Source organism: Paenibacillus sp. FSL F4-0243 (genome assembly GCF_037963295.1).
Classification (GTDB): domain Bacteria; phylum Bacillota; class Bacilli; order Paenibacillales; family Paenibacillaceae; genus Paenibacillus_AQ.
This window is the reverse complement of record NZ_CP150151.1, coordinates 3,398,886-3,514,228: the sequence shown is the minus strand read 5'-3', so window position 1 is coordinate 3,514,228 and position 115,343 is coordinate 3,398,886. Positions and strand designations below refer to the sequence as shown.

Here is a 115,343-nt window from a genome sequence, read left to right as displayed (position 1 = left end):
GGACTTAACGGATACAGTCCGATGGCGCTCCAAATATACCAGGCACCCATGCTGCCATTATCCTCGTCACCGGGCAACCCATCCATTCCACTGTTGAACAGTTTAGCCATGGTTTTGCGAACCCAGTACTGTGTTTTGGACAATGCCCCGAGTCTGGCGAAAATATAAGGAATATGGAAGCTGGGCTGATTGCTGATGGCAAACTGCCCTAGATCGGCCGCAGCCATTTCCGACATTTCATGAATTTCCAAGCCATAAGATCCCACTTTGAATATCGGTTCCTCGGCCATTAACTGGTCCAGACGCCGAACAAAAGCTTCCTCGCCACCCATCAGACTGGCTAATCCCGGGAAGTCATGGGGAACCGCCCAGCTCCCTTGCCAAGCTCCACCTTCACAGAACGGATCACCCCACGCCAAAGAATCAAATCCTTCCTGCCAAGTACCGTCCTCGTTACGGCCTCTCATAAAACCAACCTCTGGATCAAACAGCAGTTTGTAATTCTGCGCCCGGTCCATAAAACGCTCATAATCATCCATTTTGCCGAGTGCTTTAGCAATCTGGGCTATACAGAAGTCCCCGTATATATAATCCAGCGTGTTACTTACACTTTCATGAAAACGATCATGCGGCAGATAGCCGTGCTGCAAATACAATTCTAGCCCCCGTCTACCCAGCTTCTCGTCTGTAGCCGGACGATCTGCATGTTTCAGCAAACCTTCATATATTAGCTCTACGTCGAAGCCGCCGATGCCCTTAACCACGGCATCCGCAGCTGCCGCATCGATCAGTGTGCCGGGCATGGCACTGCGTTCGCCTGGTGAAAGCCATTTTGGCAGCCAGCCGCTTTCACCGTAAGCTAATGTCCAAGCCTGCATGATCTCACCGAGCAAGGATGGAAACAGGATACTGTATAACGGGAAGCTAGTCCGGTATACATCCCACAGTCCGATATCTGAATACATTGGACCCCGGCAAATGCTGCCGTTAAAAGGACTGTAATGAATTTGCTCGTCCTGCTCGTTATATTCATGCCATGTTCTAGGAAACAGGCAGATCCGGTACATACAGCTGTAAAAGGTACTGAGGTTCTCTTCATCCGCGCTTTCGACAACGATGCGGCTCAGCCGTTCTTCCCAGCCTGCCTCTGCTTTGCTCAAGATCTCTCCGAAGCTGTTCCCACCAACCTCCCGATCGAGATTCAATTGCGCTTGCTCCCCACTAATAAAGGAAGTGCCGCATTTCACTTCTATTACACCGGATTCCGGTATGTTTAATTCTACGTATGCACCCAGCTTATCGCCGGTTCCTTCATACGTCCCTAAAGGTTGGTACTCCCCGTCAAAGATTCCCGAATCCTCCATGAGAATGTCTGTGTCGAATTGGAAGACGAAATACATCGCGAAATTATCGGGTACCCCGGCGGTATGGCCTCTTGTAAAGCCGATGATCCTGCGTTTCTCCGGTTGAAAGGTGAGTTGAGACTCGCCTTTAAGCGGTGCTATTATGAGCCTGTTCTGCTGCCCCTTAGCGTATGTTATTCTAATCACCGCACAGCGCTCTGTAGGGGTCAGCTCCAGTCGGGTACGATATCGTTGAAGAGACACACCGAAGTAGTGTGGGGACACTTGCATCTCTTCCGGTTTAAAGGAAGATGAGCGCGAATCAGGACTGAGCAATAACGGTCCAGTCTGCGGCAACAGTGTTAGATGTCCATAATCTCCGATCCAAGGACTGGGCTGGTGAGTTAGTCGTATGCCCTCCAGGTGGCGATGGTGCGGATGGAAGAACCAGGTCCCCCCTGCTTCGTGGGTTTGCGGGCTCCAAGCCGCCATGCCAAATGGCATCGCTGTAAGCGGCAGCGTATTGCCGTGTGAGTAGCGGAAATCCGACTTAGTCCCCTGTAATGGATTAACATAATCTAACAAACCCAAATGGATACACTCCTTTGGCTGGCTTACACCAGCTCTATAATCTCCGACCTTAACTGCTGCCGGCTAAGATAATCGAAATACTTGAACATCTCCAGCTTCTACCCGTATAGACAGTTGAGTTGTTGAAGGTTCAAACGGATTTATTGGCTGAATTTTGGCATTCCCATCGTCAAACCATGGCTCTGCTGAAGTATAATTGGCAGGCAGCGTAACTTTGGCTTCTGCCAACGTCTTCCCTTCATTATGCACATAGAGGAACGCACCTCTGTCTTCTTCAACTTCCCACTCGGAAAGATCAGCGCGGACACCTCCGCTTACTTGCACATTCGGCTGTAGCTTCAATTCCTGCTGTAAAAGATCGCGCACCAACTGGAGCGTTCCGGTATGTCCATCCTGCCAGTAGGCAGCCGCAAGTAAGGTACCGAACCACACAGCACGCCCATTGCCATAAGCGGCGGCCGTCAACACAGGCATGTTGTCCTCGGCAAATTCGGCTAGGACCTTCACATGACTTTGCAGCTCAATATCTGATTTGTAATAGGAGCCGTGTGCCTTATCATCTGCGGCTGCTTCCCCTTCCTTGCTGTGCTCCATTACATTAAGGAGTGGGATCGCCGTCCGTGATTCGAATGCTACCTGATGATAGCTATGATCCAGATTCTCGGCAGAATGAATCCAAGTCTCCCGAACCCCAAAGACTTCATCAAATCCGTAACCAGGAACTGTATAGCTGTGACAGCCATTCTCTGCCTGAAGCGCGCCGAAGGAGCATTCCGAAACCAATATGCCTCCCTTTTCTACCCACTCACGCAGGAGGTCACACAGTTTACGGTTCAGATACAGTGGATAAGGCATCCACAGGCAGCGGTATTGCTCCAATGTCTTTTCCGTAACATCCGACTCATGGAGAAATTCCACTTTATAATTAAGATCATGTAGCAGTTTATGGACGCCTTGAAGGGAATCGTTATAGGTGTCCAAATGATCATGGGCAGCAAAGTTTGCGATTTGGTTCTGTGGGCTGAATAGAATAGCAATCCCGTCCCCACGCCGTTTTGCCTGTAAAAGCTCATGTTTATTGTATTGCACAAGCTTATTTAGTTGGGCCATATCCTTGTACCATGGGGTTGGACTGCCGTCCAAATACACACTACCCCAAGCCGGAGCCTCCTGTCCTATTACCTCCGGTCTATACTGCCAGAACAGATATCCCGTGATGCCACGGGCGAGCGGGGTCAGAATATGCCGCTTCATTTCTCGCAGCTCCGGCTTGCGCGGTTTCATCGCCGTATTGCCAGGCAGCGCATGAATCTCTGAGTTGATGATCGGTTTGCCTTTGGCGGCAGAGATCAGTAGATCAGCCGACCAAGCTGAGGACCCTAGGCTATTTCCTGTCAGGTCACAGGGCTCAGCCAGCTTAAAGTCGTCTGATCCTGCTGTAATCATATTAAAAATAGGAGCTGGCACAGTATGTGCCATAACAGGATGAAGCAGATCCAGTGACTTCACAGTATCTACCCGGCTCCGCAGCTCATCTGTTAAAGTACCGGACATGAACAGCCGCCAGTCCACCAAATCATTGAATACGCCTAGCCCACGCGGTGCCTCTACTTCCTCCCAGTTTCCGTAAGTCCGCTGCCATGATTCGTTCAGAGCTTTCAGAGTAATATATTTATTTTTCAGCCATTCTTGGAATGCCAGCACTGAGTGCTCGCAATAGCATACCTGGTTGTCAAATGACAGCTTGCGCTTAATCCCTGTCGTCAGCTCAGGCTCATTCCATAAATCCCACACCCAGAGTGCAGGATGATCTTTGAAAGTCTTCACTGTTTCCGCCAGAAATTTCGCCTTCTCCGTGGCTGCAGCTGCATGGTGATAACAAGGTCCAGGAGCTCCGCCAATCTGGCGGCAGTTAATTGCCCTTGGTTCCAGAACGGAACCGTCTGCTGTGATCATTTTGGAATCAGGATGTTTTTTATAAAACCAGGCTGGCGCCACATCGAAAATCACGTTCAAAATGACCTTTAAGCCATTCTGTTCAGCAATATCCATCAGCTCCTGAATATCATCGAACTGGTATATCCCTTCTTTGGACACGCTGGCGCGCCACTGCACCCAATACTTCACACAATTGAAGCCCTGCCCGGCAATATTGCTTAGGTCTTTCTCCCATTGATCCCGGAATGGGGTTGGGGAACGGTAATATTGAAACCCGAATGGAATAAATGATTTTTGTATCAAGGGTACTCCTCCTACAGCGTTCAATTTCGATGTCATGTATTTATAAAAGCGCTTACCGCTCTTTTACGGTTAAAGTCTATCACAGTACATTTTGCAAAAGTTAGGATGGAATCCTATGAAACGGTTTGTTAAGCTGTTGAAATGTTTAGAACTTCCGCTATGCGGACATTTTTGTACTTAGCCACCGGTGAACATACTGCGAAATCGTTTGTGATCCTGACAACTGAGAAATTACCGCTCCTCTAAAAGAGGTTTCATGTTTATAATGACTGTAAGACATATTAGAAACTACTTCGAGGTGAGGCCAATGTTGAAAGCGCTTATAGTAGATGATGAATATCTCGTCCGTATGGGCATCACCCAAACCATAGACTGGGCAGAATACAACGTCGAGATCATAGGAGAAGCCAGCAATGGTGAAGAGGGTTTGGAGCTTGCACTACAGCACCGCCCGGATGTGATTATTACCGATATCCGTATGCCGTATATGAACGGTCTTGAACTTATCGAGAAAATACGGGAGCAGGACATGCTCGTAGGCATTGTCGTACTTAGTGGTTATGACGAATTTCAATATGCGCAGGCTGCATTACGTTATGGTGCCTCCACCTATTTGCTGAAGCCCATTAATATAGAAGAACTCGCAGATACAGTACGAAGTGTTGGCGATGAAATCCTGGGGAAAAAGCAACTCTCCAAGCGATATTCACAGCTTAATGAGGAAATTGCGGCGATATCCAAGCAATTCTGGCAGGATTTACTGCATGGCCAGCTGCATAGCGAGGAATTCATTACCAGCAAAATAAAGCTGCTGGAGCTGCAATTAGAACTAGGAAAAGCTATGCTGCCGTTGTCTATAGCCTTGCCTGTTGATAATGGTCTTCAAGGAACTGATGTAGGCAAAGCGTTGGAGGATGAAGCAGCGGTTATTCTGGAAGCGTATTCTTTTGAACAGCTCTGTCTATTCCGTGATAGTCATCTGGAGTGGGTTATGATTCTCCGAACCGATGAACCTGAGTTTGCTGGTGATTCTGCCCGCAGATTAGGTAAGCAGCTATCGGAATGGAGCCAGCAGCACTTCGGCCAGGCTCTTAGCGTTGGCATCGGCAAACCAACTGAAGATTGGAACGGAATCGTAGATTCATACAAACAGGCTGTGCTTGCTGCGCAGCGTGCATTATCTGGTATTGAACGCGTGTTGTACGCTGAGGAAGAGGCCGGAGCTCGATGCCGGCGTGAAATCAGAGACGCCCTCGCTTTTATTCGGGAGCATTATGCTGGGAACATTACCGTAGAGATGGTTGCTGCTGCGGTGTTCGTCAGTCCAACCCATTTAATGCATCTATTCCGCAAAGATTTGAACAAGACTTTCTATGAATGTCTGACGGAATATCGTATTGAAGAAGCCAAACGTATGCTACGCAATCCGATGTACCGGGTCTATGAGGTAGGCAATCAGGTTGGTTTCACCGACTCCAAATACTTTAGCCAGATTTTCAAAAAGATGACGGGCATCCCGCCGAGCGAATATGCAAAAACCTATGGTTAAGCTAACGATGGCCAACCGGATGGATTCTTGGATGCGGAGGTTCAAGATCAAAAGTCGGATTGTTGTTGTCCTGTTAGTGGGATTGTCTCTGCATCTGGTGCTGATGCTTGTTATTTTTAACTTCTATTCCTATACCTATCTGCAAAAGGATCTGTATCGCCATGTGGTCCAGACTCAACGCCAAATTGGGCTCAGTGTGGAGTTGATGGTCGATGACATTCAGATGTTGTTCCTGCGATTTCTGGTGAACAGCGACATTTACCAGATCATTAATAACGATTCCCTGCCAGCAGCAGACAAGGAATTACGGATCGGGGCTATCATCGACGGTATGCTGGCACAGAATGATCTGGTGGGCAATGTAATCATCAACACCAATGATAATATGCTTTACTCTTATCAGTCCAAGGAGCAGATGCTCGAAGTTCCCGAAGCCTTGTTCATTAAACGTATTCAGGAGAGCAGCATGCCTGTTGTCGGTGAAATCAAACGGGATGGGGACGGCAATGCCTATATCCCCTTCGGACAGCAATTCCGCAACTTCAATACGGGGCAAAATATCGGGGTCGTCATCATCTATGTCAGAGAAGCCGCCTTGGCAGATCTTTATTCCTCCAGTTTCACTGGCATTGGCTACTCCTTCCTGACCTCCAGCGACCGGATTATATCTCACCCCGACAAGCGGCTCTTGGGCAATTTTTTGGAGGAGAATGCCCCTCTTCGCCCGGGTCAGAAAGAAGGCTACCGCACCTGGTCAGATAACGGGAATTCCTATATCATTGCTACTTATCCTTTGAATCCTAGGTTGGAGACGCTTGGCGTTAGCTGGGAGTTCACCAGTGTGATTTCTAGCCACAAGTTACTGGAGGGAATTGCCAAGGGTAACCGAAATGCCCTTCTTTTCGCCAGTGTTACCTTCATTGTGCTACTGATTCTTTCCTTTTATCTGGCGGCCAAAATCACCCGACCACTACTGAACTTGAAGAAGAAGCTGAGTCTGTTTGGCAAAAAAGACTTAGCAGCTGTCTATGAGCAGCGGGCACAGGTCGATGAGATTTTCCAGCTAGAGAACAGCTACTATCAGATGGTAGAACGGATCAGCCAATTAATGCTTGAAAAAGATGAGGAAAAAGAGAAGCAGCGCAAGGCGGAGCTGACTGCGCTACAGTCGCAGATCAATCCTCATTTCCTCTACAACACGTTAGATGCGATTGCCTGGATTGCCCGGCTGAAGAAGCAGCCCGACATTGAGCGGCTGATTTCTTCTCTGGCGACCTTTTTTCGGATTAGCCTGCATAAAGGCGATAAATTCGTTACTGTCGACGAAGAAATCCGTTTGGTGGAGAGTTTTGTGACGGTCGAGCAAATGCGTTTCCCGAATAAATTCGAGATTGAATACGATATTGAGGAATCGCTGCGCAAAGTCCGCATTCTAAAGCTGATTCTTCAGCCTATCGCAGAGAATGCGATCAAGCACGGCATTAGCGAAAAACGTGGCATGGGCAGAATCTGGATTAAAGGCGAGCTGCTGGAGGATGAGATTCGCTTTACAGTGACGGATGACGGAGTCGGCTTTGCCAACGGTGCGACACTTAGCCAAGCTAAGGAAGATGTGCTGTTCCAGAGCGGATATGGGTTGCGAAATGTGGACGAACGAATCAAGCTGGAATACGGTCCTCAATATGGGCTAAGCATCTCCAGCACTCCGGGGCAAGGCACCACGGTTACGATTAGCTTGAAGAAAGATCTGCCCAATTAACTAAGATTGTTAATGAATGCGGACACTACAAAGAAATCGTTCCTTTTTTGAGAGGTAGGTGGTACTTCCACTTTTCTCATAAAGAGCGATTTCTTTTTTATCGTGTGAGTAGTGTAAATAGTTATTCTGTCTTTTCTCAAAGTGAATTAAGCCCTCTGATTAATTCATCTCCTAAGGAAGGGTGTCCATTCATTACTTCAACAAATAAAAGAGGAGCATTGCCATGGCAAGCTCCTCAGAAATCATAAACCGTTAGTTCAACCAATTAATCATTTCATTGATTTTGCTAACGCGACCATTTCCACTTTAGTCAAATCTCCACTGTTGAATTCAATGAAAGTACCATCTTGTACCCAACGTAGGTATCCTCCTGGTGTATGATTAGCCCATGGTTCAAATCGCCCTTCGATTCCGTTTATGTTAATTTTCTCTCCACGTTCATTAAATTTAAAATCCTCGACTATAGTTCTTGTTGTACTTGTTTGGTTACGAACATCTAAATTAGTGACAACTCGGTTTATTTTATAACCAACCGCCTTATGTTCTTCAATTCCAAATAAATATGTCTTTCCTGATTCATCAAAAAAATGAAGTCTAACTTTTGAAACTGATTGACCAAGAACAAGCGGATATGGTTCCTTAATTTCTAACTTATAACCTTTAAAAGAGTGAGACGGTACTAGTAGTTTGAATTCCGCAATTTTCTTCAGCTTATCCAACCCCACATTTGAAAAAGCAAGCGTAGGCTTAGCTGATGCGATTCCAGCAGACAGCGTAAAGATTAAAATCAATGAAATAATCCATTTAAACAAGGGCGATTCCTCCAAATTTTTTGGGAATATTATGCCCTTGATTAATTCAACTATCCTGCCCGTTTAGTTAAAATCCAACTCTATTCTGGTGATTATAATTTCTTTAGCATGTGAATGTCATTAGGTTCTTTTTCAAATAATTCCAAATCAATCTCTGATGTAATGGCTGAATCATGACTAGTATAAAACTTCACCGCAGATTCAGTCTCGGTAGACGAAATATATAAGTACTTCGCCCCTTTTTCAACTGCTGCTGTACTCAGTGATTCCATAATAAGACTACCGATTCCTCTTCTTCGATATTCACGTGTCACATACATAAGGTCAATCTGAAGCCTATCATTATCATAACCCCTGAACTTATGAGCTAAGACACCAAACCCGACCAGTTTATCTCCGTTAAATGCTCCAAAAGCCGTACCACCATTGGTGAGTTCATATTCATATCGAGATATTATCTCTAGATAGATATCTTCTGTCCATCTGGGACTTTCATGTGCTGTTCTTATTTCTTCAAGTACCCCGTGCTTTAATTTGTACGTCAATTCTATTGTTTCCGAACGATCGATGTCACGAATTTTATAAGAATCATAAAGTATCATTTGAACAATTGAAACCATTGTAATCCCTCTTTTTTAAAAATTCGTATTCATCATTATCAATTTAATTGCATACATCAGAATCTATAATATAAGTTTTAGACTGCCCCTAGAACTTGAAACAGCGACATCAAAGGACTATAAAAAATAAAGTCCAGACTGTCGCTATTTCATTAAGTAACGTATCCCGTTAATTTAATGCTGTGGATTGGATACTGGTTTAGTAAATAATATCGTGTTGTTCCCCTTCTTTGGGATCGTTAATAACAACCCACTGTTCCTCAACTATGTTTAGTTCCTCATTGCAGAACTCCATTGCTTCTCCTAATGTTTCATAACAATAGTCAGCATTTGCACCCTTATTTTCATGAGTTTCAAATAGAAATACATAAACACGATACTTTGATTCATAAATCATTACCTTACTTATATCCCCTATTGGTTCTGTAAGAAGAGCATACATTCTCATTTTTGCACCCCATATGTTCTATTGCATTATCTTACCATAGCGTTATCCTGCCCAATAGTTGAATAACAAAAGGAGCAGCTGCCACGGTATTCTGTTCCGCTATCGTGTCCCGTTAGTGACATGGAATTTTACTTTAGCTGAACAATCACCTACGAAGTAGATTCGCTATGATCGGTTCTCGCCCAATTTCTCTCACCCATACAGACAACTGACCAATGTGATGTATTTCGTGAGCGATGACGTGCCACATGATTTCTCCATGCTTATATGTTATCCATTCACCATTATCACGTAGAAGTGTCAGCTCTTTACGTTCCATCTCTAGTGTCCATGACGTAACAAATTGCTCCACTTCTGCGTGAAACTGTATTGATAAATCTCGCACCTGCTTCAGACTTCATTAAGCCTCGAAGAGCTTTTGTTCAAATTCTGCCTTTCCCTGCAATACACTGTGAATCCAACTATATTCCCAATAAACGATGTGAAACAGTGTTTCTAAGATTCCTCCAACACCGCCAATTCGAGCTTTAAGCAATTCATCTTAAGGTACATCTTCAGACCAAGAGAACCAGTCATTACGAACCTGCCAGTTGTATTGGAACAGAGTCTTCATTATAGAGCACTCTCCTAATATATATCATCGAAATATTAATATTCTAACTATCCAGACAAACTCATTCGACATTAACCTACTATTTCCTCTTGTGACACTAAACTTCCGTTAGTTAAATATCCTCGTCAGTCTAGTGCTTTATTTTCTCAGTTTATCGAGAGTTAAATATAAAAAAGTCAGATAAAATAAAGGTCCTACATATTGTACATGACTAATATGTGGAACCTTTTATGTTTAACTATCGTTTCCCGTTTGCCACACATAAGGGTAATAAGGTTTTCCCGGAAAATGCCCTTGTCTTATTCAATCCTTCCCCTCCGACCGACGCAGCGTCCCAACCAGTTCTACAAAGTGACGCCCGCGCTCTTCAAAGTTACGGTACTGGTCAAACGCAGTGCATACAGGACTCAGCAGCACAGTGTCCCCCGGTGAGGCTAGCTTGTGCGCCTGCGCCACTGCCTCGGCCAGGCCTTCGCAGTAGATAATAGGCGGACAGCCCGCCACTCTACGCGCCGCAGTCTCGATTTGACTTGCCGCTTCGCCAATCAACAGCAACTCTTTAACATGATCAGGCAGTAGTCTAGCCATCTCGTCGAACGGTACTTTCTTATCTCGCCCGCCGGCGATCGCAACACTCGGCCCTCATGAGCGTGAAGTGTGGCGACGGTGCGAGCGGGGCTGGAACCGATTGAATTGTTGTAATATTGGACACCGCCCACAGTTGCCACCCACTGGTTACGGTGCTCCACGCCGACATCACTGTCGTTTGTGTGTGAGAACTCGAGGGTTCTGCGGGATTCGAACCCTCGACCAGATGATTAAGAGTCAACTACTCTACCACTGAGCTAAGAACCCTATAAGTTTGGTGGAGATTAGCAGGATCGAACCGCTGACATCTTGCATGAGATGCAAACGCTCTCCCGTATCCAGCTTATTTCACTAGCTAATATCAAACAAACAAATTACGAGTAACGAATCAATCCTCCATTAACATGGATCACTTGGCCTGTGACATACATAGATTCACTAGATGCAAGGTATACGTAGGCTGGTGCAATCTCAAACGGTTGTCCGGCACGTCCAAACGGACTATCGGTTCCCAGAGTAGCTACATACTCCTTGGAATAGGTACTAACATTTAGAGGCGTCCATGACGGTCCAGGCGCGACCGCATTTACCCTAATACATTGTTCAGCTAAAGACAACGCCATGCTGCGAGTAAAGCTTACAATAGCTCCCTTTGTTGTAGAGTAATCAATGACATTCTTGTCTCCCTCGTAGGCAACCCGTGAGGTTGTGTTGATGATAGCGCTACCTCTATCCAGATAAGGCAAAGCTGCTTTTGTCAAATAAAACATGGGAAATATATTGGTTCGAAACGTATTTTCGAGCTGTTCATTGGATATGTCCATAATACTGCCCGTGAAAGGTTGAACGGCAGCGTTATTAATTAAGATATCCAGTCTATTAAAATAACGGAGCGTTTCAGCTATAATATCAGGCGAACTGGTGGGATCACGAAGGTCTCGAGGCAAGAGCAGACAACGAGTGCCAAATTGCTCAACATATTCTTTGGTTTCTGCCGCATCGATATGCTCATTTAAATATACAATTGCCAGATCAGCGCCTTCTTTGGCATATGCTGCTGCAATAGCACGTCCAAATCCGCTGTCGCCCCCTGTAATGATCGCGACCTTCCCTTTCAGCTTACAGCTGCCAACATACCCCGGATAATCAAAGATAGGACGCGGCGTCATTAAGTACTCCAGACCAGGAACCTGATCTTGGTGCTGTGGTGGAAATGCTACTGGCTGCTTTACGGTCTTGGTTTTGTAACCGATAAAAGGATACACCGGATAGGGGGATTGCATGCTTTGCCTCCCTCATATAATCATATTGAAACAGTGAATGAGACTTCCTTTTATTTTAAAGGATCCGAGCCATGTTCAATATTTATGTATGAGGTTTATGATATATGTAGATAAAAGAATTAAAGCTCTGAATACACACACTCGAATTACCATAACCAAGCGCAGTATTTCTATTCTAAAATATCATATTATTAAGCTAATAGAAGGAATTGGTAAATGAGAAGGAGTCGGAAAGCAATGAGAACTATATTACTATTATTGGCAATTGGAGAATCGGTTCTAACGGTAGGTAATCAACGAAAAAAGAGTTGCCTGACTTAGATTTATTGATGAGTCTAAACCGAATAGTTTCAACGCTCGCTGAGACGTAAAGGAAAACCTTATAATAATTCGGTGGCAGAAGCGACATTTAAACTATTAAAGACAGAATCAATCAATGGCGTGAATTTTCTCTCGCTTGAACAACTAGATCTTGAACTGTTTCATTACATCAATTGGAACAATAATATTCGGACACATAGCACACTCGGCTACCTCAGTCCGAGCGAATTTAGAAACTTAGCGCCTTATAAAAATTGTTTAATTTAGTGTTGACAGTCCAAAGCTTCCAACAGAAGTTCACAAATAAACATAATGGGACATCTTTCGTTCATATGTTTTTATAAGGTATTAACCGTGAGGAGGTCTCCACTTATATGCCCCCAAAAGTAAAACTTCAAAAATTCGGCGATAAACTGCCGATTCCCAAAACCATTTCCCCGATCAAGCGAGACAAGAAAGGTTCGTATTATGAAGTGACCATGAGGGAATTTACCCAAAAACTACATCGTGATTTAGGGCCTACCCGCTTATGGGGCTACAACGGAATGTACCCGGGACCGACTTTCGACGTGATGAAGGATGAAACGACATATGTCAAATGGATGAATGATCTGCCCAAAAAGCATTTTCTTCCCATCGATACCACCATTCATGGTGCAGAAAAAACACTTCCACAGGTTAGAACCGTGGTTCATTTACACGGAGGAAAACAACTTGACCATAGTGATGGCTACCCTGAAGCTTGGTTTACGAAAAATTTTGAACAAACAGGACCTATGTTTAAAAGAAAAGTATCTGAGTACCCAAACCTTGAAGCCACTACGTTATTTTATCATGACCACACAATGGGTATTACGAGATTAAACAATTATGCGGGACTTGGAGGCTTTTATATCATTCGTGATCAGCATGAACAATCTCTGAATCTACCGACGGGAACATATGAAATCCCTCTTATGATTCAGGATCGTTCATTCAACCCAGATGGCTCGCTCTTTTACCCCGATACACCGGATAAAAACAATCCTCGTCTTCCTTATCCCTCGATTGTTACTCCTTTTGACGCAGATTACATTTTAGTAAATGGCAAAGTTTCCCCTTATCTTGAAGTAGAACCGAGAAAATACCGATTTCGCATATTAAATTACTGTAATAGTCGAGCTATTACACTCAAGCTGGACTCTGGACAGCCATTTTATCAAATTGGAGTCGATCGTGGATTGCTGGAGAAACCAGTGAAAATGAATGAGATCCTCCTTCTAACAACTGAGCGAGCGGATGTGATCGTCGATTTTTCTCGATCTTATGGTAAGACGATCATTCTTAAAAATGGCTTTAAGGGTGCCTCCACAGAGACAACTGATGTGATACAGTTTAGAGTAACCACACCGTTAAAAGGTAAAGATACCAGTTCCCTACCAGATCATTTGACGAAAATTAATTTCCTATCTAGAGAGATGGCAACAAGGACTAGAGATCTCACACTCGTCAGAGTGGAGGATAAATATGGAAGATCATTAAATTTACTTGACAGTAAAATGTGGAATGATCCTATATCCGAGAAAATGGACGTAGGAACTGTTGAGATCTGGCGGTTAATTAATCTGTCTGCGGATGACCACCCCATTCATCTACATGTCGTTGACATGCAAATTCTAGAGCGCCAGCCCTTTGACGTTGCTCATTTCCAAGCTACAGGAAAACTTAAATTTACAGGACCTGCGGCTCCTCCTGAACCAAACGAAAGAGGGTTTAAAGATACCATTCGTGCTCCCTCTGGTTACGTTACCTCTTTTATCGGTAGTTTTGATCCTTTCGCTGGACTTTTTGTATGGCATTGTCACATGCTCGAACATGAAGATTACGAGATGATGCGTCCATTTGAAATTCTGAAGAAAAAAAACAGACTTAAAAATAGACTAATGAGAATAATTTACCCTTCTCGGTTCAAATGAAGAGATGTGGTTCTCATGAGGTTATGAGAGGCTTGAAGTGGATAGATTGGAAACATCATATTTTATGAGATACAAAAAATTAACATTTTATTAAGTTACTAGGAAACAATAGTTGAATTGATTGACTGAGAGCCATCATCTAATTGAATGCTCATGTCATTGACACGGTGGCACTGACTCATTATCCAGATGACACTTTGGTGCTGGAATATTCAGAAAAAGCTCCCAAGGAACAAGTTTGTTGTATGTCAGCTTTTAAGGTGAATATCACCAGATGCAAGTTGCATTGAGATGTCCTGACTCTTAATAATTAAAAAGCCCAAGCGCAACTACCGCCTGAGCTAAGAATAGGTAGGTAAATGTGGCTCTAAATAATACTTTCTAACTAGCTAGCGACACACAGCACTCCACACATGTGGAGCGCTGTGATCTATGTACCTACTGTCACTTTTAGCATTGCTGCTTCTATTGGCAACTCTACATTCCGCTGTACCAGTATGTGCGATACGCATCACCGTGATGTATCTAATAACAGTGGTTTGTTTAATTACGATTTAATGAACAATCACTATCATACCTTCATCACATACAATAAGTGCTTTTTTTGTACCCAATTCCTTCAGCTTTTCTAAGGATTGAGCCAATAGCCGTGTACCGTACCCTTTTTGCCTTTCTGATAGACGTATTCCATAACCAACATGACCACCATTATTCAGTAATTTTGTGTGATCGATATAAATACTGTAATTAACGGTTCGTACAACAGGACAAACAGAGCGCAATACAATTACGAAAACATAAATAATATTACTAATAGAGGTACAGCAGAAGCCTACACAATTCGTTTTGTTAGTTATAAACAATCATAGATATATTTAAAGGATTTGAAGCGCATTTCATAAATTATTATTTTATAACAATATCTAAGCTGAGCCCACCATCGTTGGAGTGGTCATGTTTGGCTATTGAACTATTGTTTCCCTTTAGTTGAATGCATATCAGTATTATTCTTCATATAACCAGTCGAAATCATTATGTAAAATGTACTCTTCTGGTTCCATTTCCATGGCAAAGCTTTCGCAGATTATATCTTGTTCTACATATTCATTACCATTGTCTATACCCAAATAGATATGTTGGAGTTCTTTGTGTTTTTGTGCTCGTTCGGGAACTCTTTGTAGAATACTTGAAGTTTTGATAACTGCGGAGCGGTAAAATTCACTCCATTCATCAAATTCCATCCAATATGGTAGTTTCGCATATACCACACCTGAAAATTTTAGCCTTGCTTCCCTTACTTTATAGGTGAAGCTGTGCTCACTTCTGTCTACTCGCTCAATTACCTTAAGAAAGTAAAACTCAACGGTCTTGTTTTGGTGGTCAATTATGAGTTTCTTTATGACTGAATCATACAGTTGTAAATCATCATTACCTTTGTAATCTTCGATGTTCATTTTTCTCCTTATTTATCCATTTTATAAGAATGCTTATACTATTTTTGATTATACAACCCAAATCTTTATTCCACTATCCTGCCCGTTAGTTAAGCAAATAAAAACGGCTGCCGGAGCAACCGCAATTCCACTATAGTCCCCGTTAACTTAATTATGAGTCCCGAAAGTCCATACATTCATGAAGTACGTCTCTATTCCTTCAATCCTCTAAAATTTGCACATTCTTAGCTCTCCTGCTCTGAGAATCAGCTATACTAGGGAACTCGAATAGGTCGAATGCAACTTTTTGACTCTTTTTAAGACCGAAAGCCTTTCGGTAACTTAATAGGGTCTGGTAGTATCTCGCTAAAGTGAACAAAAACATGGTTACCTTCCACCTTTATCTTCTTTGAACCATTTGATAATACCACATCTTCCTTCCGCCATTTAAGCACCTCCTCTGTCAATTAATTAAGTATCATGGAAATTGGTTTTTTTGCCCTAGCTGCAAAACAAAAAAGTCTCATTTTATTTTTTTTGGGAACCCATATACGAAAAGTATCATACCAAGGAACGAAAGGATTGGCACAAAGATATTATCGAAGAAGCCTGTAATATGAGTTTCAGGTAGAGCCTCAAACGTTTTTGCTTTGTATAACGCTACAATTTCATGGCTGCGAGCCTTCAAAGAGCCCACACGTTCGATAACATAGATTACTCCAGCGGAAATTAGAAAGGATGCACCAAGTTTTCTGTATAAGTCGTTACCCATGAAATATTTGTTCCATCCTCTATTTTTGTTGATTACTCTTCTCACAAATATTACATTTCACCACATTGTTCCAATTCATGAATATCAGAAAATCATTCCATAATCTGATTCTAATGATAGAATGCTATATCGCCACAAATTGTAAGGCACACAGTTTAATCTGCCAGAGCGAGATATGTTGTGAAGCATAGGTTAGTCTGTGCATCGCCTTCTCTACTCTATTAAAAACACCAAAAGACGTCCCAAGCACAAGCAACCAATTCATTGCTTTTGGGGACACCTCTTTGTCTGAGTAGATATAAGCACTGCTAGCCAGTGACCTTTTGCAGATTTTAGCGGGTAGTCTGAAATCTGCTTCATAGATTCTGTCTGCCATTCAGCATGCCAATCTTAGTCTTTCATCGTGGAGTTAATTTTCAAGTACAACTGTTTCAGCGGATTAACAATACTGCCACTAAGCATTGAGATCAGCAACCAGAACACTATGAAAACGACGATGTTTAAAACGATCATTAAATACTTAAATGTCCGGAGCTCTGCATTCATCCCGTCTGCAGAGATATAGGTGACAATCCGCTCGTCCGATTCGGGCAGCGGATAGAGCAAAATCAAGCCGTCGGCCGTTTCACGCTCCAACAAATCCATAGCACCGCTACTTGAACTATCTTGTTCTTCCGGCATAGCTGGATTATCCTTCTCCGGTGTGGTCAGCGCAGTTCTAATTTCTTGCAGTCGCTTCATGGGCACATCCGCCGCATTCAGCAGCTTTCCGTTACTTGTCAGCAGATAAACTTCATTCTCGCCGTAGATCGTATTCTTGCCTGACAGGTAGAAGCTGTACAGCTTGTCAATCTCAACTTCGAGCGAGAGCAGACCTAAAATTTGCCCCTCCGTGTTCTGAATTTTCACCTCAAGCAGCAGACGATCGCGCAGATCAGAAGGCGCGTTCATCAGATGTTCCCGGTTCAGCACCGTCCAGCGCAAAGCCTGTTCCCGATTATCCAGAAATTGTTCCATCCCTGGAACTTTCTTGATCTCTGTAAAGGGGAGAAGCCCGGATACATTGCTCGAGGAGTACGTCCCCCCTGCTTCACCCCAAATATAAATGCCGAGAATGTCACTGCTAGAGGAGCGAATGCCCTCAAGTATCGGAGAAATCGCTCCATCATATGCTGGTTTTTTCAACGCATTTTGTACCACCTGATTGTTGGAGATAAGCTTGGAGGTCTCCTCTAGCCAGTTCATGAACAAAAGAGTGTTCTTATGCTGCTGTCCAGTGTATTGAACGGACAACAGCCGCAACATATCCAAACTTCTATGCTCCATAGTACGGTACAAAATGAAACTCGAAGCGGCAATGTAAACGGTAATAAACAACACCAGGACAAGGCGGATGTTGCGGCCGAATGATCTGAACATATAACTCCCCATCCCCCTCTGGTGTATGAATCAACGAAAACGAAGATCAATTGAAATCAGACTATCAGCTAAAGTGACTAAAGTCGATCTCCTTATAAAAAGAACCTGCATCTGTCAGCAGCACTTCATGATTAGGCAAGATAATTGTAATCGCCGAACCGGCTGGCCAGTTAGCTTCAAAATGGAAGCTTTTATGTCCCCCTTCTGAATGGATTTCCCATTTCACATGTATTGGACCCAGACTTGTGCTTACGATTCCACTGGCCTGTTGCAGTTCGCCGCAATGTGGCTTTATGGTTATTCCCCCTATCCCTTGCCGGACACCCAATATCCCTCTTGTGAACTCAGTGATCGGCAGCGCGCTCCAGGCGTGACAGTCACTTCTGGTTCCAACAGAGTCCATTTCTGGGAGTGTAGTGAGGTTCAAATCCAGCTGCTTCATCCAGCGTGCCCATAGTCCGAAGGAGCGGTCATACAATCCGCAATGTTCCAACGCGCGAAAAAGATAATAGCTCATCGGCAGTGAAAGCTTAGCCAGTGATGTGTCAGCCATTGTAGTCTCTAGTAGTGCTGCCCCCTCTACAGCGTCCACAGTGCCTGCTAAAATCGCCCAGACCTGCGTATGCTGGCTCAGCTGTGTTTCCGCTGTTGCCGCCGGACTGTCGCGGAACATCAAGCTGTTCGATTGGCGACAGCAATCCAGTACCGCAGCGTTGACCGCGGCTTTGCGCTGACGCAATTCAATTGCAATCTGCGTCCACCCGCTGGCGGCAAGCAATTCAGCCGCTTGCTCCAACGCGGCCGCATACATCAAGCTAAGCACGGTTGCAGGTGCATCATCCGTACAATCTGGTGCACCGAGTGGCCATTCTTCCACCCAGTCAAAATAATTCCAATATTGGCGAGGCGTTCTGTCCACCAGACCTTGCGGTGTCAGTCGCTGATCGAACCAGTCCAATACGGATAACAGTGGCAGTCGGTACCGATTTATGATAGCCAGATCTCCGAAGGATCTGTAGTGGTCATGAATCATCCCGATCCAATATAAAGAAAAGGAGGGGATGACCTGTGGCAGCACGGAGGGGTAGCGGCTTTGCAACATGCCGTTTGGCAGCTGCGAAGCCCTATAATCTTCCATTGCCCTCCGTGCCAATTGGTCGTCTCCTGATAACAGGTACGTAAATTCCATCATCAGTTTGGTATCCATGGTATATTGCAGCTGTTCATAATACGGCGTATCCTCGTAGGTCTCATGCATGCAGCGTTGTAGTGTTCGGACACTCAGCTCCCAGAGCTGGTTATATCGTTCATCGTTGCAATGAAAGCTTCCTTCCGGCAGCAAAGGATATCCGGTCTCCCGATAACTGAAGCCGGATATCGTCAAAGGCTCAGCTCCAGTATTCACCTCCAGCCGGACATACCGGAAAGTACGAAACCAGAATGGCTCATAGCATTCCATCTGCACCGAGGTGCCATAACCGGCTGGATAGTAGCTGTCATAACCGCCTCTTAACACATGCTCCTGCATATCATCGCGGACAGCTTTGCGGCGGATCTCGTCATCCCCAGTCTCTTCTTCGTAGCACTCGGCGTACAGGAGGGTGATCCGGCTACCTTCCCCCCCAAGAAGCTTAAGCTGCGGATAAGCTGTGATTAGCTCACCTGCATCCAACTCCAGCCAGAGTTGCTGTCCCGCTTCCACGTGTATTCCTGCTAATGGCAGGGCAACCTCACTAGCTTCATTCCGCAGCTCCAGACAATGCCCTTTTTCAAATAGGGCATCTCCTTCACCACTGCTGCTCCGCATCAGCTTCAGGAAGAGCTGCTCCCGCTCATACAGCAGCGGAATCGGACGTTTGTCCAGTTGCCATGGGGCCAATTGGCCATAATCATCCCGCACCGGCTGTACAATCCTTGCGGCTAACCAGGCGCTGTCGTCATATTCCGGCAGCGTCCAATCCAGCAGCGCTACGTCCCCCTCCACCTCTTCCAATCCGCCCATCCAGCGCATAATCGGAAACGGCTGAAGCCGGTAGCTGTGGTCCCTAATGCTTTTCCATGAGGTATCCGTATTGAGTTCCTGCACAAGCTGCCCATTTTTCATAACATCCGCTTCAACAAGCAAGCCGCCTTTTTGCGAGCGCCAAATCGATAGAGGACCGTCTTCACCCAGCTCAAATGGCGAAGTCCCAGCATAATGAACTACCATAACAGCAATTACATTTATACCTGGTTGCAAAACGTCGTCCAAACTGAACTCCTCATAATAGTGTACATGACCATGACCCTTGCAAGGACCGGCCCATAAACGCTGCCCGTTAACAAAGAGTCTGTAGCGACTGTCAGCAGTAATGGCCAAATTCAGACTGTAGGCCCTCCCGGCTCCAGCTGGCAGCTCAAACATTTTGCGAAAATACACTCGCTCGTGTTGCTGCTCCCAACTTTCTGTCCCATCCTCATCCAAAGGCCAGATCCATCGCGCGCTCCAGCCTCCCCATTCTTTTGCTGCCATATAATGCACCTCTCCTTTATCCCTTAGAGTAGATTTGTCAATCTACGCAGAAACGGCATCGCCGCCCTTCAGAAGGACGACGCCGCCGTTTGACTGTGTTTATTTCACCTTGTCGAGATAATCACGTTGGAATTCTTCAGCAGCCTTAGTCAAAATCTCCAGTGGATCTGCGTTTTTGTCTGTTAGGACGGTTTGCAGTACAATATCCAGCTTCTGGTACAATTCCTGAGCGTTGACCGGCTCTTCTGCCCGCATGCCTTTGCTGCCGTTGTCCATATAATCACGGAACAAATCCAAGTTTACATTGTTGTATTTGTCGAGAATCTTCTGTTCTTCACCAATCCGTTTCTCATCTGTCCAAATCCGCAGGCCGTAAGGGCCTACGATCAGCCCCTGATCACTCAGTGTCTTTTTCTCGATATCCCAACCAGTTAATGCCTCTTCTGAGGACTCCGGTGTGAAGCCGTAGGTTTTTAGCCATTTGAATCCAGCATCAATCTGCTCAGGGGTTACATTAGGCGAGAACATATATAGACCACCGCCGAGCAGAGTTACAGGTTTCCCGATCGGTCCAACTGGAAGGGCGGACATTGCTACATTATCTTTAGACATTTTGGTCTGCTGCTGGATGACTGGAGGCCAGTCATTCATGCCGAAGCTCATAGCGACTTGATCGGTTCCGAACATGCGGAACATGTCATTCGTAACATCCACCAGATTATTGTCCGGCAGGACATCATATTTCCATTTCAAGTCCTTCACATATTGCAGGGCCGCCGCTGCCTCTGGAGAATTGAACACCGCTTGCCATTTTCCATCTACCTGTTTCTCGAATTCCGCGCCGTAAGCCCAAGCAATGTTCATGAACATCCAGCCACCCTGGCCGCTTTTGGTTGGCAGGAATATTCCCGCCTTACCGGTCTTTTGCTTGATGATCTGCGCAGTTTGTGCCAGCTCTTCATATGTTTTAGGGAACTTTGGTATGCCCTTATCGTCCAGCAGTCCAGCTTCCTTGAAGAGATTCATATTGTACAGCATCCCCATCACGTAGCCGTCCTTCGGAATCCCGTAATATTTGCCGTCCTTGGTCACCATCTTCAGCAGATCTGGATTGATCGCTTTGTCATAGCCATATTTTTTCATCGTATCCGTGATATCTGCCGCGTAATTTGCCTTAATGATTTTGCTAGTTTCTGTAAAAAAGGTTTCGTACACCGTAGGAAGCTGACCGCTAGCCGCTTTAGGCAAGAAAGAGCTGACATCATAACCCCATTCATCCTTGTCCACAATGATATCTGGATAATTAGCTTTCATCTTCGCCATGAGCTGCTCATACTGGGCAATTTTGGCTTCCTCATTCGGCTTCGGCCAGTTGCTGACCTTGATCGTCACCTGTTTGTTGCTCGCTTCCTCCGTATTCCCTCCGGCGTTCTCTTCTTTGGAGCCTCCGCAGCCAGCCAGACCGGCCGTAAGTAGCAGCGTTAGCGCCAGTGTAGCTGTAATTTTTTTGGTGTGTTCGATTCTCAATGTAATTCCCCCTAGTCTTATTGTTAAAGCATTCTTCACAACATGTAAAGCGCTTTCTTTTAAATCTGAAATCATCTTACCACGCACCTTCTACAGCACCCTACGGGGCAAAACTGTGAAATGGTTTGTGATCGGGTGATGTTACCCTTTAATGCTGCCGCCCATGGATTGTCCGTTCATAATGTACTTTTGGAAAAAAACAAACAGAATAATCGGCGGCAGAATCGCAAACGTCAGCGCAATAAACTGAATGTCCTGCGGCAAAGTCGCTTTCAGATTATAGATGGCCACAATGACCGACCAGGTCGATTTATCCTTCAGCACCATAAAAGGCCAGAAGAAGTCCTGCCAGACACTGTTCATCGTTAGTATTGTAATTGTGGCCATAACTGGTCCGCTAAGCGGGAGGATTATCCTGATAAAAATGCCGATGGTGCTCGCTCCGTCAATTTTGGCCGCTTCCAGCAGCGCCAGTGGGATGGTATCAAAAAAGTTCTTGAAGATCAGAATTACCACTGGATTCACGGCAGCCATAAACCACATCGGCCAGTAGGTATTGGTCAGATTCAAGTGCAGCAGTGGAAAATCAATCAGGTTTTTGAACAGCGGCACCATACCGACTGTATTCGGAACCATCATGGTCCACACGATCAGAGCAAACAGCAGTGCACTCCCTCGAGGCTTCAGCTTGGAAAAAAAATATCCTGCCAGCCCGTTAAACGTAAGACAGAACAGTACAGAACCGACGGCTAAGTAAGCCGTATTCAGATAATAACTGAAAAAGTTAAATTCCTGCCAGGTCTCCCATAGCTTGCCAACATTGAATGAGCGAGGGATCAGGGTGGGCGGGATCGCATAGAACTCTTTGATGTCTTTAAGACTCGAAACCATAATCCAGACCGGAGGCAGAATACAGACGGCGGCAAGCACAATCATCAGAATGAACATGCACCAGTACAGCACGCGCACCCAAGGTGATCTATATTCTATATTGCCGATAATACCAAATGCTTCTTTTGTTTTCATAGCTTCTACTCCCTGTTCAATTTCTTATCCAGCCGGAAATAAATAATAGTTAGCACCATCAGAACAAGAAAAGTAATAACCCCCAGCGCCATGGAATGCCCTGCTTCAAAACTTCGGAACGCATAATAATAACTTTGCAGCATCAACGTCATCGAAGCATTGTTTGGCCCACCCTCGGTCATGACTAGAGGCTCGTTGAAAATCTGGAATACACCGCTAATCTGCAAAATCATCATCAATCCGATCATGCTGGAGATTTGCGGAATGGTGATGCTTTTAAATCTCCGCCACACATTCGCACCATCGATGGAAGCCGCTTCGTACAGATCATGATTAATGCTTTGCAGACTGGCTAGATAGAGCAGCACCGTTCCCCCGAAATTCCGCCAGGTAATCGTGAAAATAATCAGCATAATCGTCATGTCCGGGTCCTGAAGCCACTGCTGCACCGGGAATCCCAGAGCACTCAGCATAATATTCAGCACGCCGCCCTTCCCAGGCTCAAACAGAAACATCCATAACATCGAGGCAGCAATGCCGGGAACCATGCTCGGAAAAAAGACCGAAAAGCGGAAAAACGATTTCCCATGCCTGAGCTCATTGATCACAACTGCGACTATAATGGGTACAGCAAAACCGATCAGCAGCGACCAGAACACATACACGAAAGAGTTGGTCAGTGTCTGCTGAAATGCTGAGTTCTGTATCACATCCTTGTAATTCTGGAGTCCGGCAAAGCTTACGGCATTATAACCCTCTGTATTGAAAAATGAGAGCACAATGCCCTTGACCAGCGGCTGCCAGGAAAAAAAGAAAAAGGCAAACAGCGTAGGGACAATTAATATCCAAGATGACCAATCTCTAAATAGACGCCGCACAGGATAACCTTTCTTTTTCTTAGTCATTAAAGGATTTAGTTCAGTGGTTCTTCCAATCATGCTCCTGTCCTTCCTTCCTCCCGAAGCCAAGAATTCACTCCGGTCAGGCGTTGTATAGTTGTTATATTTAAATGATAGCGCTTCCTACAAAACCTCGAAATCCGGTAACCCTGCGAAAGCGTTTGTAAAGCTACTTATTTTGCTGGCAAGCAATCATGCGAGAAATATAAGAGATTGTGTATGGTATGAAACTTATACTTTCTTATATTTCAAAAAAAGCGATGTACGCACCGGAATGGTCGTACACCGCTTATGTTCATGGTATGACGTTTTGTTTAGGCCTCACTTAGCCCTGAGCTAATGCATAGGACGGCTGCTTCCGCTCGAAATGCTTCGCTCGCCGGATTGGGCTGCTCCTCCAAAATGCGGAGAACCGCCTGCGGCTCCACGCCGGGCTGCGGCACACGGGATGGAGATACTACGTTCCAGTCCTGTTCACCCTTGAGCCTGTAAGATAACTCATAGAGATAATAACCCGCATGCTGCCCGTCAGCGAGTTGACTTACCCCATCCTGCCATGAGCAGAGTTCAAGAGGATGCTGTTTGTCAGGTAAAACACCGGAAGCGAGGGTAATGCACTCATTACGGACTACCTGCTGCTTCTGTTCCCAAGCCTGCTGATCTAGGATTCCCAGCTCTAGGCGGTATTCCATTCCCGGCTCTCCATAAAGAGTCCAAGCCACTGGACTACCCACCGCTACGAACTTCGGTGCCTCCAGAAAAACTGGCTGATGAACCGGAACAAAACGTTCCGTCTGCTCCCACTCGCCCGCAGCTGGACTGCGTCTGCGATAATGCACCGTCCCCGTGAATTCAAGCTCCTGTTCCTGTAGTATAGCTTTTAGACACAGAGCAGCCTGCTCGTAAAGGTCCGTGCAGTTGTTATGCCCGAAGCGGTAGCCGATCTCATGGCGAAGTGGAATGCCGTGACGCCGGACCAAGGCCGCGAAGGCAAAGCTGAATCGACTGAGGGTAAAGGCATCATGCGTGCCGTGGTTTATCAGTAGCTTAGTGCCGCTCGCTTTAAGGCCGTCTAAGAAGAAATCGGATTCCAGTCCGGTCGTTTCCCGCAGACTTGCAGAGTTACCAGCTCCCGTAAGTGTCTGTAGCAGAGTCTCGATACCTGATCTTCCGGTCTGAGGATGCCGCCAGTCCTTCTTCCAGATATCCCGGTAACCGGTGTCCACCTCTGCCACATGCCAGATCAACGGGCATGCCCCTTCCGCAAACTCACGGGTAAGCCCATTCAGAATTAGCGGAGGTGCATAACACAATGTGTACCGCACCCGATACGGCAGCCTTAGAGGATTGCCTCCCGCCAGCAACGCGGTCAGCCCACCGCGTGAGCCACCTACGGCCACAACCTGCTCCGCATCACCACCATAGCTATCTTGGCCTTTGGCAATTGCCGTCCCAATGCCGGCGTAAATGGAGCCTTGCAGGGAGCGGCTGCCGATGTAACCTTCACCGTTCCAGAGAACACCAACAACACCTTTGCCTGTGCTGGCTAGAGTCTTTCCGATGATTTCCAGAAATGAGGGACCTACAGTGCTGAAGGTATTTTCATTGGCATCATAATAACCGTTGAATAACAGCGGATAGCCCTTAACATTTTTCGCACTCCAATTGGGCGGCAAAATATAGGACGCAAGGCTATGCTGACCGTTCTTCGTAACTAACAGACTGCCGCTGATGAGCTGAAACACAGGCGCATTGCTTAAAAGAGCCCCATCGTCAGCGGTTTCATTACAGAAGACCACCGGATACCCGAAGGTCTTCAGGATACGGTCGCTCAAGGAGATGGCAACTAAATCATCTACTGCATAGAGACTGTAGCGGTCACCAATATAGCGTTCAAATTGCGGGGTTTTAAGTGCTTTATCCCCTTCGTTACTGCCGAACAACTGATAATCTTCGGTATTGTATACATAAGGGCTATCTGGATCGTTATTATAGAGCACTACATGCTCAGCTACAACCTTCTCTCCAGCTTCGTCCATCCGCAGGGTCCCGATGCCGTCGGTCCCACCATAACGGAAGCCGCCTTTCCCCTCAGCAGCACTGTTATCCCAGTGTGACACTACTGGAAGCGTATTGGTCAGCAACGGGCTGACCAATACGAACACTCCTTCCTCTGAATTCTGGGTTCCATCAGCGTTCTCAGCCTCGACTGTATCCTCTCGCAGGGTTGACCAAGCGGCTCTGTGGAAAGTCACTTCACCGCTCCGCAAGCAGGCTAGCAGTAGTTCTGCGTTGTGCAATTTTAAGTAATCGGCCACAGCCCTAGTAACGGGTAGAGCAATGGGTTCAGATCCACCACTCAGAATAAAGCGACTTAGCGGAACGTATTTCCCCGGTACAAAACATAATGATTTACTCATAAATTCCTTCTCCTTCATCTGGTATCGTATCGCCATGTGCTGTCAGAAACGAGCAAAATTTAATTTCTGGCAGACCGTCGGTACTACAGTAATTCTCCCCAGCCAGAAATCCTCCCGACAGTTTTGGTGTGCAAGTAACCGTCACCGTCCTTTTTTCTCCTGGAAAAAGGGTGAGGAACTGTTCTTCTGCTTCCATCCAGTAGCGGTCCCCCTTCTCCTCTGCATGTACATGTAACAGTACTTCACTACCAGTATTATGGAGAGTGAAGTGAGCTTGGTGACTTATCTTTCCTACACCAGTAGGTTGCCATAAGCTTTCCTGCCGCACCTGAAGGTTGCCACCTGTAAGATCAAGTGCTGGGGCATAAAGATGTTGGTTAGCGGTAGAGAACACATATAAATTTTGCTGCGATTCTTCTTCAATGTTCCGGAATGACAATCTGACAAAATATAATAGATCCTCAGGCTCAGGCACGCTGAAATTCAACTCCCCAACACAGACAGCACGATCTTTGTCTCCTTCTGCCTCGAAGGTTTGCCGATATAGGCTTCTACCCGTTGCATCTAGCACTTCTGAATCAACCTTTACCTTGCCTCCATCCACACCATGCACGAATACATTTCCATGAAATCTAGTACCAGGCGTTAAAAGTAGGCTGCGATAATCTAGCGAAGCATGCTGCGGACGGAAGGCTTGTTTCACCCAGTGGTAGGCCATTTTAGTTTCACCATAATAATCTACAAGATTGGTGCAAGACACATTCGGCCATGGCTCGTTGAACTGCCAGACAATGCTGCCGCTGTTCCGGAATTTGCGGCGACGGTTAGCCTCAAGCACGAAGCGGATTCCTTCTGCCTGCATCCATTGGCTGCAAGCAGAGAACTGCTTCAAATCATTCATGCTACCGAACATTTCTTCTTCACGGCTTAGCGTATCCCACCACTCCCCGTGATGTCTCCATACGGCGCTGTTCTCCATCGAGACAGGCTGCTGGTTGGCTTCATTCAGAAATTTCTCTAGGCTTTTGAGAGAACTCAGACCGTCCACACCAAATTCGCTATGCAGCAGATTATCGTTACTGCCATATAATTCGTAGTGATAGGGGTTGCCCATATACTTCCAGTAGCCATGAACATCATGCCCCTGGCCCTTGGCTTCCGTAATATACTCCACCGGACCAGATGCCGAGGTCGGCAGAAAGAGCCGCTGCGGATCATACTGCTCTACCAGCCCCTTTAGCATCGCCAGATTGGAATCACTGAGGTCTGAAGGCTTGTTTGGTTCACTCATTAATTCATTTCCGCCGCTCCATACCGTTAGTGATACATGATTGCGTTTGTCGCAGAGTGCGGTGCAAGCCGTCTTACGCAGCAGTTCCAGGAACTCTGGCTGCTTGGATGGAATATTATCAATGCCAGAACTCGATTGGATGAACTCCTGCCAGACCATAATGCCGTTTACATCACATAAGTCGTAAAACGCTTTCTTCTCAATGATTCCACCGCCCCATACCCGAACGAGGTTGATATGTGCCGCTTTCATAAGATGGATCATCTGCTGATACTGTTCGACCGTCACATTTCCGTAGAGATGATCCAAGGGTGTCATATTTACCCCTTTTATATAAATCTTGCACCCGTTGATCACAACCGTATAAGGTAGCGCGTTGTCGGGGCTTCCTTCATTAAGGATATAATTAAGTTTGCGGATGCCTGTCTGTAAGATTCGTGTATCGAGCTCCATATCGTCTTCGTCCATTAGCTTCAACTCAAGGCTGTAGAGCGGTTGTTCTCCGTAACCGTTTGGATACCATAGCTGAGGTTCAGGTATTTCGAGCTCCGTGTTCACAACTTCTCCCGCAAGAACAGAGTACGTCTGAACCAGCAGCGGATTCCCCTTCGGATCAAAACAAGTGATGCTCGCTGTCAGCCTTCCTTTATGTTCAGGACCAGCCATCTGTTTGATGCTTGCCTGAATAGAAATTCGACCAGACACCTGCCCGTCATTTTCACCAAACTCCGCATCTGTAGTGATCGACACGTCTTGCCAAGAACAATCCCGGTGAACCCTCAGTACCACATCATCCCAGATTCCGACGTTAACTAACCTGGTGGAGAAATCCCATTTATAATTAAAACGGCTCTTCTGCGTGAAAGTGGCCGAGGTTTTGCCGATTTGCCCCATTTCATCCGGTGCCTGCTTCAGTAGCACTGAGATTTCCAGACTCTCCCGCTCCGAGAGGAGATCTGTAACATCGAATACAGCCGGCTCGAACATTCCCTTATGTTCACCCAACAGGATATTGTCGGCGTAAACAGCTGCTTCATAGTCTAGCCCCTGAAAGACCAGTTCAACTCGGGATGCCTTCAGCTCAGGATGTTTCAAAGTCGTGCGGTAAACCCACCAACGGTTCTCTACCCATTCACAGCTTAAGCTGTTCAACTCTTCATAAGGATTGCTAATCCAGCCCTGTCTGTAGAGATCATAATGAACTCCACCCGGCACAGTAGCCGGCATCCAGTCTGTAACTCCCATCAATTCCTGCCCTAGCTCCATGCTGGTGCCCTTTAACGGAACCCAAGGCCAGTACCCTTTGACTTCCCACTTTAGATCGTTCAATAAAATTTGTTTCATGTCTTCTCCCGTTCCCCCAAATCCTGCTTAATTTGGCGCTGTTCATGACTAAGAACGGCTCTGGCGCCATCGGTTAATGCGCTTACAATTCTATTCATCCAGCTTCATTACCAATGATAGCATCGGGTTATCATTTTCGAAGGCCCCTAACCCTGTGAAATCGTTTGTTAATCTGCGCAGTTGCAGATAAATACAAACAACCATTCTAGAAACAAGCCGTTTGTAGAACGCGAAAAAGGAGTTCCCTCTAGCCGTGAAGGGCCACTGGGGATCTCCTTTGCTTTTTGTTTGGTTTGAGATTCAAGAACTCCTGCAACGATGTAGCACCTATCGGACTGAGATGACCCTAAGCGCAGTATTATTACACTTTTGGAATGCTAACGGACCCTATAGTCGCTATTCGCATAAAAACTCTGTAATTGAGCCTCTTTCTGAGTAATAGGTTCACTGGAGTCCGAAACTCTCACAAGCTAGAGGATGATTACACTGTTGAAGTTGAAGTCTGCGTCCTAACTAGCACAAAAAGAGCAGCGGTTCTCTCGTGACTTAGAGAATCGCTGCTCTGCTGTTAAACGGTCCATCGTATATAAAGAATCACTGTCCCTGTGTTCTGTTCATCCATATGAAATACAATGAAGAGCCTTAGCAAACCCCTACTTGATTAACTCAAGAAGCTCGTTAACAGTTGCTTTGTATTGTGGTTTGAACGCTGCGGATTTCATGTAACCCGCAAGGCTTGATAAGAACTGTCTTCCTTCAGGCGTATCGCTTACCTTGTCTGCATCTAAAGCGCACACTAGTAAGTTGCCTGCTCCTACGCTGCATTCCACGAGGAAACTAAGCTTATGATTTCTTTCAAAATTGTCGATGGTCTGCACCACGGGATTCCAACTGCGATCAGCTTCATCCATGATAATGGATTTTGAGTGCTGAACGATATTCCACCATGGATAGGTTGAATACTTCTCGGTAGGGAACTCGTGGAATACAGGATGGCTGTTATCAATTAACAGCCCCATGGTACCCACAGGAACTGGCCGGTTCATGCTCTCTGAAATTGAGCGGAACATTGGGTAACACCAGAAATCTGTGCAGTAATAACCTTCGACAGCATTTTGGAGAGTTTCCGGTTTCGGCATCAGCAGCACGCTCTCACCTTGCTCCAGCAGTGCAAGCGCATCACTAGACAGCTTGTCGAATACATGGATGCCTTCCAGCATATTGCCGCTCTTTTCTGGGTAAATCCATAGATCGTAGCTCTTACGAATATCTGTCCCCTGTATCGAGAGAGACAATACGATAGTACTCATCCGGTTAACTACAGGCAGCGTTATTTCCAAATCGCAGATATCGATGTAATTCGTTCCTGCAGGAACGTTCACCTCGGTTGTCCCTTCTGTCAAAATGCCGTTATCCACAGTTAGTTCCCAACGTAATTCAAGTGTATCTGGCAAACCGCTGCGGAAGCAGCTTAGCTCTACATGGGCATCGAACGGTTCACCGGAGACATAGTTATACTTAGGAAATCTCGCCAGCAGAACGGCATCATTACAGAAGGTTCGCCATTCCTCAGGGCTAATCATTCCTTTGGAATCCATAAAGGCGTCGAGGACACCTACTAATGCTGTTCCCTGACCGCTGAAATCCTGGAGATCCAGGAGCTGGAAGCCGGCAAGCCGCCGGGAGCGGAATGCCGCCTCGAGTTCCTCTTTGTAACAGGCTACGGCCAGCTGACCTGAACATTCGAAGTATTTAGCGGCTAAATGCCCCAGTCCCTTACTTTCCAAGCGTTCACGGAAAATTTTGAAATTCTCGGCCTTGAGTGGTCCGTTATATTTTTCGATCTCTTCAAAATTTGGATAGGTTGCGTATTGTCCAATCTCATGCGAAACAACAGGAATATGCGGTATCCATTCTCCGGATGCCTCATCTGCCTTCACGGTCTTGGCTTCGGTACCATACTGAATCTGGATCTCACCGCCAGCTGTATCTTCGATCTTCTCTCCATCTAAGAGATCCAAAGGTACGATTTGATCATCATAATCCTTCATTGTACTCGGCAAGGCAGTCTGTACATGTCCTAGTGGTGCATCACACATGGCATAAGAGCCTCTAAATAGTCGGTCTCTGGAGAAGCGTACCCCACTGAAGAAATCGTCATGTTCCAGAATTTCCGGTACCCATTGGTGGTTATTGGAGCCCTGTGTATAGAGAATCCGATTATCGAACGCTTTATAGTCCTTCAGGAAAGAATCAATTTTAGCTTTACTGCCCCATAACTCATTACCAAGGGACATCATCACGAAGGAGGGATGATTGCCGAAGGCCTGGAGAATGGCATAACCCTCACTGATCAGATAATCCTGCTCTGCTTGATTATGGCCATCATCGGTTTTTTCCGTGATTGTACCCCAGAATGGAAGTTCTGGTTGCATATAGATCCCAAGCATATCCGCAGCGGTAAATGCAGCCTCCGGTGGACAACAGGTATGGAAGCGATAATGATTGATACCGTAGGACTTGGAAATGCCAAGGATTCTTACCCATTCCTCGACATCAGTTGGGGCATAGCCGGTGAGCGGGAAGATCAGGCCGTCATGTTTGCCGCGGAGAAAGGTTTTCTCTCCGTTGATTGTAAACTTGTCGCCCTCCGCTCGGAATTCCTTCAAACCAAAGATAAGCTCCTGTTGGTCAGTAATATGTCCATCCCTGTCTTTCAAAACAAGGGTTATATTATAAAGATTGGGAGCGCCTTCACTCCAGAGCAACGCGTTTTGGCCTAGCACATAATCGACGGAAAAAAGCCCCGGTGAAACAGGAAACTCACGCTCGTCCACCGTGTGTGTCTCTTCACTATTGAAGCTTTGAGCAGACACCGCAAGCGTAGTTTCACAGTTGCTGTCCAAAGTTGCTGTAATACGAACCGTACGTTCAGTCAGATTCGACTCCAATCGGATATTAGTAAGCTGCGATTCCCCATAGAACTGAAGCTCCATACGACCGGTAATTCCATTCCAGTTGGTCTGGGTATCCTGTGAAGTCAAATGTCCGCCTTTGGTTGGGTAATCGATATTGTCCACACGGACGGTGATTGTATGAATTCCAGCTTGTAGCTTCGGCAATTCATATATATGCGGGGTGTTCAGACTATTACGGCTACCGATCTCCGTATTGTCCAGCCAAAGCGTCGTAAGTCTCGTCCGTTCCAAAAATAGATAGCAGGCCTTACCGGCCAGCTCATCCGGAATGAATACCTCTCTTGCAAACCAGACTTGCCCTTCAAACAAATATTCATCGGTTAGAGCGCTTACTAAAACTTCCTCGTTCTTTGGTCCTTTACGTGCGTATGACGTTGTTCCCGGCAGTGTGATAACATCTGTAAAAGGCAAGGTTAGTCCCTGTTTTGTCTCATCCAATTGCAACTTCCATTCGCCTTCTAGGTTGATCTTTGTCTGCAAAATATCACTCCTATTATGGTAATCACTGAACTCTAGCAGTATAATGCTCTACTATATAAAGCTTAGCATATTAAGCCAGATAATTCAGTAGAGTGGTTAACACTCATTTGAATGACGACAGGTCTAAACTTACAATATAGCCGGAGCATGAATGTGCCTGATGACAAGATTTAATAGTAATTTCAGAACAATAAAAAAAGCCGCAATGAGCGGCTTTTGAATATAATTCATTACACATTCTCCAGCATGAAATTCCCAATTTCAATCAAACTATCTTCCGCTTGCGGTGTGACCCCCACCTGATCGGCAAAGCCGTGAGAAAGTCCTTTGTACCGTACCGTTTTCACTTTGACGCCCGACTCCTTCAGCTTTAAGGCATATGCATCATCCTCAATCCGCAGAAAGTCATATTCGCCAAACAAAATAATGACAGGCGGCATCCCTTTCAGATCTCCTCGCAGCGGGCTCACATAAGGGATTGTATCATCGGGCACGCCCAGATATTCACCTAAGCCGACAGTTCCTAAACCACCGCTCAACAGATCCAATATAGATCTAATTTCTTTTTCCTGAGAAGGGGATATTTCATAAACATCTCTGCGCTGCATATGTTCCTGCATACCTGCTGCGTCCACGCTTGGATATAGTAGTGCCTGTGCCTTTACCATCTGCGTTCCTTCATCCCGATCTTTCATTGCGCATACCGTGGCTAAATTCCCACCTGCGGAATCACCGGAAATACAGATGCGATTCGGATCACCATTAAATTCTTCGGCGTGAGCATATATCCATTTCAACACGGTATAACAGTCGTCGAGCCCAGCGGGGTATGGGTTCTCCGGAGCTAAGCGGTAATCAACCTGAATCGATACACAGCCCGTATTTGCAACCACAAGCTTGCACATCTCCTCTACTACTTCGGGTCCTCCTGCTACGAAACCGCCTCCGTGGATGTAATAGAACACTGGCTGCAACTCTCCACTCTTCTTCTGCGAAGTGTAAATTCGTACCGGGACAGCAACATTACCGTTTTGAACGGTAGCATGCCTCACATCAACACCTTCAGTAATCGGAATGCTGTTCACGCCATTCATCATCTTGCGCATTTGGGCTGCACTTTTTTGGATATTTTTCTTTCGGCTGCCTTTCAACATCATCTTAACCAGCATTCCCTTGAAACCTTTTAGGATTGACTCCATACTTTGATAAAAGCGAGGATCCAGTACACCAGGCTCATCGGTTTCAGGAATAGGCTTAATCAGGATATCCAGTCCATTTTCATTAATTACATGTTGCCTTTCTAGCATCGATGTAAGAAGCTGTTGCGAATATTTACGTTCCATGATGATTACTCCTTTTCAAATGTTGTATGGTAAAATGATTTGCGGCGATTTGTATTGGTTGCCATAACTCAATTATAGGTTTGGGTTTGCAGAAAAAATATCGCATTATTTCTTTTGTTATATCCTTCTTTTATCATTAATATTGAAAGCGATTTCAAAAATGATGTCGAGAGCAAAAATACAATATAAAAAACAAAAAAGGACAACACTAAAGTCATCCTTGTTATACTATTCTCTATTTAACGTGTTAATCTAATCACTTGTACCTCATGTGGTTGTACAACAGCATTTACCACAAAATTTGCTGTCACTTGCAGCGAACGTATTTGAAATAACGGCAGGGACCGACCTTCAAGATAAGACCATTCTTCTGGACGCATGTCCTTAGGTGCCCCCATATTCAACCATTCATCAAAGGCGCTTCCCCCAGCCGGACCTACTGAATACCTTCGCTCTGTATAAACACCCGGCGTTAAGCCGTCTAGACGAATGTGATACTGACGGGTATTGCGTATATTGAACACGTTGTAACGTTCGGTTTGAGTCAAGTGAGTGGTATGACGGTAGCGATATAGAGTATCATAATGACAATAATTATATAGAAATATCTGTATTTCACCTTTCGAGGAAGTTATAAAATACCCATCACCTTCAGCTATCAGACCGCTTCCTGCATAACGCAACAATTGCAGCGCCCGATAACAGCTTTTGGGCAAACCTCCGCGAGTGAATAAACCAAACCCGCCATGAAAAAGATCCGACGAAGGAACAATTTCCTCCATATGGTCACTGAGCGACCAGTATCCCATAGCCTCAAAGTGGTCGTAATTCTCCAGAATATTTTTGAAAAGAAAAGCAGATTTGTAGGAGGTATCATTACACAAATCACGCTGCCATATGTTATTACTCCACTCTTCAAGAATCACAGGCAGACTAGCGAAACCACGTTGACGCAACAGCTTTTTGACCTTATGTAACGCGTGTTTCATAAACTGTTCATCGCCGCTTACCGCAAGTGGAAAAGCTTCATCCTCTGCCATGAGCTGAAGACCAGTGTCTTCCTGACCCGGTAAGATGCTGTGATAAGCACGTAGAGCCAGAGAGTCGGGCAAACAATTCCCCTTACTGCAAGACACTAGGAATTCGCTGATAAAATTACTAGAATCAATGTTGCTTCCTGGACCAACAATATGTAGCTGCGGATCGATAGCACGGATGGCGTGGCTGGTTTCACGGTAAAGCACCCAGTATTCTTCCATGGTAAACACACCATATCCTGAGAACTCTGGACTCACGAAAGGAGCAAACCTCCATTCCCGCACGGACTCAATCCCATACCGATCAATGAAATGCCTAACAAGGGAAGTCACAAGGTCGAGCCATTTGTCAAGATGCTCAGGCATAGAAAGGATGCTTGGCCTCTTAAATGGAAACACGGCTTCCCTCGCTAATGCAGAAGGCATATAACTAAATTCAACATAAGGCTTTAACTCCACTGAAAGCATGAAGTCCAGTACCTCATCTACATAAACAAAGTTATAATCTGCGCTACCAGACATTTTCCTGACATACAGCATCATGTCATCGTCTAACAGACCTTTGCAGCGCATATAGCGAAAGCCAATCTCCTTTTGCAGCTTTCGTATTTGCGCCTGTACCGCGCCATTCAACAGATCCTTGGCGTAACCTGCATTAATCAACGTCCGCCAGTTATGACTCAGCGTCCGAATCTTACAGCCAGTGTCCACATGAAGATCATATCCCTCATTGACCTGAGGTTGGACAATGGAGTGCTCGTTGTGATGCAAATGCCGCATTAGTGAAGTGAAATCGGTCGAAAATCCCGCTGTGACCATTCTGTTCTCCTGTGGATCTGTCGCATCATGCTCATTTACTAGACGGTATTGCCCTGGTGTAACACCAAAGCGCCGTTTGAAGGCGTCGATCAAAGCGTTGGTACTTGGAAATCCAACTTCTGAGGCGATGTCCGTGATCGTTCTTTCACTACGAAGAAGTGCCACTGCCTGACTCAGTCTGACATTTGTAAGGTAGGCAGTAAAAGTAAGGCCAAGCTGTTTCTGAAATAAATGGGACAGGTAGGAGCTACTTAAATAGATAGTAGAGGCTAGTCCACTCAGAGTAATATTTTCCCGATAATGTCGGTGGAGATAGTCGGTTGCTTTGCGCAATCTTTCCTTACTTGAGGATTTGGAGGGATCCTTCTGCTTGTTCTGCTCAAGAAAAGTATGCACTAGACTGTTCAGCAGTACACCTACACGACTACGCATTAGTATAGGTAAACGAGATTCGTTTTTGTAATAGGCCTGGAATACACTGGCGAACTCACTTCGGATTACATTAAAGCGAGCTTGTTCGTCCTTAGGGTATAGAAAAGACTTACACTCTATAATTATACTTTCAATCTCAGGACAAAAAGCTGCCAAAAATGCCGGCGAGATAAACAGCGATAGCGCCTTGCCCGAACCTTTCATATTTAAAGCGTGCAGTTGGTAGCTATTCAATACAATAATGTCATCCTGCTGAACTTCATAGGTAAACTGATTGTCATCCAACTGTAGTACCCCAGTTCCCTGCAAGATGTACATTACCTCAAGTTCTTGATGCCAGGAAGCGATAGCGTCTTCAGGGAGATTAATTGAAAACCTGAAATCCGAGGCTATCAATGTATTTTCTTGCATACCTAACCTCCTATTCTTAATCTTAATAGAGCCTTGCCTCATCCAAAATCCTATCATATAAACCCATGAAATCAAGTTTACTGTCTTATTGATAACGAAGGTTCAGGTTGTTTTTAGTGTCTTTTTTACAATCAATATAAAAAGCACCAGACTAATAAACCCAGATATAGCACAAGTAATAAATACCATCTGATATCCCATAAGCTGTGAAACAAATCCAAGTAGGATTGCTCCTAAACCAATTCCTAAATCAAAAGCAGTAAAGAATGTAGCGTTCGCTACACCTCTTTTCGCTGGTGGGGCTAATCGAATCATCGCTACTTGAAGCGCTGGTTGAGCTGATCCGAATCCAATTCCGTACAAAATAGCTGTAATAACCACTCCAGCAATTCCTTTAGTCATTGTTAGGACGAATAGTGCGACTATCAATATGAAGAGAGCAGGTACAATAATGACCCCTTCCCCATACTTATCGGATATCTTCCCTGTAAGTGGTCTAATTACTGTAAGTGTGACTGCATACACTAAGAAAAAAGTACCCGTGTTAACTTCAATATTTGCCGCAAACAGTGGTAAAAAAGTTGTAATACCACCAAAAGTAAATGATAAGAAAAATGTAACGATAGCGATAGGTAAAACTGTTTTTTCATAAAATGATATTGGTTTTTTTGATGTGTTTTGTACTGTTGGAATTTTTGCACCAAATCCAAGTATGAATGCAATCAAAGCTAATGCTGTACATAGAAGAAATAGGTAATGAAATGAATAAGATTTTGTTACCCAAAGACCAATGATTGGTCCTAACGCCATACCTAATGTCATTGCTAGTCCATACCATCCCATTCCTTCTCCACGACGAGATTGTGGAATAACATCAGTCACAGCCGTTCCTATCGAAGTTGTAGCAACTGCCCAGCTGACTCCATGAAGGATACGTAATATTACTAAAAATATAATGCCTGTTACCCAATCATAAAAATACATGGTTATAGCAAAAAATAGTAATCCGCTTATTATAAATGCACGTCGACCAAACCGATCCATTAATCCTCCAATAATAGGACGAAAAATTACTGCCGATATTGTAAACACTCCAATTATTAATCCAACTTGAGATTCACTTCCACCTAGTTGTTTGATAAACATAGGCAATGTTGGCATTAGTAAATAAAATCCACTAAATAGTAATAAAGCTGTAAGGGTCAGCATGATATAGTTTTTTGTCCATAAACGTTCCATTGTAATGTAATCCTTCTTTCTATCGACTTTAGGTAATCTCCAAAAATAGTGAAATAGGCGAATAAAAAAGCAGCACCATCGCTATAAAAGTGTTGGTACTGCCCTATATAGACTGATACACGCTTGGTTATTTAGAACGTCCTTGATACTTTAACAGCTTTTTCAAGCCCTGCGACAATAATCTCTTCTGCCTTATCAGGGAATTGGCTGTGCCCTTCAATGATAATAGTCTCTATATTTTTCACACCAAAGAAGTTCATCATACTTGTTACATATTTAACAGCCATCTCTAAATCAACTTTTGGTCCCTCAGAATACACACCACCACTTGCGTTTAATAACACTATTTTTTTATTTCCAATAAGCCCTACTGGACCTTCTGGTGTATATTTAAATGTTTTGCCTGCGCGGTTTAAGTAATCAATATATGTATGTAGTACAGCTGGGATGGTTAAATTCCATAAAGGGAACCCAAATACGACTTTATCAGCTGCAAGGAATGGATCTAAATACTTATCAGCAACAGCTACTGCTTTTGCTTCTTCTACTGTTAAATCTAATCCTCTACTAGACTTAAATGTTCCGTTAATCATATCTGCACCTACGTAAGGCAATTCCTCATTGTATAAATCCAGCTCTACTACAGTGTCATTTGGATGTGATTCTTTATAGCTCGCTAAAAAAGCCTCGAATAATCTAACACTAACCGACTGATCTGCTGGTCGATTGTTTGCTTTTACAAATAAAACGGTTGTCATTCCTTGTTCCTCCTGATGTGCACTCTTATGTTGTTTATAATATTTTTTTGAAGCTATACTCCATTTCTCCAGCCATAGCTTCAGGATTATCACCAGTTACTCTGTAATCATGTGTATAAATTTGTTCGAACGTTCCAAAGTTCACTTGTTTATAAAATTCAAAACAAGGAAATCCATCATGTGCTCCTTGCATATTGACAGTACCATCCTTTTGAATATGAACTATTAAAAGATAGTCAACTGGAGGTGCAAATGCATTTAATGGATTGCTAGCACTTGCACTCATTTGAAACCTAACGTCTTCAGAGCCCCACACAATATCAGTGCACAAAATACCTTCTGTAGTAGCTTTTCCTGTTTTTTTATTAACAGAACCATCTGGAGTAGTGACTCTTTCTGTTGTAATACCAGTATTTGCATATGTGAAAATATCTTTTTTGTAAAAATCTACAACTACTTCTTGTTCCACTCTGGAGCGCATAGCGTTGACAGCATAGGGTGTGAATTCACGTGAGTCACCTTCAAAATGGATTACGTTTCCTGTTTCTTCATCCTTCCTAGGATCAGTCCACGGTGTTGGAATAAATACACTTGCTCTAACTTTAACAATATTAGTCATGAGAACCCTCCATAATTTATTAATTCTGTTTCAGTGATTCCTGTTTCTTTCACAACAGAAAATATAGTCAACTTGATTGACTACTTTTCGCATAGTACAATGTATTTCGTACAAAGTCAACTAAGTTGACTTTATTTAAGGAGGTTTTATGTATGACTCAGGAAGTCTTTAGTGAATTGGATCTGACAACACTTTTATCATTATCCTTTAGTACATCAATTAATGAACTACATGATAGATTGCGTGAATTAGGATTTGCAGATATTAGACCTGTACATGGTTTTATGTTTAAGTGTATTGCTCCAAACGGAGCAACAGGTATAGAATTAGCCGAATATTTAGGAATTACGAAGCAAGCCGTAAGTAAAATGGTAGATTATCTTGAGAAAAGTGGTTATGTAATTCGCGAAAATCATCCCACTGACAAGAGAGGAAAAATCATTGTTTTGACTGAGCGAGGTTGGTTAGCAGTGAAAGCAAAAGAAGAAATACTAACTGAGATTGAGCAACGTTGGATTGAAATCATAGGTGCTGAACGACTGCAGATGCTCAAAGATGATTTAACAACACTTGTATATAAAGCAAATGAAGATAAATCTACTATGAGATCAAGACCTGTCTGGTAAGTGTATGGTGAAGATTTGGTGTATGCTGCGATTCATCAAACCAAAAAGGGTAGAAGACTTAAAGATCTGTCTTCTACCCTTTTTGAAAGCTGATTATCTGCAGCATACATTTAGTATTTGTTCTGGGAAATTACTACTCTAAATACCCTTTGACTAAGCCCAGCGGCAATGGCTTGGGCTGCTCGCAGCTGGTTACCAGTTGAGCATATTGCTTAGAATCGGAACTTGTATGGAATGCATGCATGATCTCAAGTACGTGATTGGCGAGTTCTCCATTTGCACGAGGAGTCTCCCCCGTGTCGATGCAGTGTGCCATATCTGCTACTCCTATGCCTCTACTATTATCTGCATAATTGTAGATAAGTGGGATCTCTTGGAATTCCGAGCTGTGTGCCGGGCGTAAAAGGATCGGCCCTCCAAAGTTGTTAGGGTCCGGTACGATCAAGGTTCCTTGCGATCCGTAGATTTCGATCCTCGGTAAAGTACTGTGCCAAACATCAAAGCTGGTAATCATGGTTGCCACAGCGCCACTGTAAAACTCAATCGTTCCAGCAACATGTGTGGGCACCTCTACATCAATGACTTTGCCAAACTTTTTGTCGCTCGTGATCGTTCTATGAGCAAAGGAGGTTTTAGTGATGCCGCATACTGTTTTAGCTGGGCCTAGCAAAGATACTAACGCAGTTAGATAGTAGGGTCCCATGTCAAACATGGGTCCTCCACCGGCTTTATAATAAAATTCCGGATCAGGATGCCAGCTTTCATGTCCATGACAAAGCATAAAGGCAGTTGCTGCCACCGGCTCCCCGATATAACCATCCGCAATCAGCTTACTGCAGGTTTGCAGACCGCCTCCAAGGAAAGTATCTGGTGCGCAGCCAAGGAACAGGTTCTTTTCCTTCGCCAGACGAACTAGCTCAGTGCCATTTTCAAGGGAAAGGGATAAGGGCTTCTCCACATACACATGCTTGCCAGCTAGCAAGGCTTGCTTGCACACGTCAAAATGAAAATTAGGCGTTGTTAGATTAACGACTATTTCAATCACTTCCGAAGCAAGTAATTGTTCTGTCGTCCATACATGAGGAACGCCATATTTCTCCGCCGCATGCTCTGCACGACCTTTATCCAGGTCGGAACAAGCATAAACCTCAGTATTAACGAAAGTCCCGTTCAAATTTTCAAAATAAATGCTGCTGATGTTACCGCAGCCGACTATACCTACCTTCACTTTGCGCAAGATCATTCCCACCTTATCTCAGTTTTAGTTAGCCGCCCACAAAAAGCCTTTTCGCATCAGTTCCTTGGCTTCCGGTATATCGAAAACGTCTGCATGATGGCCAAGTGAATTATAGAAAACCTTCCCTTTTCCCCATTTCTTCGTATATACAACGGGCATCGTGATGACACCATTTGCTGAATGCTCACCCTCACTCATTACAAACGTAGTTGTTGCCAAGACATCCACTGCAGGATCTACATGTAAATAATATTGTTCCGATTTCACCTTGAAGTCTTGGATACCCTCCACAATGGGACTGGAGCCAGAATGCATGATATTAACTTCGTACTCTACCCCATCGTTAAATGGATGTGCTACCCATTGTGACCCGGTCAAAAATTGCCACTCTGTATTGTTACGGAAAGAGTCGCACATCCCTCCATGACAACCGGCAATTCCTACTCCAGAAGCTACTGCCTTCAGAACTGAGGATACCTGATCATTACTGATTTCTCCCATGGTCCATACCGGTACAATAAGGCTTAAATCCGTAAGCTTATCTACACTGTTGAAGCTCTCCAGCGTATCAGACACTTCAACTTCAAAGCCTTCAGCCTCTAGAATGCCAGCAAAAATTGCGGCTACTTCATTTGGTTCATGCCCATCCCATCCACCTTTTACAATCAATGCTTTCTTCGTCATCCTGCAATCTCCTTTTCCTTTATATATGTAATCAACCTTTCGTCCATCTGATGAAATTGTAATCCAGATCAGAGAGGTGTGCTCGCCATTTCACTTGTAGGAATGGTCATTTTTTGCTAAGTTTTAGAGGTGAACCTAAAATTCAAACCACATGAACAGGAGATCTCATGAAAGCCTTTCACGAAAATAGAACTTACCATTCGACGTTCCCCTTCACTGTAATAATGTCTAATGATATTGATTTTCTAGCCCACTGGCATAACGATCTTGAGATAGTCTATGTATTTGAAGGTTCAATTCGGATGGGAATTAACTCCGAAACAAGGATCTTGAAAGCGAGAGATATGGCTATATGCAGCAGCGGAGACATCCACTACTATGACAGTAAAGACAGCAGCTCCAAGATAATGATGGTGATATTCAATCCTTCATTAATCGGTTTTCCTGGTGGATGGCCTTTGAATGTGAGGCTGACTTCCCCATTTATGGAGAAACGAGCTATACGAGAAGAAGAAGTGCGTATCAACAACCGTCTTTCTCAGATCCTGCAGGAACTTATGGACGAATATAATCAGAAGCTGGAATATCATGAACAGGTAATCATCGGCCTTTTGCACGAGTGGAGCGGACTCATTTTACGGCATGTTCCCTTGGATAAGATTAATCCACAGAAAGATAAAAGGCGCATCACTAACATGAAGATTATGCAAGGGGTTCTTGAATACCTCGACGTCAACTACATGCATCCCATCACACTTGCTGACGCCGCAAGGCAAGCCAATATGAGCCTCTTTTATTTCTCCCGCTTCTTCAAGAGTCTTTCGGGTATGAGCTATATTGCATACCTTAGCAACATCCGAGTCAACCAAGCAGAACAGCTGCTGCTGACCACAGACAAATCCATTTTAGATATCGCACTGGAATGCGGTTTCACTAATATCCGTACCTTTAACAGAGTATTTAAACAGATTAAACAACGGACTCCAAGTGAATTACGTTAAGAGATACATGGTCCGTTATCTTATTAAGCAAACAAAAAACCGATGATCTTTTGGTTTAGATCATCGGCTTCATTTTAATATTCGAATGCACAAAGACGGCGAAAAGGTCTACGTTTAAGTGACAAGCTTAACCAGTCTTCATTACTGAGCTCCAACTATTGGATGTGGAACATACAACTCTTCAAGGAATGAAATTTCTTCAGGTGATAATTTCACCGCTAGAGCATCTACTGAATCTTCGAGCTGAGCAATTTTCGTCGCGCCCACAATTGGAGCAGCTACAGAAGCTTTTTGCAACAGCCATGCAAGTGCGATATGAGTACGTGGTACGCCTCGTTTCTCTGCTAACGACGCTACTCGCTCAACAATTAATCGATCTACATCAGCAGTTGAATCATACTTTGATTTTTGAATGAGATCGGTTTCGGATCTGCGTGTTGTTTCCGACCAATCGCGAATCAATCTTCCTGATGCTAGAGGACTATAAGGAGTTACCGCAATTTTTTGATCCTGACAAAGCGGCATCATTTCCCTTTCCTCTTCTCGGTAGATGAGATTAAGGTGATTTTGCATGGATACAAAGCGAGTCCAGCTATTTTTCTCGGCCACATGTAATGCTTTTTGGAATTGCCAAGCATACATAGCAGACGCACCGATATATCTAGCCTTTCCAGACTTCACTACATCATGCAAGGCCTCCATGGTTTCTTCAATAGGTGTGTTATAATCCCAGCGGTGAATGATATAGAGATCCACATAATCGGTCCCAAGTCTCTTCAAACTGTTATCTATTTCGCTCATAATAGCTTTTCGAGAAAGCCCACCACCATTAGGACCTGGACGCATCTGGCCCCAGACCTTCGTGGCAAGTACAATTTCATCCCGATTCGCATAGTCCTTAAGCGCACGTCCGATAATCTCTTCACTGGAACCACTTGCGTAAATATTAGCTGTATCAAAAAAATTGATGCCGAGCTCAAGTGCTCTTTTAATGATAGGACGACTGTTCTCCTCATCGAGCACCCATTGGTGCCCTCCAGGCAGCACTTTTCCAAAGCTCATACAACCAAGGCAAATCCGAGAGACGTCCATTCCCGTATTTCCAAATTTGATATATTCCATAAAGCAAGCCTCCATTTCTATGTTTAAATGAGTTTTAGTTCTTACAGTGCTTCAAACCATTCATCCTCGACAGCTTCAAACCATTCTGTTTCGCCTGGAGTCATAGCCAAATGAACGAACCAACTATCCTTTGTCGCGCCATGCCAATGTCTCACATTAGCTGGAATGTTGACCACATCACCTATTTCGAGCAATTGAGCAGGTTTTCCTTCTTCCTGATACCAGCCATTTCCACCAGTGACTAACAGAACTTGTCCAACCTTATGAGCATGCCAGTTATTGCGTGCGCCTGGAGCAAAGGTTACATTACCAATTGCGGTATTAAGCGGCTTCGGATCTGTAAACACCATTTGCAAATAAGCGTCACCCGTAAAGTTTGCTTTAACCTTTTCCCCTAAAGGAAAAATAGTGCTGCTACTAAGTTGTTCATTTTTCATCGTTGATTCCTACTTTCTTCCTATAGTTAATGATTATTAGTGCACTGCGATCCTCTTACTCTCCCGCTGGAAAATCAGTAGAAGCTGCCAGTTCAGTCTGCTTCTCATAGTCGGCAACACGAGCTTTGAGGGTCGAAATCGTGCTTGCCAGTGCATGAGATCCAAGTATCATTCGTATCGGTGCCGGTTCTAATTCAACACTTTCTATGATTCGGGCAGCCATCCGCACAGGATCTCCAGGAGCTAAACTCTTAGAAGCGTCCAGCATGTTCAAAAAGTTATGTGCTGGGTTGCCTTCGTATTCTGTCATGAGTTTCGCTACCTGTGCGCTCCCATAACGGAACTCGGTACGGGCTCCTCCCGGCTCCACCAATGTAATACCGATGTTGAAAGCTTCAACCTCCTGAGCAACGGACTCACAAAAGCCCTCTATCCCAAACTTGGTCGCATGGTACATCGAATTTCCTGGGAAGGCGACCTGCCCGCCATAGGAGGAGATCTGAATAATGCGTCCACCACCCTGAGTGCGCAAATGCGGGATAGCTGAACGAAGAAGCTGGATGGACCCCGTTAAATTCGTGGCAATGATATGATTAACCTCGTCGTCAGAGAGTTCTTCTGCAGCCCCAAAAAGGCCATAACCAGCATTGCTTATGATAACGTCGATACGTCCAAACTTTTCAAAAGATCTATCGACAAGATTTCGAATGGCTGGAAAATCGGTCACATCTAGAATCTCGCAACTGAAGGTTTCGGGATACTTCTCAATGAGGTCAGCGACCTTGCTTTTGTTACGAACAGTACCGATAACCTTATTGCCCTTCTGAAGAAGCTGTTTCGTCATCTCATAACCAAAACCACTGCTCACACCGGTGATAAGCCATGTGCGATTGTTCATAATCATCTCCTCCTAAACTTCTTATTCCGATTTTGCTGCTGGAATACTTAGCACATGAGTAGTTGTAACCAATATTTAATACGCATAATTACAATAATGATCACATGTCTATTATTATAATCGGATTAAATTTGGTGCCAATTGTTAATTTGATGCGATTTGTACATTAATAAACAAAACCATCGAAATTGTTTATTTCCTACTGCGTATTCGCGATTCTTTTATATAAATTTATAAACAGATGTCCCATTGATGAGCCCGTTATAGTATGTTATATAATGAATTCTTACTCTTTTGTTGATGAATAAAGAAAGTTCGGTGAGCAAATTGTCTAAAGTCGATCGAAGAATCTTAAAAACACAGGAAGCCCTGAAGACAGCAGTCATTGAACTAATGACTGTGAAAAATTTTGATGATATAACCCTTCAGGAACTCTCTGATAAAGCAAACGTGAGCCGTGGTACTATTTACCTTCACTATATGGATAAATATGATCTTCTTGATAAGCTTATCGAGAAGCATATCAATGAACTTCGTGAAAGATGTGAAGCAGCCTCTGATTTGGATTTTGTAACGGGGTCCGTGATTTGGACGGAATACTTTGAGAGTAACTATGCCTTTTTCTCCATGATGTTAGCTAGTAAAGGAGCCCCTTTCTTCCGGAGTCGTTTTCTGGAATTTCTTATAGAAGAGTTCAAAGACGAAGTGGATATCACAAAGGATAAAAACGAAGGATTAAATAAGGATCTAGTCGTACAATTTGTAGCTTCTTCGTATGTAGGTGTAGTTGAATGGTGGTTTACGAACGAAAGACCAGTAACCTATCAAGTATTAGCAGAACAGCTGGGAGCCTTATTGGAACGAAATTGTACAAATAACCCCTCATTCTAAAGGATGAAGGGTGACTTGGAAAATAGTAACTAGTTTGCGAAATGTTAGCCTATTTCGATCTTTCTTAGAAACCATATTTAGCTTCTTCAGCCTCTCGAATTTTGGCATAGGTCTCAGAGAATACATAGGTATCTTCCACTAAGCGGACTATACGGAATAGCACATCATCATTTACTATTTCTTTTCGATAAAAATCCTTCTCTTCTATAAATACATACGTTTGAACAATTTGCGCTTTCATATAGGCCAATATGGTTTCAATTGCTGCTCAGCTACCAGATAGTGACGTGCAGAACCTGCCGTGACGAGCATACTTACAACCTTGTGTTGAAATGCTTTTTCGGGTGCTAAATCGAATATATTCTTTAGTGTTGCTGGGATGGAAGCTTGAAATATAGGCGTTCCGATTACGATAACATCTGCTTCCATGATCGTTTGAATTACGTACTTGGTGTCCCCTTCGTATTCCAGATAATTGCGACCATCACTGAATTGAACATCATACTCCGCCAGATCTAGAAGCGTAACTTCTGCATCTTTGTACTTTTCATGAAACGAATTTATTGTGTAATTCATAGCGATTCTGGTTTTCGATCCTATCTTTGACCCTGATAATGCTACGATTTTCATAATTCTGACCTCCTGGAGTTTATTTTTTTGCCGTATATTTTTTAATAGCTGGTAGAATTTCAGAACCAATTAAATCTATGTTTTTCATTAAATTTCCAAAAGGTACGCCACCAAAATCCATTTGTGCGATATATCGTTGATGGCCGAAGAGTTCATGTTGATATAGAATTTTTTCAATGATTTCCTGTGGGCTACCAATATTCATAACATCGCGGGGATCGGCTCCTTGAGCAAACGCCTGTTTAGGAAAACCACGTCCATTGGTTAATTTCATTCCTTCGTTTATATATGGATAATAGGCTCTTTGTGCCTTCTGTGTCGTTTCATCCGCGTAAAAGAATCCAGCAGTCGCTACAGGCAGCTTCGACGGATCGAATCCGTTCTGACTTGCAGCTTCACGATAAGCATCAATGGATCTTTTGAACAAGACAGCGGGACCCCCTAAATGGGCCAAAAACATAGGAACACCTGCAATGCCTGCTTTGATCGCACTGGCAGAAGTCCCCCCTACAGCTCTCCATATCGGTAAGTTTCCCTCTTCAGGACGGGGGAGGATTCTTGCATTTTTGAGAGGGTTACGAAATTCTCCCTTCCAATTCATAACTTCGTTTTCATTTATCTTTAATAACAAGTCGAATTTTTCTTCAAATAATTCCTCATAATCATTAAGATCATAGCCCAATAGTTCATATAACCCCACTCTAGAGGCACGGCCAGCTATTATTTCAGCTCGACCATTTGAGATCAAATCAATTGTAGCGAAATCTTCGTACACCCTAACCGGATCAGAGGTGCTTATAATCGTAGATGAGCTACCTATTTTCATTTTCTTAGTAGCCTGTGCAATAGCTGACAGCACAACGGTATGCGCCTGAGTAGCAAAATACTCTTGATGACTCTCTCCTACACTAAAAAAATCAATTCCTGCTTGCTCCGCTAATTGAGCCAAGTCAATAATTTCACGTATGCGTTGTTTGGCAGATATTCGGCTCCCAGTTTCAGGGTTCGCTAGATGATCACCTAATGTATAAAGTCCAAACTCTAAGCCATTGTCTGCATTGATCCGATATTGTTCCATGATTACCCTCTTTTCTTTAAAAAGTTAGAATTCATTTATGATTTGTCGATTCAATATATTTAAGTAAGTCACTATAATAAGTATAGTTAAGTGCTTGCATAATGTCAAACTAATGATCCTGTTAAGAAAAAACTACTTGATTTAAGCCTTGTGCTAAGAATCCCCTATAATAATCTCCACATGGTATATTTAGGATATTGATTTGATTATTAAAGTGATAAACAAAAAAAGGAGAATTGTATATGCACAACCGCCGCTTCATGAACGTATTACTTATTCTTTTCTTATCAGCTTCCAATTCGACTCCGATCTTCGCATCGGCTTCTGTTGTACCGAAGTTATCCGATTCTATCCAACGTTCTGCAATCCAACCCTCCGTTACAATTAATGGCATAAACTTTTCCTTTCAAGATGAGTTGCCTACTTTAATAGAGGGAAAAACCTTCGTTCCAACCCACATTTTTGAGCATCCCGACATTCAAGCCGATATTACGAAGTTTATAGATAACCCTTATCCACATGTGTTTATTTCACATTTTAATGGAGCACTTTCTATTTATCCGGATAAAAGTGATTATATGTTTAGCGATTACAACGAAGAGATAGAGGATTCTGATGTCTGGATCGATTGGAAGAGTCCTACACCTTATCTCTCCGGCAGTGATATTATGGTTCCATTGCGCGCTATTGCCGAACGAATCGGAATCTCTGTTGATTGGGATGTAGCAACTAGAACAGCGATCATTACCACAGATGATGACTTTCGTGCTGAACTCGAATCTCCTGAGGAGTGGGATGATTGGCTAGGAATGAAGCCTATCGAGCTGGATGACCCCTCAGGAGAGGCAATAACAGAGCAGGAGTTAACTGAATTTGCTATTTTGAGCGGACTCCCAGTTCTGGATTCTCGGATTATTGATAAATATACAGCTGTACTCTTACATATCGAAGAGGAAGATGGCGTAGAATCGCTTACGTTGAAATACGTCGATCGTTTAAAAAACGGGAGTTTGGACTGGAGTATGGATTTAGGCATGGGGGATGATGGAGACGACGTCCAAGTGAAGAGGAGCGGACAACTCGTTAGTGTCGGTATGTTCGATCAAGGTCTTAAGAAGCAATTCAGTCATTTCGAGGTAAGTTACAAAGTTCATGATAAGAGAGTAACTCACACCTATGATATCTCGGGTAAACAAGGCATGTTTTTTGACATTCCTGAGGGCGTGACAAGCGGGGAGATAACATTCTTTGGGAAAAACGGTTACACATTCGGAACGTATTTCTGGTGAGTTGACAAGCCTAAACAAAAGTAAAAGGTATCCCATTGGGGTACCTTTTACTTTTGTTTGCCGCTGGCCGATCCATTATGCTGTATTGCGAGTCTAACCAGTATCCTCGCACCATGACCTAGCATCGCTTCATCGATATTAAACTGTGGCTGATGGATAGCATGGACTATTCCCTTCTCCTTATTACCGCAACCAATAAAGGCGAAGGCACCAGGAACTTTATCAAGATACCAACCAAAATCCTCACCAGCCAGACTTGGCTGCTCCAGCAGTATTACCTGGTCCTCTCCTAGAACTGCACGGGCTGCGTGAAGCACCTGCTGAACCGCTTCCGCGTTGTTCACTACTGCAATTCCTTCACGCAGCTCCAGCTTGTATTTCCCTCCGTAAGACTCAGCTATAGCTGCAGCATGGCGCTGTAAACCATTTGTAATTGCAGCTACCGTCGTCTTGGTAAACGCTCTGAATGTTCCTGTCAGTTCACTGTGTTCAGCGATCACATTAACAGCAGTACCAGCCTGCAACGTTCCGAAGGCCAACACCGCCGCCTCCTGCGGATCGATTCGATTAGCCATCATTCCGTTAATCTCTCCTATATATCGTGCCGCCATCTGGATCGCATCTACAGCTCTGTGCGGAGCACTATGATGACCGGATGTTCCCTGAAATTCCACCTTAAAATGGCTTGACGCTGCCATGGCATCATGAGGGTGAATACCAAGCGTTCCTACCAGAAGCTCTGGCATGACATGTAGCGCGTAGGCATAGTCGACACCTTCCAGCACGTTATCCTCAATGAGATCGCGGCCGCCTGAGAGTAATCTTCCATCAAGCGGACTCTTGACCGCGCCTTCCTCAGCTGGCTGGAAGACGAAAATGATCGTACCCATCAATCGTTCCCGGAAGGCTGCCAAGGTTCGGGCAGCCCCCAACAGCATAGCGGTATGGGCATCATGGCCACAGGCGTGCATGATGCCGTCATTGACTGACTTGTAAGGTAACTCATTGCACTCTTGTATCGGCAGGGCATCCATATCAGCCCTTAGAAGAAGAGTAGGCCCACTATTGCCATTGTCTGCTAAGCCTTGCAGGAGGCCGACCACTCCCATTCCGAAATGTTTGCCGACATTTCTCCGTACTGTGATCCCCCACTCCTCTAACAATTCTGCTACTTTATTAGAAGTGCGGACGACATCATACAGTAGCTCCGGATGGGCATGCAAATCACGACGGTATTCAATCATTTCATCCTGCAGCTGGCCGACGTAATGCATCATCTCCGCAATATTCGAGTTTTGGTGGATTGCGAATACTGGATCAACCGTCAAATTTGCCCTGCTGGTTGAGAAGCTTTGGAATAACGGTTCTCCGGCAACGGTATGCCGAGGTTTCCACGCAGCGTGTCACTTTCGTATTCAGTGCGGAACAAACCCCGCTCCTGCAGAATCGGCACCACCCGATCGATGAATTCCTCTAGTCCGTTAGGGACGGCAGCCGCGATCATAAATCCATCTGCCCCACCACTCTCAAACCAAGATTGAATCTGATCAGCTACTTGCTCCGGTGTGCCAATGAAGCTGCTGCGTGGGGTAGCCGATTGTAAGGCAACCTGTCGAAGCGTCAAGCCTTTCTCCTTCGCATCCTTTTTGATTTTATCCGTGCCGCTCTGAAAGCTATTGCGCCCCAACTCACCAAGCTCAGGGAACGGCTCATCCAGTGGATATTGCGAGAAATCATGATGCTCGAAGAATCTGCCTAAGTAGTTCAGTGCATTCTCAATCGTTACAAGGCCAGCAACCTCCTGGTACTTGCGCTCTGCCTCCTCAGGCGTGTCACCGATGATTGGAGCAATTCCAGGGAAGATCAGCACTTCATCCGGATTCCGGTCAAACGAAGCTACCCGTGTCTTAACATCGTTATAGAATGCTTGGGCATCTTCTAGCGTTTCGTGTCCAGTGAAGATAGCATCTGCTTCCTTGGAGGCGTAATTCTTACCGACTTCCGAGGATCCTGCCTGAAATACAACTGGCTGCCCCTGTTTCGAACGAGCAATATTCAGCGGCCCCTTCACAGAGAAGAACTCTCCTTGATGGTCCAGGGTATGCATTTTTTGCGGATCAAAGAATACACCTGATTCCTTGTCTCGTACAAACGCATCATCCTCCCAAGAATCCCATAGTCCGCGTGTCACCTGCAAATATTCGGTGGCAATGCGGTAGCGCTTGCCATGGTCAGGATGCTCTTTTTTGCTGTAATTTGACGCAGAACCTTCCAGAGGTGAAGTCACCACATTCCAGCCGGCCCGGCCGCCGCTGATTACATCCAGTGAGCCGAATTGACGCGCTACGGTAAATGGTTCACTGTACGAGGTAGACAAGGTACCAACTAAACCGATGTTAGTGCTGACGGCTGCGAGTGCGCTAAGAATAGTCAGCGGCTCAAACCGGTTAAGGAAATGAGGAATGGACTTTTCATTAATGTACAGACCGTCTGCGATGAAGATCAGATCCAACTTGCCTTCTTCTGCCTTCTGTACCCACTCTTTGTATAATTCAAAGTTTACACTGGCATCTGGTTTGGCATCTGGATGGCGCCACATCGACGTGCTGCCCCCTACCCCATGCAGCAGTGCACCCAGCTTCAGTTGTCTTGGTTTGGTCATGTTCATTCCTCCTAAAAGTTTTGTGAGCATAAGCTTCCTTGATTTCACTTCATGCAAAACTGACTTCGGAAGCAATCATTGCACAAACGATGCATTAGCTGCGCCCTGTTTGATTCGCTCGATCTGACCAAGATGTCTCTCCACATGTCCAGTGAAGCCGTGCACGATATCGGAAATTTTCACGGTCTCCCCTTTGAAATTAATTCCGCTTTTCTCCCAATCTTCTTCGCTAAGCCGTTCAAACAAAAGGCTGTTATAGTAAAGCAGGCTGCGGAACAGCTCCAGATTGTCGGAAGCATTGCCGCTGTTGGCGTACTGACCGCTGACCCAAGCATCCTGATTGAAGACTGGAAGCTGTGCAGTCGTAACAGCGAGAATATCACGAATGCGGAACGAAACTACGATGCTGTGATCAGCCAGATGAGTCAGTACCTCAGTCACACTCCAACTGGCGGGTTCTGCCTTCCATTTCAGTTGTTCCTCCGTTAACCCGGCGGTCGACTTTACTAATTGATGATACGTCCTTAGATAATCACTGATTTGAACTCTGCTCATTAAATCCCCTCCAATATATGACTTGTTCGCGAATGATCCTGTGGTGCGAAACGAGATAACGAAAAAGGCTGGATGTTATGAGTTGTAACTCCACCGATCGCTATGTCAGCCAGTATTTCACCCACAACACTAGAAAATTTAAAACCATGCCCCGAAAACCCTCCCGCTATCAGCACATTGGAATGGAGCGGATGGCAGTCTATAATGAAATCTTCATCAGGCGTATGCTCATATTTACATGCAGAACCTTTTAGCAATCGACCAGCTGCACCGGGCATGTAAGACTCCAGTACCTTGCGGAGGTCACCCTCATCGCTGGCTTCACTTCCGAACGGGGCAAGCTGTGTACCCGGCTTCCATTCCAGCCCTGTATCATGCCGGCCGATCTTTAGGCCAGCTCCATCTATGCTGGGAAATCCGTAATAGCCACCTTCCTCTGCTCCTAACGTAAAGCCAGGGAAATTACCAGCAGTAAAAGCAGGGGAGCTCTCAAACCAGCCCACAACTTTGCGGATTGCTTTAATCGGCAAATGTACAAAAGGTGCCAATTTGCCAAACCAAGCTCCGGCACTAAGAATAGCTGCCGCTCCGTGATAATCGCCATGTGTCGTATGAACCGTAACGCTGCCTTCGCGAGCGGTGACATTCACTACTGGAGTGTTCGTCAACAGTTCCGCACCATGTCCAAGGGCAAGCTGACGGTAGGCGGAAATACAGCGTTCGCTGTACAAATATCCGGCATCTGGTTCATACATTGCCGCGAATGATTCTGGTATGTTCAATGCCGGCCAGCGCCGCCGGATCTCTTCGGCATCCAGATGATGGACCTGCACCTTCCGTTTCTTCGCTTCTTCGAGACGACCGTTGAAGGAATACACTGCGCTATCCGCGAGATTCAAGACACCTGAGCGGACAAGGAGTTCTGTTCCGCTCAACAGTTCCGCTTCTTTCCATAGTGTATCTGCCCGTAAAGCTAAATCAGTGTAGGCGGGGTCACCGCTGTAAGCATGCCGGATCAGCCGGGATTCCCCGTGATGGCTGCCCTGTGTATGTGGAGGATCGAATGCATCCACTAGTAGCGTCTTCACTCCGCGCCTCGCAAGATTGTAACCAGCGCTCATGCCCATCGAGCCTGCGCCTACGATAATTACATCGTAACTCTTATGTTCAGCTATAATTCTGCACCTCCACCGGAATCGTAGTACTTTAGGGAACGTACAGCCGCATCCGCAAGGAAACGTGCTGCCGCAGGCAGTGCCTGTTCATCCAGATTGAAGGCTGGATGATGCCATTCTTGGCTTCCTTCAGTACCTATAAAGACGAACAATCCCGGTACCACGCGCTGATAGAAGGCAAAATCCTCTCCGGCCAGTGAAAGCTCTGGTTTGACTGCTCGGTAGCCAAGAGCTTCAGCCGACTCTACCCCTAACGCCGCTAAGGCGGCGTCGTTGATAACCGGAGGCGGCCCTTCGATCCAGCGGACAGTGGCTTTTGCTCCAAGAGCAGCTGCCACACCAGTCGCCACTTCCCGAAAGCGGTCAAGTACTTTGCTGCGCACCGTTTCATCAAAGGTACGGATTGTACCCTCAAGCACGGCTTTTTCGGGGATGATATTCCATGAATTTCCGCTGTGAATCTGCGTCACACTGACCACCGCACTTTGTAGGGGACTGACATTGCGACTTACAATGGATTGAAATGCAGTCACGATATGCGAAGCAGCTACAATCGGGTCTATCCCAGCTTCTGGAACGGCAGCATGAGAACTGCCACCCTGCACTTCAATCACAAACCCGTCAGCCGCTGCCATTAAAGGGCCCGCCGTAATACCGATCGTTCCGACTGGCAGTTCCGGCTTGTTATGCAGCCCGATTACTGCCCGGACTTCTTCTAGCGCCCCGCTAGCAATGATCCGCTGTGCCCCTTGCGCCTTCTCTTCAGCCGGTTGAAACAACAGGCGTACCGTTCCTAGTAACTGACCCTCTCGCTGCTTCAATTGATAGGCGGCACCGATCAAGGCAGCCGTATGGAAATCATGTCCGCAGGCATGCATTTTGCCGGGATACAACGAAGCATAAGCTGCTCCAGTTTCCTCCTGGATTGGCAAGGCATCGATATCTGCGCGCAGCGCGATGACCGGACCGGGCTGCTTGCCCCCAATTTCTGCGATCACTCCGGTAGACAGACCGTAATCTACGACCCTGACTCCTGCCCGCTCCAGCAGGGAAATAATATATTTTGTTGTCTCATATTCTTCGTTCGACAGTTCCGGGTGCCGATGCAGATGACGGCGTATCCCGATTAATTCTTCTCCAAGCGCTTCCGCACTCAGCTCTTTAGCTTTACTAGTCATATACAGTCACCCTCCTTTAAACGATTTGTTGTGTGATCCTGATCCGCCCGCTTATGCCTCTGCCGGCACTTCAGCGATTGCTTCGCTCAGGAGCTCAAAGGAGCGGTACCTTTTGTCAAAAGGCTGCACATTCGTAGTTATGATGAACTCCTCAACACCGGATGCCTCTGAAAGTGCCAACAGCTGTTCACGTACAGAGTTCTTTGTTCCTTTGGTAATCTCTGGTTCCAACTCTTCAATCGTGTATGCTTCATTGCTCTGGCGGGCAAACTCCTCCGCCTGTTCCCGGGTTCCAACGGTTAGCTTCTTCCCGCTTGCCAGCTGAATCCGAATCAACTTATGTGCGCCCGCCAGTTCTTTCGCTTCCTCTTCGGTCTCAGCCACCACTAGTGCTAAAGCGATAATTGCTTGCGGTTGTCTGCCCTGTGAAGAAACAAAACCGCTTCGGTAAGCACGAATAGCATCTAGCGCTACTGTCTTATCGCTATTAATAAATAGGGAGAACACATAAGGTAATCCAAGTTCAGCAGCAATCTCTGCACTGCCTACACTCGCGCCAAGCACATACAGCTCAGGCGGAATACCAGGAAGGGGACCTGCCTTCAAACCAGCCAGCGGGTGGTTTTCTTCGAGCCGGTTATGCACATATTTCTCCAACTCGATGATTTTGTCCGTTAAGCTAGGGGATTCGGTTCTTTCCTGCTGAAGCGCTTGTGTGCTGCGCGGGAGTCCACCGGGAGCGCGTCCCACTCCGAGATCCACTCGGCCAGGAGCCAGTGTAGACAGCACATTGAAGTTCTCCGCCACCTTGTACGGACTGTAATGCTGGAGCATGATGCCACCGGAGCCAATGCGGATGCGCTCTGTTTTGGCCAGCAGATGTGAGATGAGTACTTCTGGAGAAGAACCGGCTACCTGCTCAGAGTCATGATGCTCGGAAACCCAGAATCGATGAAATCCAAGCTCCTCAGACAGTTGTGCCAGCTTAATGGTATGCTGGAATGCTTCCTCTGGCGTTTCTCCCGGATAGATCGGACTTTGATCAAGTACGCTGATTGTAATAGCCATTGTTTTTCCTCCTATATGGAATAGTTGAATTCAGGTGTGATTCGCCTCAGGAACTGCTTCGTTCTTTCTTCGCGCGGATGATTAAACAGCTCTGTCGGCGTTCCTTCTTCAACAATGACGCCTCCGTCCATAAAAACCACATGATTCGCCACATCGCGGGCAAACCCCATTTCATGGGTGACTACAATCATTGTGATGCCTTCCTTGGCAATTTTTCGGATAACAGCCAGCACCTCACCCACTAGCTCAGGGTCCAGCGCCGATGTTGGTTCATCGAACAATATAACCTCTGGCTCAAGCGCCAAGGCTCGGGCAATCCCTACACGCTGCTGCTGACCTCCGGACAGCTGACTCGGGTAAGCATCCAGCTTGCTGGCAAGACCAACCTTTTCAAGCAGTGCTATGCTCCGCTTTCTCGCTTCGTCCTTCGGAAGCTTTTTGACAATTAACAGCCCTTCCATCACGTTCTCCAGCGCGGTTTTATGACGGAACAAATTGTACTGCTGAAATACCATTGCCGTTTTTTGCCTAAGCTGATGAATCTCCTTTTTGCGGGCATGTTTGCAGTTCACTTTGAAATCGCCAATGGCGATCTCTCCGCTGCTTGGCTTCTCCAGATAATTCACGCAACGTAAGAGAGTCGTTTTGCCGGAGCCACTGGGGCCGAGAATGACGACAACCTCTCCCTTCGTCACCGTTAAATCTATATTGTTTAACACCTGATTCCGACCGAATGACTTCGAAATTTGCGCAAGTTTGATCATGCTACTCCACCTCGATTGTACAGATTAATCCTTTTCTCAATGACCGATGTCACGCGTTCGATCAGAAACGTTAGTGCCCAGAAGATCAGTGCTGCCGCCAGATATGCCTCGAAAAACTTCCAGTTCGTTGAAGCCACAATCTGTGCCTTAGCATTGATATCCACCACCGAAACCGTAAAAGCAAGGGTAGATCCGTGCAGCATACCGATTACTGAATTCGAAAGATTAGGCAGACTTGCCGCCAGCGCTTGAGGAAAAACAATCCGCTTTAGTGCTTGGGGCGTAGTCATACCGATAGAGTGGGCCGCTTCTAGCTGACCACGATCCACAGCGAGCAGACCGGAACGGACGACCTCAGACATATAAGCTCCAGCAGTAATCGAGAATGAAATATAAGCAAAACCGATCATCGGAATCGAAACCGACCTAAAGCTCCAGCCGAAATGCGCCGCCAGACCATCAATGAGCACAGGAAGCCCAAAATATATAAGCAGCAGATGCGTCAGCATCGGTGTCCCGCGGATGAACGTAACATAACCGACGGCCAGCGGATGCAGCAGTGGAACTCTGTATAGCCGGATCAAGGCTACAGCCACTCCAATCACAAAACCAATCAATACAGAGACAACGGTAATATATAAGGTCGTAGGAATTGCACTCAGAATTTGTACCAGAGCAGTCCATATAAACGAGGGGTCCAGTTTCATAATCCGGTGCCTCCTTTACCCGGTCCCAATTCTGCAATAATGCGTCGGTAGGACCAGCTTTTGTTGATTTTAAACAATTTTTTCTCAGGCGTATTTCGCTTTTCATGCCGTAGCAGATGGTGTTCTGCTACAAGCAGCAGCTTCTCAATCGTAAAGCTGATGACCAGATAAATAAGCGCAAGCGCGATATAGGTTTCAATAAAATGCTGTGTTAAGCTGCCAAGCGTCTGAGCTTTACCTGACATTTCCATCACCCCGAGGGTAAAAGCTAATGACGTATCTTTCAGTAGTGCAATTACTAGATTGGAGAATACAGGAACTGCTATACCTAGCGCTTGGGGCAGCACGATTCGTGTAAAAGCTTGAAACCCCGTCATCCCCGCAGCATATGCAGCCTCCACCTGCCCCTTATCCACCGCCATCACAGAAGCCCTAATCATTTCAGACATGTATGCTCCCGTATGCAGACCGTAGGTTAGAATAACAAAGACAAGTACTGGAGTTCGGGTCATATCCACATGGACCAGCTTCATGATTTCAGGCAGACCATAATAAAACAAGAAGAGCTGGATAAGAATCGGAGTTCCCCGAAAAAAAGAAATATAGATTTCGGAGAGGGTCTTTAACACAGGCACTTTATAAAGTCTTGGCAGAGCTACGAGAAAGCCGACAATAATTCCTGTCAGTAGAGAACAGGCGACAATCAGAAGCGTGGTGCTTAAAGTCCCTAGTAACTTAGGCAAAAACGAAAATACAAAACTGATATCAAACTGTGCGCCCATATATTCCCTCCCTTCCCGTGCTCACCGGCTCAATCATTTAACCGAATCCGCTGTAACATCCGCACCCAGCCATTCCGTGCTCAGCTTACCCAGTGTTCCGTCCGTTTTCAGCTCTTTAATCGCACTGTCAATCGCATCTGACAGCTTTTGTGAATCGGCATCATCCTTACGGAAAACATAGAGAATGTCCGCGGAGGACAGCTCGTCGCCCGTAGCTTTTAGCTGACTCTGCGGATCAATGATCGGCAGGACAAAATCTGCAGCCAGCGTAGCGTCCACACGCCCAGTACTAATCTGTGCGACGGTATCATTCGCTGCACCGTTCTGATACACGATATTAATCGCATTGTCGTGCTCTTTATTGTAGTTCTCCAGAATTTGCGCTTGTGCGCTTGTCGCACCGACTAATACCTTTTTTCCTTTAAGATCATCCAGTGATTGGATCGAGTCATTATCCTTCGCCACTACGATGCGGTTTCTCCAGTGGGCATAGGCTTCTTTGTTAAAAGAATATTTCAACTCCCGCTCTGGATTTTTCTCCATGACATGGGCAACCAGGTCGATTTTTTTAGTTTCCAGACTCAGCAGTAAATTGCTGAAATCCATGGTTTGAAACTCGAATTCATATTCAGGCAGCTGCTTATCGATTTCTTTGAGCAGTTCCACATCGAAGCCTGTAAGCTTGCCGTTCTCATCTATGAAGCAGACCTTCGGAAAAGCAGTACCCGTGCCTATGATGATCTTAGTTACCTTTGTCGAACTATTTGCCGTTGCCGAAGCTTCGGCTGCATTTCCATTCTGACTACTGTTCGTGCTGTTATTTCCGCAACCTGCTATCGCCAGTGTCAATAACGATGCAATTACTAATGAAATGGACTTTTTCATTGTTCTATCCCCTTTGAATGATTTGTGGTTTATCTATAAGTGTTTTTTTCATCAGAAACATAATGCCGTCACCATTCTGCTGATCCAGTTCCAGAAACCGTTCATATCCCCGGCGTTCATACATTTGAACTAACCATGGGTGCTTCTTCGCCGTTGCCAGCGTGACCGCAGCCGAACCCAATTGTCCAGCAATAATGTGCTCTTCCACCCAATCCAGAAGCTTTCCACCATAACCTCTGTTACTGTAATCCGGATGAGCAGCAAACCATTTAATAAAAGGCAGTGGGCTAATCTTCTTAATCTCTTCTTCTTTTGAAAGTGTTATCGTCGCAACTATCGTTCCATCAACTTCAAGCACATAACACTCATTCGTAGCAATATTGTCTTCAATAAGTGCCAAGTCAGCTGTAGCCGCCGGCCAATGCAGCCCGAGCTCACGAATCAGCTCATACGCTCGATATGTAACCTCAAGCAAAATCTCCGCATCTTGCAGTTCTGCCAGTCTGTATGTCTCACTCATCGCAAGCCCTCCATCCTTCCGAAATTAAATTTATAATTCCTATCGAAATAGTCGTCATTATATGCAATTAACTTTATCACTGCATGTGTCCATGCGCTAATAGAGTTTTTTAATACATCTATACAATTAGTCGATCTCCCGTTTTACCAATCCCGAGTTCAAGTAGAGTTTCTATGAATTCAGCGTTCTCCCCATTTAGTGAAATCAGGCTGGTACGTAAGGAGATGCCTTCCGTCTCCGCAATATCCACCCGTACTAACGTCCCAGCTGCTACTTCCTCTTGCACACTAAGTGCCGGAAGGAAACAGATACCTGCTTTTTTCAACACCAGCTTCTTGGCTGTCTCCAGGTTATCCACCTGATATTCAATTTTCGGCGGCTGTTCCATGCTTTCAAATACTCGGTGCAGTCGCATCCAATCCAAAGACCCGCATTCAAAAAAGACTAACGTCTCCTGGCGAATATCTTCCAGCGATGTACGTTGTGCCTTAGCTAAGCGATGCCCCTTCTCTACATACAGCGAAATGGGGTCTTCGCAGAAAGGAAAGGCTTGAATGGCTGGATTTACGACCTTACGGATAAAAGCCAGATCTAGCTCTTTCGATTTCAGCTTATCAATCAATACTTCCGTAGAAGCTGTCGTCAGCTTGATCGTGATATGCGGATACCTGCGCTTCAAATGAAGCATCAGATGCGGCATTAAATAATTGGATACCGAGACAGTACTGCCGATCCTCAGTTCATTTGGAATAAGCCCCTTGGCCTGAACCTGATATTTACCGTTCTGATAGATCTGGAGAATCTGCTGGGCATAGGGAAGAAATTGCTTACCTTTATCCGTTAGGCTAATCTGCTTACCTAACCGATCAAACACTCTGCAATCCAATTCCCTTTCGAGCGATTGAATCCGTGCCGTAACTGTCGGCTGAGAGATATATAGGACTTCGGCCGCTTTATTGAAGCTTCCATAATGGTTAATGTAGACAAAAGCCTCAATATTTTCAATGTTCATCCCTACTCCCCCTAAACTAATATTAATTTTACTATTCCGATGAAAAAACAATGAAATAGAACGATGCTTTCCTATAGATTTTGTTTATATCTTATGCACCCCCCTATTTTTTGTCAACTTAAATTCCGTGTAAAATAATCGGATTTCCACAAAATTTCATTCATAAATGATTAATAATTTAAAATTCGAAACTACAGAAGCTATAGTGAATCCCTTTATAATCGACTGTTATGTTTATTTCATATAGAGCTTTTCTATTCATTTATCAAAATAATAAAATACCCCTTATATAACTCGGAATTATCGTTTATAATGACTTCATTCGTATGAACTATACATTAACTGAAAGGGGATCGCGAGATTATGTCACAAAAGATTATTATCCGTGAAGCTGAGAATAATGACCGTGATGCCATCGCTGAAGTGATACTGGACGCTTACCACCAATACTCGGAAATTATGCCCGAGCCGTTGTGGCTAGCGTACCGGAAATCACTTCTTGAATCTGTCCATGGCGATGCCCCGATTATGCGGATCATCGCTGAAATCGACAAGAAAATCATTGGTAGCACACTCTTGTTTAGCTCCTCGGAAACGGCTTACGGTAAACCAGAGTTAGGCATTCACTCCCCTATCCTACGCCTGCTTGCCGTATCCCCATCCGCTCGCGGCCTCGGTGTTGCAACCCATCTAATTCACGAAGCTGCTAGGAGATCTCGTGAGTTAGGAGCCACCACTTTAAATCTGCATACCTCAGAAATGATGGCTTCAGCAATCAAGCTCTACTATCGCTTAGGCTTCAAACGGGCGTATGAGACCGATCTTATGAACGGGGAAACCCTGGTACAGGGTTTCCAACTAGACCTACTAACCTCAGTCCGTACAACAGCAGGATAAATATAAAATTCGAGACAGACTTACTCGATGAATATAACGTCTTCTTAACCGTTCTCTTGAAATTAAAAAAAGAAGCCTCGGGAAGCTTCCCAATGACCTTATGTGATCATTGCGGCGAACTTCCGAGGCTCATTTAATTTCCTTTTTTATAGGTAATTTCTTTAAAACTCACAGTGATATTGCCTTCATTATCAGCATCATCCAGGCGATGATCTAAAATTACAGTTGCTTTGGCGGGGATGGACGACAAGTTAGCCCCCTTCTGCTTCTTCTTTACATCATAGAGATAATAAGAAACATTCTTAACCTTCAGCCCTATAGTATCCTTGTACAAAAGTTCTACGGAATAGGATTTTATCACAGCTACATTAGCGTCCATCCATCCTACAACTTCAACCGCTGCATCTTCTTGGTCGCTTTCAGTCTTAATGGAGCCGATGGGAAGCCCATCCTGATTATAAAAATAAATTTTTTGGGGAGCGATTTTCAAATAATCGATATCGATGTCATGGATTCGGTTTTGGTTGATCTCTGCTGTATCCATCCAGGCAATCGTGCCCACCGGGTTCCACTTTATTTTCTCAGAAGGTACATATTGCTCTTGTGGTAAAGCTACAGTGCGTAGCGAAGCTCCTTTATTATCGTAAAAGGTTAATTGGCCGCTCTCATCATCATGTACAAATCTCTTAAAGGTTGGTGAAAGAAACAGGGATGGCGCACCGGTCGTCGAGTGAGGGATTACCGGATATTTTAGAAGATGCACATCGTCCTTTCCTTTCCTCAGATCAAACAACCATACATTGCCGAGGTAACTTTGCATAAATAATATTTGTTCATCCACATTCCACTGGAATTTATAGATGTAGTCAGAATCATCAGAAAGCGGCCAAAAGTCTTCCCGAAGTCGTTCAATATCTCCTGTAACAACATTATAAGAGGACAAATGATATTTCCCAGCTTCTTTCGTCAGATCCGATTCCAGAAATAATAGATGATCCTCGTCCAACTTGATTAGCATATTATAGTTGTTCATAAATGCATTGTTCCAACGGTTATCGGTATCGATCAGCTCATCGCTCCATTTCACCATCACCTCATCCGTAGCAGGATCATGGGCTAGTAAAGCGTTAACTGCATTATGGTCGCCATAGAAAAAATGAATGGTATGATATAAGATTCCTTGTAATTCAACCACTGCCCCACCGTTTAATAGATAGTTATTTTCGGTTATGCCAATTGGTTTAGCCACCAGTTCTCCATTTGAGCTCCGTACTGCATTAAACTCCAGCCCCTTAAAGTTTGCTTCCAAGAATATAAGCTTTTTTAACTCGATAGTTGATTCCTTAGTAAGTGTGTAGCCTGTGCTTGTTTCGTTCACATTCATTAACATGCCTTGCTCGCTTGTTTCGTTAATCCATAGATGAAAGGCATATTTATTATTATTTGAAATTAGAACAATATCATAGTTAGGCGTTGCGGTATTTAAATTTCCTGGTATTTGTACAGCGGTACGGATGGCTCGGACGAAAGTTTCTATGCTTTCATGATCTATGTATTCAGCCTTTATGTTAGCATTCACTGAACCATGTGCTAGAGATTTCGCTACTGTGATTCGCTTAATTTCCTCGTCAATTTTTAGATTATCGGCTTCTACTTGTTGCTCATTGGGTTGAAATAAATCAAGTAAAACTACTTTTTTTGTTTCCGGCAGCTTGTAATGACCATTTTGTCCTGATTTGGTGAAAAGACCATTATTCTCGCCATTAATCCAGAATGAGAACTTTTCGTTTTCTTTATTCTTCAATTCAACAGTAGCTTCATAATCGGGTGCTGCAATATCAAGCTTGGCGCTGTCATACTCAGCAGTATGTATGGCTTCATTGAATTGTTCTATTAAATTATTGTCCGTTATGGTCATGGATTCACCGCTATCGTTCTGGATTGTTATGGAATTAACAGAGCTCAGATCGATCAGGGTTTGATTCACTTTATCCTTATTCCCTGTATTGAAACATCCAACAATGATTACTGAAATGACTGCTAAAAGGGCTAGTAGATTTATCTTTTTCATATAGGCTCCCCCTTCGTATTCTCTCTTCTTTAACGCCAAATAGAGGATAAAGTTGCAATAAATGAGATTAGCAATTGGATCAGATTCTTATCCTGAACTATGTAAAATTGTTTGTAGCAATAAAAAAAGCCACCGTACAGGCCTGTTCTCCTGTAAGGCAGCTTCTCTTTTATCCCAAAGGTTGGATGAACTATTTAATCATTATTACTACCATGCTCAGACCCGAAAAGCCTTTAAAAAATTCACAGCCTGGCGGATATCTTCCTCTGGATTAGTGCCAACTTCCCGTTCTATGGTCAGGAAACCTGTATAACCGATGTCGTTCAGCGCTTGCAGATAATTGTTCCAGTCGACAGAACCTGCTCCAAGTGGAACTTCACGGAACGCCGAGCCGGTCTCGGCCATTTCAGCCATCTTCTCATGGTCTAATGCGGGTGCTTCATAACCATATTGACCGTAAACATCGCGCGGATCGATATCGGCAAGTTTGAGACCATCTTTAGCATGGGTGTGTACAATGTAGTCTTTTAGTGTATGAACACCTTGCACGGGATCATCACCAGTCACCATCACCATGTTGGCCGGGTCAAAATTAACAGAAACCCCTTTGGAACCCAAACCGTCGAGGAACGTCTTCAGACGCGCAGCGGGTTCTGGCCCAGTCTCAATCGCAAAGTAAGAATTCATCTCATGCGCGTATCTGCTTAGTTCCTCACAGGCGATGTGCATGGTTTCATAAATTTTACTGGTGTGGTCAGAGGGAACAATACCGATATGTGTAGTTACGATATCTGTACCTAGCTCCTTGGCCAGCTCCATAATGCGTTTGGACTTTTCGATTTTGGCACGGTTCTGTGCAGGGTCCTGAAATCCATGTCCGCCTAAATCTCCAACGAGGGCAGAGATTTCGAGACCCAGTGAAGCGATGTATTCCTTCCATTCACGGCGGGCTGAAGGAGAAAGGTTAGCGGGATCAAATTCACCTTGTACTGCATAAATCTGAACTCCATCAGCCCCTGCTTCTTTTGCCTTGTGCAACCCCTCTTTTACTCCGACCTGAAAACTGTCTACGATAACGCCGATTTTGTTAGTGATAATTGGTTTAACCATGCCATAATCCTCCTTTAAAATGAATTAGTTTTGGTTCCAAACCCGCTTGATGTATTGGAGCCCAAGTCTTGTCCCCTTACGGCACTCTTCCATTCCCTCAAATTCTACAGAGATATATCCGTCGTAGCCACTTTCTTTAACGGTTCGAATGACACTCGGCATATCGATGTCTCCTTGACCAACGATGGCACCCCTCAACCAGTTCCCACCAGTAGACTGGAACCAGCCTTCGCCAGGCTGGCGATCCTGCGGACGAATATAAAAATCTTTGAAATGTACCATCGAAGCAAGCTTAATATTGTTAGTCACAGCAATAAGCGGATTCTCATCTGCGCACAGGAAGTTACCAATGTCGAGTGTTGTACGGAAGTTATCTCTTCCTACTGCGTGAACCAACGCCTGTACACGATCGCTGTGCTGAATAAAGTATCCATGATTCTCCACACTGGTCGTGATGCCCAAACCTGCGGCATAATCGGCAATTTCCCGACAGGCTTCAGCTAAATGTGGAAGCTCTTCCAAAAAGTGCGTAATTGATAGATCATTTGACGAGGCTACATCATGCCGCATCCGCTGAATGCCTAATGCCGCACAGACGTCTACTTCCCGCTTTACCCGTTCGACTTCACGCTGTCTTTCCGCTGTCTCCAGCCCGGCAAAATTCGCCCCGATAGCATAATTAGACAACTCTAGTCCACGACCTGCTGCCGTACGTACAATCTGATCAATTAGCTCAGGATTCTCAACCAAATTGATGCCCAAGGGTACAATCTCCGCATGCTCCGCGCCCAGATCGGCGATCGTATCAATGACTCCTTCAAGCGTAAGCTCACCCGTTGAAAAAGCTGAATGCAAACTGTAGGTACTGATTCCTAGCTTCATAGTTTCACCTCTTCGCCTTTGGCAGCGGATTCATAGATCGCGCCGAGAATCTTCATGATTGTAACGCCGTCCTGCACAGGACTAATCGGTGTAGAGCCGTTGCTGATGTTGTTCGCAAAGTGATTAATCTCATTCTGGAATGCACTGTTGAACTCAAACCCCTTATGATCGGTCTGCGGATAGATATTGACGATCGTATCCGACTGTTCTTTGACGAGGACTATCTCAGGATCAATTTCAAACCCACCCTTGTCACCGTACAGGCGGACCGAGCGCTCGTCTTCTTTGGCATGCAATGTAAAGCTAACATCAACCATCAGCGAAGCTCCATTCTCAAAACGAATTAGTGCATTTGCTAAATCTTCCACCGTATTGTTCGCTGCGTCGTAATCAGCGGCTTTATAGAAAGAAAGGTTCTTGATATTGGAACGATTGCCGAGCTTCCGGTAAGTATTGGCGCTTACTGATACTGGATTCGGACGGCCCATCAAATACCAGCATAGATCGATCACATGGACGCCGATATCAATCAATGGTCCGCCGCCGGAGCGTTCAATATCACTGAACCAGCCGCCGGGATTACCAAGTCTCCGGAACGTCGTTGCCTTCGCATAGTAGATTTCACCGAATTCTCCTTGTTCCACCAATGTCTGAAGAAGCTGGGCATTAGAGTCATAACGTCGTACAAAGCCTACTTGCAAAATTTTACCGCTCTTTTCCACTGCCTGCTGAACCTGAAGCGCTTCTTCAACCGTGCGGCAAAGGGGCTTTTCCACAAGTACATGTTTGCCTGCCTCAAGTGCCGCGATGCTAATCTCAGCATGAGAGTTGTTCCATGTGCAGATGCTGACTGCATCTATTTCGGAATTAGCCAGCAATTCACGATAATCCGTGTATACGTTCTCCACGTTATACTCAGCAGCAACAGCTCGTGCACGCTCTTCATTCAGGTCACAAACCGCATATATGTTTGTCTGCGGATTATTCCGATAAGCACTTAAGTGCATGCTGGAGATAGAGCCGGTTCCTATTACGCCAATTTTGATCATATCCATAAATACTCTCTCCTTTATTTTGCATAGGTTATGATTCGTATTATAATGATTTCAACCCTAAACACCATGCAGAACCTTGCGGTTTCATTTGTACAATTGTGCTATAGGAGGTGCAGTCAATAAATGTTGGACTATGATAAACATCTACAGGAACCCATGGACATGCCGGATCCCGAGTTTCCGATTAAAGTACATACCCAGCGCTTCAACCAAGAGGGAGTTTTGTTGTTCCCACATCATTGGCATGAGCATCTTGAGTTTCTGTTTATCGAAAGCGGTGAGGCTGTTTTTGAATGCGGACGAACACCGATCAACGTACGGGCTGGTGATTTAGTTGCTGTGAACAGCAACGAGCTGCATTATGGGGTGAGCGCTTCTTCTGATTTATTGTATTATGCGATCATTGCAGATACTTCTTTGCTGCATAGTGCGGTAAGCGACGCTGCCGAGACCAAGTTCATCGCCCCGATTCAGCAGAACCAGCTGCTGTTACGTAATCATATCCGGGGAGATCAGCACATTACAGACTGTGCGCTGGCGATTATTCGGGAACTGGAACTTCGCGAATTCGGATATGAGCTGGCCGTGAAGTCCGAGCTATACCGCCTGCTAACGTTGCTATTGCGCAGACATATCGTCACCGTACTCTCACAGGCTGAGCAAGAAAGACGTATTCAAACCGTTGAACGCTTCGCACCTGTTTTGCGTTATATCGATACCCATTACCAGGAGCCCATTCAAGTTGACGAACTTGCGGCTCTAACAGGGCTAAGCCGCTTCCATTTCAGTCGTCTCTTCAAGGAATTAACTGGTCATACGATTTCGGAATATATAAATGCTGTCCGTTTAGACCGTGCAGATTATTTGCTAAGGCATACCCAGTTAACGATTTCTGAAATCGCTACCACAACTGGCTTCAGTGATATCTACTATTTCAGCCGGACTTTCAAAAAACATAGAAAAGTACCCCCAAGCAGTGTGAGAGGGTTCTAGTTAGGGTGAACAAAGGAAGCAGTCTTCTACTTGCTATCGCTCCTTAATTTTAACATCAAAAAGGTCAGGAAAGGGTAATCCCCTCTACTGACCTTTTTTTATTTTATTAATTGCATAAAAGAAACTATCTTCCATCTTATGGGTATAATTAACATAACAAAAATATAGGAGGAGATTTCATTGAGAAAAATAATTAAACTGACTATATTAGCACTTTGCATAATGATTCTACCGGGAACAATGATTTATGCCGCATCGAACCAATCAGAAGTTTCATTATATTTCAATAATGTGGTACAAAAACAGGCAGCAGTAATATCCGAGGGGGACATCCTCTTACCTGTTGAACAGCTCTCTAAAAATTTGTTTGCTTTAATCGCTTTAGATGAAACAAGTAAAACGGTTCGAATCTACAAGCCAAATGTGAACATGGTATTGCTTGATAACAATGGAGAGATTTTCGGTAAGGTAAAAAGCCCTTCACGGTTTGCCTTTTCAACCTTATTACAAGTAGATCATTTAAAAACAGAAATTTCAGATATAAAACTTACGATCACTGATCCCGCAGATAAAACAGAAACTATCGATAATCAACAAATTAAGAAAAGTGAAGAAAACTTTTGGTTCAAAACTAACGAATTTACTTATTCGTTTAATACAAAAGGCACCTATACTATTCAAGTGTTTTTTAAAGACGTAAATTCAAAAACATGGTATCCTGTCTCTGAAATCGATGTATTCGGCATATGAATTTCCGATAGTTGAATTCCCGTTTCCGTACTTCCTCACTTCTTATTATTCTTAATCACTTCATTAAAACGGTCAGGAAAGTTGGTATGTACCCCGTCTACGCCCCAAACCACGGCTTTGTCCATATTCACTTGATAATTCACTGTGTACGGAAATACCTTTAGACCCGAATTTTTCACCTGTGCGACATAGGAGGAATTTATTCTTTGAAAGTTAGGGCTAATACCAACTGCATAAGTTTTCACCCGATTGATAAAAGACTCTGGTACTTTGTAAACCGGAATATTATACCAAACAATTTGATAAAGCGGGATCTCTGGGTTAATCGAATGAAGCTTACGTAAACTCGCCTCACTAAATGAATGTACGGAAACATGATCAGACAGATTATATTTTTCAATTTGTTCGTTTAATATGGTTTCGATATTCGGATACAAAGCAGGATCTTTAATCTCAATCATATAGTCCACTTCTTTTCCAAACCTTTCAAATACCTCTTCTAACGTCGGAATACGTAATCCAGCATATTGTTCCCTAGCAAACATGGGATATTGTTCGTTAAACCAAGAGCCAGCGTCTAATTTCGAAAGCTGCTCTAAAGTATAATTCTTAACATACCCCGTTCCATTTGTCGTACGATTAATAGTTTCATCGTGAATAACAACAGGAACACGATCCTTAGTTAACTGAATGTCTAACTCGATATAATCGGTATCCATATCAATGGCTAGTTCGAATGCAGGTATAGTATTCTCAGGAGCATATCCCGAAGCGCCACGATGAGCAATGGTATAGACTTTGTCCGCAGGCTCGAGAATTTCCTTCACTTTAGTACGAATCCATGGAGAATAGGCATACATTGAGGTACATAATAAGATCAACAAAAATATGTGAATAAATATAAAGTACATTTTAGAATTTTGAATCCTTTGCATAAAACTTCCCTCTTCTTTTCAAAAATTTATTGTTGTTTACTTGGTGCTGTTTTCTACATCATATCCAGTTAATTACCATTCATAATCCTATCAAATCTCCTCTTGATTTATAATTATGTAAAACCTGCGGATTATTCTAAGCTATATCGCAATGATGGCTGCAATAACCGCTTTAATGATATCACCTGGAAGAAAGATCACCACACTTGTTAATCTAGCCCAAATGGAAGTATTCGTAATCAATGCCATGATAGGCGCACCTATCAGATTAATCAACATTACACCAAAAATCAAATTTACGACAATCAGATTCCAGGTTCTGACATACAGCGAATAATGCAGCATATACAAATTCTTTGATTTTCATGAAAAAACCTACATAGGAAAATTGAATGTATTGATTAGATTCATAAAGTTGGAAGAATCTCGAACTAAAAAAACACTGATCCAGATTAGGATCAGTGTTTTTTAGCTACACAATTTTAAACAGAACAGCTTTACTTGTTGATATGTTCCTTGATTTGTTCAGCGATTTGTTCCAGCAATGCCTCTTTCCCCAATGCAAAGAATGCTTCATTGTAATTTTGTCTGCTTGTCATGCGATATATATTTTTCGATTTTACAGCTTTTAGGCTGCTCCAGACCTTACTTTGGTCTAGAACATTCCGGTCATTATCAGATAATAAAATGATGTGGTCTGGATTAAAGGTAGACAGTGCTTCTAGACTTGTTACTTTTCCTCCCCATGGGTCTGGTTCCGGTGTACCTGGCGCGATGAGTAATCCAAGATCATTAAAAATCATATCTGCAATACCTGTGCGGGAATAGATCCGGATTTCTTTCTCTGTAGCTTCGATTACCGCAAACGTTTCTTCTTTAGTTATCTTTGTGATTTGATCATGCAGTTGTTGAGCACGTTGATCATAGGCCTTCAGCCACTCATCCATTTCTGTTTTCTTATCAAGTACCTCTGCAACAAAGGCAAACCGCTCTCTAAAAGCATTAAAGCCATAAGGAACCCTCACTGTTGGAGCAATCATATTTAGTTGATCATAGATTTTCTCTTGCGTAGGCCCTGCCAGTATCAAGTCAGGACTTGCTGCACTAATCGCTTCCAAGTTAACTTCCGTTTGAAACCATCCAACGGGCGTTACATTAGGCAGTTCTTTTTTTAGAATAGGTGTGATTTCCAGTGAATTAGCCATGTCTGTATTCCCGGTAATCACAGGTTTATATCCAAGCACTAAAAGTTCTTCAGTTGAGCCAGATACATCGGCAATTCTAACCGGGTTTACCGGTATTTCAACATCTCCCTTGGCGTCCTTAATGGTACGTGTTTCGGAGGAATTCGTAGCGACGGGTTCAGATTTTACCGCAGGTGGGGTGTTATCCCCTTGAGCCTCCTGCCCTGAATTCCCACATCCGTACAACATCACCATCATGAATAAGGCGATTCCGACAAAAGAGATACGTTTTAAACTGAACATTTTTTCCAACCCTCTCCAATCTATTGATAATCATTCTCACTACTAGCAAGTCCGATCATACACTCTGCTGATAGGGCTAAACTACCGATAGAGGGATTGAATAACGGTTTGGCGGATATTTATTTGTTGTCTAACGTTTTTTTATTATTTCAGAAGGATTTATTCCATACTGCTTCCGAAACGCCTCCGCAAAATGACTAAAGTTATTGTAACCTACCATCGTCGCTGTTTGACTAACACTACTCTCCCCGGAACGCATGATTTCCCATGCTTTTTCTAAACGTTTGTTCCGTAAATAGGCAAATACAGTCGTACCGTACTCTTCCTTAAAACCAACTTTTAATTTGTATTCGTTAATACCCGCCAGCTTGGACAGCTCTATAAGTGATGGAGGGTTTGCCATTTGCTCGAGTATGATTTCCCTGGCTCTCCGAATGCTTTCCCGGTCAGTGCGAGATAAATGCAAGCTACGTTTTGTATGCTTCTGCTCAAAAAGAAAAGCGCCGAAATATGCGGAAAGGAGTTCTAATGCCTTACCCTCTGCGTATAACCTGCGCATTGAGATATGATATGGGCAATCTCTCAATTGAATCAATAATCGGGAGGTTTCTGGAAGAATAGGCATACGGAACATACGAAAAGATTGTGCATCTAACAGCCCGGATAAACTGCAAGTATGTGGAGATCCTTGCTCTACCATCCATGAATCGAACAGTGTTACCGGTACACCAATGGACAGTAAACGGATGGGTTCAGCACTGCGATAGTGAAATTCGGCTTGGAAATCTCGCATGAGCTGCAATGAACAACTGTCGGGCACCAACTCGTGACTATTGCCTGTTACATGAACTTCTCCGCTGCCCTGTAGACAAAAGCTTAGCTCTATCATAGCTGCTTCGGATTGAACTCGGACTAAACGATCCTCAGTGAAACGGTAATCACTATCTACAATTTCGATCCCGGAAGATGTGATAACCCTATCGACGTATCCATGGTCACTAGGTTGTGAAAAATGCATTCGCTCTGTGGTGTCCTTTATAGACGGAGTCTCAAACAATGCATTGAAATACCCGTTATAGATGTTATGAATTGATTTTCTTGTCATTAATTCATACCCTCAGTAGATCTGTAGTACGCTGTAACCCCAATGTAGTGTTTTATCATGAGGAGATCACCTTTATTCATGTATTAAATGATAACGATTATCATTTAGATTATTATATCCGAGACATTAGCTAAACTGCAACGAACAGTTTATGAGGAGTGTTAGCGTATGATTCCAAATACAAACACCCCCTCATCCTAATGGATAAGGGGGTGTCGATTTCTGTTAATCAGCTTTTAACTTTCGGAGCATTATTCAGATCCGGATTCAGTTTATATTATCTCTTATCTCATCGATTTAGCTAGCTCTGTGAAAATAACTCCAAGCGCGTAAGCTCCTGCATCCGGATAACCAATGCTGCGTTCACCTACTGTGCCTGCTCTTCCCATACGGGCGACGATATCGGAAGTCTTCCGGGCACCGAGAACTGCCGCCTCAGCAGCTTTGATAGCTGCCAGCTTTATATCTTCGCCTTGTTCTGCGCTTTGTGTCCAGGCATCCGCAAAAGGTACAAGCGCATCAATTAAAGTCTTGTCTCCAACGACAGCACCTCTCCCGAAAGACCTTTCGCCCGTATCTTGAATTCCTTTGACAACCGCTTGCATCATATTGGCAAATTCCTGAATGGATAACTCCTGCTTCTGCAGCGCAGTCTTGCTCGCAGCGCGGAAGCCCGATCCCCAGATCGGCCCGGAAGCTCCTCCACAATGCTCCATAATGATCAATGAACAAGCATCAAGGAAGTCACCGATATCGCTGTGATGATTAGCTAGAATATCTTCCCATTCTACTTTCAACTGCTTAAAGCCCTTGGCTACGCTCATCCCAAAATCACCATCTCCGGCGTGGGCGTCTAGCTCGCAGAACGGTACCTCATTCTCGATAATGACCTCACTCATTTGATCGATCAAAAATACGATATTTTGTAAGGAAAACTGGTTGTTCTTAATTATCGCTGCTTCAGCATCCGTATTATTCTTGAAGGATACTGTGCTGTCTGCTTTCTCTTCTTTGATGACTTCCGTATATTTTACAGGCTCAAATGAACCTTTAACCGACAATGCCGGTGTATCACACGGAGCAGACAACCATTTCTTCAGCGTCTCATCCAACTTCATAATCGACACTGATGCGCCAGCCATATCGATGCTGGTCATATAGTTGCCGACAAATACTTTAAATACTTGCTTATTCTTCGCCGTCAATTCACGGATCACAGAATTATTTAACAAATAAAGCTCTTGCAATGGTGTTCCACCAAATCCATTGATCAGAACAGCAACTTCGTGCTGCGACTCATCGTTCATTTGCAAGTTGCTCAGCAAGGACGTAACCATTCGCTGCGCGAGTTCATCCGCTGACACGGCTTTTTCTCTGCGAATTCCAGGTTCACCGTGAATTCCAACACCGTATTCCATCTCATCCTCTTCGATATGAAACGTCGGGGTTCCTTTGGCAGGAACGGTGCAAGATGTAAAGGCGAAGCCGATGGTGCGAACATGGTCAATTGCATGTTGCGCCTCTTCTTTTACTTCCGTCAGGGACAGTCCGGCTTCTGCCGCAGCCCCGGCTACTTTATGAACGAGAACAGTTCCGGCCACCCCTCGTTTCCCTACGGTATAGAGACTATCTTCAACGGCAATGTCATCGTCTACTTTGACATATTCCACTTGTATGCCATCTTCACTTGCAAGATGAGCCGCATTTTTAAAGTTCATGATGTCACCGCTGTAGTTCTTAATAATAAGCAGCGTTCCCTTTTTACTTGCAGAGCTACGGATCGCTTGGTAGACCTGAATCTGGGATGGAGAAGCGAACACATCACCGCACACGGCTGCATCCAGCATACCGCTGCCTACAAACCCGGCATGGGCTGGTTCATGCCCACTTCCGCCGCCGCTTATTAGTGTAACTTTATTGGTGTTGATCTCTTTTTTAGAAATCACTTTGAATTTATCGTTGAAATCCAGCTCAGGATGCGCTAAGACAAGTCCATTACACATTTCCCGGACTAGCGTTTCCGGCTTATTCATAATTTTCTTCATCTTAAAGCTCCTTACTTAATTTGTATTGACGGCCTAATTGGTCAGCAGCCATAATCGCCGATGCTACGGCTTCTTCTGTAATTGGGAACGGCATCGAATGAATCGATTCCTCAGCAATACAAGCTTTTTTAGCAACCTCAAGAAGTTCTTCGTAAGTTACTTGCTCCACTCCGATATCTGCTAAGCACACCGGAAGCCCAATAGACAGGCAGAAATCCAATACTTCTCTTAATTCGGTACGGTCTGCATTTTCAAGCACCAATTGAGCAATTGTACTGAAGGCTACCTTCTCACCATGATAATAATGATGTGTTCCTTCTAAAGCTGTTAAACCATTATGGATCGCATGAATCGCAGCCAAACCTCCACTTTCAAAGCCTAGTCCCGATAACAAAATATTCGTTTCAATGATATTCTCCAAGGCTGGGGTTACGATATTCAGATCGCAGGCCTGCTTCGCCTTGAACCCATTTTCAAGTAAAGTGTCATAACACAGTTTGGCAAGACCTAGTGCGGTTATCGTTCCTTTAGCTTCCCCACAAACACCTTCACGAACCCCGCAAGGCAATCCCGCATTCACATTGGAATAAGAATTTGCTGTAGCTCTAGCTTCGAAATAAGTGGAGAGTGCATCACCCATCCCTGCAACAAGAAATCTTGTTGGCGCTTTGGCAATGACTGTTGTATCGATCATGACTACACTTGGGCTTTGTTTGAAATAAGCATAATCATCAAACTCACCTTCTGGGGTATAGAGTACCGCGGAGTGGCTTGTTGGTGCATCAGTGGCTGCTATCGTTGGAACGATAATCAATGCTTCACCTTCTGCTACGCATTTTGCCGTATCAATCGCCTTGCCTCCACCCAAACCAATCGTACATGCACATTGATGTTCCTTAGCCAGAGCCTGTAATCTTGCAACTTCTTGTCTTGAGCATTCCCCATGGAAGCCACTTTCAACAAGCGTTATATTAAATTTCTGTTTAGTTGACTCCAATTTATCTTTCACACGTGTAACATCATCTGGATGTGCAATGAGCAGTGCGGAATCACCGAATGTTTTTACAAAATAGCCTAAATTCAAAAGTTCATTCTCACCTTGCACATATTTCGTCGGACTGATAAACGCTCTTCTCATTTTCATTCCTCCTAGGTTGTATATAGTTATTATTATAGATTGCTCTATTTCGGTATGCATGAAACAATAAGATCAGAATAAAGCGTTTTCTTATCGAGTTTTTTTGTCTTCTTATTAAGAAATTGTATTATCTTGTCCTTTTGCGCAAAAATTCGCTATAATGTTCAATATGTTTCTATAACTTACCTAGGAGAATATCGTGATGTCCAAATCTCGATTTAATTTAGAAGAAATAATTGATTTGAAGAAATGGGAGAAACTGCAGGATTCTTTATCACTCGTGACTAAAATGGCGATTCTTACCGTAGATTATAAAGGCGTTCCCGTGACTAAGCACAGCTTCTGTCAGCCTTTCTGCCAAGGCGTTCGCCAAGATTCTAATCTCTCTCCTTATTGTCAAAAATGTGATGCTCGTGCCGGCATTGAAGCTGTACGCCAGAACAAGCCTTATATTTATTTATGCCATTTCAACATTATCGATATCGCGATTCCAATTATTATTGACGATCAATATTTGGGTGCAATTATGGCTGGACAGCTTAAGCTTCGTGAACCTGATGTGTCGCAGCTGGAGCAGATAGTATCTAGGCCGCCTAATGTTGAGTCGAACATGAAGTTTCAAGCGCTCAAAGAGGATTACGAAGCACTTCCTGTCCTATCCTACGATGAAGTAACCAAATGCGTGGACCTACTTCTACAGTTAAGTACTTACATCGTGGAAGAAGCCATTCAAAAGCGTACTACTGTTGATTTGTACAAAAGAGTACTGACCACAGATATCGATATATCTGCTTCAGCAGAATCTTTCGAGGAGACAGACCTTACTTATCGCAAAATTCAGTCTCTGCAGCAAGAGTTGTCAGGAGCGCTTATTGAGACCAAATTGAAAAATGGAGCACAAAAGTTCGTCTCTTCAAATGCAGTGCTTCAGCCTGCGTTCGATTACATCTATGCGCACAAAAATGAAAATTTCAGCCTAAAAGAAATGGCCAAGCTTTGTCATATCAGCCCCAGTTATTTCAGTCGCATATTTACAAAAGAAACAGGCGAGAACTTCTCCCTCTTCGTTGCCAGGCTCAAAATTGAATGGGCCAAGCAGTTGCTGGAAACCACAGACGCACCTATTAATCAAGTGAGCGATGATTTAGGGTTTTGTGATACTGGTTATTTTATTAAAACATTCAAACGGTTCGAGAATCTCACTCCAGCTGTATACCGGAATATGTATATGAATTGATTAGTTGCATTAAGGGGAAATCTGTGATTTCGCCTAATATAGCCTCTTTGATCTTTCCCTTTCCGTTTATAATAAACGTAGCAGGAAGCGCACTAACTCCGAATGAAGTAGATATTTTTCCGGTAACATCGATGACAACTGGAAAAGAAAAACTATGATTCTTAAGATATTCTGATACAGTCCCTTTAGACTCACCAACATTAATAAACAAGGTTTCAATTTGAGAACTAGTGGATTTGTGAATGTCATTCAGAAGGGGCATTTCTCGCACACATGACGTGCACCAGGAAGCCCAAAAGTTAAGCACCACAATCTGTCCCTGAAAATCGCTTAGTCGAACCTTTTTACCTTCTATAGTAGTAGCTTCAAATTCGGGAGCGATAGAGCCCACTGCAATCCTCTCAGATGAATCTCTTGTTTCATTATGGCTAAATACCCATACAACAGTCGTGACAGCTGCGATGATCACCAGCAAAGCAATGATTCGACGCATGCTCATTTCAGACCCAGACTATGATTAAAGGCTGTATACAGAGAACCAAATTTCGCATGAAATTCTTTGGTCGGACCTGAACCAACATTTCTTCCATGACTTAAAAAGACAATCTGATCAGCGATTTTATCAGCGATTTCTAACTGGTGTGTGGAGAAAATAACGGTATGCCCTTCTTCCTTGATTCTTTGGAGTAGGTCTACGAATTCATTCATCCAAAAAGGGTCAAGACCGTTTGTGGGTTCGTCCATAATTAGCAACGAAGGCTTGGCCAACAATGCCTGAGCAAATAATATACGCTGACGCATTCCCTTTGAAAAGGTGTTGACCAGACGATTTCGTTTATCCTGTAGGCCTACTAAGCCAAGGACTTCGTTTACTCTCGCTTTGCGATTGGGTACCCTACGGAGAGCGGCCCAAAAAGTCAGAGCTTCCTCTGCCGACAGCCCCTGATTGAATTGATAATCATCTGGCATATAACCAATTTGTTCCGAGAATTGTTTGCGTGATTTGTGCCAGTATAAACCACCCACTGAGATTTCGCCCACCGAAGGCTGAATAATACCGGCAACCATTCGCAAAACGGTACTTTTGCCAGCCCCGTTACCGCCACATAGTGCAAGTATGCTCCCAGTGGGGATTTGAAAGCTAATCTCTTCAACTATTGTTTGCTTTTTAATAACTTTAGAGATTCCTCTTACATTCACTAAGGGGTTATCCACGAGAGCGCCCCCTTTCCCATATCCAATATACAAACAGGATCGAGCTCAACATCCAGACTAGACAGACTCCCATAAACAACAAGCTACCCTTCGAACCATTTATCCATTCTACCCATTGGTAATATTCAGGTCCCAGCACTGAACCTCCGCCCAGCTTAATTACAACGAATAACCTAACAAGCTCTGCTGGGTTGAGTATTGTGAATACGACCAGCAAGGGCTTAATCCAGAGATACGGCATTAAACCTAAAAAGGCGATCAAAAACGTCGGCCACCCTATTACTGTGAAAAACCACACAGCAACAGAAACAGTCAGCGCCTGCCAGCGGTTTCTTGATAATGAACCGATAAACAAGGCGATGGTCAAGAATAGTAAAACAAGTCCTGCGGAAAAAAACAAAAATAGAAAGTAAGTAGTAGAATCATAGGCCATGCCCAAGAATCCACTAATCATTCCCATTAAACCATAGCCGAAAGCCACAACCGTAAGTAATACGACAGCCAGCCCCACATACTTGCCAAGAATAAATGACAATGTTCCTATTGGATAAGTAGATAAAAGCTGCCAGCTACCCTCTTCCTTTTCTGATGTCAGTGAAAACGAGCCTAGAAATAATGTCATAAGCGGCAGTAGATACAAAATCAGACTTAGCATGGAACCTGTAACTGCGGTGTAGCCTTGAATCTCATTTTGTGCATTAATCAGTAGTAAGCCAAGACTAAACGCACAAAATAATGCCAAAAAAGAATAAGCCCATGGATTTCGAAACCCCATTTTAATCTCTCTGCGTGCGACTTGCAGGATATCAACCATTACATATCCATCTCTTTATCCGATGTCATACCTTCCATTTCCTCTGACTTATGCTCGTCCATATGACCTTCTCCGCCATTCATATCCATTTGCATCATATCCGTATTTTGTTTCCATTCATGCTTGGACAGATCACTTGCTGACAGAACGCTGCCAACACCTTGTTCCTTCACAAAAGCTTCGGCAGAAGCAGTATCCTTGAAGCTGATAACTCCATAAGCCATAGGTGTGCGTAGTGTCTCATCATAGACAAAGCTGGCCTTACTGAATTCTACCCATTCTTTGTCGTTATAGTCACGGACATAATCCTTTCCAATGTTTTTGGTTCCATTCTTGTTCTTCCATTCATTCATACAACCAATATCATCAAACTTATAATTCTTCCCGTCTTTCGTTGTTAGCTGAGTAGCAAAGGCATCGTCCTTAACCTGCATATTGCAAATCGCGCAAATATCAACTTCTTCATTAATCGCCAAAGGTTCAAACTTCTTGGAACCACAAGCCGCTAGAATTAACAAACCCACCATCAACATCAGCATTAAACTCCATTTTTTCATAACCGTAATACCCCCATATATAGTATTGTGATCACAGAGAAAAACAAAAGCAGCCAACCGGCTACCATCACCGACCCTTGCCCCTCACTAACTTGTCCAACATCTGCATGAACTGAATCCAATTGCATAAGCGGCTCTGGATCGGTGGACCATTGTTCTTTATCATTTGTATACAGATCGCTTAAAAATGTCATGCCCGGCGATTGAAAAAAGAGCTGATAAGCAGCATTTTCTGTAACTAATTGCTGATAAAATGGATTAATAGCATATGATAGATCACTTATGCCATCACCCGATACATCCAGACCTTCGAATGAATCCCAAAAATTTCTCGTCATCTTATTATTCTTAGAATCCGTTGCCTGTGCTTCAATCACATTGGCAATAAAAGCATTCTTCTGAAAGCGATTGCCTTCAGAACCCTCAAATTGAATCCCAATATAATTTCGGAGCACCATATTATTCTGGAGAGTGTTGTCGGAGGATTGTTGCATATAGATTCCTACCCGATTTCCTTCCACGAAGTTATTTACAATCTGAGAGGTACGAACGTCAAAGAGCAGGATTCCTTGAGAATGAACATTCTGATTTTGTTTTCGAAAAGAGTTTCCTGATACCATAACGTCGCTCACTCCCATCACCATCGCGCCAGTAATGTTGTATTCTCCAATATTGTTCGTAACAGATGATCCATTGATATACATACAGTGAACACCGTATCGTAAATGATAGAGCCGATTGTGATCAACCTTTGTATTGCGACTCTTCTCTAAATAAATGCCATCTCGGAGATAAGAGATTTCATTCTCTCTGATATCTGAACCATGAGAGTTATAGAGATCGATGCCATTACCTCTTTTTCCCGAAGCAGCACCTTTAGGTATAAACCAACGGATTTTATTGTTTACTATAACTCCACTATCAGCCTCACGTAGCATAATGCCAAAGCCAAATGTATGTATGACTAAATCTTTCAAAGTTACCTGATCGGCTTCCACCCGAATCGCTGCTGCTTCTCCCCCGTTATGCTGCTGTATATTAAGTCCTTGAAGCTTTACCCCATCAGCCTGAATCATAACTGCAACCTCAGCATCGGGAGATGAATTTAATAGTGTTGCCCTTCCTTCCCCGCTAATCGTCAGCCTTTTATCAATTTGAACCGGACCCAGGTAAGTACCTGGAGCTAAAGTAATCGAATCTCCGATTTGGGCCGCATTAATAATCGGCTGGAGTGGAATCGCTTTCGAAGTAGTATTTGCACTGGCACTCCCACTGTAGGCCGTGATTATTAAGAAAAGGCTGAAGAATATCATTAGCATTACTCTGAGGTGACAGAAACTTTTGCGTATAACCATTGTTCACCCCCTATCAGCAATTCATTCTCTAATCTATCATTTGCCTAATTGTAAAGAAAAGGAAGTTGCATGCCTATAGCTCAATGTAGCTATCCCTATTAATAAGATGTGTCTAAATTGTGAGTTATATCACATCGTTTGCTATCCCAAAAGTGTGTCCACATAATAAAAAACCGCGCATAGCGCGGTTTCATTAGGTTAACTAATTATTTTCAAGGTATTGATAAACGGCCATCATTTCTTGTTTATTTAACTCCCGAATACGATTGAAAATTGGAATATCTGCTACAGCATCAATATTTGAGCTTTCAGTCACGACATCACTAACGTTACCTGTAAGCCAAGTCTGGACGTCAATGCCTTCGACAATTTCTTTACGCCCTTCATCATTAATGCCACTTGCGTAACAACTAACACATGGAATCGTTAACTTATAAACGCCATCGTGAAGTCCATCTTCGGATATGACTTTCTTTCCTTTACAGAATGGACATGGCTGACTAGCTTTTATCTTATTAATTAGACTGACCAGTTTTTTGTAACCAAACGCTTCATAAACATAGGTCAGCTTTTTGTATTTTCCATTCGTGAAAAACTTATCAATGATGTATTCTCTGGTTTCGGTGATATTCTCAAAATCACAAATCGTAATCTGATTATTCAAGCTAATTGATTCAATACTGCCGCTAATATCGCCCCAGAATGGCAGTGCATTTTGCAATACCATTTCATAGTGTGCAAAGCTCGCTACTTCAAGTTCAAGCATTTTTAGAGCAACTTGTATTTCCCTAGGCAATAGAGAGACATCCACTGTTAGAACCATATCACCGCCGACAATAGCTTTCATTTTTTCAAGCACCGGTAATTTGCCAACGGTACTGATCACTTGATCAAGAGGTAGTCCAATGATCTCACGAATATCTGTGTCGCCAAACTTTAGCTTCTTATGATGATTTAGTACGGTTCCTTCACAGATTGGACAGGTAATCAGTATTTTGGATTGTTTAATATGCTCTTTAATAATCGCTTTTGATATCACCATGTAGTTCCCAATGATGTAATTAAAGCCTTCCCAAGTTCTTGTTGCCTTGCTTGCTTTATCATAAAATGACTTTTCCCAATACCCGTACCAAAAAGTATGCTTTTCTGCATCCGTCATCTCATTATAACTTTTGCTGAGATCATGTCCGAGTTCATTCTTAATCTCTTCAAAGATGAATTTTATTTTGGGGAATTGATAGAATTTCAGAATATCCATTGCATCTGGATGTAATAAGCCATCCCAAAATGGCACATTTTTATCCTGAAGAACAACTTCAAAATCAAATTTTTCAATGACTCGACGTCCCTTGCAGCATGGACAATGATTGTCTTGATTATAGAAATCGAAGCTATTTGTATCTTTATTGGTCGGATGTGCCGTTACAATTTGGTTGATCAAGCCACCAATTTCATATAGAAAAGTATATTGACTATATAGGTGTCTTTCCAGATCAATGGCGATGACAGGTGCAATGGTATCTGATTCATATTCACCATATATCAAACGCGCCATAGAAGATAAGCTTTTTAAGATGCCACCTTTATAAACGTTTTCCGCATTTTTAAAGTAGGCAATTTGATTTTCTTTTAAATAGTTAATGCCATTTTGTTGGCGCAGTGTTGAAGAAATCTGCAATGGAGAGACATGATCTTCACTGTTTTGCTCGAGATAATATTTTTGATGACCGACAACTTCTAGATGCTCAACAGGTTCAAGCTGTCTTTTACCAAAATCAACGATAAAATCAGAGTTTTCCAGCATATACGAGTTATGTTCAATCATCATTATGGAGACGGATTCGTCCTGAAGAATGTCTCTAATGCTATCAATGAATTGATTTAGAATATTTTGTGATAACCCTTTGGAAGGCTCGTCAAAAATGAAAAGTGTATTGGGGTTTCTTGAACCTGCAAATAGCTCGGAGACTAAATGAACACATTGAAATTCACCTGTGGATAAAGACTGTGTTTTTCTTTCCAACGTTAAATAACCCAGCCCGAGCTTGATCAATAAACTTAAACGTTTATGAGCGATGTCTTCATTTGGCAGTTCATCAATAATATCTTCAATTGAGCGCTGAAAAATATCATCAATCTCTTCGCTATATTTTGTGAGCTTTCTCTTAATATCAAGAAAAGTCGCAACCGTAGACCGGCTGGTAATCGATTGATTTCGATCCTGCCCCACAATCACCAGCTTATCCTTGGGATATCGCTTCACAAAATCCTTGGACATACACTCATTGACCAATGTAGATTTGCCGCAGCCAGATTCCCCAGTGAACGTTACAAGTCTATTACGGGGAATCTGAATTTCGGCGATTTGAATATTACGACAGTAAAGATCATGAAAATGATAATATTCAGTTGGAGCTGTCTGATTTATTTCTCTATTGATGGGCGCCGGACGTGGCGATTCTTCAACGATTTTTCCGCCGTATTTACCACTTCCTGGTCCAAAGAACAATTGCTCGTCCGTTATGTCTAATACGGTATCCGAATGATCAATAAGCCAAATTTGATTCTTAAATCCTAGTTGTTTTATCTGCTCTAATATTTTTAAAAGGGTTTGGTGATCCAGACCCACAGAGATTTCGTCAATGATAATTACTGTATTTTCACTGGTTGCCATGAATTCTGCCAAGTAAAGTCGTGTTAACTCTCCGCCTGACAAGGTACCCATTATACGATTTAAGGTTAGATAACCAATATTCATATGGATTATGTTCTTTAGAATGTTTTGTTTACCTTCACTAATGTTTAGAACTTCTGCTAGAGAAAAAATGGTTTCAATGCTTAAGTCATTAATATCGGAGATACTTTTGCCCTGACCTAATAACTCCATTTTGTATTGTTCAGCTTCGTGATTATATCGCTTACCCTTACACTTTTTACATTCGACATTTTTAGTAGTGCCGCGACCTTTACAATCTGGGCACCAGCCTAATTCGTTATTAAATGAAAAAACCTCTGGCGATAGGTTATATTGTTCAGCAATCGCAACTCGAATCTCTGTGAACACGCCCGTATGTGTGCCAATGGTTGAACGAGGATTGGAAGAAATAGATGATCTCCCTAGAAAAAGTACGAGTGGCATTTCTTCCATCTGAATCGCACTGAAATTAGTCTCCATAATGTTAGGGAATAAATACTGATATTCTGCCTTTGGCAATAAAGAAACGAGACGTTTCTTGGATTCTTCTCCGATGGTTTGACAAAAGGTGGTTTTACCGGATCCGGATAAACCAGCAATCCCTAGGGATTGGTCAACTGGAAGTACTGCATCTAACTTATTAATATTGTTCGCAATCAATCGGTTGATTTTCATAGTGGTATCATCTCATCTCCATTCTCTTCATTTAGTATTGCCATCATTTATTCCATTAAAAAGGGCACTTTCCATTTTCAGAAAAGCGCCCTATTCTTGAAATTACAGTTCTGCTAATACTTTTTCAAGCTGACTGCCCATATTCGCCCAAGCATATTTAGCTCCTTCAATAGCGCCTTGGCGAGCTTTGGTCTCCTCACTAAATCCAGATTGAGCAAGATGCAGATGAACCTTACCATCTTCCTCTTTGCTCAAAGTCCAAGTAACTGTTGTACCTTCTCCGGCACTATGCCAAGTATAGGATAATGTATGTGGCTCATCTACTATGAGAACCTCGCAATCTACAATACCATCCCACCATTCATTTGGCTCTGCACGAAATTGAAATTTATGCCCTACGACTGGTTTAAAGTCATTGCTCCAAATCCATTTCGCTAGTGTATCTGAATCCGTTAAAGCGTTCCATACCTTCTCGATGGAGCTTGTAAATTGATAATCTAAGGATACATCTGGTTTCATTATTCTTCCTCCAATAAAAGTTTTAGTTTATCGATTCTTTCTTTCCAGAAGCCTTCGTAAAAAGATACCCAATCCCGAATTTCTTTCAATGGATTGGCATTCAAACGATACCTCGTTTCTCTACCAACCTTTCGAGCAACTACAAGATCAGCCTCTTTAAGAATAGACAAGTGCTTAGATACTGCTGTACGGCCCATATCAAAATGAACCGTGATTTCATGTAGGGGTAATTCATCAACATCAGCCAGGATTTGAAGTAATTTTCGCCTTGTTGGATCTGCAACAGCGTCATATACATCCCTCACTTGACTATTATCGTTCAAAACCACCCCCACCTTTTCCGTAATATTACCTGTAGTGTGACCAATTATACTTCATCAGCACCCAATTGGACACCATTTAGTGTCATATTGATTATAGGACACCAAATGGTGTCATGTCAAGGTCCTTAAAATTTTAATATTTGATCTTTCAATGGAATAAGGCGTAAAATATCGGTGCCTTGTTATTTTATTGCTCCCGTTCCCTGTATAGAAACTTTAACATTTACATCAAAAACAGCTTCGGGATAAATAGACTGCCATTGCTCCCATTCCTTATCCCCTTCATGCCGGGTAGCTCTATAGAGTAATCCAAAACCGAACGGATCTATCCCGTTTTTTTGCAGCTTTTTCAGCAAACTTGATATCTTCGTCTTTTCTTCCTGTTCAACATGCTTTTCAAATTTAGTCCAATTTTCTTCATACACCTGATTTACGAATTCTTCTACAACTCCACGCATTTGAATAGATACACGAATAACTGGTTTATTCTTATTGTTTGTATCAATCGTATAACGTCTCTTCAACTGTTCAATTGCCAAGACAAAAGGTTGACTTACCATTTTTGTGGTGATTTCGAAATGAGGATAGCTATGAAGAAGTTCTTTAAAGACTCGCGTTTCATCTGTTGTCAAAATCGTTTTTATTTTATGTTTGTCTAAAAGAGCAACCATATCAATTTTGTATACCTCTTTTTCGGTCTCGATAATAGGCAAGTAGGGGTCCATGCCCTTTTCCGTCGTTCGACGATAGAAATCATAAAGGTGTTCGGGAACCGTGAACGATGAGATTGATCCCGATTCGGACAGACTTAATAACAATGCATTACCTGAAAAATTTTCTGATTTTGGTTTCATTTTAAGAACAGTCTCCGCGTTGGGCTTCCCTAATGCCACCATCCCCTCCATCGGAATATCGAATCTTCTTGACAGCCAATTAAGTGGCTCGTTGATACTCTCATGGGCTAATGATTCACCCAAAATACATATTTCTAAAAGACCAAAATTAAGATCTTTCGATGATTTTGACCGTATTCGTCCGATCGCGCCTGATATCGTTTCGGAATTTTCGCTTATAATTTGAATATTATTCACAGAAGGATCAAATTTTTGAGCAGGTAAAGCTAATTTCAATGTCACGCGATATGGATTTTTTACATCATCTGATTGATCTACTCCGATGGCGATTACGAATATTCGTTTGTCGATATCCTTGAATGCACAACCCGATTGTATAACCACTGTAAAGCAGAGAACCAATAGGATAATGTTTCTCATACTTTACGCTTCCATTTCATTACAGCAAACAACGCAACAAGCGCGACCATCAGAAATTCGGTATAAAATCGCAACTCTAGCCAATTGACTGTATGGTTTATGATTTGTTTTAAAGTGAATGTACTGAAGTAGATTACTGTAACAATGGTAAATAGGCAACAAATTGCCCAAGATAATAGTTGTTCCTTTCGAAGATTATTTTGAAATTTCATAGAGAAGCATCCTTTCAACAGCTCAAGTCCAACATGAATGGTTACAGACGCATACACTAAGAGCAAAAAAAGGACGATGAGAAAATAAGGCATAATCGTACGTGAGAATAACCCTGACATCATACCAATTGAATCTAATGCAGAATACGTGGGGGCTATATAATTCCCCACCCCGTAAGTGCCATGAATTCCAATGGAAATAATCAAACCAGTGACTAATATATGCAAATTAACAATAAGGACAATGGGAGTGTATTTCCATTTGATTTTGCTGGGAACAACTCGATTAAATACGATTAAGCCAACAAATCCGGAGAAAACACTATTTGCAGCCGTAATCGTTCCCCATTTCGGCCAAATGAATGCATAATCTGCCATTGCTTTAATGGAATTCCACTCTATTCCTTGACTAAAGATGGCTTTTGTAAATGCATAGTACATTAAAGGAATGCAAATAAAAAGAACGATCTCAAGCGTACTTAAAATTGTTTTGCTTGACCTTGTAGCTCCCCAAGATACTGCAAGAAAAATAAATACCATAATAGTAATTGTGTTTACATCTGTTAGATATAAATTAAAAAAGGTTGATGCGTACCCTATCATGATGCATCCTTTTGTTATAGTCATAATTGAAAAGAATATTAATAATGATATTCTTGCTCCTGCCGGCAAAAACATCCGAAAGATTTCAGGCAAACCCTTCCTTGGAAAATAACCAAGTGACTTGGTCATTGTTACAAGAAATATCATGCCGCTAACCGCACTTATCACAATAGCCAGCATGCTTCCATTAAACCGTTCATTCAATAAAAGGGTATATAATAAAAGACCTGTGATGGTGATCCCATCACACCATAAAACATAAAAAACATATCGATTCAAGGAAAAATATCCTCCTTTCCTTTATAATTTCCCGAATTTTTCTTGTTCTCCGATAAACACTTTTAAATAAGGTTTCCCAAAGCTTTTTAAATCGTTCAAGTAAAGGATCAAACAAAATAGTCCTGCGATTAGACCTACATATCCAAATAAACTAGCTAACAAGATGAAAGGATATTTGACAATCCGTAATGCGAAACTCATAGCATTGATCGGCACGACAAAATTGGCAATGCCAATGGCGGAAGTTACGATAATCATGATATTGCTAACCAGATTTGCCTGCTGCGCAGCTTGTCCTAGAATTAGTCCACCAACTGTCGTTGCCGCTGCGCTGATCGACTTGGGAAGCCGTATACTAGCTTCGATTAAGGTATCGATTAAGAACATCATAATGAGCACTTCAATGTACGATGGATAAGGGATACCCGCACGACTACCGGCAATAGAGAAAGCGAGCTGGGCTTGAAACAACTCAGGGTTGAAAGAGACCAGAGAAATATAAATGCCAGGAAGTAACACAGTAATGAAAATGCCGATATAACGAAGTACCACAAGACTAAAACCGACCCATAACTGCTCAAAAGTATCATCCATTGAGGAAATGAAATCATAAAAAGTAGCCGGAGCGATTAGAACGAATGGGCTACCTTCCACAAGTATAACGATTTTGCCTTGTTTCAGATTTAACGCGACGCGATCTGGTCTTTCCGTAATCATCAATATAGGAAAAAGCGAGTATTTTCGACTAGTAAGTAATCTTTGAAGGTGTGCCGCCGAAAGAATGACATCTGGTTTGACCGAAGCTAGCTGCGTTTGAAGTTCGCTCAATACTCCCTTATCAACTAGTAGACTGTCATAAATTAAACCGACTTCTGTCTGTAGTAATCCACTAACCTCTCTTTTCTCATAAACAAGATTTGGGGAGGGATAACGATTCCGAATCAAATTGAGATTTGTATCAATCACATCGCTGAATGAACGTTGCGAGCCATATATCGCTGTTTCCGAGCTTGCATCCCCAAGCTGATTATTGATCACTTTTTTCGCACTGAACAAGAAAAGCTCATTTTCCATTTGAATACAGGCATGACCAATCATCAACTTCTGTAAAATGTCTTCGTCCTTCTCCGGTTTGCTGATGTCAAGAAGAGAAGTAAGATAATCGTTGAATTCCTCTTTTCCTGGGCATTTTAGTATGGAGATGATCAGATCATCCTTAATTTTCTTTTCATCGCAAACGCTGTCCAAGTAGAGGATCTCCAACTCGATATCCTGAATTCGGACGATTTCCTCCTTCATATCACTTGAGGAAGAAAGCTGCTTCTTAATTAGTTGAAAAGCTTCGATCATGATGTAGCAATCCTCCAGTTCGTTTTTGATATCATTTCCTTTTATTCTCAGTTTTATCCTATGTAAATATACTAGTAATTGAAGGAACCATGTTCATACTCCTAGTTCTAAAACAAAAAGGCAGGAACAAGGTTTATCACCTTAGTCCTTGCCTTTCATCTACCACGTCAATTCAACTCATTACATTTTTACTCAATAAAGCGGCAACACTTCTTGTTTAAGCCCTGAAAAAAGTTCTCCAGATTGTTCAAAAAAGGTGTCAGGCAAATGATAGTAAGCATCTCCCATAGATACGACTTTTAATTCAGGAATGATATACATGCCCATATAGGTTCCGTCCTTGAGGTTGAACTTTAACTGATACGATTTTCCTTGGGATTGCGCCTCTGCAATAGCCTCGTATTCTTTATTACTTAAATCAGCTGTTTTTGCGCTGTACAGTCCATCAATGATAGACTCCACAGAAGCATGATCTGTCATTTTTTTTAACACGTCATTTCCCACATGATTAAGAACATGGATATCTTTTGCATGCTCTTTTAGATTAGACATATCCAGATATTCCTTAGCGGCCATCGTAGAATCGTTAGTCTTCGCCACGATTTCTGCCAAATAATAATGCTCCTCAACTTTAACAGCGATGCGGAATTGGGATGGGTACGTCGGAATTTCATATAACTCACCTCCAACAGCGAACGTAGACGAAAAATCCTTTTCTACAACTTCTCCTCCATTGTTCTTCCCGATCTCTTGGTTAATATCAAAATCTATGGTTCCAAGTGATTTTTCAGGCTTCATTCCTGTGAACTTAAACTGAGCACCATCACTTACGAATGCATAACGAAATCCGTTGTAATTTAAAATTTTCCGAACTCCGGTAGGAGCTGAAACGGGCGTTTGCTGCGAGATTTGTGGTGAATTCGTTAATGATGTCTTTAGAGGAGATGTATAAATGGCCACTCCTAACACAAGTGCAGCACAAGCAGCCATGGTTCCCCACTTCGCATATGTTCTCTTATTAGTACGCCTCGCTGTGTTGGCCTTTTCCACCAGATTGCCGTCTACATAACCAATAGTCTTAAATAGATCTTTATTATTCATAGGATATAGCCCTCTTTCATAAGGTATAATTGGAGTTTTTTTCGTGTTCTAAAAAGAACCGATTTCGTTTTACTTTCACTTATTGAGAATCGAGTAGCGATATCAGCTAAAGAATCGGAATACCAGTAACGTCTCAGAAAAATATTCCGATGATCTTCATTAATCTTCAGCAGGAAATTGCTTATGGATTCAGCGATTTGTTCTTCCTCATATTGACTTTCGACATTGTCTGGAGAGGATAAACAATCATTTAATTCATCAAGAATCGTATCGAATGTTTTATTCCGCTTTTTGGCCATGTAATAATCGTGTTTATTTAACGCGATATTTCGTGTGATTCTCCCCAAAAAAGATGAGAGCTTAGCAGGCGTCTTCGGCGGTATAGTTTCCCACGCTCCTAGAAAGGTATCGTTCACGCATTCTTCCGAATCTTCAAAATTAGACAGAATGTTATGAGCAATCTTGGTACAATAATTTCTATATTTTTTGGATGTTTCTTCTATTGCTGTTTCATTGCGGGCAAAGTACAGCTGTATGATTTCACTATCGTCCACTCCATCACTTCCGTTCAGTTTGATTAAGGCCTCACTTATAAAGTAAGAAAAGAAGGGTTTTGGTTGCAAAAAAGTTTTTTTCTTATGTACTAGTGCGGGAAATCATTTTATGTCTTCATAAGCTTCGACATTCAATGCCAATAATATGACGTGTGATCTTATCCTTTTGATTCCTATGAAAAAAGCCGGTGTACCCTATAATGGGCAACACCGGCCAATATATTAAAAGTAGAAACTATAGAGGAATTGCTGCAGCTTCATGATAGAAGCATAGACGCTCCGCGATTTCGTGAACTGACCTTTTTTTTGTTCAAATCATGCTATTCAGCCACAAACCGTTTATTGTTTAAATCCAATTTGTAAAAGATATCTTTTGCATCTGCTTCTTGTGTACCTGCTCCAACTGGTGGATGGACTACTAAGATATTATTTTCCACACTTGGTAAAGGCTCAGCTTCTGAATAAAGAAGTGTTTTCGAGACTTGATCCTTCTTTACGATTTCTAATGGTAATACATCTTCATTTTGCTTATCAATCGCGAAAATATATCCTTCCACGCCATGACCTGTTTGATATTGAGGAGTAAGGATGTAAACCTCAGCTTCTTTAAAACTCAGCTTCTCAAAAGATATTTTTTTGCTGGATGGTCTGAAAAACAAGTAATTGGGTAGTTCCATTAAGACTTTGTCCTGATCTCCCTGTCTGTAGATAATAGAGTAATTACTCTGAAACGTCTGATCACCCTCTTGTCCCATCGTGCTCGATACGACCAAATGCCCAAGTTCTTCTCTACCTTTGGCTATCATCAATAATGTTCCCTTTTCCGTTTGCTGTTCCGCCCGAATTGATTTATCCTCATTTACTGCGTCAATTACAATGGAATCCATGAGATCGTTTTTTGGAAATAAGCTAACCTCTGATGGTTTTTGTTGCTGAGTAGATGAGTTGACTTGTTGATGGTTACAGGCAACGAGTAAACTAAATGCTAAAACCGATGATGCTACTTGCAAAATAAGCTTGTTAATTGTAACCCTCTCACTTTCATTTACAGCTGGGGTACAACTGCTCCCGAATTACAGTCCAGTCTGTATTCATAATTGTTTTATAAACCAGGGCTTAATTAATGGTATTACCACGGCTGGTTGCATAGCTTTTGTATGATCCATTTGGCTTCCCGTTAGCACTTCAACATCCCAGCCTAAATCACACAGCTTCGTCGTATTCTTCTTTAATATCCCAGCAATATCAACGGTAACATTTCCAAAATTCTCACCATATACGATAGTATCATTTTCTCCTGCAAAAGCTAATTTTGGAAGACTAAGTAAATGGTGAATACTACGATCATCAAAAGCAGTGAGGCTCTCGTATAAGGCAACAAATTGAGCTGTTACACGGGTATCCATTGATACTTTGATGTTGTCCCAGTCTATCTCATCAGGATTCTCTGTTTCAATGGAGCTTTTTTCAGCTACCTCATTTTGATTATTCAAAGCTTGGGTATGTGTTTTTTGAGTTACAATCAGCATCTCTTGATAGGGACCATTATATGGCGGAAAACCTCCCATGACCAAGCTTTCCAGACGATTAGTTCTGATAGCCAATTGTAGTCCAATTAAAGCTAGCCAGGAATAACCGTAGTAGCTAAAGCTCTTAACGTTCATTTCATCAGCAATGAGGAGCAGATCCTTCACAATATGGTCTACGGTTAAGTTGTCCACTGGATGTTGAAAGAGATGACCTTCATAATCAAAATAAAGCACTTGAAACGTATCCGCGAGACCTTCAACAAAATGTTTACCTAATTCAGGATCTACGCCCCATAGCTTTAAATTTTCTGCCTCCTGATTGTACACGGATTTTTTAGCGATAGGTAACATAATGGTTGGACGATCTGATCCTCCTGTCAATCCTACTTCTATTGCTGAATGGTTGGTTAATCGTATGATTTTTTTCAAACAATCCTCTCCTTACTGTTTTATAAAAATATCATATAACATTCATGCAATCTTTCGGTTTATCCCATACTAAGCCTTGATATATCTAATTAAATTAGATTTAATGTTGTTGTAGCACTTGAAGGTTTAACTTTAATGTTCTGGGGCGATGACGATTATGAGAGATAATTATACACCAACAATGATAGCTAAGAAATTAAATGTAAGTACCACTACATTAAGAAGATATGAAGATCAAGGCTTAGTTCCCGAAGTCCCAAGGACTCCTAGCAATCGCCGGTGTTATACAGACATTCATGTCCAAGCTTTTATTACGATTCGGGCACTTTTACAAGGATATGAGATTCCAGTTGTGTACGATGTGATGAGAAAGATTAAAGCTCGGCAAATTGAGGATGCACTTTGGTCAATCAATCAGGAACAGCATAATACACAAACGGAAAAGCATAGGTTAGAGGATGTGTTACGCATGTTCCGAAATGTAGATTTATCAAAATACAACGATTTAGAGGTCACAAATGCAATGACTATTGGTGAAGTTGCACAAATGGCAGGCGTTAAGCCTTCAGCCATTCGACATTGGGAACAAGAAGGCATTATTACTTCTAACAGAAACAAAGACAACGGCTATAGGGTCTATACTATAACGGAATTAAGAAAGATTATACTGATCAGCAGTTTAAGGAAAACCGTGTATTATATCGAGAACATGAAACAACTCCTGAATGAAATAGAGACACAAAACTATAAAAAAGTAGAATTGTCATTCGAGCTTGCGTTACAAAAATTAAACAGTCAATTAATGAAGCAGTTTTTAGGAATCGCTGAGCTTATGAAATATGTGAAATACTATTAAACTTGATAACTTGATATCAACAAGCAATCTTCCCAAAAAGAAGAAAACTTAACTCAAATACCAGTGCACCTGAATACCCCTTCTTTCGGCAAGAAGTCCTTACAGCAATAAACATATTCTGGCTCAGAATTCGATCGAATGCATAGATTTTTTGGAACATAATTAATCCTTCTTAAAATCATTTATAAGAACACAAAAAACTCCTCCCTTAAGGGACGGAGTTGATTTCGCGTTACCACCCTGATGGGTGTATTCATGAATACACCCTCTCTGTTATCGTCCAATAACGATGCCCCCTTGTAAAGGGCAGAATCTCGGAACTATTTAGACAGCCGCTAGTTTATTGAACTAACGTTCCCCGTTAGTTCAGTGATTTGAAGTCTTATAAGTGGAAACCAATGGAAGTAACTTTTCAATTGTGTATTTAACATCGGTTATAATTGAATCCAATTCAACATACGTTTCGGGGTTTAAGTCCCAAAAAGTCTGTTCGATGTTTATTACACATACCAACAAGTCTCCTTTATAAAAATCTCCTCTGACAAATGGGTTGTCTGCCAAGTACCTAAGAGCAATTGGAACAAGATATTTCAAACTGAAACCTTGTCCAATCATTATTCTTAAATCTTCGACTGAGAAATCCATTAACGGTTTTCTTCGTAATTCATGACACCTAACAACAAGGTTTGAGCCATACTGTGGCTCACCCCAAGTCTCCCCTTCAAGTTCTTCTAATGTTTTATCCAAATAATTATTTAACATCATCCGACCACCTTAAATGCTTTAATAAAAAGTATATCAGAAGTGGCGATTTGTTGTGTTAAACTGCCCGTTAGCTTAATAAAAAAGAGCAGGATACGAAGCACCTACTCATCATTGTGTGTTATTGAACTAACGTTTCCCGTTAGTTGAGAAAATAATCATCCTTCAATTTCAGTTACATTAACCCATCTAATTTTACATCAAGAGTTATAACAACTGGACCTTCTGGTGGTGGGTTATGAGGACCTACTTACGAAAAGACCATAATTGTTTTTGCGAAAATTTGTGAATGGAGTTTTTGTTTTTCATCCATGTATTTCCTTTCACTATTAAAATATAAACAGCTATGGCAAAATAAATTGCGCTCCAAATCCAGTCTGAGAGGGTTATTAAATGATGCTCATATAAGTAGTTGATGTACCAGATCCCCACCGGTAAATGTACAATAATTGCGGAGACTAATCCTGGATTATACATGCTTTTTGCTCTTATATTAATGACGACTCCATGGAAAATGATTTGGAAAAAGCCCATTAAAACAGGTGCCATCCCCAGCCATACTACTGACGGGAAGAATACAGGGAGCAAGTAGAACACATAGGCGATGACCACATTAATAATCATTGCCGACTGTTTATTTAACGGATAGTTTTCAGGGGATTCACTTTTAAACAGGGCTATATTGAATATGCCTGGAAAGTACCCTGGCCAGCGGTATTCCTCAAACTGATGAAGAAGGATCGCCATAAAGCTTAACCATAATATGCTGTTTATCCGCGGTATTGTTTCCCAGTTCATTAGAAGATAAATGCATATAACAATGCCAATGAATAGTCCTATATCCTGCCAATATTTTCTCAAAAAATTCATTTAATCACCTCAATCTGAGTTTATTAATGAAAGTATCTTGCAAAGAGCAAGTCAATCTGTTCCTCTATAGGTGCAATCTTCACGGAAGCTCCTGTTTCTAGAATAGGACTCATAAGTGCTGGTAGAAAAAGCGCTCCAAAAATCTGCATCGTCATGGTCATCAGGTGCTCTGGCTGCTGTTCATCGGTTAACTCTCTTAAAGTATTTTGTATCTTAGGAAACCCCAATAGATTCAAAAATGATCCATATTCATGCTGCGAGGAGAAAACGGTATTGCCCATCAGGATGATTCTGGAGAGCAATTCGGGATATTGACGGATCACTTGCAAATAATCTAGTAAAAATTGCCTCAATCTATCCCGTGAGGATATAGAGAAATCGTCAAGTATGGCAAAGGTATGCTGAAAGCTGTTCAATATCAATTTGATGGACTCGCTAAACAAGTTTTCTTTGGACCCAAAGTAATAGTTAACTAGAGCGACATTCGTGTTTGAGGCTTCTGCAATTTTTTTTATAGTGATCCTTTCAAAGCCTTCTTGTTTGGTCAACTCCAGTGTGGCACGCATAATCTTCTCTTTTGTTTCCAACTTTTTGTCTGTCTCCATAGGCAACCTCCAAGTATATTTACCCTGATTTAAACAACATTTTAAATAGCATTTAAAATAACGTTTAAACTTAGTATAGCAATATTTTTCCTTTTTGCAACTTTTATTTATCCGGAATCAAACCAAGTCTCAAAGTCTCATTGTGACTATCCTGCCCGTTCGTATTATGAGATCAACCAGTTCTTTCTGGTTGATCCTTTTTTCATTTGCATAGAGGATTAAGGTAGCCTGGTCGAACGTACCTGCCCGTGGGACTTGATCCCGAGAGCTATAATGTTCACCCCTACTTGTCATGACCATGATTGAGGCTGGTTGGGACGTAAGATCCCGTATAACAAGCGATGCTATGGAGCGACAAGAAGAACCTTAGGGGATGCCGGTGAATCTAAACTTATAGGGAGAGATAAAATGAATCCAGTTATCGGTCTAGATATTTCTAAAGAAGAAAGCCATGGACAAGCCTTTCTAGAGCGCGGAAAGCCATTCCAAGGGACATTCCACTTCGAGCACACTCGAGATGGTTTAGCAAATTTCCTTCAAGTTTTAACAGAAGTTGAATTTGCATCTCAACAACGTCCTTTGCTTATTCTAGAAGCAACCGGTCATTATCAAAGTCCCGTTGTTCAGTTCCTAGAGGAACATCATTATATTTATATTGTTATTAATCCGCTCATCTCAAATCGGCTTAGGAAGTCTCAACTTCGTAAAGTAAAGACGGATGCTGCTGACGCTTACCTATTGCTGTACTACAAAGAAGAATTTGAACCGTTTAAGAAAAGAGGTGTGCAACTTCTCAATCTGCGCTATCTCACAAGACAATATGAGTCTCTTTCAAAGATGTGTGTACAGACTAAACTACAATTCCAAGCTGTTTTAGATCAGGTTTTCCTGCTTACAAAGGTGTCTTTGGAGCTATGTATTCCGGTATTTCATTACAGTTTTTAAGTGAATTCCCAACCTCATATTCAGTATTACAGACGGATGAAAACACACTCAAATCTAAGATGAAAGAACTGCTTTCTTCAAAACAGGGGCGTTCAGAGGACTGGATTAACCAACGGGTGCAACGGCCGCTAGATGCGGCAAAACAAAACCTATTTCAGCAAACCATGTATGCAAGCCACTTAATCAATTTGAAAGTCCTTATTACCCTCATTCTTCAGTACCAAGAGCATCTTACTGGATTGGAACAGAACATAGAGCGATGCTTTTCTCTCCGCCTGTTCAATTATTGCAGTATTTCTGCTTTGTTAGTTATACGCCTTTTCCTTGCGTGAAGTAAAAAACAAACGGCACGGGGCTTTCCCATGCCGTTTTGAATTCCATTTTTATTCCCGTTCTTACCTTTGAGCTTAACTTAATGACATTGCCTGTTTGGGTGTCCTTATTGTTTTTCTAAGTTTTGCTTGCTAAGCGAATCTATTCAGCATCATTCTGCTCTTCCAGCCATCTCAAAATCGCTTGGTTTGTTTCTTCCGGCTTTTCTTGCTGGATCCATTGACCGCAATCCAGATTAACCACTTCCGCATTAGGCACGAACTTTGTCAGGTTTTCAGACCTCTGGACCGTATCCCGGTCACCATAGATCATGAGGGTCGGCTGTACCATAAAAATGAAGGGGGTTGCGATTTTGGATGAGCTGTTTCATCCCTTCTTCATTTAGCGATTTGATTTATGCCTCGCATTTAAAACGTTCTGACTTTTGATGAGAATTAAACCCTAAATGATTGAGAAATACAGTAGCTCCTCTCTCCTAAAGATCAGGGAAACAATAGACCCAGATTTATGCAGTACCAAAAATCCTTTTAACGATTCTTTTGTTATTTATATTTCCTTATTCTGTAATATTTTTTTGCAATGTTGAAATTTTAGCCCTTCTTCAGATGAAGCGATCAATATTCCAAGCCTTCTTAATCGTGTTTCTTCTTTCTTGGCGCTCATTACCCACCAGATAGAATCTCTTTTATAGGATGGTGATAAATTAGTGAAGAATAGCCAGGCTGTTTGATTTGCCTTGATTTGTTCTTCATATTCTTTGGCAAGTTCCACGTTTCTTTGTTCAGAGGAATAGCCTTGTGCATCGGTTCTGTTGTTAAAGACGTGCATTCCTTCTGGTCTCATCTTTCCAAGCTGTATTAGTGCTTTTACCTTCTTTACGTTCACAGCACTCCATACACTATTTACTTTGCGCGGAGTAAAGCGAATCTTATAGCTTTGTTTATCAATGGTTTTTCGTATACCGTCAATCCACCCAAAACAAAGAGCGGCATCTACTGATGCAGACCAAGTAAAGCTTGCACGCCCTGTACTTATCCCAAAATAGCCCACCCAAATTTCACTAGCTTCAGTATGATGTTCTTCTAACCAATCGTTAAACTCTTCTTGGTTGTTGAAAAAAACTACATCTCCCATTGTTCCAGCCATTTTAAAATTGCTTGGTTTGTTTCTTCCGGCTTTTCTTCCTGGATCCAATGACCGCAATTCAGATTGACCACTTCCACATTGGGCACGAACTTCGTTAGTTTTTCAAACTTCGGGATCACATCCCGGTCGCCATAGATCATAAGTGCAGGCTGTTGGATGATTGGGTTCACGTCCGCCAATAAGCGCCAGTTGCGGTCAAGGTTCCTGTACCAATTTATACTTGCCGTGAAGCCTGATGATTTGAAGGCTGAGACGAAAACGGCCAGTTCGCTGTCGCTCATTATGGGTTCGCCGAGTGGTGTTTCTGCTCTGGCAAGATTAATCATCGCCATACCTGGCTGAGGCGCTCTGGGTGGCTCGTTTTTCCGGTAAATGTTGCGAAGGAACTGGAATGTATTTTCTTCTAATACGGCGTCTGCGATACCCGGCTGTCGATTGAAGTGGACAAAATAGTAGTCGCCGCCAAGTATTTCTTCCATGAACTCGATCCAGGGTCTTTCTCCACGCTCTTGGTAAGGCATGCTCAGATTTATCACTTTATTTACACGGTTTGGATGCAATAAGGTCAGCCACCAAACGATCATTGCACCCCAATCATGACCGACAAAGGTGGCATCTTCGTATTCGTAGTGATCGAGAAGTGCGATGAGATCACCCGACAAGTGTTCAATGTCATAGTCTGTTACTACGCTCGGACGGGATGAGTTGCCATAACCCCGCTGGTTTGGGACGATGACATGATAGCCCGCTGCGACAAGGGCGGGCACCTGATGGCGCCAAGAAAAGGCATGCTCTGGCCAGCCATGACAGAGTACAATAGGTTTTCCTAAATTTTGTCGGCCTGCTTCAAAGACTTCGAGTTCCACACCGTTGACTGAAATAAGGGTGGGCTTGGGAAAATCGGTTGGATTAAACATTGCAATTCCTCCTTCTTGTGATACATGTAGTATAATGAACAAAAGGTGACATCTTAGTGTCACCATTTTGAAATCATGTAGAAAAAAAGAGGGCAATTATGGACAAAGTGGAAAGACTCATTTCGATTATCATGATATTGCTGAGAAAAGAGATTATATCTACAAAGGAATTCTCACAACTATTCAATGTTTCCAAAAGAACGATCCTTCGCGATATGGAAACACTGAGCTTATCGAACATCCCGATCTACTCTATCAATGGGGTCAAAGGCGGGTACGGCATAATGGATGAATACAAGGTGGATAAACGCCTTTTAAGCAGCTCCGATTTACAGAATATATTAGCTGCGCTCGGCGGATTGGAACAAATCCTCCTTACTGAAGAAGTTGAAAGAACGATAAAAAAAATAGAGGCAATGGTTAGTCCTTTGTCTCTGAATCGTTCCATTCAACTGTCGTTTTATGAATGGGAAGGTCGGTCCGAGATTCTTGAAACCTTAAAGACATGTCAAACATCCATTTTAAAGAAAAGGCTGGTTTCGTTTGATTATACAGATAAAGACGGGGCTGTAACGAATAGAATGATCGAGCCCTATGAGCTGCATTTTAGCGAATCAAGTTGGTACTTGAAAGGATTCTGTTTACATCGACAGGGATGTCGAACTTTCAAGTTATCTCGGATCGATCATATTACTATGGATGAACGCGCGTTTCATCCTAGAGACGATTGGTCAGAGCAAGTACACGAAGCAAATTATCTACCTGAATTCGTCACGATTAAGGCATGGATATCGCCTAGCATAAAAGATCAAATCATCGAAAGGTATGGTCGAAGAAGTATTGAAGACCATAGTTCTGGATTTTTATTAGCAACCATTTATGTCCCACAAAATCGTATGGGATTTCAACTTTTAGCAAGCTTCGGCACTCATCTAAAAGTTGTAGAGCCCAAAACCTATGTTGAAGACTTTCGAAATTATTTATATCAAATGATGGAGAACTATTCCTGATAGATTTAGCATTAAAGCTTCAACCTTCAACTCAACTTTTCGCCGTCACTTATGGTAAGGTTCACCGCGCTGTCTGTAACGGCAAGTTTTTGAGCCATCCTTTGCGGTATTGTCATATTTTTCCAAATACGCAGTCCCGCCGACACGTGCCCACCAGCAAATCCGGTCAACTAATAGCCGAGATATTGGATATATTCCGCCTGACATGTGATGGGGTCCAAGCTAAACAAGCCCGGCACAGTGTTTCGTGCATGGGCTTGTTTTGTTATTTGGGATGAGAACCCCATATTAGGCTTTACGTATGCTAATGGATCAGCTGCCATAAACTTCGAACTCATAAAGAGAATACCAGTCGCCTGTGCCTCGATCTGTCGCATGCATCCTTATATACCTTGCATTTACCGGTTCAAAGTAGATATCGTCTATACCACCGTCTCCATTCGTTGTCATGTATATATCCGTCCAGTTGGTTGCATCGTTCGACACCTGAATCTTATAGCCCTTAGCATGAGCATACTCCCAGTTGAGTTTGACATTGTTGACGCGGGTTTCCTGTCCGAGGTCTACATAGATCCATTGCGGATTTGAATACAGGCTGGCCCATCTTGTCGTTACATTACCATCCACCGCTTTATCGGCCGTTAATGTGGATGTCTCGTTGGAAGAGGATGTTGCCGATTTGTTTAACGCTAGATTCGGTTTGCCATAAACCTGGAATTCATATAAAGAATAGCCATAGAAGGAGTAAGCTCTTTGGGTTCCGTACATTCTTACATACCTTGCATTTACGGCAGTAAAGAATATATCGTCAATCCCCCCGTCTCCATTCGTTGTCGTATACACATCCATCCAGTTGACAGTGTCATTCGATACTTGAATCTTGTAGCCTTTGCCATAGGCAAGCTCCCAATTCAATATAACTCGATTTATGTTATAAGCTTGCCCAAGGTCGATCGTAATCCATTGCGGGTCTGCAAACTGACTGGCCCATCTTGTCGTCACGTTACCGTCAACCGCATTATTCGGAGAAAGAGCTGCCTCTTGATTGGAAGATGACGTAGCTGTATTATTTAACGCCAAATTTGTTGTAGTAGCGGATCCGACGCTGTCTCCATATACTTGAAACTCATAAATAGAGTAACCATAGCTCGTGCCCCTCTCTGTTGCGTGCATTCTCACGTATCTTGCCGTTGTAGGCACAAAGCCTATATCGTCTACACCTCCATTGCCTGTCGTTGTCGAATACACATCGGTCCAATTGACCGCATCATTCGATACTTGAATTTTGTAGCTCTTGCCGTAAGCATACTCCCAGTTAAGTTTAACGCGTTTGATGTTATTAGCTTGCCCGAGATCGACGTAAATCCACTCTGTACTTGAATACTGTTGGCTTGACCACCGTGTACCCGGCAAATTGTCAACAGCTTTAGCAGCGGATAGAGAAGAACTTTGGTTGGATGAGGCTACTGCCGATTTACCGCTTGCAAGATTAACTGGAATGGTATACGTTCCTTTAACAAATTTGTAGATATCTTCATACATCTGTCTCCCGTCATAAACTCCGTTTACACCGTTGTTATTCTTGTTTTTATACAAGTTGTATATCCCAAAAATATCTTGATACCAACCCTTGACCGCTCCCGTCATGTATCCGTATTCTACGCCGGCCATTAAGTAATTATCGAATCTGTTTTTAAAATCGGGGTCGAACATCGCTCTTTCGTCAAACTCCATTTCGATGCCCTTATTATATGTTTGAGCTTGGGTCGATACATTCGTCATTCTCGAATAATCAGTCTCCGGAACGAAATAGTGATTGGGCTGCTGGATGCTAAAATCGATTGCATAATTATTCCGGTTGTTGCTTTGTCCGGCACCAAAGTATGGAATCCAGGCAAGTTTCAGACCAAGCGTATGAAGATAGTTACCAGAGTTATTAATTGCATTTACTTCACCCGGATTGCCGGGATCAATATCTTCATGGAACCAGTAGAAGCCTTTTAATTCAAGGTTGCTGTATTGGGCTTGATTCCATCTGCTTAATACGGTGTCGATATACCATTTGGTTACCTTCGTCATATTGCTAGGCATCGAATTCAGATTTTCGCTGATTCCGTCGTTATCGACATCTCCGAAATTGGTGATTTCGCTATTAGGATAAGGCAGCATAATATATACTTTGGATTTGTAATTTGTTAGGTTTAGTGTGGTTGCAACTTGCTGGGTTGCTTGGTTGAGGGCATCGAGCTGTTGATTAGAGGTGAAAATACGGTTTATATACCATTCCCAATCCGCCTTATAGGTCCACTTGGCAGGGTCCGCTGTATCACCAAAATCTCTATAGTCAGATGTGTTGATTCCTAGAAATAGAAATGAATCGAAAAAGGTGTCATCCATCACATTATTACTGTTGTAGTGCGCAACATAGGGCAAAAGCGTATTCTTGTCATACGTGCCGATTTCTCTTCCCTCGTATGTCGTTCGTCCACCGTAATATCCAGTATAAAGCAAGGCCATGTTCTTCACATTCCCAGATGCCGCGGTATTTGGTGGGAAATATCCTGTTGCAGCAGCAGCGGCAAGCGGCTGTTCTAAGTTAGACTGGGGTTGTTGCTCGAGATCAGGATCGGACTTTTCTTGTTGTCCCTGCTTATTAGGAACTTCAAGTAAAGGCTGTTGATCCTCCTGCCCCTGCGAAATCTTCGGCGACCTATCCCCTTCTCCCTTCACTACTGATGGTTGAACAGAAAAAACAATCGATAAGATTAACACAAATGATAACAGCAAGGAACTTCGTCTTGGATACCTCTGACTTCGCTTCATCTTTCATCCCCATTTCTTAGGTTTAAATGATTTTAACAAGTCTGGTACATGGTCTTGATCCGAGTGTCCATTTTATCCAAGCTCCAAACGGCCCCTTTACGACTAATTCTATGAGGCAATTTTATGCTTGAAAATAGATATCTGTTTACTTTCATATACACCTTTTTACAAATCAAAAAATGAACCGATGCACCTTTCTCTTGTTTCTTCGAAATGTGACCTACGCACATATATTCAAACCCATACGCCGCAAGGAATTCAAAAAAAACTTGCCCTTATTTGTGGTACGGTTCCCCGCGTTTGATCTTCAACTCTCCTGCCCGTTCGTATTATGAGATCAACCAGTTCTTTCTGGTTGATCCTTTTTTCATTTGCATAGAGGATTAAAGTAGCCTGGTCGAACGTACCTGCCCGTGGGACTTGATCCCGAGAGCTATAATGTTCACCCCTACTTGTCATGACCATGATTGAGGCTGGTTGGGACGTAAGATCCCGTATAACAAGCGATGCTATGGAGCGACAAGAAGATCAACCTTAGGGGATGCCGGCGAATCTACACTTACAAGGGGAGATGAAATGAATCCAGTTATCGGTCTAGATATTTCTAAAGAAGAAAGCCATGGACAAGCCTTTCTAGAGCGCGGAAAGCCATTCCAAGGGATATTCCACTTCGAGCACACTCGAGATGGTTTAGCAAATTTCCTTCAAGTTTTAACAGAAGTTGAATTTGCATCTCAACAACGTCTTTTGCTTATTCTAGAAGCAACCGGTCATTATCAAAGTCCCGTTGTTCAGTTCCTAGAGGAACATCATTATATTTATATTGTTATTAATCCGCTCATCTCAAATCGGCTTAGGAAGTCTCAACTTCGTAAAGTAAAGACGGATGCTGCTGACGCTTACCTATTGCTGTACTACAAAGAAGAATTTGAACCGTTTAAGAAAAGAGGTGTGCAACTTCTCAATCTGCGCTATCTCACAAGACAATATGAGTCTCTTTCAAAGATGTGTGTACAGACTAAACTACAATTCCAAGCTGTTTTAGATCAGGTTTTCCTGCTTACAAAGGTGTCTTTGGAGCTATGTATTCCGGTATTTCATTACAGTTTTTAAGTGAATTCCCAACCTCATATTCAGTATTACAGACGGATGAAAACACACTCAAATCTAAGATGAAAGAACTGCTTTCTTCAAAACGGGGGCGTTCAGAGGACTGGATTAACCAACGGGTGCAACGGCTGCTAGTTGCGGCAAAACAAAACCCATTTCAGCAAACCATGTATGCAAGCCACTTAATCAATTTGAAAGTCCTTATTACCCTCATTCTTCAGTACCAAGAGCATATTACTGGATCGGAACAGAACATAGATGCTCTGGCTGAAGACATTGAAGAATATGAATTAATTCAGTCGATTTCTGGTATTGGGCATAAAATTGCGGTAACAATTTTATCTGAAATTGGAGAAGTCGACCGATTTGATCATCCTAAAAAAGCTAGTCGCCTTTGCAGGCATTGATCCAAGTGTCTTTGCTTCAGGTAAGTTTACAGCAACTCGAAATTGAATCACGAAACGTGGTTCCAGGCAGTTGCGTTACGCGCTGGTTTTGGCTGTCCAATGCGGATTAATTCGCGCTCGTAATATACGAATCAAAGAATTCTACAATCGTAAGAGAGCCAAAGGAAAACCACATAAAGTGGCTCTAGTCGCATGTGCCAATAAATTGGTGCATTGGCTATATGCCATCATGAAAAACAAAAAAAATACCGGATTGCTTAATACGAAACCAATGGTATAACCTTCCAAATACAATACAATTGGGGGGGTTATTTGGCTTACCTACTTTTAAATATAACATATGATTGGGCTTTACTTTACTGGTAATCTTGACAAGCTATTAGCTGGTATAGTTTAAAATTAAAAGGAGCTACCCTATAGGAAGCTCCTCCACTATCGTTTCATGATTGTTTAACAATCTAGATTTCTGCACGCCGTGACCGTTTATCTAATGTCCATGAGCAAGAATGTTGATAAGTTTGCCAAATGGGTCGCGGACATAGAATCGCCGAACACCCCAAGGCTCATCGACAGGTCCATATTCTATCGTATATCCAGCACTCTTCATACGTTCAAACACTGCATCGACATCATCAACTTCAATCGATAGATCAGGAGTAGGCGTATTGGAGCCGCCCTGTGATGCGAAGCTTATTTGAATGTTCTCCTTCCCCAGTAAGCCGTATGTTTCAATCCAACCATGATCCATCAATAAATCAAGCTCGAGTACGTCCTGGTAAAAGCTTTTTGCTGCCGAAACATTCTGCGTTTTAATATTTGTGACAATTCGTTTTACACTCATTCTCAGGCCTCAATTCTAATGGTATACTTTTTTAATTTTATTCAATGATCCTGTCCGTGAGCGGAATATCCGATTTTTATATCCAATCCTCGAAATGATCTGTTACAAACCTAATCTCACTCTCATAGTGGGCCAAGTGACCCTCATCAACCATTTTCTGAAAGGCAGGATTCCCATCAGCAGCACCATTTCTCAACGTATCACACAGTACTATCAAACGTTGTATAATCCACTGTCGCAGATTATTTGGGACGGGAATTCCATAAGCTTCAAAAAACAAATGAATTCGCCGACGTCGCTCTACGGCATGTATTTCACATTGGTATGCTACTATGGTTCCAGAAGTATGGTCAGGTGCAAAACTCGCAAGTGGAACAGATGTGTAAAGGGTGTACGCAATGTCCCACATACGCGGACCTGGACCTGCCATGTCAAAATCAATGAGCGCCACAGGAGCCTCCTTTTGAAAGACAACATTATACAATGCTGCGTCATTATGACAGATCACTTCATGTTCGGCATCCTCGGCATAGCTAAGCTGCCATCTGTCCTCCATATTGGGCCTGAATACTGTAGTCACATCATGGAAACGACGTATAAGGTGCGCCAGACCCACAAGCGTTTCGTCCGTCCACATATATGGTTCAAGGTTTGGATAATTATTCCCTGGAACTTCTCCAGGAATAAATGTCAATATTTCACGACCAGAATCATCGATTCCGAGGAATTTTGGTGCTCCCTCATAGCCTTGTTGTTCCAAATGTTTGAGTAGTTCATGAACATTCGGACTCCAATAGCCTATAGGACGGCGAACAGTGTTCGCCATACGGACTATATGATTTACATTACCGCCTTTTAACACTTCTTCCTTAGGCATTAGGTTCATTCCTTTTCTTTTCAGTGCATTACCTGTTGCAGATTTTGACCTGTTAGCGATGAAAACTCCCTCTCTAATAATAACAATATTTACAAGTTATTGTTTAGAAAGAACAATTATAACTATACTGTCCTTTAAGATCATCGCTGGCATTTGCTCATCTTATATAAATAAAATCCATTTTAGAATCTAGATTAGAATTATTTGCTATAATGTTCTCATGAAAAATAATACGATCCTAAACAAATTAGCAATCATTCTACTTTTTATCAGCATTCTCTTTGGCCTACGCTGCATTTGGTTCAGCATATTTAAGGTTTCCAACAATGTACCTATGATTAGCAACGGTGTACTGGATTTACGTGGTCAGGATCTGGAGAAGGCTAACTTAATCAGGCTAGATGGTGAATGGAGCTTCTATCCTTCGCAATTCGTTTCGTCCAAAACTTCGACTATACCAAAGCTAACCCATTCGCTTCAAGTTCCCGGAAATTGGAACCACGCCATGGGAACTGATCAGAAATCTTCCTATGGTTATGGCAGTTACCGTCTGCGCATTTTGGTAGAACCGCTTCAGCAGCCTGTCTCATTGTGGATCAAACAAATTTATTCCGCCTCCAGCGTGGAAATTAATGGTACTCCTATTCATAATAACGGAACAATCTCTCTCGATGCCAATACATATGCACCAAGAACCACCTCATTTACAGCATCATATTTTTCGAAAAATATGACAGAAATAGATGTACTTATTCAGGTAGCAAACTTTGATCACCCCTATAAAGGTGGTATTAGTGGGCCTATTTTCTTTGGCTCTCAGGAAGTGGTTAACCGGACAAATTTTTATACCGTTGGATTTCAAATACTTACTGCAATCATCCTGCTACTACATGGGCTGTATGCCTGTATTCTGTATTTATTTAATCCTAAAGAACGTGCCCTGTTTCTTGTAGGGCTAATGACATTATCTGTAGCCGTAATCCTTTTAGCCCGAAATGACAATTTAGTTTTAGCATTACTGCCGATTAATTACACTTGGTCATTAAAAATCCGTTTAATCGCCTTCTTATGGCAGAACCTTTTTATTCTACTTGTTTTCAGGAAATTCACCTCAGGTGCCGAAGTCAACAAGTGGTTACGTGCTTACACGTGGTGTCTTTTCCTTTATACCTTATTTATATTTATCGTTCCTGCTTATTTGGTCAGTACATCGATTCACTGGGGAATCATTCAAGTGTTTCAGTATATCCCCTTCATCTGGTTAATATATAGCTTGGGGCGCTTATTGTTCAAAAGGCAAGATGAAAAAGATGTTGTTTTTCTACTGATATCAGGTGCGGCCATCATCTCTAATTTGTTATGGAATTTGTGGGATAATAACGGCCATTATTCAATTGTCTACTATCCTGTGGATATTATTGCCGCCATCGTTGGCTTCTCAGCTTATTGGTTTAAAAAGTATTTTCAGAATGCCAAAGAGAACATGGAGCTAAATGAACAGCTGAAAAAAGCGGACAAACTCAAGGATCAGTTTCTCGCCAATACTTCTCACGAGCTGCGAACACCAGTCCATGGAATTATGAATATCGCGCAAAATATAGTAACGAAGGAAAAGGATAGACTCTACGAGAGTAGCCGGCAAGATATGGAGTTACTGATTACTATCAGCCGCCGCATGTCCCATATGCTTGGTGATCTACTGGATGTAGTACGTCTTCAAGAGCATCGCGTTATTTTGTATCAGGAGCCTATTTTGGTTCAATCGGTGGTTCCCGGAGTCATCAATATGCTTCAATATATGATTGAAGGCAAACCGGTACGGCTATCCATGAACATACCAGAATCTATGCCTCCTATTCTTGCGGATGAGAAACGACTAGTACAAGTATTATTAAATCTAGTGCACAACGCGCTCAAATACACCGAGCAAGGACTTGTTTCTGTTTCAGCTGAGGAAAAAGACGCTCATGTCTTTATATATGTAACAGATACCGGAGTAGGCATGACCGAAGAGACCATGGCGCGGGTATTCCTCCCCTATGAGCAAGGCCCTCACGGAATAAATGACGGGCGTGGAATTGGACTGGGACTAAGCATTAGTAGGCAGTTGGTAGAACTACATGGTGGCAGCTTGAGCATACATTCTGAACTCGGCAAAGGTTCAACTTTCAGTTTTGCACTACCCCTTGCTGATTCCTATAGCGAACAGATAGTAAGAGAGGTTTCACCTATAACAACGTATACACCAGATGAGATTTATAAGCAGATGGCTGAATGGGGGATTTCCGAACAAACTAATCAACACACTGACAAAATCCCGCCACTCTTTACAGATGCGAAGGTGAATCTCTTGGTGGTAGATGATGACCCTGTTAATCTGAATGTGCTAAAGGGCATTCTCGAAAACGAACCTTATCTCATTACGACAGTGAACTCAGCACAAGAGGCACTGGATTGGCTAGATAAAAAGAGTTGGGATTTACTGATTAGTGATGTAATGATGCCGCATATGTCAGGATATGAATTAACGCAAAAGGTTCGCGCTCTTTATTCCCTATATGAGCTTCCAGTGCTATTGCTGACTGCCCGCAGTCAACCTGAGGATATTTACACTGGATTCTACTCCGGCGCAAATGATTATGTTACCAAACCGGTGGATGCAGTTGAACTCAAATATCGCATTCGAGCTTTAACAGCGATGAAAATTTCTTTTAATGAACGGGTGCGTATTGAAGCGGCTTATCTACAGGCACAGATACAACCCCATTTCTTGTTCAATACATTGAACTCTATTGCGGCACTCAGTGATATGGATACTAAAAAGATGCAAGAGCTCATCACTGCATTTACTTCCTTTTTGCGAATCAGCTTTGACTTTTTAAATATCGAAGAACTCGTGAACCTTTCACATGAACTAGAGCTGGTAGAATCTTATTTGTATATTGAACAAACACGATTTGCAGAACGAATTTCCGTTGTTTGGGAGGTAGATCCAGACATTAATATTCTGTTACCCCCTCTATCCATCCAACCCTTGGTAGAAAATGCTATCAAGCATGGTCTGCTCAAGCGTCAACAGGGGGGTACCGTTTATATTCGGATCTCACGTCTGAACAATGCTGTAAAGATCGAAGTGGAGGATAATGGGCAAGGTATGGATCATAGAACGCTCGCGTTGTTGCTGGAACCGACCATGAAAGCTAAAAGTGGCATCGGACTGGCTAACACCCATCGAAGACTGATGCAATTGTATGGTCAGGGTCTTTTTATTCAAAGTAAACAAGGTGAAGGTACTTTGGTATCCTTTGTTATACCGGAGGACAGTGAATAATATATCAAATAAAAAAGCCATTCCATAAGGAGTGGCTTTTTGTGTATCGATACTACATTTAGAAAATAGTAGGTACCATGCCCCCATCCATACGGATCGGAGAACCTTTAAATGCAGAGGCATAGGGACTGCTCATAAATGCTGCTAGTCTACCTATTTCATTAGGTTTAATAAATCGCTGTATTTCAGATTGCGGTAAGTTTTTAGCCATGAATTTTTTCTCTTTTTCTGAAAAGGTCAACGCTTCATCTGGGTACATTCCATCAATGATTTGGTGCACGTTTTCAGAGAGTGTTGGTCCTGGCATGATAGTATTGACGGTAACTTCTGTTCCGATTGTTAATTTAGATAAGCTTTTTGCTAATGATAATAGCATTGATTTGGTCATTGCATACTGTGGCATTTGAGCTGACGGCATTATTGCTTCTTCACTAGCAATGAAGATCACGCGACCAAAATTGTTTTCTAACATTTTTGGTAAATAAAATTTTGTTAATCCATTTGCAGCAAGAACATTCGTACGGATGTATTTTTCAAATATTTCATCGTCAACGTCGTCATAGCTCATCAGTTCATAAATCCCCATATTATTAACTAAAATATCGATATGGGGGTGTTTTTCAAATAAAGCTTCTCTTTGCTCCATATCTACAATATCGGCTGTAGCATTCTGTGGAGAAGTTTCCGGGAATTTTGCTTTAATTTCATTTACTGTTTGTTCTACCTTTTCATAATTACGTCCATTTATTAGTACATTAACGCCTTCGTTGGCAAGTTCAAAGGCGATAGCTTTACCAATACCTTTTGTAGATCCTGTAATTAAAGCTGTCTTATTGTTTAATCCCATATCCATATTTCTTTTCTCCTTTTATCATGGCAAGTTAATTAGCAGTTTCTCAAGAACTGTACTGAGCATCGGCTAGTATTTATACTATCTTACCGGGATTATTCAGTAACTAGTGTCTTGCGCCAAACTTCTTGTTTAACACGCCAATTTGAAGGAGTATCTCCTTCCCAAAGTCGGAAGGCACGATAGAACGAGTTCTGATCTTCATATCCGATCAAGAAAGCCACCTCTTTAACATCGAGGGAAGGATCTGCTAAATACGCTCGCGCCTGCTCATGTCTGGCTTGTGTCAGCAAATGCTTGAAGCTCGTATTTTCTTCAGTAAGCCTTCGCTGTAAGGTACGAGCACTCATCCTTAGCTCTTTAGCAACGGTTTGAATCTCGGGTTGGCCTCCGCTAAGGCTGCGTTTCATAATCCATTTGACCCTTTCAGTAATTGAGCGATTGCCGTGCTGTTCAGCAAGTGTCCGATCCAAAACAGGAGTCAGAATCTCTAGCAACTCTTCGTTATACGAGATAAAGGGCAGATCCAAGTCACTACGTCGTAGTGTTAAGCGGTTAGTCTCAGCACCGATCTGAATTCGACAGCCGAAATAAGCTTCAAGAACCTCTAAATTCACTATGGGTTGTGAAAATTCTACAAACTGTGCTGTCAGAGGTATACCTGTTCCCCGCCGCCCAAGCTCCAGTAAAAACGCCAGTGTAAGGCCAAGCAGCAGCGGTGGACCGGAATACTCGGGATGCTGCCAATTCAATTCGATTGCACACAACTCTCCCTCCTCGACGATATGCAAGCTTTCTGGAGGGCACATTCGTTTATAGCGCACCATTCGGTTTAGAGCGTCGCGATAATCTTTAGCATGATAAGTGGCTAAGACGGTCGGCGGATATTGTGTGGTTTCAAAAACGGTTGCTAGCTTGATGATTCCCTCAGCAGTGTCTCCAACGAGATCCGAATATGCCTGCCAGATAGCGAAATATTGGGCTGTGGTGACTGCTGACTCCGTGATAAGGCTCAGGGGTAGACTTGCTTTACTGGCTATATCTTGAGCGGTTATCCCTAATTGAATTAATCCAGCCCAAAATCCGGGAGGGATTTTAATGGAGTCAGAGGTATGAGTCTGCATCTATGTGGACCTCCTTTAGCATCATTGCATGAAGAAAGGGCTAGTTAGAATTCAAGCAAGCGCGGGCAAGCAACTCAAACGAATGCAGCCGTTTCTCATAGTCTGGAATCATAGTAACGATAATGAATTCATCAACTCCATACAAGTGAGATAACTGTTCCAGCTTTTCTTTAATGCTTTGGGGTGTGCCTATCAGCAGTTTACGTTCCAAAAGCTTGGATTTCTCTTCGGTTGAGCCTTCTTGTTGAAATAATGTCATACCGGAAGAGGCTAGCCGCTCTGCTTCTTCCTCAGTCTCGGCACAAATAACGCCAACAGCTACGATGGCCCGAGGACTAGCATTAACTGAAGAAGGGATAAAAGCTTCACGGTAAGCTTGCAAAATCTCTTCCCCAGCTACATCGCTCATGAATTGACCAAACACATAGCCTGCTCCAAACTCGGCAGCATATGCTGCACTTTTCTTGTTTGTACCCAGCATCCACAGCTCTGGCGATTCGGGTGGAGTCGGACGGGCGGTTATCTGACGTCCTTCATATGAATAGTTCCCCTGCAACAATTCGGTGACTCCCTTAAGCAGTTCCGGCATTTTCCAAACATTTTCGAGAAAATTCCCGCTCAGCGCTAAGCTTACTTCAGCAGCACCGCCAGGAGCCCTGCCTAACCCAAGGTCGATGCGTCCCGGATATAAACTTGCCAGCAAATGAAAAGATTCCACTACTTTTAACGGCTTATAGTGCGGCAGCAATAAAGCTCCCGATCCGATGCGGATATGCTGTGTTCTCGCTCCGATATGCGATAAAAACACCTCTGTGGAGGTACACGCTAAGCCCGGCATATCATGATGTTCGGCAACCCAATATCGAGTATATCCCAGTCTTTCAGCTGTTTGAGCCAGTTCCACGGCTTGTCCTAAAGCAAAGCTTGCATCCACATTATCAAATACAGGTACAAGGTCCAAAACACTCAGCTTAATGGATGTCGTTGTCATGGCTACGTCCTACTCGAGGGTTTCGGTAAAATTCAATCATATCAATAAAAGTAACCTTGTAATCGCCGGCAATCGCTGCCAGATTATACATTCGTCCATGGCCGTCTTCTTTGGACGCGAACACAACATCGTGCCGCAGCTTATCCATAATCACTTTGCCGATGAACTGGTGCTCGTATTCCGCATATTTCTTTTTAAACTCTTCATTAAATTCCAGCAGGTCCTGATAAGAACGCTCAAGCATTGCGTTTACCAAGGTCAGTTCATTGCCCTCTTTTTGCACCGCTACGTAATAATTCCCACGTTCATCCTTAATCAAATCCTTATACAACTCAACGTTCAAAGTTAATTTCTCCTCTCTGATTCCTAAGGGATAACTCCTTTAGAACTTAACCTTACATACTTGATGTAAGCACTGTTGGCTCTGTGGTAATTTGTACGTTTCCTGCTACAGCTCTGGAAATCATACAAGAGCCTTCTGCTTTATGGGCAATACGAATTGCTTTATAAATATCTTCCTGTGACGCATCTTCGGTAAGTGTGATGATGGGTGAATGTTTGATCGCTTCATATGTAAAAATGTTATTTGTTACATCCACTGTCGCCTCTGATGTTAACGTCAGGCTGGAAGTCGTAAGCCCTGATCGCTCCAGCATAGCTGCTAGTGTAATGAGATAGCAGGTTGCCGCGGCACCCAGTAGCATCTCATCCGGATTCGTTCCAACTCCTGGCCCGCCCATTTCTTTCGGAATGGAGATTTGAGTCTTGAGTTGTCCAGCTTCAATCGTTCCATCACTATTACGACCGCCGTTCCATACGGCATTTAAAATAAATGGGTGTTTCATTTCTAGATGTCCTCCCTATCTTGAAATTGCATGACATATTTTTAATCGAATACTTTACATGCTAACATAGAAGAATGCGGTGAACAAACAGGCTCAGGCCTACTGTTCGTGAGATTTATCTATAAATTAAATTTCAGGAGGCTCTATTATCATGATAAACGATACAGATATCAAACATCTTCAGCGTTGTATTGAACTTGCCCGAATTGCACTCGAGGTTGGGGACGAACCTTTCGGCTCCATCCTGGTCTCAGCAAATGGAGAGGTCTTGGCCGAAGATAGTAACCATGTAGGCGGTGGTGACCATACTCAGCACCCCGAGTTCGCTTTAGCTCGCTGGGCAGCTCAGAATATGTCACTGGAAGAACGTAAGCAGGCAACTGTGTATACTTCCGGGGAACATTGCCCTATGTGTGCGGCAGCTCACGGTTGGGTTCAATTAGGAAGGATTGTATATGCCAGCTCTTCGCAGCAATTATCACAGTGGTTAAGCGAAATGGGCATTGCAGCATCACCTGTCCGTAATTTGAGCATTCAGGAAGTCATCCATAATGCGGTCGTAGATGGCCCTGTAACGGAGCTTGCAGAACAAGTGCGGGAACTTCATCGACAATTCCACGGACAAAGACAGTAGTAAAAAAAGAACCTTTGAATAAAGGTTCTTTTTTATGTCCTAAACTTTGTGGGGTATAAACTATAGTTGCTATATATACAGCGTCCTAAAGTTCTTATACCATTAGCTTTGTAAGCGATTAACTTTATAGGAGGAAATGACTTGACAAAGCCTGTGCAGCCCAATGAACCTCTCGTAACTCATATTTATACTGCGGATCCTTCCGCTCATGTATTTGAAGGTAAAATTTATATTTATCCCTCACATGACCTGGATCACGAAATGATCTCTAATGACAACGGTGACCAATATAATATGGAGGATTACCATGTTCTTTCTATTGATGGAGAAGGCTCCCCTTGTGTTGACCACGGTGAAGTGCTTCATGTGAAGGATGTTCCATGGGCTAAGCAGCAAATGTGGGCTCCGGATGCAGCATACAAAAACAATACCTACTATTTGTTTTTCCCAGCTAGAGACCATGACGATATTTTCCGAATCGGGGTCGCCACCTCAGCTTTACCTTCCGGACCATTTACACCTGAACCAAGCTACATTCCCGGCAGTTATAGCATTGATCCCGCCGTTTTCGTTGATGATGATGGTAAATCGTATATATACTTTGGTGGTCTTTGGGGCGGTCAACTTAAAATGGCAAACCGGCTCATTTGTTCCGGATGCCGAGGGGCCGTCTGAAATGGCACCAGCTCTTGGACCTATCGTAGCGGAGTTGAACGAGAATATGCTGAGCTTTGAAGGTGAACCTAGAGAAATATCCATCATCGATACAAACGGAAATCCGATTCTTGCTGGAGATGAAGAGAGAAGATATTTTGAAGGCCCATGGGTACATAAATACAACGGGTATTATTATCTTTCTTATTCCACTGGTACCACCCACAATATTGTATACGCTATCAGTAAAGATCCGCTTGGACCTTATGAATATCAAGGGAAAATCCTTTCTCCAGTGATAGGCTGGACAACGCACCATTCTATTGTTCAGTTTAAAGAGAAATGGTATTTATTTTATCATGACAGTTCTTTGTCTGGTGGAGCTGACAACAAGCGTTCTGTAAAATATACAGAGCTGAGATACAACGATGATGGCACCATTCAAACTATCCATCCTTAGTTTTTATTAAAATGGACTGCATGTTGTAGTTCACAGGAGGTCGTTTTTGATGACAATGAAACAACAAGGTGCTTTTTATACGGGGGAATATCGCAATATACTTAAGGAGCTCGGCTTTTCTGAAGATGATATCCACGCTAAACTCAATGAAACTTGGAATGATTTGTTTTACGGAGATCCGAACGTACGAATATACTATCCGCAGGACGAGGATAAAAGCTATATCCTGGATACAGGTAATCTAGACGTTCGGTCGGAAGGAATGTCCTACGGGATGATGATGGCTGTTCAAATGAATAAAAAAGAAGAGTTTGATCGTCTATGGAACTTCTCAAAGACGTTTATGCAGCACAAAGAAGGCCGTCATGCCGATTACTTTGCTTGGCACTGCAAGCCTGACGGTACAAGAATTTCTCAAGGACCCGCACCGGACGGGGAAGAGTTTTTCGCCATGGCTTTGTTTTTTGCCTCAAAACGTTGGGGGAACGGTCCGGCACCTTATAATTATTCGGAGCAGGCTCGAATAATATTGCGTGCTTGTGTACATAAAACTGAAACAGGCGTTGGTGACTCAATGTGGGACGCGGAAACGAAACTGATTAAATTTGTACCGGAATCCACCTTCAGTGATCCATCTTACCATCTCCCCCATTTCTATGATTTGTTCGCTTTGTGGGCTGATGAAGGTGACCACATGTTTTGGCGAGAAGCCGCGGAAGCCAGCCGCACATATCTGCATACTGCATGCCATCCGATAACTGGCCTTGCTCCCGAATATGCTAATTTTAACGGGTCCCCGGCAGAACCCCAGCCTCATGGTGATTTCAGCCATTTTTTCAGTGATGCTTACCGGGTAGCGGCTAATATCGGTCTGGACTGGGCTTGGTTCCAAAAGGACATCTGGCAGGTCGATCAATGTAACCGGATTCAGGCTTTTTTTAGGAATATCGAAGTTTCCGATTACCGGCGGTATACCATTGAGGGACAGCCCTTCGACGAACCGGCGCTGCACCCGACAGGTCTGTTGGCGACCAATGCCATGGCTTCCCTAGCTTCTAATGGCCCGGAGGCAGAGCATTTTGTCCGTTTGTTTTGGGATACACCATTGCGCACTGGACAACGTCGTTATTATGATAACTGTCTGTACTTCTTTAGTTTACTGGCCCTGAGTGGAAATTATCGCATTTATTGAAGGAAATCGAACAAACAAATAGGACTCCATTCCTCAAAAAGCTCGAGGAATGGAGTCCTATTAATCGTAACAAAGCTTTGCTATTATTTAATAACTACATATTCCAAGTTTACAAGTTTTGCATAAGCAATAATTTGGTCTGTTGTAAGCGTTAATGAAACAACGGTATGGTGACCGCCACCATTTTCGATCCAAGCTTTAACCCCATCTTGGAAGTTAGGCTTAACATTCCAAAGTACACGAGCTACTGGAAGGTTGGGAGCTGGAACCGTTGGTTCGAAAGCAGTAACTTCATTGATCAATAGTTTGTAATGAGTCCCAAAGTCAGCCATGGAAACAACTACACCGTCTCCTGCTTTACCGTCAAATACTAAACGTGCTGGATCGTCTTTACCACCAATACCCAGTGGAGATACGATAATTTTTGGTTTGTTGCTTGCCAAAGTAGGATCTACTTCAAGCATATGGGATTGAAGAATGGATTCTTG

Annotated in this window: 98 protein-coding genes, 1 tRNA gene and 4 pseudogenes (2 of these 103 cut by a window edge); 20 read left to right on the top strand and 83 right to left on the bottom strand. The window is 43.1% G+C overall.

The annotated features are described in order from the left end of the window. Both NSS87_RS15535 and NSS87_RS15530 read right to left on the bottom strand, forming a co-directional pair. Positions 1–1,940, bottom strand: the 5' portion of a protein-coding gene (locus NSS87_RS15535) for a GH92 family glycosyl hydrolase (RefSeq protein WP_339248581.1). Its footprint begins 220 nt before the window's first position; 1,940 of the gene's 2,160 nt are visible here — the first part of the coding sequence; the start codon lies at positions 1,938–1,940; the stop codon falls past the left edge of the window. A gap of 57 nt (positions 1,941–1,997) precedes the next feature. Continuing rightward, positions 1,998–4,175 (bottom strand): alpha-amylase family protein, encoded by a 2,178-nt coding sequence (locus tag NSS87_RS15530; RefSeq protein ID WP_339241008.1) that lies wholly within the window; start codon positions 4,173–4,175, stop codon positions 1,998–2,000. 307 nt (positions 4,176–4,482) lie between these two features. Here NSS87_RS15530 and NSS87_RS15525 point away from each other — a divergent pair, with 307 nt between their 5' ends. Both NSS87_RS15525 and NSS87_RS15520 read left to right on the top strand, forming a co-directional pair. Further along, positions 4,483–5,724, top strand: a complete 1,242-nt coding sequence (locus tag NSS87_RS15525; RefSeq protein ID WP_339241005.1) for a response regulator — start codon at positions 4,483–4,485, stop codon at positions 5,722–5,724. A gap of 31 nt (positions 5,725–5,755) precedes the next feature. Then, positions 5,756–7,483, top strand: coding sequence for a sensor histidine kinase (locus tag NSS87_RS15520; RefSeq protein WP_197071203.1), 1,728 nt, complete (start codon positions 5,756–5,758; stop codon positions 7,481–7,483). Positions 7,484–7,752: 269 nt separating this feature from the next. Here the strand turns inward: NSS87_RS15520 and NSS87_RS15515 are convergent, their stop codons facing one another. The 7 genes and pseudogenes from NSS87_RS15515 to NSS87_RS15485 form a co-directional block, all read right to left on the bottom strand. Further along, entirely contained in the window at positions 7,753–8,295 is a 543-nt protein-coding gene (locus tag NSS87_RS15515; RefSeq protein WP_339241001.1) for a hypothetical protein, read from the bottom strand. Positions 8,296–8,387: 92 nt separating this feature from the next. Continuing rightward, positions 8,388–8,915, bottom strand: a complete 528-nt coding sequence (locus tag NSS87_RS15510) for a GNAT family N-acetyltransferase (protein ID WP_339240999.1) — start codon at positions 8,913–8,915, stop codon at positions 8,388–8,390. A gap of 199 nt (positions 8,916–9,114) precedes the next feature. Continuing rightward, on the bottom strand, positions 9,115–9,363 hold the full coding sequence (locus tag NSS87_RS15505) for a hypothetical protein (RefSeq protein WP_339240997.1): 249 nt from the start codon (positions 9,361–9,363) through the stop codon (positions 9,115–9,117). Positions 9,364–9,508: 145 nt separating this feature from the next. Then, a pseudogene (locus NSS87_RS15500) lies at positions 9,509–9,898 on the bottom strand (DinB family protein). A 381-nt stretch (positions 9,899–10,279) separates the two neighbouring features. Beyond that, the gene (locus tag NSS87_RS15495) at positions 10,280–10,564 is read right to left on the bottom strand and encodes a hypothetical protein (RefSeq protein ID WP_339240995.1); all 285 of its coding nucleotides are present in this window, start codon (positions 10,562–10,564) and stop codon (positions 10,280–10,282) included. 195 nt (positions 10,565–10,759) lie between these two features. Next, positions 10,760–10,831: transfer RNA gene (locus NSS87_RS15490), tRNA-Lys, on the bottom strand. A gap of 107 nt (positions 10,832–10,938) precedes the next feature. Continuing rightward, positions 10,939–11,847 carry an SDR family oxidoreductase gene (locus tag NSS87_RS15485; protein ID WP_339240993.1) on the bottom strand — a complete coding sequence of 303 codons (909 nt, stop codon included), beginning with the start codon at positions 11,845–11,847 and terminating at the stop codon, positions 10,939–10,941. A gap of 695 nt (positions 11,848–12,542) precedes the next feature. Between NSS87_RS15485 and NSS87_RS15480 the strand changes: the two genes are divergently transcribed. Beyond that, a complete protein-coding gene (locus NSS87_RS15480) occupies positions 12,543–14,123 on the top strand; it encodes a multicopper oxidase (RefSeq protein ID WP_339240990.1) in 1,581 nt (526 codons plus the stop codon). Positions 14,124–15,127: 1,004 nt separating this feature from the next. Here NSS87_RS15480 and NSS87_RS15475 read toward each other — a convergent pair. The 15 genes from NSS87_RS15475 to NSS87_RS15405 form a co-directional block, all read right to left on the bottom strand. Continuing rightward, entirely contained in the window at positions 15,128–15,577 is a 450-nt protein-coding gene (locus tag NSS87_RS15475) for a hypothetical protein (RefSeq protein ID WP_339240988.1), read from the bottom strand. An 875-nt stretch (positions 15,578–16,452) separates the two neighbouring features. Further along, a complete protein-coding gene (locus NSS87_RS15470; protein WP_339240987.1) occupies positions 16,453–16,704 on the bottom strand; it encodes a hypothetical protein in 252 nt (83 codons plus the stop codon). A gap of 14 nt (positions 16,705–16,718) precedes the next feature. Beyond that, positions 16,719–17,747, bottom strand: a complete 1,029-nt coding sequence (locus NSS87_RS15465; RefSeq protein ID WP_042188350.1) for a cache domain-containing protein — start codon at positions 17,745–17,747, stop codon at positions 16,719–16,721. A gap of 64 nt (positions 17,748–17,811) precedes the next feature. Beyond that, the gene (locus tag NSS87_RS15460) at positions 17,812–20,259 is read right to left on the bottom strand and encodes an alpha-L-rhamnosidase C-terminal domain-containing protein (protein WP_339240985.1); all 2,448 of its coding nucleotides are present in this window, start codon (positions 20,257–20,259) and stop codon (positions 17,812–17,814) included. A gap of 99 nt (positions 20,260–20,358) precedes the next feature. After that, entirely contained in the window at positions 20,359–21,786 is a 1,428-nt protein-coding gene (locus NSS87_RS15455; protein ID WP_156113113.1) for an extracellular solute-binding protein, read from the bottom strand. Between the two features lie 141 nt (positions 21,787–21,927). Then, entirely contained in the window at positions 21,928–22,812 is an 885-nt protein-coding gene (locus NSS87_RS15450; protein ID WP_339240981.1) for a carbohydrate ABC transporter permease, read from the bottom strand. A 5-nt stretch (positions 22,813–22,817) separates the two neighbouring features. Continuing rightward, entirely contained in the window at positions 22,818–23,750 is a 933-nt protein-coding gene (locus NSS87_RS15445; protein ID WP_197071202.1) for a sugar ABC transporter permease, read from the bottom strand. A gap of 275 nt (positions 23,751–24,025) precedes the next feature. Continuing rightward, the gene (locus NSS87_RS15440; protein WP_042188343.1) at positions 24,026–26,131 is read right to left on the bottom strand and encodes an alpha/beta hydrolase; all 2,106 of its coding nucleotides are present in this window, start codon (positions 26,129–26,131) and stop codon (positions 24,026–24,028) included. Then, complete coding sequence (locus NSS87_RS15435) at positions 26,124–28,766, bottom strand: glycoside hydrolase family 2 TIM barrel-domain containing protein (protein ID WP_339240976.1); 2,643 nt, start codon at positions 28,764–28,766, stop codon at positions 26,124–26,126. The genes NSS87_RS15440 and NSS87_RS15435 overlap by 8 nt, the downstream gene beginning before the upstream one ends. A gap of 653 nt (positions 28,767–29,419) precedes the next feature. Continuing rightward, positions 29,420–32,224: a glycoside hydrolase family 2 TIM barrel-domain containing protein gene (locus NSS87_RS15430; protein WP_339248347.1), complete on the bottom strand. Its 2,805-nt coding sequence runs from the start codon at positions 32,222–32,224 to the stop codon at positions 29,420–29,422. Positions 32,225–32,454: 230 nt separating this feature from the next. Beyond that, on the bottom strand, positions 32,455–33,567 hold the full coding sequence (locus tag NSS87_RS15425; RefSeq protein ID WP_042188337.1) for an alpha/beta hydrolase: 1,113 nt from the start codon (positions 33,565–33,567) through the stop codon (positions 32,455–32,457). Between the two features lie 239 nt (positions 33,568–33,806). Next, on the bottom strand, positions 33,807–36,266 hold the full coding sequence (locus tag NSS87_RS15420; protein WP_339248345.1) for a helix-turn-helix domain-containing protein: 2,460 nt from the start codon (positions 36,264–36,266) through the stop codon (positions 33,807–33,809). A 102-nt stretch (positions 36,267–36,368) separates the two neighbouring features. Next, positions 36,369–37,505, bottom strand: a complete 1,137-nt coding sequence (locus tag NSS87_RS15415) for an MFS transporter (RefSeq protein ID WP_042188333.1) — start codon at positions 37,503–37,505, stop codon at positions 36,369–36,371. A 131-nt stretch (positions 37,506–37,636) separates the two neighbouring features. Continuing rightward, the gene (locus tag NSS87_RS15410; RefSeq protein ID WP_076299765.1) at positions 37,637–38,263 is read right to left on the bottom strand and encodes an FMN-dependent NADH-azoreductase; all 627 of its coding nucleotides are present in this window, start codon (positions 38,261–38,263) and stop codon (positions 37,637–37,639) included. Between the two features lie 34 nt (positions 38,264–38,297). After that, a complete protein-coding gene (locus NSS87_RS15405) occupies positions 38,298–38,882 on the bottom strand; it encodes a DUF3238 domain-containing protein (RefSeq protein ID WP_339248341.1) in 585 nt (194 codons plus the stop codon). Between the two features lie 152 nt (positions 38,883–39,034). Between NSS87_RS15405 and NSS87_RS15400 the strand changes: the two genes are divergently transcribed. After that, on the top strand, positions 39,035–39,508 hold the full coding sequence (locus NSS87_RS15400) for a MarR family transcriptional regulator (protein WP_339248339.1): 474 nt from the start codon (positions 39,035–39,037) through the stop codon (positions 39,506–39,508). A gap of 133 nt (positions 39,509–39,641) precedes the next feature. Here the strand turns inward: NSS87_RS15400 and NSS87_RS15395 are convergent, their stop codons facing one another. Together NSS87_RS15395 and NSS87_RS15390 are read right to left on the bottom strand one after the other, a co-directional pair. Beyond that, positions 39,642–40,745, bottom strand: a complete 1,104-nt coding sequence (locus NSS87_RS15395; protein ID WP_339248336.1) for a Gfo/Idh/MocA family oxidoreductase — start codon at positions 40,743–40,745, stop codon at positions 39,642–39,644. 24 nt (positions 40,746–40,769) lie between these two features. Further along, positions 40,770–41,429 carry a ThuA domain-containing protein gene (locus NSS87_RS15390; protein WP_339248335.1) on the bottom strand — a complete coding sequence of 220 codons (660 nt, stop codon included), beginning with the start codon at positions 41,427–41,429 and terminating at the stop codon, positions 40,770–40,772. Between the two features lie 167 nt (positions 41,430–41,596). Here NSS87_RS15390 and NSS87_RS15385 point away from each other — a divergent pair, with 167 nt between their 5' ends. Then, entirely contained in the window at positions 41,597–42,430 is an 834-nt protein-coding gene (locus NSS87_RS15385) for an AraC family transcriptional regulator (RefSeq protein WP_339248332.1), read from the top strand. Between the two features lie 141 nt (positions 42,431–42,571). On the opposite strand, the gene NSS87_RS15380 is transcribed toward NSS87_RS15385, so the two are convergent. The 3 genes from NSS87_RS15380 to NSS87_RS15370 are packed head-to-tail and all read right to left on the bottom strand — an operon-like array spanning position 42,572 to position 44,887. Continuing rightward, positions 42,572–43,552: an aldo/keto reductase gene (locus NSS87_RS15380; protein WP_042188322.1), complete on the bottom strand. Its 981-nt coding sequence runs from the start codon at positions 43,550–43,552 to the stop codon at positions 42,572–42,574. Positions 43,553–43,593: 41 nt separating this feature from the next. Further along, positions 43,594–43,989 (bottom strand): cupin domain-containing protein, encoded by a 396-nt coding sequence (locus NSS87_RS15375; RefSeq protein ID WP_042188320.1) that lies wholly within the window; start codon positions 43,987–43,989, stop codon positions 43,594–43,596. A gap of 55 nt (positions 43,990–44,044) precedes the next feature. Beyond that, the gene (locus tag NSS87_RS15370; RefSeq protein ID WP_339248328.1) at positions 44,045–44,887 is read right to left on the bottom strand and encodes an SDR family oxidoreductase; all 843 of its coding nucleotides are present in this window, start codon (positions 44,885–44,887) and stop codon (positions 44,045–44,047) included. 327 nt (positions 44,888–45,214) lie between these two features. On the opposite strand from NSS87_RS15370, the gene NSS87_RS15365 reads away from it, so the two are divergent. Beyond that, the gene (locus NSS87_RS15365; RefSeq protein ID WP_076286801.1) at positions 45,215–45,778 is read left to right on the top strand and encodes a TetR/AcrR family transcriptional regulator; all 564 of its coding nucleotides are present in this window, start codon (positions 45,215–45,217) and stop codon (positions 45,776–45,778) included. Positions 45,779–45,842: 64 nt separating this feature from the next. On the opposite strand, the pseudogene NSS87_RS15360 reads toward NSS87_RS15365, so the two are convergent. Together NSS87_RS15360 and NSS87_RS15355 are read right to left on the bottom strand one after the other, a co-directional pair. Next, positions 45,843–46,408, bottom strand: a pseudogene (locus NSS87_RS15360) (NADPH-dependent FMN reductase). 19 nt (positions 46,409–46,427) lie between these two features. Further along, the gene (locus tag NSS87_RS15355; RefSeq protein WP_339248324.1) at positions 46,428–47,486 is read right to left on the bottom strand and encodes an LLM class flavin-dependent oxidoreductase; all 1,059 of its coding nucleotides are present in this window, start codon (positions 47,484–47,486) and stop codon (positions 46,428–46,430) included. A gap of 242 nt (positions 47,487–47,728) precedes the next feature. On the opposite strand from NSS87_RS15355, the gene NSS87_RS15350 reads away from it, so the two are divergent. Next, positions 47,729–48,775 (top strand): stalk domain-containing protein, encoded by a 1,047-nt coding sequence (locus tag NSS87_RS15350; RefSeq protein ID WP_339248322.1) that lies wholly within the window; start codon positions 47,729–47,731, stop codon positions 48,773–48,775. A 47-nt stretch (positions 48,776–48,822) separates the two neighbouring features. Here NSS87_RS15350 and NSS87_RS15345 read toward each other — a convergent pair whose 3' ends face one another. The 12 genes from NSS87_RS15345 to NSS87_RS15290 form a co-directional block, all read right to left on the bottom strand. Beyond that, positions 48,823–50,103: an amidohydrolase gene (locus NSS87_RS15345; protein WP_339248321.1), complete on the bottom strand. Its 1,281-nt coding sequence runs from the start codon at positions 50,101–50,103 to the stop codon at positions 48,823–48,825. Then, complete coding sequence (locus NSS87_RS15340) at positions 50,100–51,437, bottom strand: LLM class flavin-dependent oxidoreductase (protein ID WP_042188307.1); 1,338 nt, start codon at positions 51,435–51,437, stop codon at positions 50,100–50,102. Before NSS87_RS15340 ends, NSS87_RS15345 begins: the two co-directional genes overlap by 4 nt. Before the next feature lie 75 nt (positions 51,438–51,512). Then, positions 51,513–51,992: a DinB family protein gene (locus NSS87_RS15335; protein ID WP_339248318.1), complete on the bottom strand. Its 480-nt coding sequence runs from the start codon at positions 51,990–51,992 to the stop codon at positions 51,513–51,515. Beyond that, the gene (gene solA / locus NSS87_RS15330) at positions 51,992–53,167 is read right to left on the bottom strand and encodes an N-methyl-L-tryptophan oxidase (RefSeq protein ID WP_339248579.1); all 1,176 of its coding nucleotides are present in this window, start codon (positions 53,165–53,167) and stop codon (positions 51,992–51,994) included. Before solA ends, NSS87_RS15335 begins: the two co-directional genes overlap by 1 nt. Continuing rightward, entirely contained in the window at positions 53,164–54,345 is a 1,182-nt protein-coding gene (locus NSS87_RS15325) for an amidohydrolase (protein WP_339248316.1), read from the bottom strand. The genes solA and NSS87_RS15325 overlap by 4 nt, the downstream gene beginning before the upstream one ends. 51 nt (positions 54,346–54,396) lie before the next feature. Beyond that, on the bottom strand, positions 54,397–55,413 hold the full coding sequence (locus NSS87_RS15320; protein WP_339248314.1) for an LLM class flavin-dependent oxidoreductase: 1,017 nt from the start codon (positions 55,411–55,413) through the stop codon (positions 54,397–54,399). 11 nt (positions 55,414–55,424) lie between these two features. Continuing rightward, positions 55,425–56,177 (bottom strand): amino acid ABC transporter ATP-binding protein, encoded by a 753-nt coding sequence (locus NSS87_RS15315; RefSeq protein WP_339248312.1) that lies wholly within the window; start codon positions 56,175–56,177, stop codon positions 55,425–55,427. Next, positions 56,174–56,884, bottom strand: a complete 711-nt coding sequence (locus tag NSS87_RS15310) for an amino acid ABC transporter permease (protein WP_042188296.1) — start codon at positions 56,882–56,884, stop codon at positions 56,174–56,176. Before NSS87_RS15310 ends, NSS87_RS15315 begins: the two co-directional genes overlap by 4 nt. Beyond that, complete coding sequence (locus NSS87_RS15305; RefSeq protein WP_076299747.1) at positions 56,881–57,666, bottom strand: amino acid ABC transporter permease; 786 nt, start codon at positions 57,664–57,666, stop codon at positions 56,881–56,883. The genes NSS87_RS15310 and NSS87_RS15305 overlap by 4 nt, the downstream gene beginning before the upstream one ends. 33 nt (positions 57,667–57,699) lie before the next feature. After that, positions 57,700–58,551, bottom strand: a complete 852-nt coding sequence (locus tag NSS87_RS15300) for a transporter substrate-binding domain-containing protein (protein ID WP_339248309.1) — start codon at positions 58,549–58,551, stop codon at positions 57,700–57,702. A 4-nt stretch (positions 58,552–58,555) separates the two neighbouring features. Continuing rightward, positions 58,556–59,071 (bottom strand): GNAT family N-acetyltransferase, encoded by a 516-nt coding sequence (locus NSS87_RS15295; RefSeq protein WP_339248306.1) that lies wholly within the window; start codon positions 59,069–59,071, stop codon positions 58,556–58,558. Positions 59,072–59,189: 118 nt separating this feature from the next. Then, on the bottom strand, positions 59,190–60,083 hold the full coding sequence (locus tag NSS87_RS15290) for a LysR family transcriptional regulator (RefSeq protein WP_042188290.1): 894 nt from the start codon (positions 60,081–60,083) through the stop codon (positions 59,190–59,192). Between the two features lie 363 nt (positions 60,084–60,446). Here NSS87_RS15290 and NSS87_RS15285 point away from each other — a divergent pair, with 363 nt between their 5' ends. Next, the gene (locus tag NSS87_RS15285; protein WP_339248302.1) at positions 60,447–60,980 is read left to right on the top strand and encodes a GNAT family N-acetyltransferase; all 534 of its coding nucleotides are present in this window, start codon (positions 60,447–60,449) and stop codon (positions 60,978–60,980) included. Between the two features lie 133 nt (positions 60,981–61,113). Here the strand turns inward: NSS87_RS15285 and NSS87_RS15280 are convergent, their stop codons facing one another. The 4 genes from NSS87_RS15280 to NSS87_RS15265 all read right to left on the bottom strand — a co-directional run bounded on the left by NSS87_RS15280 (position 61,114) and on the right by NSS87_RS15265 (position 66,098). Then, positions 61,114–63,051, bottom strand: a complete 1,938-nt coding sequence (locus NSS87_RS15280) for a hypothetical protein (RefSeq protein WP_339248299.1) — start codon at positions 63,049–63,051, stop codon at positions 61,114–61,116. Between the two features lie 216 nt (positions 63,052–63,267). After that, complete coding sequence (locus NSS87_RS15275; protein WP_339248296.1) at positions 63,268–64,161, bottom strand: sugar phosphate isomerase/epimerase family protein; 894 nt, start codon at positions 64,159–64,161, stop codon at positions 63,268–63,270. A gap of 24 nt (positions 64,162–64,185) precedes the next feature. Continuing rightward, positions 64,186–65,043 (bottom strand): sugar phosphate isomerase/epimerase family protein, encoded by an 858-nt coding sequence (locus NSS87_RS15270; protein ID WP_339248293.1) that lies wholly within the window; start codon positions 65,041–65,043, stop codon positions 64,186–64,188. Further along, positions 65,040–66,098 (bottom strand): Gfo/Idh/MocA family oxidoreductase, encoded by a 1,059-nt coding sequence (locus NSS87_RS15265; RefSeq protein WP_339248290.1) that lies wholly within the window; start codon positions 66,096–66,098, stop codon positions 65,040–65,042. The genes NSS87_RS15270 and NSS87_RS15265 overlap by 4 nt, the downstream gene beginning before the upstream one ends. Positions 66,099–66,221: 123 nt before the next feature. Here NSS87_RS15265 and NSS87_RS15260 point away from each other — a divergent pair, with 123 nt between their 5' ends. Then, entirely contained in the window at positions 66,222–67,091 is an 870-nt protein-coding gene (locus tag NSS87_RS15260; RefSeq protein WP_042188277.1) for an AraC family transcriptional regulator, read from the top strand. A 180-nt stretch (positions 67,092–67,271) separates the two neighbouring features. Further along, positions 67,272–67,841 carry a hypothetical protein gene (locus NSS87_RS15255; RefSeq protein ID WP_076286786.1) on the top strand — a complete coding sequence of 190 codons (570 nt, stop codon included), beginning with the start codon at positions 67,272–67,274 and terminating at the stop codon, positions 67,839–67,841. Between the two features lie 35 nt (positions 67,842–67,876). Here the strand turns inward: NSS87_RS15255 and NSS87_RS15250 are convergent, their stop codons facing one another. The 6 genes from NSS87_RS15250 to NSS87_RS15225 all read right to left on the bottom strand — a co-directional run bounded on the left by NSS87_RS15250 (position 67,877) and on the right by NSS87_RS15225 (position 74,551). Next, positions 67,877–68,776, bottom strand: a complete 900-nt coding sequence (locus NSS87_RS15250; protein WP_339248287.1) for a glycerophosphodiester phosphodiesterase — start codon at positions 68,774–68,776, stop codon at positions 67,877–67,879. A gap of 141 nt (positions 68,777–68,917) precedes the next feature. Further along, positions 68,918–69,121, bottom strand: a complete 204-nt coding sequence (locus tag NSS87_RS15245) for a biotin transporter BioY (protein ID WP_339248284.1) — start codon at positions 69,119–69,121, stop codon at positions 68,918–68,920. 152 nt (positions 69,122–69,273) lie between these two features. Next, complete coding sequence (locus NSS87_RS15240; protein WP_339248281.1) at positions 69,274–70,263, bottom strand: ABC transporter substrate-binding protein; 990 nt, start codon at positions 70,261–70,263, stop codon at positions 69,274–69,276. A 130-nt stretch (positions 70,264–70,393) separates the two neighbouring features. Then, positions 70,394–71,368: an AraC family transcriptional regulator gene (locus NSS87_RS15235; RefSeq protein WP_339248278.1), complete on the bottom strand. Its 975-nt coding sequence runs from the start codon at positions 71,366–71,368 to the stop codon at positions 70,394–70,396. 284 nt (positions 71,369–71,652) lie between these two features. After that, a complete protein-coding gene (dhaK, locus tag NSS87_RS15230; protein WP_339248275.1) occupies positions 71,653–73,413 on the bottom strand; it encodes a dihydroxyacetone kinase subunit DhaK in 1,761 nt (586 codons plus the stop codon). Between the two features lies 1 nt (position 73,414). Further along, a complete protein-coding gene (locus NSS87_RS15225) occupies positions 73,415–74,551 on the bottom strand; it encodes a glycerol dehydrogenase (protein ID WP_042188270.1) in 1,137 nt (378 codons plus the stop codon). Positions 74,552–74,753: 202 nt separating this feature from the next. Here NSS87_RS15225 and NSS87_RS15220 point away from each other — a divergent pair, with 202 nt between their 5' ends. Further along, the gene (locus NSS87_RS15220; RefSeq protein ID WP_076286791.1) at positions 74,754–75,788 is read left to right on the top strand and encodes a PocR ligand-binding domain-containing protein; all 1,035 of its coding nucleotides are present in this window, start codon (positions 74,754–74,756) and stop codon (positions 75,786–75,788) included. On the opposite strand, the gene NSS87_RS15215 is transcribed toward NSS87_RS15220, so the two are convergent. The 15 genes from NSS87_RS15215 to NSS87_RS15145 form a co-directional block, all read right to left on the bottom strand. Then, positions 75,751–76,287: a redoxin domain-containing protein gene (locus NSS87_RS15215; protein ID WP_339248271.1), complete on the bottom strand. Its 537-nt coding sequence runs from the start codon at positions 76,285–76,287 to the stop codon at positions 75,751–75,753. The two genes, NSS87_RS15220 and NSS87_RS15215, sit on opposite strands and share 38 nt — an antisense overlap. Then, complete coding sequence (locus tag NSS87_RS15210) at positions 76,284–77,003, bottom strand: ABC transporter ATP-binding protein (RefSeq protein ID WP_052404291.1); 720 nt, start codon at positions 77,001–77,003, stop codon at positions 76,284–76,286. Before NSS87_RS15210 ends, NSS87_RS15215 begins: the two co-directional genes overlap by 4 nt. After that, positions 76,996–77,817: an ABC transporter permease gene (locus tag NSS87_RS15205; RefSeq protein ID WP_149645613.1), complete on the bottom strand. Its 822-nt coding sequence runs from the start codon at positions 77,815–77,817 to the stop codon at positions 76,996–76,998. Before NSS87_RS15205 ends, NSS87_RS15210 begins: the two co-directional genes overlap by 8 nt. After that, positions 77,817–78,374 (bottom strand): nitrous oxide reductase accessory protein NosL, encoded by a 558-nt coding sequence (locus NSS87_RS15200; RefSeq protein WP_076286794.1) that lies wholly within the window; start codon positions 78,372–78,374, stop codon positions 77,817–77,819. Before NSS87_RS15200 ends, NSS87_RS15205 begins: the two co-directional genes overlap by 1 nt. Beyond that, entirely contained in the window at positions 78,371–79,729 is a 1,359-nt protein-coding gene (locus NSS87_RS15195; RefSeq protein WP_339248268.1) for a NosD domain-containing protein, read from the bottom strand. Before NSS87_RS15195 ends, NSS87_RS15200 begins: the two co-directional genes overlap by 4 nt. Before the next feature lie 202 nt (positions 79,730–79,931). Then, positions 79,932–83,099 (bottom strand): ATP-binding cassette domain-containing protein, encoded by a 3,168-nt coding sequence (locus tag NSS87_RS15190; RefSeq protein WP_339248265.1) that lies wholly within the window; start codon positions 83,097–83,099, stop codon positions 79,932–79,934. 102 nt (positions 83,100–83,201) lie between these two features. Next, entirely contained in the window at positions 83,202–83,618 is a 417-nt protein-coding gene (locus NSS87_RS15185; protein WP_042188254.1) for an SRPBCC domain-containing protein, read from the bottom strand. Beyond that, positions 83,618–83,941 carry a metalloregulator ArsR/SmtB family transcription factor gene (locus NSS87_RS15180; RefSeq protein WP_042188252.1) on the bottom strand — a complete coding sequence of 108 codons (324 nt, stop codon included), beginning with the start codon at positions 83,939–83,941 and terminating at the stop codon, positions 83,618–83,620. The genes NSS87_RS15185 and NSS87_RS15180 overlap by 1 nt, the downstream gene beginning before the upstream one ends. 182 nt (positions 83,942–84,123) lie before the next feature. Continuing rightward, entirely contained in the window at positions 84,124–85,215 is a 1,092-nt protein-coding gene (locus NSS87_RS15175) for a Ger(x)C family spore germination protein (RefSeq protein ID WP_339248262.1), read from the bottom strand. Beyond that, positions 85,212–86,309: a hypothetical protein gene (locus NSS87_RS15170; RefSeq protein WP_339248259.1), complete on the bottom strand. Its 1,098-nt coding sequence runs from the start codon at positions 86,307–86,309 to the stop codon at positions 85,212–85,214. Before NSS87_RS15170 ends, NSS87_RS15175 begins: the two co-directional genes overlap by 4 nt. Positions 86,310–86,330: 21 nt before the next feature. Then, positions 86,331–87,659: a spore germination protein gene (locus NSS87_RS15165; protein WP_339248256.1), complete on the bottom strand. Its 1,329-nt coding sequence runs from the start codon at positions 87,657–87,659 to the stop codon at positions 86,331–86,333. Positions 87,660–87,851: 192 nt separating this feature from the next. Then, positions 87,852–88,760 carry a hypothetical protein gene (locus tag NSS87_RS15160; RefSeq protein ID WP_339248253.1) on the bottom strand — a complete coding sequence of 303 codons (909 nt, stop codon included), beginning with the start codon at positions 88,758–88,760 and terminating at the stop codon, positions 87,852–87,854. Continuing rightward, complete coding sequence (locus NSS87_RS15155; RefSeq protein ID WP_042193899.1) at positions 88,757–89,314, bottom strand: sigma-70 family RNA polymerase sigma factor; 558 nt, start codon at positions 89,312–89,314, stop codon at positions 88,757–88,759. Before NSS87_RS15155 ends, NSS87_RS15160 begins: the two co-directional genes overlap by 4 nt. Before the next feature lie 320 nt (positions 89,315–89,634). Next, the gene (locus tag NSS87_RS15150) at positions 89,635–90,324 is read right to left on the bottom strand and encodes a hypothetical protein (protein WP_339248251.1); all 690 of its coding nucleotides are present in this window, start codon (positions 90,322–90,324) and stop codon (positions 89,635–89,637) included. An 81-nt stretch (positions 90,325–90,405) separates the two neighbouring features. Continuing rightward, on the bottom strand, positions 90,406–91,272 hold the full coding sequence (locus NSS87_RS15145) for an alpha/beta hydrolase (protein WP_339248248.1): 867 nt from the start codon (positions 91,270–91,272) through the stop codon (positions 90,406–90,408). Between the two features lie 157 nt (positions 91,273–91,429). On the opposite strand from NSS87_RS15145, the gene NSS87_RS15140 reads away from it, so the two are divergent. Beyond that, positions 91,430–92,128 carry a MerR family DNA-binding transcriptional regulator gene (locus NSS87_RS15140; RefSeq protein ID WP_339248246.1) on the top strand — a complete coding sequence of 233 codons (699 nt, stop codon included), beginning with the start codon at positions 91,430–91,432 and terminating at the stop codon, positions 92,126–92,128. A 366-nt stretch (positions 92,129–92,494) separates the two neighbouring features. On the opposite strand, the gene NSS87_RS15135 is transcribed toward NSS87_RS15140, so the two are convergent. The 3 genes from NSS87_RS15135 to NSS87_RS15125 form a co-directional block, all read right to left on the bottom strand. Continuing rightward, positions 92,495–92,893: a contact-dependent growth inhibition system immunity protein gene (locus NSS87_RS15135; protein WP_052404289.1), complete on the bottom strand. Its 399-nt coding sequence runs from the start codon at positions 92,891–92,893 to the stop codon at positions 92,495–92,497. Positions 92,894–93,136: 243 nt separating this feature from the next. After that, entirely contained in the window at positions 93,137–93,760 is a 624-nt protein-coding gene (locus NSS87_RS15130) for an HXXEE domain-containing protein (protein ID WP_339248243.1), read from the bottom strand. Between the two features lie 23 nt (positions 93,761–93,783). Next, positions 93,784–94,365: a TetR/AcrR family transcriptional regulator gene (locus NSS87_RS15125; protein ID WP_042188238.1), complete on the bottom strand. Its 582-nt coding sequence runs from the start codon at positions 94,363–94,365 to the stop codon at positions 93,784–93,786. Between the two features lie 408 nt (positions 94,366–94,773). Here NSS87_RS15125 and NSS87_RS15120 point away from each other — a divergent pair, with 408 nt between their 5' ends. Next, positions 94,774–95,310: an IS110 family transposase gene (locus tag NSS87_RS15120; protein WP_339248239.1), complete on the top strand. Its 537-nt coding sequence runs from the start codon at positions 94,774–94,776 to the stop codon at positions 95,308–95,310. Continuing rightward, positions 95,280–95,642: a hypothetical protein gene (locus tag NSS87_RS15115; RefSeq protein WP_339248236.1), complete on the top strand. Its 363-nt coding sequence runs from the start codon at positions 95,280–95,282 to the stop codon at positions 95,640–95,642. The genes NSS87_RS15120 and NSS87_RS15115 overlap by 31 nt, the downstream gene beginning before the upstream one ends. Before the next feature lie 142 nt (positions 95,643–95,784). Here the strand turns inward: NSS87_RS15115 and NSS87_RS15110 are convergent, their stop codons facing one another. The 3 genes from NSS87_RS15110 to NSS87_RS15100 all read right to left on the bottom strand — a co-directional run bounded on the left by NSS87_RS15110 (position 95,785) and on the right by NSS87_RS15100 (position 97,706). After that, positions 95,785–95,955, bottom strand: a complete 171-nt coding sequence (locus tag NSS87_RS15110) for a hypothetical protein (protein ID WP_197071291.1) — start codon at positions 95,953–95,955, stop codon at positions 95,785–95,787. Positions 95,956–96,189: 234 nt separating this feature from the next. Then, positions 96,190–96,789, bottom strand: coding sequence for a YdeI/OmpD-associated family protein (locus NSS87_RS15105; protein WP_339248233.1), 600 nt, complete (start codon positions 96,787–96,789; stop codon positions 96,190–96,192). Next, entirely contained in the window at positions 96,765–97,706 is a 942-nt protein-coding gene (locus NSS87_RS15100) for an alpha/beta hydrolase (RefSeq protein WP_339248231.1), read from the bottom strand. The genes NSS87_RS15105 and NSS87_RS15100 overlap by 25 nt, the downstream gene beginning before the upstream one ends. A gap of 98 nt (positions 97,707–97,804) precedes the next feature. On the opposite strand from NSS87_RS15100, the gene NSS87_RS15095 reads away from it, so the two are divergent. Continuing rightward, positions 97,805–98,716 carry a YafY family protein gene (locus NSS87_RS15095; protein ID WP_339248230.1) on the top strand — a complete coding sequence of 304 codons (912 nt, stop codon included), beginning with the start codon at positions 97,805–97,807 and terminating at the stop codon, positions 98,714–98,716. A 312-nt stretch (positions 98,717–99,028) separates the two neighbouring features. Here the strand turns inward: NSS87_RS15095 and NSS87_RS15090 are convergent, their stop codons facing one another. Then, positions 99,029–101,539, bottom strand: a complete 2,511-nt coding sequence (locus NSS87_RS15090; protein WP_339248228.1) for a DUF4855 domain-containing protein — start codon at positions 101,537–101,539, stop codon at positions 99,029–99,031. A 576-nt stretch (positions 101,540–102,115) separates the two neighbouring features. Between NSS87_RS15090 and NSS87_RS15085 the strand changes: the two are divergent. Continuing rightward, positions 102,116–103,336: pseudogene (locus tag NSS87_RS15085) on the top strand (IS110 family transposase). A gap of 207 nt (positions 103,337–103,543) precedes the next feature. On the opposite strand, the gene NSS87_RS15080 reads toward NSS87_RS15085, so the two are convergent. Then, positions 103,544–103,897: a VOC family protein gene (locus tag NSS87_RS15080; protein WP_042188233.1), complete on the bottom strand. Its 354-nt coding sequence runs from the start codon at positions 103,895–103,897 to the stop codon at positions 103,544–103,546. Positions 103,898–103,973: 76 nt separating this feature from the next. Next, positions 103,974–104,774, bottom strand: coding sequence for a phosphotransferase (locus tag NSS87_RS15075; protein WP_339248225.1), 801 nt, complete (start codon positions 104,772–104,774; stop codon positions 103,974–103,976). Positions 104,775–105,108: 334 nt separating this feature from the next. On the opposite strand from NSS87_RS15075, the gene NSS87_RS15070 reads away from it, so the two are divergent. After that, positions 105,109–108,105: an ATP-binding protein gene (locus NSS87_RS15070; protein ID WP_339248223.1), complete on the top strand. Its 2,997-nt coding sequence runs from the start codon at positions 105,109–105,111 to the stop codon at positions 108,103–108,105. A 58-nt stretch (positions 108,106–108,163) separates the two neighbouring features. Here the strand turns inward: NSS87_RS15070 and NSS87_RS15065 are convergent, their stop codons facing one another. The 5 genes from NSS87_RS15065 to NSS87_RS15045 all read right to left on the bottom strand — a co-directional run bounded on the left by NSS87_RS15065 (position 108,164) and on the right by NSS87_RS15045 (position 111,915). Next, entirely contained in the window at positions 108,164–108,958 is a 795-nt protein-coding gene (locus tag NSS87_RS15065; protein WP_076301113.1) for an SDR family oxidoreductase, read from the bottom strand. Positions 108,959–109,050: 92 nt separating this feature from the next. After that, a complete protein-coding gene (locus NSS87_RS15060; RefSeq protein WP_339248220.1) occupies positions 109,051–110,079 on the bottom strand; it encodes a helix-turn-helix domain-containing protein in 1,029 nt (342 codons plus the stop codon). 40 nt (positions 110,080–110,119) lie between these two features. Next, entirely contained in the window at positions 110,120–111,070 is a 951-nt protein-coding gene (locus NSS87_RS15055; protein ID WP_339248217.1) for an LLM class flavin-dependent oxidoreductase, read from the bottom strand. After that, positions 111,051–111,413, bottom strand: coding sequence for a hypothetical protein (locus tag NSS87_RS15050; protein ID WP_042188220.1), 363 nt, complete (start codon positions 111,411–111,413; stop codon positions 111,051–111,053). The genes NSS87_RS15055 and NSS87_RS15050 overlap by 20 nt, the downstream gene beginning before the upstream one ends. A gap of 52 nt (positions 111,414–111,465) precedes the next feature. After that, the gene (locus tag NSS87_RS15045) at positions 111,466–111,915 is read right to left on the bottom strand and encodes an OsmC family protein (protein WP_339248214.1); all 450 of its coding nucleotides are present in this window, start codon (positions 111,913–111,915) and stop codon (positions 111,466–111,468) included. A 151-nt stretch (positions 111,916–112,066) separates the two neighbouring features. On the opposite strand from NSS87_RS15045, the gene NSS87_RS15040 reads away from it, so the two are divergent. From NSS87_RS15040 to NSS87_RS15030, 3 genes and pseudogenes are all read left to right on the top strand, one after another. Beyond that, positions 112,067–112,549 carry a nucleoside deaminase gene (locus NSS87_RS15040; RefSeq protein WP_042188217.1) on the top strand — a complete coding sequence of 161 codons (483 nt, stop codon included), beginning with the start codon at positions 112,067–112,069 and terminating at the stop codon, positions 112,547–112,549. A 141-nt stretch (positions 112,550–112,690) separates the two neighbouring features. After that, positions 112,691–113,663, top strand: a pseudogene (locus NSS87_RS15035) (glycoside hydrolase family 43 protein). 49 nt (positions 113,664–113,712) lie between these two features. Beyond that, entirely contained in the window at positions 113,713–114,855 is a 1,143-nt protein-coding gene (locus tag NSS87_RS15030; RefSeq protein WP_339248211.1) for a glycosyl hydrolase family 8, read from the top strand. A gap of 83 nt (positions 114,856–114,938) precedes the next feature. On the opposite strand, the gene araA is transcribed toward NSS87_RS15030, so the two are convergent. Continuing rightward, positions 114,939–115,343 carry the final stretch of an L-arabinose isomerase gene (gene araA / locus NSS87_RS15025; RefSeq protein WP_149645589.1) on the bottom strand. 1,020 nt of this gene lie beyond the right edge of the window, so only the last 405 of its 1,425 coding nucleotides appear in the window; the start codon falls outside the window, past its right edge — the gene reads right to left on this strand; its stop codon occupies positions 114,939–114,941.

Bases quoted from the DNA above. Each gene is read 5' to 3' on its own strand.
- NSS87_RS15505 (WP_339240997.1), bottom strand. From the start codon at position 9,363: ATGAGAATGTATGCTCTTCTTACAGAACCAATAGGGGATATAAGTAAG.
- NSS87_RS15275 (WP_339248296.1), bottom strand. From the start codon at position 64,161: ATGGTTAAACCAATTATCACTAACAAAATCGGCGTTATCGTAGACAGT.
- NSS87_RS15100 (WP_339248231.1), bottom strand. From the start codon at position 97,706: ATGTTTAATCCAACCGATTTTCCCAAGCCCACCCTTATTTCAGTCAAC.
- NSS87_RS15495 (WP_339240995.1), bottom strand. From the start codon at position 10,564: ATGGCTAGACTACTGCCTGATCATGTTAAAGAGTTGCTGTTGATTGGC.
- NSS87_RS15320 (WP_339248314.1), bottom strand. From the start codon at position 55,413: ATGGCTATTACAATCAGCGTACTTGATCAAAGTCCGATCTATCCGGGA.
- NSS87_RS15380 (WP_042188322.1), bottom strand. From the start codon at position 43,552: ATGGAATATATCAAATTTGGAAATACGGGAATGGACGTCTCTCGGATT.
- NSS87_RS15225 (WP_042188270.1), bottom strand. From the start codon at position 74,551: ATGAGAAGAGCGTTTATCAGTCCGACGAAATATGTGCAAGGTGAGAAT.
- NSS87_RS15480 (WP_339240990.1), top strand. From the start codon at position 12,543: ATGCCCCCAAAAGTAAAACTTCAAAAATTCGGCGATAAACTGCCGATT.
- NSS87_RS15410 (WP_076299765.1), bottom strand. From the start codon at position 38,263: ATGACAACCGTTTTATTTGTAAAAGCAAACAATCGACCAGCAGATCAG.
- NSS87_RS15305 (WP_076299747.1), bottom strand. From the start codon at position 57,666: ATGGGCGCACAGTTTGATATCAGTTTTGTATTTTCGTTTTTGCCTAAG.
- NSS87_RS15125 (WP_042188238.1), bottom strand. From the start codon at position 94,365: ATGGAGACAGACAAAAAGTTGGAAACAAAAGAGAAGATTATGCGTGCC.
- NSS87_RS15290 (WP_042188290.1), bottom strand. From the start codon at position 60,083: ATGAACATTGAAAATATTGAGGCTTTTGTCTACATTAACCATTATGGA.
- NSS87_RS15460 (WP_339240985.1), bottom strand. From the start codon at position 20,259: ATGGCAGCAAAAGAATGGGGAGGCTGGAGCGCGCGATGGATCTGGCCT.
- NSS87_RS15130 (WP_339248243.1), bottom strand. From the start codon at position 93,760: ATGAATTTTTTGAGAAAATATTGGCAGGATATAGGACTATTCATTGGC.
- NSS87_RS15310 (WP_042188296.1), bottom strand. From the start codon at position 56,884: ATGAAACTGGACCCCTCGTTTATATGGACTGCTCTGGTACAAATTCTG.
- NSS87_RS15045 (WP_339248214.1), bottom strand. From the start codon at position 111,915: ATGAAACACCCATTTATTTTAAATGCCGTATGGAACGGCGGTCGTAAT.
- NSS87_RS15355 (WP_339248324.1), bottom strand. From the start codon at position 47,486: ATGGAACAATATCGGATCAATGCAGACAATGGCTTAGAGTTTGGACTT.
- NSS87_RS15470 (WP_339240987.1), bottom strand. From the start codon at position 16,704: ATGGCAGACAGAATCTATGAAGCAGATTTCAGACTACCCGCTAAAATC.
- NSS87_RS15110 (WP_197071291.1), bottom strand. From the start codon at position 95,955: ATGATCTATGGTGACCGGGATACGGTCCAGAGGTCTGAAAACCTGACA.
- NSS87_RS15465 (WP_042188350.1), bottom strand. From the start codon at position 17,747: ATGTTCAGATCATTCGGCCGCAACATCCGCCTTGTCCTGGTGTTGTTT.
- NSS87_RS15200 (WP_076286794.1), bottom strand. From the start codon at position 78,374: ATGAAAAAATGGAGTTTAATGCTGATGTTGATGGTGGGTTTGTTAATT.
- NSS87_RS15040 (WP_042188217.1), top strand. From the start codon at position 112,067: ATGATAAACGATACAGATATCAAACATCTTCAGCGTTGTATTGAACTT.
- NSS87_RS15245 (WP_339248284.1), bottom strand. From the start codon at position 69,121: ATGCTGCATTATTCGCTGTATGTCAGAACCTGGAATCTGATTGTCGTA.
- NSS87_RS15195 (WP_339248268.1), bottom strand. From the start codon at position 79,729: ATGGTTATACGCAAAAGTTTCTGTCACCTCAGAGTAATGCTAATGATA.
- NSS87_RS15315 (WP_339248312.1), bottom strand. From the start codon at position 56,177: ATGATCAAACTTGCGCAAATTTCGAAGTCATTCGGTCGGAATCAGGTG.
- NSS87_RS15435 (WP_339240976.1), bottom strand. From the start codon at position 28,766: ATGAAACAAATTTTATTGAACGATCTAAAGTGGGAAGTCAAAGGGTAC.
- NSS87_RS15080 (WP_042188233.1), bottom strand. From the start codon at position 103,897: ATGAGTGTAAAACGAATTGTCACAAATATTAAAACGCAGAATGTTTCG.
- NSS87_RS15405 (WP_339248341.1), bottom strand. From the start codon at position 38,882: ATGACTAATATTGTTAAAGTTAGAGCAAGTGTATTTATTCCAACACCG.
- NSS87_RS15285 (WP_339248302.1), top strand. From the start codon at position 60,447: ATGTCACAAAAGATTATTATCCGTGAAGCTGAGAATAATGACCGTGAT.
- NSS87_RS15060 (WP_339248220.1), bottom strand. From the start codon at position 110,079: ATGCAGACTCATACCTCTGACTCCATTAAAATCCCTCCCGGATTTTGG.
- NSS87_RS15065 (WP_076301113.1), bottom strand. From the start codon at position 108,958: ATGGATATGGGATTAAACAATAAGACAGCTTTAATTACAGGATCTACA.
- NSS87_RS15450 (WP_339240981.1), bottom strand. From the start codon at position 22,812: ATGAAAACAAAAGAAGCATTTGGTATTATCGGCAATATAGAATATAGA.
- NSS87_RS15510 (WP_339240999.1), bottom strand. From the start codon at position 8,915: ATGGTTTCAATTGTTCAAATGATACTTTATGATTCTTATAAAATTCGT.
- NSS87_RS15105 (WP_339248233.1), bottom strand. From the start codon at position 96,789: ATGGCTGGAACAATGGGAGATGTAGTTTTTTTCAACAACCAAGAAGAG.
- NSS87_RS15160 (WP_339248253.1), bottom strand. From the start codon at position 88,760: ATGAATAATAAAGATCTATTTAAGACTATTGGTTATGTAGACGGCAAT.
- NSS87_RS15175 (WP_339248262.1), bottom strand. From the start codon at position 85,215: ATGAGAAACATTATCCTATTGGTTCTCTGCTTTACAGTGGTTATACAA.
- NSS87_RS15390 (WP_339248335.1), bottom strand. From the start codon at position 41,429: ATGACGAAGAAAGCATTGATTGTAAAAGGTGGATGGGATGGGCATGAA.
- NSS87_RS15265 (WP_339248290.1), bottom strand. From the start codon at position 66,098: ATGGATATGATCAAAATTGGCGTAATAGGAACCGGCTCTATCTCCAGC.
- NSS87_RS15115 (WP_339248236.1), top strand. From the start codon at position 95,280: ATGTATTCCGGTATTTCATTACAGTTTTTAAGTGAATTCCCAACCTCA.
- NSS87_RS15440 (WP_042188343.1), bottom strand. From the start codon at position 26,131: ATGAGTAAATCATTATGTTTTGTACCGGGGAAATACGTTCCGCTAAGT.
- NSS87_RS15090 (WP_339248228.1), bottom strand. From the start codon at position 101,539: ATGAAGCGAAGTCAGAGGTATCCAAGACGAAGTTCCTTGCTGTTATCA.
- NSS87_RS15240 (WP_339248281.1), bottom strand. From the start codon at position 70,263: ATGTTCAGTTTAAAACGTATCTCTTTTGTCGGAATCGCCTTATTCATG.
- NSS87_RS15030 (WP_339248211.1), top strand. From the start codon at position 113,713: ATGACAATGAAACAACAAGGTGCTTTTTATACGGGGGAATATCGCAAT.
- NSS87_RS15340 (WP_042188307.1), bottom strand. From the start codon at position 51,437: ATGACCAAACCAAGACAACTGAAGCTGGGTGCACTGCTGCATGGGGTA.
- NSS87_RS15220 (WP_076286791.1), top strand. From the start codon at position 74,754: ATGTCCAAATCTCGATTTAATTTAGAAGAAATAATTGATTTGAAGAAA.
- NSS87_RS15165 (WP_339248256.1), bottom strand. From the start codon at position 87,659: ATGATCGAAGCTTTTCAACTAATTAAGAAGCAGCTTTCTTCCTCAAGT.
- NSS87_RS15520 (WP_197071203.1), top strand. From the start codon at position 5,756: ATGCGGAGGTTCAAGATCAAAAGTCGGATTGTTGTTGTCCTGTTAGTG.
- NSS87_RS15280 (WP_339248299.1), bottom strand. From the start codon at position 63,051: ATGAAAAAGATAAATCTACTAGCCCTTTTAGCAGTCATTTCAGTAATC.
- NSS87_RS15260 (WP_042188277.1), top strand. From the start codon at position 66,222: ATGTTGGACTATGATAAACATCTACAGGAACCCATGGACATGCCGGAT.
- NSS87_RS15425 (WP_042188337.1), bottom strand. From the start codon at position 33,567: ATGGAACGTAAATATTCGCAACAGCTTCTTACATCGATGCTAGAAAGG.
- NSS87_RS15415 (WP_042188333.1), bottom strand. From the start codon at position 37,505: ATGGAACGTTTATGGACAAAAAACTATATCATGCTGACCCTTACAGCT.
- NSS87_RS15525 (WP_339241005.1), top strand. From the start codon at position 4,483: ATGTTGAAAGCGCTTATAGTAGATGATGAATATCTCGTCCGTATGGGC.
- NSS87_RS15095 (WP_339248230.1), top strand. From the start codon at position 97,805: ATGGACAAAGTGGAAAGACTCATTTCGATTATCATGATATTGCTGAGA.
- NSS87_RS15185 (WP_042188254.1), bottom strand. From the start codon at position 83,618: ATGAAACCAGATGTATCCTTAGATTATCAATTTACAAGCTCCATCGAG.
- NSS87_RS15135 (WP_052404289.1), bottom strand. From the start codon at position 92,893: ATGATGTTAAATAATTATTTGGATAAAACATTAGAAGAACTTGAAGGG.
- NSS87_RS15385 (WP_339248332.1), top strand. From the start codon at position 41,597: ATGAAAGCCTTTCACGAAAATAGAACTTACCATTCGACGTTCCCCTTC.
- NSS87_RS15475 (WP_339240988.1), bottom strand. From the start codon at position 15,577: ATGAACATCGAAGATTACAAAGGTAATGATGATTTACAACTGTATGAT.
- NSS87_RS15070 (WP_339248223.1), top strand. From the start codon at position 105,109: ATGATTAGCAACGGTGTACTGGATTTACGTGGTCAGGATCTGGAGAAG.
- NSS87_RS15375 (WP_042188320.1), bottom strand. From the start codon at position 43,989: ATGAAAAATGAACAACTTAGTAGCAGCACTATTTTTCCTTTAGGGGAA.
- NSS87_RS15120 (WP_339248239.1), top strand. From the start codon at position 94,774: ATGAATCCAGTTATCGGTCTAGATATTTCTAAAGAAGAAAGCCATGGA.
- NSS87_RS15075 (WP_339248225.1), bottom strand. From the start codon at position 104,774: ATGCCTAAGGAAGAAGTGTTAAAAGGCGGTAATGTAAATCATATAGTC.
- NSS87_RS15215 (WP_339248271.1), bottom strand. From the start codon at position 76,287: ATGAGCATGCGTCGAATCATTGCTTTGCTGGTGATCATCGCAGCTGTC.
- NSS87_RS15300 (WP_339248309.1), bottom strand. From the start codon at position 58,551: ATGAAAAAGTCCATTTCATTAGTAATTGCATCGTTATTGACACTGGCG.
- NSS87_RS15400 (WP_339248339.1), top strand. From the start codon at position 39,035: ATGACTCAGGAAGTCTTTAGTGAATTGGATCTGACAACACTTTTATCA.
- NSS87_RS15485 (WP_339240993.1), bottom strand. From the start codon at position 11,847: ATGCAATCCCCCTATCCGGTGTATCCTTTTATCGGTTACAAAACCAAG.
- NSS87_RS15370 (WP_339248328.1), bottom strand. From the start codon at position 44,887: ATGAACAATCGCACATGGCTTATCACCGGTGTGAGCAGTGGTTTTGGT.
- NSS87_RS15325 (WP_339248316.1), bottom strand. From the start codon at position 54,345: ATGACTAGTAAAGCTAAAGAGCTGAGTGCGGAAGCGCTTGGAGAAGAA.
- NSS87_RS15140 (WP_339248246.1), top strand. From the start codon at position 91,430: ATGAGAGATAATTATACACCAACAATGATAGCTAAGAAATTAAATGTA.
- NSS87_RS15055 (WP_339248217.1), bottom strand. From the start codon at position 111,070: ATGACAACGACATCCATTAAGCTGAGTGTTTTGGACCTTGTACCTGTA.
- NSS87_RS15190 (WP_339248265.1), bottom strand. From the start codon at position 83,099: ATGAAAATCAACCGATTGATTGCGAACAATATTAATAAGTTAGATGCA.
- NSS87_RS15445 (WP_197071202.1), bottom strand. From the start codon at position 23,750: ATGATTGGAAGAACCACTGAACTAAATCCTTTAATGACTAAGAAAAAG.
- NSS87_RS15235 (WP_339248278.1), bottom strand. From the start codon at position 71,368: ATGACAAGAAAATCAATTCATAACATCTATAACGGGTATTTCAATGCA.
- NSS87_RS15205 (WP_149645613.1), bottom strand. From the start codon at position 77,817: ATGGTTGATATCCTGCAAGTCGCACGCAGAGAGATTAAAATGGGGTTT.
- NSS87_RS15250 (WP_339248287.1), bottom strand. From the start codon at position 68,776: ATGCAAAGGATTCAAAATTCTAAAATGTACTTTATATTTATTCACATA.
- NSS87_RS15270 (WP_339248293.1), bottom strand. From the start codon at position 65,043: ATGAAGCTAGGAATCAGTACCTACAGTTTGCATTCAGCTTTTTCAACG.
- NSS87_RS15350 (WP_339248322.1), top strand. From the start codon at position 47,729: ATGCACAACCGCCGCTTCATGAACGTATTACTTATTCTTTTCTTATCA.
- NSS87_RS15420 (WP_339248345.1), bottom strand. From the start codon at position 36,266: ATGCAAGAAAATACATTGATAGCCTCGGATTTCAGGTTTTCAATTAAT.
- NSS87_RS15295 (WP_339248306.1), bottom strand. From the start codon at position 59,071: ATGAGTGAGACATACAGACTGGCAGAACTGCAAGATGCGGAGATTTTG.
- NSS87_RS15335 (WP_339248318.1), bottom strand. From the start codon at position 51,992: ATGAGCAGAGTTCAAATCAGTGATTATCTAAGGACGTATCATCAATTA.
- dhaK (WP_339248275.1), bottom strand. From the start codon at position 73,413: ATGAAGAAAATTATGAATAAGCCGGAAACGCTAGTCCGGGAAATGTGT.